Raw genomic sequence first — 115,343 nt, forward strand, 5'->3', positions numbered from 1 at the left:
AATCCCCCTAATTATTCCCATTATCGGCTTACAAACAGCTCTTTCTTATCATTAAGCAGCTCCATCAGCTGCTTAACCTGTTCTTCCGCATTCCCTTCAAGCCTCTTTCCGCCTTCCGGCTTGGGAGGAGTAAACATTTTTCCCACTATCGTAGGAGACCCTTTCAACCCGAGCTGTGTACGATCTACTTCCTCAAGATCATTTACAGACCAGATAACCGGCTCATACCTGGCAGCTTTTATCATGTTTGGCATAGGGGAGTATTCTATGCTATTAATCTCTTTTTCAACGGTCAGCAGGCAAGGGACTTGAGCTTGTATTAATTCATATCCGTTTGTAATTTTCCTTTTGATCAGTATCGTTTTTTCACCTTCATTAAGTTCGGATACCTCTATAACATTTGTAACAGGCGGAATATCCAGCCTTCTTGCTATTCCTGGTCCCACCTGGCCGGTATCTCCATCAATGGCATGTTTTCCGCATATGATTAAATCCACAGGCATATCTTTTGAAATACGCTCCAATGCTTTAGACAGAGCATAGCTTGTTGCCAGTGTATCTGCGCCGGCAAATGCACGGTCTGAGATTAAAAAGCCGCGGTCTGCTCCTATTTCGATGCTTTTCTTAATAACAGCAACAGCCTGTGGAGGTCCCATGGATAAAACCGAAATGGTGCCTTTTCCTATGGTCTTTGTTATTTTCACTGCTTCCTGTACTGCATGGGCATCATAAGGATTTAAAATGGCAGGTGCACTGCGCCGGTCAAGAGTGTTGGTTTTGGGATTGATTTTAATAATTTTTGTATCAGGCACTTGCTTGACACACACTACTATGTGCATTTTTTACTTTCCCCCTCTAAACTTAAAGCTTCTATAAGTATAGTTCGCTTTAAGAGATAGATAAAAAAGCTTTGTATTACGATATGATTCTCGATACATGCATAGTACTGCTATGAAGAATTAATAAGAATTGTGCAGTTCATTACTAAGAAAAGCGAGAACTGGCGCCAACTAAAAAAAGAATCCTCAACGGATCCTTTTTTTCTTCCCTATTATATGTTCAATCTATGTGCTTGGAATTTTAAAATTATACAACAGCTTTCTTCCATAAGAGAATCATTTCCCGGAAGGAAATCCTCATTCTTTTCTTTTGTTCCTTCTCTCTTTTAACGACGCATTGATATTCAAAAATTAATTGATCAAGTTCCTGGCTGCAGCGAACCGTTTCCTGGCTCGCCATTCCATTTTTCTTGGCCGTTTCTATCATTGTTTCCCTTTTTTGCTGAATTTCAGTCAGCAGCTGTATTCTTTTATAGCGCAACTTTCTTCCTCCTACTCCTATCCCTTTATCCGATATAAATGTGTCTACTTGAAGCATTATTACAAGAATTTCTATAAATGTAAATAGATTCGCAATATTAGACAATCTTTTTCCGAATTTATTTTTATCGACATCAATTTCAATTCGCCCTCATGGGGTTTCGACACATTCTGCTAAATTTATTATGTGGCATCAACGGGATTTGATAAAAAAATCGCAAGACCATAATATGTTAAAAAAATATCCAATTGTTATAGCAGGAAAATAAAAACCCAATGCCGGGGGCAATGGGTGGGTCATTAAATTATTGATGAACTTCCTTTTTTCATAAATTGGCACCCATCCTTCTGCGGTAACAAAAATCCGGATGGCTACTACTTTTCGATCCTCCTGAAGAGTAAAATAATGACGGATGTTTTCGGGTACGGATATTAAATCGCCAGGATTCAGGAATACTTCAAAGAACTCTCCATCTTTTCCTTGTATAATAAAGACTCCATGACCGCTGACAATAAATCTCACCTCATCATCTGTATGATGATGCTCCTGCTGGAAATTCTGAAGAAGCTGTTCTAAATTCGGCGTATTCTCTGAAAGGGAAATTACATCCTGTGCCTTATATCCTCTTCGATCAGAAATATCCTTAATTTCTTCAGCAAATGCAGCCAGAATTTCTTGTTTCTCATCATCGGAAAGTAAATATTTTTCCTGCAGATTTTCAGGCAATTTATCTATTGCCCATTGCTCATAGATAACCTCCTGCTTTTCCAGAAAAGCAGCAACCTCTTCCTGATTCCTAATTTCTTTTTTGAATTTTTCAGTACGATATATGCCAATCTAATCATTCCTCTCTATTATAATTTTTTCTCGCATGATTTAATAACAGCAGTTCATATATTAAACTACTTTAATTAGCTGATCGGGCTTATATGCCAGGAGCCTTAACTGATAACGGAACAGAAACTCTGAAGCCTCAAGGATCTTTTTAGCCTCAAAGGAGGTTCTGCCCCATACTGTAATTCCATGATTTCTTATCAAGACGGTACCTGAATCTTCATGTACATGGGAAGAAAAACACTTTGCCAGCGTTGGAATATGCGCATGATTCGGAATAATCGGAATCTCGAGAACAGCATCTTCCTCCCACTTATCAAATGCTTTAATCAGCTCTTGCCCTTTAAATGTAACCGCCGCCTGATCACCATAAATTTCTGAAATGACATTATTGTCAATCGTATGTACATGAAGACTGCATTCAGCTTTCGTTCTTCGATATATCTCAGAATGCAGAAGTGTTTCAGCAGAAGGCTTTAAATGTGTTTCCCCTGCCGGGTGTCCATATTCATCAACAAGGAGAAAGTCTTCATCAGTGCGTTTCCTTTTATCCTTTCCGCTTGCTGTTACGAGGAATTGAAGGGGATGTGAGCTGACCTTAATGGCCAGATTTCCGCTTGTTCCCATAAACCAGTCCCTTTCTGCAAGCTCTTCCTTAATATCTGCAAGCTCATTCCATTTTTCCCCAACTCTGCTCATACCCTCACCTCATTTAATCTTTTTAAAAGCTCAATGCAATCATAGAATGTTTCAAAGGCAGAATGATTTAGGTTCATCTCTTTGCTTTTCTCCAGGAGCAGATCTCTGGCAATGACAAAGTCTGCCTGTTTGGCAGCCTCCAGATCGGTTACTGAATCTCCGATCACCACTTTAAAGGTGTTCTCATCCACCAGTTTCCTCATAATAGAAGGCTTGCAGCAGCCGCAATTCTTATTGCATTTTTCATCGCAGCTATGGGGCCATAAGATATTAATTGTATCGCCGCTAAAATCAGAACTATTGCAGAACACCTCTTCAAAGGGTCCATACTTATCCAGTACAGGAGCCACAAAAAAATCTATTCCTCCGCTGACTATATAAAGCGGTATTTTTTCTTTTTCCAGATAATCGATAAATGGCTGAAATCCCTCTCTTACTCTTGCATTTTCTAAGATGAAATCGGTGATAGCATCTTTCAGACTGCTTGGCAGAAGGGAAAACATCTTTCCTACTCCTTCTTGAATGGTAATTTCCTGTCCCAGAACTTGATTTTTTATCCCCTCCCATTGAGAAGGAGCAAAGTGCTTCATGATATGAATGATGTTATCGTTTTCGGTAATAGTTCCATCAAAATCACAAAATACCGCCACTTTAGCCATTCTTTACAGCCACCTCTTTGTACCCCCACAGATCAATCGCTTTTTTTAATTCAGGGAAGTTTGATGGAGCATCTGTTAAAGAAGCCCCATTTAAAATTAAATCTATTGCCTGGCGGAATGCCAAACCGCCTCCTCTTGCCCCATCCGGATGCCCATGTACGCCACCTCCGGCATTAATTACACTGTCTATTCCGAAGTCTTCGAAAAGCAAAGGTACAAGACCCGGATGGATGCCGGCTGATGGAACCGGAAAGGTTCTTTTGCAGAAATCATTCCTAGTCAGGGTATCCCCAATTGATAAGGCCAGAGTTTTTTCAAGGGCAACCGATCCATAAGGTGAAGGGAATAGAGAAAAGTCTGCGCCTGCATACCTGAGGAGTTTGCCTAAAAGCAAAGGATAGGAAATCCCATAAACACTTGAAGCAGAAAGAGCTCCACTAACTGCAGGATGTGCCATGATAGGCAGCCCTATCTCATCATCTTCTCTTAATGACTGCAAAACATCGAGCCCATACGAGAATACGTTGAAGAGAAGAAGATCTGCACCAAGTCTGGATGCTTTCCTTGCCTTATCTTTTAAATCAAAAGACCTGCCTGTTAAATTCACAGCATATAGGGTACGGTGGCCTGTTTCCTCATAAACCTGCCTTAGCACTTCTTTGCCTTCGGTTATCCGGGCTTCAAAAGGTGTAAGGCGGTTTTCAAATAGAATTTCATCATCTTTTACAAGGTCGATGCCGCCAAGGGCCTGTTCCCTCAGCTGCGAAGTTAAAAAATCCATGTCTTTGCCCAGCACCCCTTTGAAGATGCTCATCAGAAGGGGTCTATCATATACATTCAGTTTTTCCCTCAGTCCGTCAATCCCGAATCGTGGCCCAGGAAAAAAGCTTTTAAGTTCATTGGAAAACTGTAAATCTAACAATTTAATCTTTCCATCCAATGATAGTTTTCCAAAGACTGTTGTTAATATTGCCGGTAAATCAGGACTGAAATTAACAGTTGGATAGGCAATCTTAATGACTGCGGCTGTTTCCTTTTTTCTTCATCTTTAGTATAGTCTTCAACAGAAACGACCCTGCCTTTATGCTTTTCCAGCTGCTGTTTTTCTAGTTCCGGCAAATGGGTCCATGACCCGACCGTTAAGCCTAAAGCGATCTCCTCGGCCTTTTTCTCCGGGTTATGTTTTTCATCATGAACCAGATACGTTGCAATAATTTCACTCATGTATATTCTTCCTTTCAAAAATCAAAGAATGAAAACAATAAAAAACCTCTTCAAATAAGAAGAGGTTAGGATAGCAATCTAACATCTTCTTATCTTTCAGCTATAAGCTGCAAGATTTAGCACCGTGCTCATGTATAAGTCGGTTGCCGGGCTTCATAGGGCTAGTCCCTCCGCCTGCTCTTGATAAGAAAACGAAACGAGTATTCAGTTAATTTAGAATTAAAATTTAATTAGAATTATGACAGTGCTTAATATTTTTGTCAATTGAATTATGAGAAAAATTTAAAATAAATTTAATTTTTTTATTCTGCCCACTGCTTCTTTAAGTCTCTCCTCAGATGTCAGTAAACCCGCTCTCACATACCCTTCTCCAAAATCACCAAATCCGATGCCTGGTGCAACCGCAATATGCGCTTTATCCAAGAGATAGTCAGCAAACTCTTCCGATGTAAATTGTTCAGGGACCTTGAGCCATGCAAAAAAAGAGCCTTTAGGAGCTTGAACATTCCAGCCGATTTCCCTGAGGCCAGAGATGAATGTATTACGTCTGGATTCGTATATGGAATTCAATTCTTTAACACAATCCTGTGGTCCTGACAGAGCAACTGCTGCAGCTTCCTGAACAGCACCAAACAAGCTGACGTATAGATGATCCTGCATAAGGTTCAGTGCTGCGATGACACTTGCATTTCCAGCTGCAAATCCAACTCTCCAGCCTGCCATATTAAATGTTTTTGAAAGTGTATAAATTTCAATTCCGACCTCTTTTGCCCCTTCTGCCTGAAGAAAGCTTTCAGGCTTTATGCCGTCAAAACCAATTCCTCCATATGCAAAATCATGGACGATGCAAATACCATGGCTTCTGCTCAAATCAACTGTTTCTTGAAAAAGTCCTTGTTTGCCACTGCTCCAGTGGGATTATTTGGATAATTAAGGAACATCAGTTTGGCTGCATTAAGCTGGTCTGCTGACAATTCACTGTATACTGGCAGGAAGTTATTTTCTTCTCTTAGAGACATTGTCACCATTTTTGCTTTGGCAAGTGCAACACCTGACCAATAATCAGGATATCCCGGGTCCGGAACCAATACGCTGTCCCCAGGGTTTAAAAGGCATTGAGGGATTTCAACCAATCCTGCTTTACCACCAAAAAGGATGGCTATTTCGGTTTCAGGATCCAATTCAACATTAAATTCCCTTTTATAAAAGTCAGCAGCTGCCTTTTTAAATACGGGAAGCCCTGGAAAGGGGAATATTTATGGTTTTGCGGATTATCGGCTGCACTTTGAAGACTCTTGACAATATGCTCTGGTGTAGGCATGTCAGGATTGCCCTGTCCAAGATTGATGACATCATGCCCTTGTTGGAGTTTTCTCCCCACTTTGGCTGTCAAAGATGCAAAAAACTGTTTAGGCAGACTTTTCAAAAGATCTGATTGCGGATAATTTACCAAATTGTTCACCTGCTTAAAAAAAGATTGAAAATATAGTCACAAATGATATAACGTAAATGGTAAGATGTAAAGTAAAATTTTGAAAATTTCCATCTATCGGACTAATTTTACCATAAGGATATGATGATTGCGGGGGAGTTTTATGAAATTAAAGATTGCCTGTTTGCAAATGGATATTGCATTTGGAAAACCTGAGGATAATTTTAAAGCAGCCGAAATCATGATTAAAAAGGCGCTTAGGGATAAACCGGATGTTATTGTGCTGCCGGAACTTTGGACGACTGGTTATGACTTGACCAGATTGGGTGAAATTGCAGACCAGGATGCAGAATCATCGCTAGTCTTTTTGAAAGAGGCCGCACAGAGCAATCGGGTTCATATGATTGGCGGATCTGTTGCAAAGAAAACACCCGATGGCATTTACAACACTCTGCTGATTGTAGATAACCAAGGTGACCTTATACATGAATACAGCAAGCTGCACTTGTTCAAGCTGATGAATGAACATCTCTATCTGAACGGAGGGACAGCCAAGGGAGTTTTTTCACTGGAAAATAGGAAGTTTGCAGGGATGATTTGTTATGATATCCGTTTTCCTGAGTGGGTGCGGACCCATACAGCGGAAGGTGCTGAAGCTTTATTTGTAGTAGCTGAATGGCCATTGGCCCGGCTGGCACATTGGCGGGCACTTTTGATTGCGCGTGCCATTGAAAACCAGTGCTACGTAATTGCATGCAACCGCTCCGGGTCTGATCCTGACAATGTCTTTGCTGGCCATTCGATGATTATAGATCCTTGGGGAGAAGTGCTTGCAGAAGGTTCTGAAACGGAAGAAATCCTATATGCTGAGATAGACCTGGAAAAAGTGAAAGAAGTCCGCAGCATGATTCCGATTTTTACCGACCGCAAACCGGATTATTACTATTGAAGGCATGCAGGGCCCTAACTGGGGCCCTGCCTTGCTTTACCCTTCTATTTTCGCCCACATTTCCGGAGGGTTTAATTCATAAATGCCATTTTCCCTGTACATATAATGATTTATAATAAATTCTCTGCGTATCGTAGCATAGTCTTCATGATACTGTTGAATATATTCGTTGAGCTCTTTTTCTTCATATTTTTTCCCCATTTTCAATCCTTTGATTAGATGCTCAAAAACCATGAGTCTCTTCTTCCTCTGTGCAGGAATATTCTTCAGCTTTCCATCTTTGGTAAAGAAATTTTCAATAACCTTCTGGCTTTCTATATTTTGTTCTTCCATTTTCTTAACCTCCTCTTTATCTGCCAATTTTGCAAGAACACCTGATTGGTGTTTCAGTACGGATTCATTTAAATAAAAATAAACAGTATTTTTATCTCTTCTCTGATAAACAAGGTTTATTTCCCTCAGTTTATTTAAATGATGAGTAATGGTTGGCGGAGTTAAACCAAGCTTCCCCGCTATCGCCTGTCCATGCAAAGGCCCTTTGGCAAGGAGAAAAACAATCCTGATTCTGGTTGGGTCTCCCATTGTCTTATAAAAAGCTACTAAACGATTTAATTGCATATTTTCAGCGCCCTCATTTCGATTGATATCTAATTAGATGATAATCGAATCCCGCTCGTTCAGTCAACCATATATATAATACCCCCATAAAAAAATCACCTAAGAGGTGATTGTTAAGATTGAGCTATTTTATATAATTAGACCCTTCGAGTGCTAGCAGTACTTCTTTAATTTCAGTCCTGTTTCCTGCATAACCCGTTAACGATTTATTTTTTCCAATCACGCGATGGCATGGAATAATGATCGGAAGGCGATTGGCCTTGTTTGCCTGACCAATGGCACGCACTGCTTTTTCTTTCCCTATTTTAAAAGCAATGTCCTGATAACTTCTTGTCTCTCCAAATGGGATTAGGCACAGCTCTTTCCAGACTGCCTTTTGAAATTCAGTGCCATGAGGTTCAATGGGGATGTCAAACTCTTTCCTATGCCCTTCAAAGTATTCCTCAAGCTGATTTGTACACCTTTTAATTAAAGAGTCGGAGGGATCCAATTTCAATGATAAAACGTCTTCCCCTTCGAGAAAATCTTCTTCCCCAATGTATAAAGCCGAAAGGATTCCATTCTCAATGACAATGTAAATGTCTCCTGCCGGTGTGTATGTTTTAGAATAAACTCTGCCTTTCATTTCATTCCCGCCTTTAAAGAATAGGGCAAATGGATGTGGAATACAGTTCCTTCCCCCAATTTGCTTTCCACCTCAATTGTTCCCTTGTGTTCTTCAATAATTTTATATGTAACCATTAAGCCAAGTCCAGTGCCTCTTTCCTTTGTAGTATAAAAAGGTTCACCAAGCTTTTTTATTTTATGTGCAGGAATTCCTGTCCCTTCGTCCCTAATGGATATGTGAACTTTATGGTCAAACCCTTTCTGAATGGATACAGTAATATATCCACCTTTAGGCATGACTTCAATGGCATTTTTTATAATATTGATAAAGACCTTTTTCATTTGATTGGATTCACAGAAAACATTGGGCAAATTCTTTTCATAATAAGTCCTGAATTGAACATTATGGAGCACAGCCTGAGCACTAAGGAGATCGACTGTTTCCTTCATGATTTGAGATATGTCTTTTTCCACAAATTTGACAGCTTGAGGCTTAGCAAGTATGAGAAATTCATTAATAATTGAATCAATCCTGCTAAGCTCAGTGGTAATCACATTGAAATACATAGTATGATCTTCCTTCACACTGTCCTCAAGCAGCTGTATAAAGCCTTTAAGTGCTGTCATGGGGTTTCTTATCTCGTGGGCAATCCCTGCTGCCAATTCTCCAATCACATGCAAAGTGTCTGATTTCCGAAGCTGTTCTTCCATTTCCAGCTTCTCAGTAATGTCTTTAAATGTTGTCATACTGATATTAGAAAAAATATTCAGCTTGTTGGAAAACTCAAAAAATTTCTTTCTGCCTGATTTCAGAGTAATGGAAAGGTTACCGTCTGATTGCCCCGCAGAGTGTATGTTTTTTATCTGCTCCTTTAATTCATCATCGGTTATATTGCAGTCATTTAAAATACTATGCAGCGAAACACCAATAAGCTCCTTTTTTGTCATCTGGAGCATTCTCTGACCTGATTGATTAATATCGACTATTTCAAACTGATTGTTCCAGAGCAGAATCCCTTCAAGGGCACCTTCAAATATCATGCGAAATTTTTGTTCGCTTTCCCTCAAGCTTTTTTCCATAGCGTGACGCTCACTGACATTTCTGAAGATTGTCATATGGTAGCCTTCAACGGAGTTCAATTTCACTGTAAACTCCAAAGATTTGAACTGGCCATTTGGCATAAGAAAAACTAGCTCATCCCGTATGCTTCCCTTAACGAACATCTCTTTAACAATGCTTTTGTATCTTTCCGATTTTTCATATACAAAATCTTTGATCTTTTTATTGAGAAGCTCATCATGAGTACATTCAAAAATTCGGCAAGCAGCTTCATTCGCATCAATGATCTCACCATTTCCACGCCAAAAAATGATTCCATCCAGGGCTTCAATAAATAGGTCAGCATACAGCTCTTCATTCTTTTTCACTTTTCGTTCGAGGAGCCGCTTACTCGTTACATCTCTTAATATACACATATAAAGACCGTCCTCATTAAGGATGCTGGTAGTAAAATCAAACTCTATTATCGTTCTGCCGTTATATATTGGCAGAATGCCCCTGACACTTTCCTTCTTCTTTAATAATTCCCTTTGCTTTTCAAGCTTGAAATGTCTATTTTTCGGCACGATATCAGACAGTCTCCTGCCGATCAGGTGTTGTTTATCAGTCTTTATACTTTCAGCAAATGATGGATTGACATCAACAATTCTCTCCTGGCTATCAAAAATTAAAATTCCATCATTTGAGCGTGAGAATATATTATATTTAAGTGAATTATTATTGGCCAAAATATTATTTTCCTTTTCCAAAGTCTCAATCCTGGCATAGAGTCTCCTGATTTCCTGATTCATAATGACCACTCTATTTCCTCCTATTGGGATATGCAATTAATTAAATATTTCTACAATATCTGACTAAAACCTTTAAATCTCCGAGAAAACTGTCTTATTAATTTTTCATCTCAAATGTCTGGAGAAAGGACAAGGCATACCCTGTGTAGAGAGTATGCCTGGATTTTACAATTTGAATTTTGCAATCATCTCATTTAATTGTTCTGCCAATTCCGACAAGGACTGTGCATTGTCTGAGATTTCCTCCATTGAATGGTTAGTCTGAGCCATTGATGCACTCGTTTGTTCGATGCCTGCCGCAGATTCCTCAGACACTGCGGCAATACTGCCAATGGACTGGTTCATATGGGCAGAATTAATGGATACCTGCTCGAGGCTGCGGGAAATGTCACTGACATTATTGGACATTGAGTTAACTGCCTCATAAATTTTCTGAAATGTTTGTCCTGTCAATTGAATTTGCCCGGTTCCCTTTTCAACTTGAACATAGCCTGTTTGAAGGGATGTGGCCACACTGTTTGACTCCGTTTGAATACCCCCGACAATCTTAGTGATATCTGAAACCGAGAATGATACCTGCTCAGCCAGTTTCCTCACCTCATCTGCCACTACTGCAAAGCCTCTTCCATGCTCACCGGCTCTGGCAGCTTCAATTGCTGCATTTAATGCCAGAAGGTTGGTCTGGTCTGCAATTTCCTTTATAACCTTAACTAATCTGGTGATTTGTTTTGTCTGATCATCAAGTCCATTTACCTTGTCAACAGAAGACTTCATTATTTGGTTAATTAATCTCATTTGTTCCTGGGATTCTTTCATTAGCTTGTTTCCATTCTCAGTAAGTGATAGCACCTCTGTGGAAGCACTTTTTATTTCATTACCGCTGTATGAAGCTTCTTTTACTTTTTCCAGGTACTCGTCCATCATTAAAGATAAACGCGTTGCAGAACCCGCCTGATCCTCGGCTCCTCCGGACAGTTCCTGCATGGTTGAAGCCACCTGCTGACTGGCTGCTTTTACTTCATTTGCAGCAATATTCAGTTCTCCGCTTCTTTCTGTCACATACCCAGAAACTGCATTAATTTCCTGAATCATGGTCTGCAGCTTTATTTTCATTGAGTTCATGGCTCTGCTAAGCTGTGCTACTTCATCATCACCTTCATATTCCACTGAATTTGCATTGAGGTTTCCTCCTGCAATTTCATTTGAGAATTGGACAATGGCAGTTAGTTTTTTAGAAATTATACTTCCAATAAAAAGGATGCTCGCGATTCCCAGGATAGCAGAAATGATGATTGAAATACCAAGTACTATTAAAGTAAGGATAAGACCATATTTGGCAGAAGACACAGCCTTTTGCTGATCCTCCTTCATCATTCTGCCAAGGGTATTTAACTTATCAACCGTTTCAGAAATAATATTATCTGCCTGCAATTTCCCCAGCCTATATTCTCTTGCATGCTGCAGTTTTACTTCTGGCTCGATGACATCATGAAATAAACTGGTGATTTTTTGATCATTTTCATCGATTTGCCTAAAAAGGGTTTTTGATTTTGAATCGCTCAGTTCCGGAGAAATTTCCTCTTTCAATTTATTAAAATCCTCTGTCAGCTCATCAAATGTTTTTAAATGTTTGGGGTTGGAGTCAATGATAAAGTTTCCAATCGTGCTCCCTTTATGATGAAAAGTGGCCGCTGATTCTGTAATCTTAATGGCTTTTTCCCCAGAATCCTTAACAGTCTCCAGTTTTGAATTGGCAATTGTCAGCAAGAAGAAGGTTAGAACGGTGGAAACCGTGAATAGTCCAATGGTCACAAAAAGCGCAACCCCATATTTCTGGCCAAGCTTCAGGTTCCTCCACCATTTCGTGCTCGCCATTTTATTAAAATACTTGCCTATTTTAAACTTTTTTGACCTGGACGATTCTTTTCTTTCCTTATTGCCAGGTATAAATTTTCTTACCCCTTTCAACATAACTTCCCCCTTTATGATTGAACCAGATGCGAACAATTGAACTAGTATGTACCTAATTCTTTTTTACTATTCTTTCAATTCATTATAATAGAACAAATAAGACATTTGAAGATTATTTTTCCAATTTTTCATTTTAATAAAGCCTTCCCTGCACCTATTCCCTTTAAAATCTTACCTTAAAAAACCTGATTTTCTCACGTCAGCATCAATCATGACATACTAATCGGACTACTCCCTTTTATCTGCGACAAAAATGATTTTCTTTAAATAAAATTTGAAACAGATTTAAATTAAATCCATTCAAGCCATATAATATATGAAGTAACAAGCAATATTTATTTGTATAACAGTAATTTCTAATTAGTATGACAGCATTTTCAGAGTTAGAAGTTTTTACTTTTTCTGTAAATTAAACCTTCTATTTACACGAGAAAAGAAGTTTGCTTCATGTTAAAGTGGGTAAAGAAAGAAAGAGTATTTATGGGGGTCTTTAATAGAGGAGGACTTATGAAACAACGTGACTATTACTTCGACAACACGAAGTTTATTTTAATCTTCTTTGTCGTTTTCGGACATTTACTCCGCTCTTTTATTGAAGATAATGAAACAATCTATACTTTATATAAGGTAATCTACACGTTCCATATGCCAGCATTTATACTGGTATCCGGTTTTTTTGCAAAAGGCTTTTATAAAAAAGGCTATATAAAGAAAATTGCAAAAAAGCTCATACTGCCATATATTATTTTTCAGGTTATTTATTCGATCTTCTATTATTTTTTATATAATAAAGGCACCTTTGAGTTGGATCCTTTTAACCCGCATTGGTCTTTATGGTTCCTGATCAGTATGTTTTGCTGGAATATCATGCTTTTATTCTTTGCAAAGTATAAAGCGGTTTATTCCCTGGCAGCTGCTTTTATCATTGGGCTTGCTGTCGGATATGCCGATTGGATTTCAAACTATTTAAGTTTATCGAGAACATTTGTGTTCTTTCCTTTATTCCTATTGGGTTATTATTTAAAGAAGGAGCATTTCTATGCGCTATTCCAGCCAAAGTTCAGAATTAGTGCATTAGCAATCTTTGCTGTAGTCTTTATAGGCTTTTACCTCTATCCTGAAGTGGACTATAAGTGGCTGCTTGGCTCAAAGCCATATACTGAAATGGGGGCAGCTTCAATTGGGGCAGTCTTAACGAGATTGGGCTTTTATGTCCTAAGTTTAATAATGGTATTTAGCTTCTTTGCTTTTGTGCCCAGCAAACAATATTTCTTTACTGATTTAGGAAAAAATACACTTTATGTCTATCTGCTTCACGGATTCTTTGTACGGGTATTCAGGGAAAGTGATGTACAGGGCTTTTTCAGCAAACCGGAAAACTTCCTGCTGCTTGCCGGAATATCGCTGCTGCTGACTTTGCTTCTCTCAAGCAAACTGATTACTTCATTTGCGCAGCCTATTATAGAACTGAGAACATCACAGCTAAAGAAGCTAAAAGATAGATCAAAGGCATATGCCAGATTTTATCGTAAAAAACTTACAAGTTAGAACAGAAACCGGTCATGTATTAATGGCCGGTTTTTACTTTAGTCATAACTATTGACCATTTTTGATTATGGGATTATAATAAATAACTGTGTTATATTATTTTGTCCCAGTAGCACAGCTAAGCATAAACATCCCTGAATTACATCCCTGTAGCTTTGTTTCGACGCATTTGCTCCCTTGTATTGGGCTTGCAGAGGAAAAAACAGGATATACCAGTCTTATCTGCACTACAAAAAATATACTTACGCCAATATGTCCCAGTAGCTCAGCTGGATAGAGCGACAGCCTCCTAAGCTGTAGGTCGTGAGTTCGAATCTCGCCTGGGACGCTACAATAGAAAAGCGCGAAACCCATGTATATCAATGGTTTCGCGCTTTTTATTTTATTCAATTTGTTTATTCATAAACATTAATAATCTAAGGTTGGGGTCGGTTTGGGGTCGGAACGATTTTTATTTATGATTTCATACCTCTAATCGGCCACTAAAGCCCCTGTTGTTGGTTAAGACATCAGTGTTGTTTAAAAAGAAAAAGCTGCCTGATTAGCAGCTAATGTTGAAGTTAAGAATCCGTTAGTTAATTACATTCATCTTCAATAACACATGAATATATTAAACATAAAAAAGTGTAATAGAGGAATCACATTAATCGGGACTTCTCAAATTTATGCTGATAAACACTTCAAATAAGTTATGATTATTCACTTTGTGACCGATAACCTAAATCCAAATAATAATTATTTTAATATTCGACGTGCAATTCGGTTAAACAATTCAACTGCATGCGGAAGAATTTCTTCTTCAATATCAAACTTTGGATTATGATGCGGTGCGGGTATAGTGGAACCTACAATCATATAAGTCCCTTTTCCCCCTAAATCTTGGACTCGTTTTATCATAAAGCTAGCATCTTCACTCCCGAGTCCTTTACCTTCACCATTTCCAAATGATGTAAATCCTTCTGCTTGCTTTGCCTCTTCTATAGTTAACTCAACCAGTTCATTGTCACAGGTAATTGGGATAGCGGCACCAATAACTTCAATTTGATGATCAAGCTCATGCATAGATGCACTGTGAGTAATGATATTTCTAACTCTCTCCTCCAAATCTTTATTCTCCTCTTCGGTAAGAGCCCTAGTCTCAATATTCATTTTTGCATATTGGGGAATGATATTAGTTGCTGTTCCACCCTCTAAGATTCCTACGTTAACTCGGGTGGGTCCTGTACTAAAGCGCGGGATAGCATGTATATTTAATAAGGCGGTACTAGCACCCAACAAAGCATTTCTACCCATTTCCGGATTACCGCCTGCGTGAGCAGCAACACCATAGTAGTGAGCTATCATTTTCGTGGAGGAAAGGAAGTGCGTTGAACCACCATGGAACTCACCAGTCGGAACATCTGCACCTAGATGATGACAAAACATATAATCCACATCATCTAATAACCCCTTCTGTACAATTGCATATGCTCCGCGAACTCCTTCCTCTGCTGCCTGAAATATCAGCTTTATTGTCCCAGCAAACTGACCATCCGCCAGTTTTTCAGCGAGCCCCAAGCCTATGGCAGTATGGCCATCATGCCCACAAGCATGCATATTCCCTTCATATTTTGAACGGAAACCATTTACTTTAGGATAATGGTTCTCATCCTGACTCTCTGCAATTGGCAAGGCATCCATATCAAAACGAAATGCAACGGTAGGACCCGGTTTTATACCTTTTAAAACTCCAATTACAGTAGTATAGCCACCTTTCATTTTCTGAAGTATATTCGGATTAGCACCATCCAGTAATGCCCTTTGATATGCCATCTCTAAAACCGCATTGGATGGAACTCCTCTCATAAAATCTCCGTCCATTGCATCTCTCCCATAGATTAAATGATATCCAAGCGAGTTTAACAGCTCCACTATCTTTGAAGCCGTTCGAAATTCAGTAAATCCAACCTCAGGGTGCATATGAAACTCTCGCCTTAAAGCTATAATATCCATTTTTGATCTCCTCTACTAAATTTTTTAGAACTCTAGCATTTCCCCTCTCCTATAAAACTGGAGTTGGTCTCTTAAACCAAACTTTTTATAATAATCCACCTTATTCTTTCTGGCATTACACCATTTTTTTCACACCGTGAATCTTCGCTTCCTTCAAAAATCATTCGTTGAATGAAATCGTGAAAAATCAAATCTTTTTTTCATTCTTCTAAGGGACACTCAAAAAATTAGTATATATGAAAATACTGTTGAATCTCATTTTTATCATTTGTTAAGTTTAATGCTAGCATAAGAAGAATCCTTGCTTTTGGAGGATTTAATGATTCAGATACGATATATGCGTGTTGATTATCCATATCAGTACGGCTAACAATTCCCGTATTGAGTCGAGATGATCGTATGACGATAACCCCTTTGTTTATCGCATCATGAATTCCAGCCTCTGCTTCTTTAGAGATTGTATAGCCCCCAGCAGTAGTTACAATGATTCCCTTTGTATCTGCTTGAACGGCTGCGTCGTATAAATATCGTTCATCTCCTTGATGAGTATATATAATTGAAACCTTAGGCAGCTTACTAATGGAGCTAACATCAAATATGGTTTCAGTCGTATGAAGATAGGTGATATCTTTATAATAAAAATAAACTTTCCCACCAACAATTGATCCGATATAACCTTGTTCGAGAGCTTTAAACGAATCGACTGCTGTAGCATTCATTTTAGTGATATAACGTGCAGAACCAATTCGGTCATTAAGGACAACTAATACACCTTTTCCATGAGCTTCTTGATTACAAGCAACTTTTACACCATTGTAGATATTCAACGGACCATCTGCACTTATCGCTGTTGCAGGTCTTACTGCTCCAACAATCACGACTGGTTTATGGCTTTTAATCACTAAATGTAAAAAATAGGCGGTTTCTTCCAGTGTATCTGTACCATGTGTGATCACAACACCATCTATTTCTTCATCTAATAATATGTCATTGATATATTTACTCAGTGTCAATAGTCGTTCTGTTGTCATATCAACACTATCAATATTAAACAATTGTTCAACTTTTAAATTTGCAATGTTGACTAAATCCGGTACTTCTTTTAATAAGTCATCAATAGACAAAGCTCCTGGTTGATAGCCTGTGGTCATTGTACTCGAAGTTCCAGCCCCTGCAATTGTTCCACCGGTTCCAATAATTTTTATCGTTGGCTTACTTTTCATGCTTCTCTCCTATATTCTCTATTACATCCAACTAGCTCCTCTTGGTTTATTTCGATTTTATACCTGCACCACAAAGAGGTATTATTATTTTTTCATCCGATTTTTTTCCATATTTTAAATAACCGGCATAGTTGGTCGCTGATGTCACTTCAACATAAAAACCTTTTTCACTAAGCTTCTCCCGTGCTCTTAGAATCTCATCTTCTTGAATCTCAATAAATGTACCATTTGTTTCCCCTACAGCTTCTAAAATTTGTTTTGAACGTGCTGGAGCTGCAATGGCGATCCCTTCCGCTAAAGTACCTTCGTTCATAATAGGTTTCGCTGTTACCTCACCATGTTTGTAGGCATTTACAAGAGGCGCACAATTCGCTGCTTGGATAGCAATGATTTTCGGCATTCTTTCTATTAATCCATTTCCCAATAACTCTTTAAAACCATAATATGCACCAAGTAAAAGTGTACCGTTACCAACTGGAATTATTAATGCATCAGGCGCACCTTTTAATTGTTCAAAAACTTCATAAGCATATGTTTTTGTTCCTTCATAAAAGTATGGATTATACACATGACTTGCGTAAAATACATTTTCATTTTTTACTGCTTTTTGGGCAGCAGCTGCAATGTCCTCTCGTGTACCACGAATTTCTTTAATCGTTGCACCATGAGCTTTTACTTGAGCAATTTTTTCGGGGATGTTTCGTCGCTTAAATAAATATCACAGGCAATATTACAACGTGCTGCATAAGCTGCAATCGCCGTACCTGCATTACCACTACTATCAGCAATGACCTTTGATACCCCTAATTCTTTAGCCTTCGTCATCAAAACAACGGCCCCTCGATCTTTAAAGGATAATGTAGGCATCATATAATCAACTTTTACATACGTATTTGGCTCCATAGGATCTAGAACGATTAATGGTGATTGACCTTCACCCATTGTCACGGATTCCCATGTCTTAGAATCTTTTGCGAATGGCATAGTTTCAAAATAACGCCATAATGAGTTTGGATAGTTATTCCAAGCTTTAATATCAACTTTCGGGGTATCTTTTACTATGTTTAAGACTCCTCCACATTCACATTTCCATATAGTTGGTGTAATATCATGCTTTTTCCCACAACTGTTACAAATAAATTGTTTCATCGTTAATCAACCCTTTAAATGATATTAACTAGATTTTTTCATACAAAACAGGAAAAAAATATGACTAAATATATGCAATGGCATCAATTTCAATTTTGAAGCCAAAATGTAATTGATTAGTTGGTACAACGGTACGTGCTGGTTTATGTTCACCGAAAAATTCCTTATAAACAGCATCTACTTTATCCCATAATTTCACGTCCGGAGTATATAATGTCATACGCAAAATCTTCTCTTTTTTACTTCCAGCTGCTTCTACAATCATTTCCACATTCTTAAGTGCTTGTAATGTTTCTTCTTCGATTGTGCCAAATTTCTTTTCACCGGTTTCTGGATTAATGGCAAATTGCCCTGATACATAGACAGTGTTCTGATGAACTGTTGCTAATGCATAGTGTCCATTAGATTTTAAATTTCCTACTTCAAAGATGCTTTTCATTTGATTCCCCTTAACTTGACTTATTTTTGATTTCATCAAAATAACTACTTTGGAAATGCCTAACTTAGATGCGACCTTCTCAACAGATCCTTCTTATAAACAGTTTTAATGTTGGAAACTACTAAAGCTCTTATTTTCCATTAAATATTATTCGTAAATATTTAAAAGTTTTCCTCTGCCAAGTGATATAGCTTTTTCATATACAGCGACTGCAGCAGCTGTATCTTGAATCGCACTACCTGTGGTATCAAAAATAATAATTTCCTCAGAATTTGTTCGTCCATCAATTTTACCAGTAACAATATCCCCAAATTCTCCATAAACATCCCCAGTAGACATTAGATTTGCATCCATAGCATGATGGAGCTCTCCTACATGTGCACATTGTTCTAGAATATCCACAACTAGTTTTCCACTTGCCAAAAGTTGCGGGTCAAGTTCTTGTTTATCTGGGCTGTCTGCACCAACTGCAGAAATGAAGGTCCCAGGGCGAACATACTCTTCGTGCAGAAAGAATTTTTTTGCAGAAGTACAAGTAATAATAATATCGCTTTTAGGTGCAACATCGGCTAAATTATCAGTAGCCTCAATGTTCACTTTAAGCTCCTCTGACATTTCTTTCGAAAATTTTTCTATCTTGTTCTGGTTAGTTCCCCATACGTATACTTGAGAGATAGAAGAAATGACATTCATAAGAGCCTTCAGCTGAACTCTCGCTTGGTTTCCACTGCCACAAATAGTGACTGTTGATGAGTCTGAACGGGCAAGATATTTTGCTGCCACTGCTGTTGTTGCAGCAGTACGCTTTGAGGTGATTTCCGTTGAGCCCATGATGGATAAGGGTCTCCCATTCGAACCATCAAACAGTATAATCAATCCGATAATGTTTGGTAAGCCGAATTTGGTGCAATTTCCGAAAAATCCGCCATTTGCTTTCAGCGCAAAATACGTCTTGTCAATTTTAAGTCCGCCACTCTTAATATGAAATTCTCCGTCTTCTACATCCGCGTGCATTAATCCTGGAACTAGAGCTCGACCTTCAGACCGTTTTCTAAAAGCACTCTCCATTGCCGTTAAGTAATCATTAGATGAAATCATGGAGGCAATTTCAGACCTACTAAGAAGTAGAAACTCAGTGTTTCCCATTGCACTTAAATCGATCATTGTAACTCATCCTTTCCATTATCAAATTTGTGAATAAACTGATTCAATCAGTCCAAACTCTATAAGAGATCTTATAATTGAAACTGAGAATACAAAATTATTTACTGCAGTTTTGCCCGGCAGTCGATAGGGATTTCTTCAACAACTTCGCCTTTGGAAAGCAAATAAGCTTTTTCATATAAATTACAAACCGGACAAATATGGTTTGGGATAATTTGTACTTTATCTCCAATATTTACTTGATTACGGAAATCTCTATTGTAAATGATCGCATGTTCGTCGAAAACACCGTGAATATAGACATCTTCAAACTCCTTTATACGCCCCAAACCATTTGTGGTTGTATGTCCCTCGCTTCGTGTTTGGGCTGTAATTCCTTTTGCCCCAACATCTGTAATCACCCGTTCATTAGTAGGTTTACTGATGATTGTTGTAAGGACCGATGCTGCACATCGCTCATATGTGCCAATAACGTTTGCCTGTGAGGAATCCATTAAAATATAGGTACCAGGCCTAATTTCAGTAACCCCGTCCGGTATCTCGAAATTGAGCATGAAAGGAGGAGTCGAGCCAATACTTATTACTTCAGGTTTAACTCCCATCTCTTCTGCTATTCTTGCAAAGTGCAAGGTTCGGTTTACACTTTCAAGATAAAGCTCTTTACATTCATCAATGTTTTCAGCTTTATAGGAATGCCCATCATGTGAAAAAATCCCTCTAAGTTCAACATGTTTACAAGCCTTTACGTTTTCTAATAATGTTCTGAAATCACTTTCTTCCATAATCCCTGAGCGTTGTTCTCCTACTTCAATTTCAATTAGAACCTGGGCTTTTTCTCTGCTCCTTTGAATACTTCTTCAATTTCAGTTACATGGTAACTATTATCTATACCAAACGAGATATCGATGGTCTCAGCTAATTTTCTAATTCGTTGAATTTTTGATTTTCCAACAATCTCATTGGCAATAAAGATGTTTTTCAAGCCGTTTTTAGCCATAATTTCAGCCTCACCGACTTTTGCTACTGTAATTCCAACTGCGCCTAATTCTTCTTGTAATCTAGCAAGCTTAGGCATTTTATGAGTTTTGGTATGTGGACGTAAATGTACTTTATGTTCATTAGCGTAATTTTGCATGAAGCGAAGATTATCCATCATTATTTCTCTATCAATTAAAAGTGCTGGTGTATCTAACTCAACATATTTCATTTTATCGGCTCCTTTTTATTTTTTTGATAAGCTTGTGGGAGTGAGTATTTTCATGGTTGCAATTGAGTAGGTAGGATTTAAAAAACTTTTTTATCAACTAACCGATGACCAAAGTAGTAATTAGTTTAAGTTAATTGTAAAAATTACAAAGGAGATTAACTATTCAATTCAAGAAAAGAAACTTTTATATATTTTAAATTGAAAACACATAAAAAATTATATAAAATAGAACTAAATCATTATTATTTATTAAAATTATATAAAAAGTTATACAAAAGTCAACACAATAAAGATTTTTATATAAAAAAATATATATTTCATGTTAGAAATGATTCAAATAAATAGATATCGTTTAAAAAGAAGGGACCATCTTATGAATATCAATAATAAAGAATTAAAAAAGTACATCCCAATCGCTAATTTAATCGCAAAGACCTTTGGACGGAATTGTGAGGTCGTCATTCATGACTTAACCGTTCCTCAAAACTCAGTGATTTACGCTGTTAATAATCATGTAACAGGAAGAAAAGTTGGACAGGCTTTCGATCACCTAGTGAAGCAAGTGCTTCTATCTAGTAAATTTGAGAACGATTATTTGGCAAATTATAAAATACGTACCGACGATGGAAAGGAAATAAAATCATCTACAGCTTTAATTAGAGATTCGAACGAAAAAGTTATTGGGGCACTTTGTGTTAATTATAGTTTGGAAAGCATGATTCATTTTAAGGAATTTCTAGATGATTTTATGGGTATTGGACAAGATGAGGAAGAAAAAGAAAAAGAAAATGTGGAACTTATGGAAAATGTAGTAGAAATTGCAGACGATTTAATAGATCGCATTATTGCCAATTACGGAACCGAAGAGTTAAAAAGAAAAGAAAAAATTAAATTAATCAAGTTTATGGATGAGAAAGGGATATTTCTAATCAAAGGATCTGTAGATAAAGTGGCAGAAAAGCTTGGTATTTCAAAAGTTACCGTATACAGTTATTTGGATGAAATAAAAAAAACAATTGACTGAGAAATGAAAAAACCAGTTTTATATAACTGGTTTACAGTGTAGACAAAAGGCATTTGGAAATGTCCTCATTTTCCAAACGCCTTTTAATTTTATAGATAATTTTTTTCCCTATTTAAGAATGATATTACTGAGAATGTGAAGGAAATCAATCCTGAAGGCTGCTTTGCCGTTTTAATACTTATATTCTATAATGAGTTTTGCAACTGTAAAGTTGCTATGACTAGATAAGCCCTTTCTTCGGATGGGGCTTTTTATATTGCCTGCTGGATTAAAGTCAGGTAATTCTTGCCGAAATAATTATTGGGTGATAACATGTATGGAAGTATAGGTATCAATTTAAGAATGTTAAGGTTCGAAAAGAACAAGACTCAAAAAGAAGTAGCAGAAGCTACTGGGATCTATATTAAAAACTCAGTTACTACGAATGTAACAAAATTAATCCCTCACTGGAGGACCTTGAAAAGTTGGCGAGATATTATGGAGTACCCGGGGAGAAAATTAAAGATGTAATATACTAAAGCCCCTCTCGAGTGAGTAGGGTTTTTAATATTGATTGCTAAAAAGCGACCTATCGTTTTCCCTGTTTTCTCTTTCTGTCAAGAACCCAACAATGAACCCAAACCATATAATTGAAGCCACAACCGCGACGCCAGCTGCACCTATATAGATTAAATACCAAACCAGAACGCTGAAGAAAACTGTAACTGCCAGGCAAGTAACTATATATAAAAGATATAAAATCTTTCATTCCTCCTTTATAAACAACTAATACGCTAAAAATAACACAAAGGGTTCTTGAATAATTTGATTGTTCCAAAGTGGAACTTTTTGTTTATGAAAAAAATAATGCCCCGGATTGTTCATCCTGGGCTGACCTTTAGATTATTTTGCACGAAATATTCCTGCCTACTAATCCATCAATTGCTAAACCATGATGGGCTTGATTTTCCATAACCACTCTCGATCGAAAAAGGGTTTATTTATTATTTGACACGTAAGCGCTGACCAACATAGATAGTATAGTCTGCATCAAGATTGTTCCAATCCCGGACCTGCTGGATTGTGCTCCCATAGGTTCTGCTTAAAGAATATACAGTATCTCCAGATACAACAGTGTGGTAGACCGCTGAACTCTTCTTGGGAAGATTAAAGCTCTTCACAATTCCATTAACATGTCCACGGGCTAAATTTTCAATAAATGTGCTTGATTTTAACTTTGTTGCATCATTGGCATTGTCAATAAATCCATTTTCAGTTAACAAAGCAGGCATCAATGTTTCACGAAGTACATGGAAGTTTGCCTGCTTTTTACCGCGATCATAATAATCTACCAACTTAATTACTTCAGCATGAATATTGTTTTGGTAGGTGGACGTAGGTGCTCCAACTCCTGGATAAACATAGTCTTCATATCCTGTTCCCCCGCCTGCATTAATATGAACTGACAAGAAGTAATCAGCTCCCCATGCATTGGCAGCATTTGTACGCTCAGATAAAGATACTGTTTGATCTCCAGTTCGGCTCATACGGATGGAAATATTATCATATTCAAGGGTTAGAATATCTTTTATACGTGTAGCGATTTGAAGTGTTAAATTCTTTTCCTGAAGACCATTTCCTACTGCACCTGGATCAGTGCCGCCGTGACCTGGATCAATAAAAAGTTTTACCATATTTAAATCACCTCTATTAATATTTTTATTCACAAATCTATTAACTGCTTGTACTGCTGTCCTTTACTCACATGACCCTCACCCCTTTAAGGAATAAGAAAAGCCACCCAAAAGGGCAGCTTATTTAGGCCATTGATAACGTTTTGCTTGTTGACTATCCTCTATTCCTTTTGTTGTAGGATCATTTAAAGCATTCCACACACTCACCACTATCAGCAGTAAAACATATGGATTAGAATAAGCTCCGACCAGCAAATTAAAAACAGAACCCCAAGTAGTGAGGTCCTGTGCAGTCAAACCATAGTATCCTAGTATTGGTGCAAAAAAAGCTAGAAATAACTGTGCTAGAAATACAGGATTTTTAAAGCGAATCTTCCAGTTGATCATGTTCATTGTCCCCCTCTTAAAACATTATAAAAAATTGCAATCGCTCCCCCAATGATTCCAGTACTGATTGCTGTGATAATGGCTGCTGTAATTGTTCTTTTTATCCATGTTGTATTTTCGTCAATTTTATTTAGCTTTTCATTTATTGAAATAATTTGTTGATCCTGTCGAGTTGTAATTTTTTCAAGATTGTTCACCCGATTCTCAATATCTCTAAGATCCCCTTTTATTTCTGCTATTTCTTTGTCGTACATATTTTCATTAACCGTCTCCTTCAAGATAACCACCCTCCTTTTAAGGATATCTTGTGCTTGTCCAGCTATATGGACTTAAGTGGCTAAAATTTATATTCTTTTCCACATTGAGCACTCTATAAGGTAGTAAATGAAAACCTTCTGCATCAAGTAACGGCAACTATCTCCATTTTGCATTAATAGTTCTTCTACAAAGTAATTTATTTCCCTAACCTTTAAACACTGTAAAGATAATTGCAATACCGCCGCCAATTATAGCAGTGAAAACGGACATAATAATGGCATTTGTAATTGTTCTTTTTAGCCATTTAGTATCTTCTTTAATTTCCTTTAAGTCACCTTGGATGTTCTGGATTATTTGGTCTTGTAAGAGTGTTTTATCCTGTAGCCGGCGAATATCACCTTTCATTTCTTCAATGTCTTTCTTTACAGATGTCTTCCATAAATCCATTGTTTCCGCCTCATTTGTCACTTACAATACCTCCTTTGAAGGTAATAAAAAGAACCCTTAAATCTTAGGTTCTTTTGTACCATTTGCTTCCTTTGATTCAATTAGATTATTTTCAAGTTCCTGGATTTTCTGCTGCAATTCTTTGTTTTGAGAAACCACATTAAATTGTGCCTTCAAGATAATATTTTCGTGTTTTAGTTTTCCAAGTTCATTTTGAAGATAAGGGTCTATAGAAATTTTTTGATTATCTCCGCTCATAATGTAATTTCTCCTCCTATTTGGGCTTTTAGATTTTCTAATTCTGTAAGCGCCACATCTAATTTTGGGGATAATTCCTGAATGGCTTTCCATTCCATAACGTCTATTGCATACCCACAAGCGCCTTTTGTGGTGTTACAATATCAACAGGCGCTTCCTGATAGGTAAGACCAAGCCTTTTTTATCTACTCCCGGAATATCACCTTCTAAGTAATACTGTTTCACAGGAGTTGCAAGGATTTCTTTTAGTGCAGATTTGGTATACAATTCAATTTCACTTTTTAGTTCTTCATCAGAAGTATAAGTGGTTGAACGTACTTTCAAATCATTCCTCAGAATATTAACATTCCCACAAGATCCGGCTACAAGGGTTAGTTCACCGCCTGGCCTTTCATTTCTTACAGTGAGACCTTCGCTGCTGGCGCTACCAAATCCGAAATATGCACTTCTTGTAGTACCGGTTTTAAAGAACTCAATATAACAATTCGTTCTCCCATAAAGCTGCAATAAATCACTGTCGGCTCCAATCCAAACTTTATCTTTGAAAACAAATTCCCCTCTGTTTATGTTTTTAAATGTCATTCCATCATAGAAAATGTGAACATTTCAAATAAATTAGCTACTGATATTCTAAACCTTCTTCCTCTTATAGAAGCTGATCTCGCCTGGGACGCTTTCAGAAAAAAACGCCAACAAAAGTTGGCGTTTCAGTTTGTAGACAAAAAGAGTTCGGAATAGTCTCATTCCGAACTCTTTTTTTGATTTTTGTAGGACTTCAAGTAGTTACAGAGAATTGCAGACCTCTCCGAGGTTATCATTTAGGCCATTTCTGGACCTTGCCAAGTCCAGTTGGCCATTTTCTTCAAATTCATGGCAGCGAAAGTAAGCATCGCCTGCATCGACATTTTTTAAGTCCCCTGAGGGTTGTCCAACGCATGCCATGCTTTTCTTTTGCATCTGCGAATACTCGTTCAATTGTTTCTTTGCGTTTTTCATAGATCGGTTTGACGTCTTGATGGTGGCGAAGATGATCTGCTTCTTCCACATGTTCCTCCCACACATGACGTTGAATCAGTTTTTGATGTGCTTGACTCTGTGTGCATTGAGACAAGAAAGGGCATCCAGCACAAATTCGAGGATCTGATTTATATTGACGATAGCCTTCCTTTGTAGTTGTAGTATATTTTAATATCTCACCAGTTGGGCAAATGTAACAGTCAAAATGCTCATCATAAACATACTCATGTTTTCTGAAGAAACCCTCTTTTGTGCGAGGTCGTGTGTAAGGTAAAGCAGGTGTGATGTCGTTTTTCAATAAGTAGCTCGTGATAGCAGGTGTTTTATAGGCTGCGTCTGCCGCAACAGCTTTTGGTTTACTAACTTTCTCAATGACTTGTTCTACCAATGGCTCTAAAATATGACTATCATGCGTGTTACCAGGGGTTACAATTGCGCCTAACACGAAGCCGTTGCGGTCTGCAGCCGCATGGAAAGAATAAGCGAACTGTTTTGTACGCTCATCTTTTACATAGTAGCCACTCTCTGGATCTGTTGTACTTTCCTTGATTTCTTTGTATTCTTCTTTATCAAACTTATCAGGTGGAAACGGCTTTTTCCATGATCCTCGCGGTCTTGGTTAATCTCCTCTTGAAGGCGTTCTTGATAAGCACGGGTTTCTTTTCGAACAACTTTCTTTTCAAATTTGCGTTTATTTGCACTCGCTTTTACATGAGTAGAATCTACAAAAACGTGTTCAGCACTAATTAAATTCTTTTCAGCTGCGGTTTTTAAGATTCGGTAAAATATTTGTTCAAAGAGATCGGTGTCTTTAAATCGGCGCTCATAATTTTTACCGAAAGTTGAGAAGTGAGGAACTTTATCGTGAAAGCCATATCCTAAAAACCATCGATAAGCCATATTCGTTTTCAATTCTTCAATTGTTTGACGCATGGAGCGAATACCGAAGGTATATTGAATAAATGTGAGTTTAATTAATATTACAGGGTCAATACTTGGGCGGCCTTTTTCTGAATACTTATCTTTTACCAAGTCATAGATGAATGAGAAATTAATCGCCGCTTCAATTTTGCGGACCAAATGGTCCGCCGGTACAAGTTCGTCTAAAGCAACCATTTCAATTTGATCCCGTTGAATTGGATTATGTTTTGAAAGCATTTAAATCACCTCAAGCATTGTATTACTTCTATTTTAAAATAAAAAAGACTGCAGACAAGCACGATTTTCATCGAGTTTGTCGACAGTCTGAAACGCCAACAAAAGTTGGCGTTTTTTCTCGTACTAACAAACCAGAATGCCAGGTGTCAAAGGCATTATAAATCTTCAATAACAATATACGTAGCCCTTACAGGCCCATGTACACCAACAACGAGGTTCATCTCAATATCAGCGGAGTTGCTTGGTCCAGTAATGAAGTTAATGCAGGAAGGTGCCAGCTGCCCTGAGTTTACCCTTTCCCTAATGATCCTTGCAGCCTGTGTCATACGCGGGACCAGGGTGCTCTTCGGAATAAGGATGATAGAAGCAGCAGGGAGAAAGCTGACTGTCCGTCCGTGATCTTTGCTGCTGAACAAGACTGCTGTGCCGGATTCAGCCAGAGTTATCTCACTGACCGTAATTCCGATGTTAGCATGTTCTGCGTAGTCAATATTTCTTCTTTCTTCAGAAAAATCCCACTCATATACTTCCACTTTCTCTTTTGGCCAAATTTCCTTAAATAGCGGTGTAAGTCCAAACTGTCTATAGCGGTCATCCTTCCAGGTCACAACTGGCCCCCCGCCATATTGGGCTACAATTTCCTTGAGCGTTTCAGTCAAATTGTCAGCATTGGTTACAACAAGATCAGTGTGGATTTTCGTACACTGTGTCTTTAATGCTTCAAGAAGCTCATCAGCATCTGCTTCTTTCAAGACTGCATCCTGCGGGTTAAAGCTCCATTTTGGTCTTTCCACTCCAGTAACTTTTTCTCTGCCTAATCTGCCTGCAATTTTACTTAAAAAAGCATCTCTATTCTGAATTGTTCCATTCACTGCTGTCCGCCTCCTTTTGGCCGATTTTTGAACCAATCGCGAAATCTTTCTTTATTAGGAGCTGGAAAATCCCTGATTTCTGTCCAGGCCTTTAATGGGCCTGGTCCCTTTGTAATTTTGTCGCCTGCGGTAAATGGATTCATGGCTGCCGGTGCCAGCTTTGACCCCAGTTTGTAAAGGGACGGTGAAGCTGCTCCCAGTCCAAAAGCCTTCATGGTCATCTTTTCCGATATGGGAGCTCTTCCTTCTTTTTCGACAATTACCTGCCGGTGTTTATGAAGAAGTTCATGAAGAGGGATTTTGACTGGACAGGCTTCCGTGCAGGCTCCGCAAAGTGTTGATGCATAAGGCAATTCCTTATAATCATCATAGCCGCCTAAAAGGGGTGACAGGACCGCTCCAATCGGGCCTGAATAGATGGATCCGTAGGAATGACCGCCAACATGCCTATATACGGGACAAACATTTACACAAGCAGCACAGCGGATACATTGGAGAATGGAGTGAAACTCTCCTCCTAAAATCGAAGAGCGGCCATTGTCCACTATAACCAGGTGGAATTCTTCAGGACCATCGACATCGAGTTCTTCTTTTGGACCTGTCAGAACAGTAATATAGCTCGTAAGCTTTTGTCCAACAGCGCTCCTTGTCAGCATGCTTACAAGCACTTCCATTTCCTCGTAAGTCGGGACCAGCCTTTCCATGCCCATTACCGTAATTTGCGTCTTAGGCAAGGCAGTGACAAGATCTGCATTGCCTTCATTAGTCACTAATGTGATTGAACCGGTTTCAGCAACAGCGAAATTGCAGCCCGTAATGCCAACATCGGCGGTTAAGTATTCGTGGCGCAGCATTTCTCTCGCATGCCACGCAAGTTCTTCCGGCTTTTCTGTGTTCTGATAGTTCAATTTTTCTGCAAAAACATCCCGAATCTGCTCTTTATTCTTATGAAGGGCAGGCGCCACTATATGTGAAGGGGGATCATGGTCGTCTACCTGAAGGATGTATTCCCCCAAATCAGTTTCAATGACCTGGCATCCGGCCTCTTCCAGTGAGGCATTTAAATGAATCTCTTCGGTTACCATCGATTTTGATTTAACTACTTTTCTTGCATTCTTCTTTTCAATTACTTCCCGTATATAGGCAGAGGCTTCTTCAGCAGTTTCAGCAAAATAAACGTGCCCTCCCCTTTTAGCTACATTTTCGCTGAGCTGGTATAAGTAAAAATCAAGATTTTCCAGTACATGCTGGCGAATTTCTTCTGAAAGCGACCGCCATTCTTCCCAATTTCCAAGTTCTGCTGCAGCGTCTAGCCTTCTTGTCTGAAGCCTTTCCTGTGCACCTGAAACTGCCCCTCTCATAAAGGAATTGCTTATTCCGGAATCTACACGATCCTTAAAGTCGTTTGTTCCTATTTTCATAGCCATTTCTATTCCCCCTTAAGCGCAAGCGCCTTACCCGCCAGTGTCACACGAGGCGCCAGGCTGCTTATGCTAGACAATGATCAACGTTCAAATCTGTCTATCCTGCTTTTTAAGAAAGCATGTCCATTAATTGCTTAGCGGCAATTTAACACTTCAGCAATATGCATAACCCTTATTGGCTTTCCCTGCCTACCGATCCTGCCTCCAATATTCATCAGGCACCCCGCGTCAGCTCCAATGAGAATTTCTGCTTCTGTCTCCTCTATATGTCCAACCTTCTCATCTACCATTTGTTCAGATATTTGAGCCATTTTCACAGAGAAAGTACCGCCAAAACCGCAGCATTGCTCCTTGCCGGGAAGCTCTTCGAATTCCAGACCCTTCACATTTTTTAATAATCTCATAGGTGCTTCTCTCACTCCAAGAAGCCTGGTCATATGGCAGGATGTATGAAAGGTGGCCTTTCCTTTTAATTTTGCACCTACATCGTCAACGTTTAGAACTTCAACAATAAATTGAGTAAGTTCGTATGTTTTTTCGGCAAGCTTTTTTGCTCTGGGTTCCCACACAGAGTCACCTTTAAAAACATGAGGATACTCCTGAAACATATAAGCGCAAGATCCAGAAGGGGAAACAACATATTCTGCATGTTCAAATGCTGTGATCATCCTTTTCATAGCTTCCTTTGATTCCTTCACATAGCCGCTGTTGTAGGCAGGCTGGCCGCAGCAGACCTGTGCATCCGGAAAATCTATTTCACATCCCAGGCGTTCTAGCAGTTCAACAGCTGCCTTGCCTGCATTTCCCTGAAACATATCTACCAGACATGTTGCAAAAAGACTTACCTTCATTCATTCCCTCTCCCAGCTAGATATTATATTTTTCTACTATCTTACTATAGTTATAATACAAATTGTTGAATTTTTATAAATATTATAATAATTAGTATAATTTATTTTCCTTATTATATGTCAATGTTTTACTTCCTTTTTTCATTAAAAAATATGATACAATTATATGATGTTTAAGTAGCTAAAAAGGGAGTTCAAAAATAAATGAAAGTTATCGCCAGTACGCTTAATGCCAAATACATTCATACAAATATAGCGATCCGCTATCTAAAGGCATATGCTCAGCCTGATTTCGATGTGGAATTAGCCGAATATACAATTAAAGATCCGGTAATGAATATCGTTACAGATCTGGTCCGCAAAAAACCTGATGTGATCGGATTCAGCTGCTATATATGGAATATCGAAGAGACCATTAAGGTCATTAAAATGATTAAAAAGATTGACCCCTCCATTCATATTGCAGTCGGAGGACCTGAAGTAACATATGATGTTGCGGATTGGATGAACAATGTAAAAGAATTTGATTACATTGTTATCGGTGAAGGTGAGGAAACGTTCAAACAGCTGCTTACAGAGCTGAATGGCACAATGAATATGGAAAATGTGCATGGTCTTGCTTTCAGGGAAAATGGCCAGGTTCGTATTAATCCTCAGCGGAATAAGCTGGATTTGCGCGAGCTGCCCTCGCCATTCCGCTTTGAAGAAGATATTCCCCACCTTTCTAAACGGGTCACTTATATAGAAACCAGCCGGGGATGCCCATTCAGCTGCCAGTTTTGCCTTTCCTCTATTGAAGTAGGCGTGCGATACTTTGACAGGGAAAAAATTAAGGACGACATCCGATATTTAATGAGGAATGGCGCAAAAACCCTTAAATTTGTGGACCGCACATTCAACATAAGCCGCAGTTATGCCTTGGAGATGTTCCAATTTTTAATTGATGAACATCTGCCTGGTACTGTCTTTCAATTTGAGATCACTGCCGACATCATGAGACCTGAAGTGATTGAATTTCTAAACAAGGAAGCTCCAGCAGGATTATTCCGATTTGAAATTGGTGTGCAATCTACAAACGACTATACAAATGAATTGGTCATGAGGAAGCAGAACTTTAACAAGCTTTGCCGAACAGTCACAATGGTAAAGGATGGAGGGAAAATTGACCAGCATCTTGACTTAATTGCCGGACTTCCTGAGGAAGATTATGATTCATTCAAAAGAACATTCAACGATGTATTTGCAATGCGGCCGGAAGAGCTCCAGCTCGGCTTCTTAAAAATGCTGAGAGGCACCGGGCTTCGCTTGAGAGCAGAAGAACATCAATATATTTATATGGACCATTCTCCATATGAAATACTTGGAAATAATGTTTTGTCCTTTGATGACATCATTCGCATTAAACAGGTTGAAGATGTATTAGAGAAATATTGGAATGATCATAGAATGGATGCGACTGTTGAATATTTAGTTACAAAAGTATTTCCGACTCCATTCGATTTCTTCCAGGAATTCGGCAGTTATTGGGAACAAAAAGGATGGTCCAGAATTGGCCATCAGCTTGAGGATCTTTTCAAACGGCTTTTTGAATTCCTGCAGTCAAAAAACATTGCTGATTTGGAGATAGCAGAAGGCCTTATGAAGCTTGACTATATTTCAAAACAAAAATACAAGCCAAGAAAACCCTGGTGGCAGCCAAGCTTTGAAAAATCCGAGAGATCAAAGCTTTACCAGTCTCTGCTTGAAAATCCAATCCAGCTGGGAGAAGACTTCTTAAGCCTTCAGCTGAATGAAAAAGAAATATACAAACATACCTTAAGTGAAAGATTATCTTTTGATATTGAAAAATATATTAAGGATGGAATAATTGAAAAGAGAGACTCAGTTTTGCTTGCCTATTTCGACTCAAGCTCAGAAAAAGTTTCCATCTTTACTGGCCCTATACATGATTGATAAAACCGGCAGAAATCTGCCGGTTTTTTTAGCATTTATCCCGATCTTTCTTATTATCTTTATCACGGTTCATAAATGGCAGCTCATAAAGTTTTCCGGCATTTATATCACCAAACTCCATACCGAATTCAACATTGGCCGAGCCATTTTGCCGTCCTTTTTTCGTTGTTTATTATGATCCACTAGGCTCTTCCCTCTTCCCCATGCTTGGAGTTGCGGTTAGCCATTTTCATGGGATTTTCTCCTGGCTGAATTCTGCTGAAAACTCTGATTCCTGAAGGTTCTTCTTAGGCGTCTTGCTGTATTTTTCAACTGCATTATACTCAGCTTTTCGTTTGGCCATCCCAATCTCCCCCTGAAAAAATATTTCATAGTGCTAAATCCATTTTAAGGTTTAACACAGCTTTATTTTTAGTAAAAAACATGGTTTCATTCCTATCTGAGTCTTCCTTATTTTACAATCATAAATTTTACTGCGGTGCAAAAAATAGAGTAAAAAGGAATGAGCGATATGACTAATAAAAAGAATAAAGATAACAAGAGCATTGGCATTGATGAGACACTTCCACATCAAATAGAAGCACCGAGCTTTAAAGACACAGGCATGAAACTTCAGTCGCCTTTCAAGAATTCTTTTGGCGTAACCATTGGGGACAGTTATTATTCTTCTGACAGTTCACCGCTGGAAAACTGGAGCGATGAAACAGATCCTGCAGTGATGGCAGGTGAGGATTGGATTCATCCGACAAATGATATCGGCTGGAATACATCGGAAAACAAAGAACTCCTTGAAAGCAAAAAGCCGCCTCAAGCCTCCCCATTCATGCATCCTACTAAAGATGTCAGCCGCGGTACGGATTAATAAGAAAAGTCTTGCGCAAGGCGATGGGGACAAGAAAAAAGCAGTCCGGAATAATCTTCCGGTCTGCTTTTTTAGCCAATAATAACGCGCTCTTTAGGATAATGAAAATTCGGCTGTTTTTCTTTGCCGCCTATAATAAATAAGAAGGAAGTTAATCCAATTCTTCCAATAAACATTAAGGCCATTATGATACATTTCCCGATCATTGATAATTCCGGTGTGATTCCTAACGACAGACCCGTGGTACCAAAAGCTGAACAGACCTCGAAAATAATTTCAATAAGCTCCATCTGCTTTTCTGTAATGCTTAGAATAACAACAGAGAAAAAACACATTCCAATAGCAAGCAAAGTGATAGCAAGGGATTTCAGAATATCATCTTCATGAATTTCTCTTTTAAATATTTTTATATCCCGATTTCCTTTGGCAAAGTGATATATAAAGAGGATATTCACAGCAAATGTAGTCGTCCTGATGCCCCCGCCGACAGAACTTGGTGATGCCCCAATGAACATTAAAATACTCATTATAATGAGAGTAGGCATTGTAAACTCATTAACATCCATGGTTGATAACCCGCCGCTCCGGGTGGTAGCGGATTGGAAAAATGCATAAAAGAAGCTTTCATGCCAGTTCATGCCTTTGAAATATTGATTAAACTCCATGATGAGCAAAATAACGGTACCAAACACAAGAAGGGCGGCATATGTAACGGTCGTCAATTTTGCAAATAAGGAAAAGCGAAAAGATGGTTCCTGGTCCCATTTATTCCTAAATAGATATTGCTTTAATTCGATAAGAACAGGAAAACCTATAGCTCCTAAAGTAATCAGAATAATATTGATCAGCTGCACGAAATAATCACCGGCATATGGTTTAAGAGAGGCTCCTGTTATATCCATGCCCCCGTTGGTTGTAGCACTGACAGATGCGAACAGCGCATGCAGGAATGCTTCATCCCATGCAGGATAATATTTAAGAAAATGAAAACCCAATATGAGCGCACCAAGCGTTTCAATCACCAATATAATTTTAATGATTTCTTTTACTAAATTGACTAGGCCGGACAAGGCATACTGATTATGATCGACCATGATGAGGCGACGCCCTCTTAATCCAATCTTACGGCCCAGCAGGAGCCAAAAGAATGTGCCTAGCGCCATGATCCCTATCCCGCCAAACTGAAGGATGAACATGATGACAAAATAACCAAAAACACTGTATGTTTCCGATATATCAACCACTGACAGACCGGTTACACTCACTGCACTGACAGCCGTGAAAACTGTATCAATAAATGCAACCTCCACTCCTGGTTTATGTACAGCCGGTATTCTTAATAAAAGTACCGATACAGATACTGCCAATAAATAATATCCGGATATTACTTGGGCAGGTGTCAGTTTATCCAGCCAATTTCTTACGTCTTTCCACATATCATACCTGTCCCCTTCAAAATTTTTCTAACCCTTATCATAATGAATATACCCGGTTTTTAAAAGGGATATTAGAAAATTCGCAGGAAGTTTTTTATTTATATATAATAAAGTCAAAAAATCAAAGGGAGATATAACATGTTGTTGCCTGACCTGGCTGAAAAAATTATAGCTGAAGTGCGTCAGTTTCTTCAGGAAGATATCATAGTTGCCAATACCTGCGGGGTAATCATTGCAAGTACAGATGCAGGCAGAATAGGCAGTTTTCATGAAGGCGCACTGATTTGCATAAAAAATAAAGAAAAGCTGATTATTACCAGGGAGGATCAGTCTCGCCTTCAAGGTGTAAAAGCCGGCATTAACCTGCCGATCTTTTTTAAAGGAGAAACAGTTGGCGTAATTGGCATAACCGGAAATCCCGATAAAATTTCCCCATTCGCAGAAATCATCCGCAAGCTTACAGAGTTATTTATCAGTGAAAGTTACTTTGCAGAGCAGCTCGATTGGCAGGCTCGTGCACTGGAAGGTTTTATGTTTGACTGGCTGCAGGCAAAAGAATGGGATCCCGCATTCAAAGAACGGGCTCATCTTCTGAAAATTAATCTGGCTGTGGACAGACAGGTTTCTATCGCAGAATTCAGGCAAAATAGCCAATTGCTTCATAGGGATCTTTGGAATAGGATATTATCCTGGAGGGAAGCTGGCCCTCATGATATTCTGATCCGCTGGGGCAATAACCGGATAGTGCTTTTAGCTGGAGCTTCTTCAGCACAAAAAGAGAACCTGATAAGAGAAAAGGTCACTCGCTTTCATCGTTTTCTTGAGAACCTTCTGGCCGCTGAAGTAAGTATGGGCACCGGTAAACCACTGCCTCCCTTCTGCCTGTCCGAATCGTTTATGCAGGCAGAACGTGCTTTAAAAATTGCAAAAGACCGTGGCACCATAATTTTTGACCAGGACTTGACCATTGAAATGATTTTTGATGACCTCTCACCAGAAACTAAAAAGGACTTTGTAGAAAGAACAATTGGGACATTCATGAATGAACAGGATCTTATGGTAACCCTTCAGGAACTTTTCAGGCAAAATCACTCTTTGAAAAATACTGCTGAAGCATTGCATATACATATTAACACCCTTCATTACAGACTCAAGAAAATATCGGATCTATCCGGCCTATACACATCAAATCTGAATGATTTAATGAAATTATTCATTGCGGTAAAACTTTTAGATGAAGGTACAAAAAACAATTAAAATATCCATGAATATTTGTATAGTTAACCATAGCAGGGCATTCCCTGCTTTTTTTATACTTAAAGAAATAGATATTGACAGCTTCCATTAAAGGAGAGGATCCATTTGGTTGACGTACAAATAAAAGAAGAATTAATAGCCGTTGTCGGCGCAGAAAATTATGATGACTCAAAAGCAGGGCGCCTCGTCTATTCATATGACGCTACTCCAAATTTCCAATCGATGCCCGACGCAGTGATCAGTCCGCGAAATACACAGGAAGTATCAAGTATCCTCAAGATTTGCAGCAGCTCAGGAATTCCAATCGTACCAAGGGGATCGGGCACCAATTTATGTGCAGGCACCTGTCCTACAGAAGGCGGAATTGTACTCCTGTTTAAGCATATGAATAAAGTGATTGAAATCGATGAAGAAAATCTTACGGTTACAGTACAGCCCGGTGTCATCACGCTTGACATGATTAACCAGGTTGAAGCAAGAGGGCTTTTTTATCCTCCAGATCCAAGTTCGATGAAAATAAGCACAATCGGAGGAAACATCAATGAAAATTCCGGCGGACTGCGTGGATTGAAATATGGAGTTACAAGGGACTATGTAATGGGGCTGGAAGCTGTACTTGCGGGCGGAGACATTATTAGAACGGGCGGCAAGCTTGCGAAGGACGTGGCAGGATATGATTTTACCAGACTGCTGGTTGGATCTGAAGGAACTTTGGGGATCGTTACGGAAGCAACATTAAAATTAATCCCGCTTCCTGAGTCAAAAAAGACAATGCTTGCTTTATATCAGGATCTTGAACAAGCTGCAAAATCAGTCTCAAAAATCATCGCTGACAAAATCATACCCGCCACCCTTGAGTTTTTAGATCAGCCTACATTAAAGGCAGTTGAGGATTTTGCCCAAATTGGATTGCCAACCGATGTCCAAGCAGTACTTCTTATTGAACAGGATGGTCCGATTGAGGTGGTGGAAAAAGATATGCAGAATATGGCTGAAATCTGCAAGAAACAAGGGGCTGTATCTGTACAGCTCGCAAATTCCGAAATGGAAGCAGAAGCCTTGCGGACTGCAAGGCGTGCCGCATTATCGGCCCTTGCACGCCTTAAGCCCACAACCATTCTTGAAGATGCTACAGTGCCAAGATCTGAAATTGCCAACATGGTAAAAGCAATAAATGAAATTTCCAAAAAATACGGACTTTCCATCTGTACATTTGGCCATGCCGGTGATGGAAATCTGCATCCGACCTGCCCTGCAGATGCCCGGGATAAAGATGAAATGAAACGGGTTGAAAACGCTTTTGAAGAGATTTTTATCAAGGCGATTGAACTTGGAGGGACTATAACAGGCGAACATGGAGTGGGGGTCATGAAAGCTCCCTATCTTGAACTGAAACTTGGCCAGGCTGGCATTGATGCAATGAAAGCTGTTAAGACTGCTTTAGACCCCAATAACATTCTTAATCCCGGCAAAATTTTTGCCAAGGATGACAGAAAACGAGTGGTGGTTGCCCAATGACAACATTAAAAGAACAAATAATCATTCAGGAAGAATTTAAGAACCGAATGAATGAAGATGAACTCCTGAATTGCATGCGCTGTGGCTTTTGCCTCCCTTCCTGCCCCACCTATGTCGAGTCAGGCTTTAAAGAAACACACTCTCCAAGGGGAAGGATCGCGTTAATGAAAGCTGTTGCTGACGGATTAATTGAACCGGATGAAGACGTAGAGAGATCTCTTGATCTTTGCCTGGGCTGCCGGGCATGCGAGCCTGTATGTCCTTCAGGAGTAAAATATGGGCACTTGCTGGAAGAAGCAAGAGATATTATAAATCAGAATAAGAAACATTCGCTTCCGGTCAAAGCGGTTCGCAGTTTGGTCTTTAATGGGCTGTTCCCCCACCAGAACAGAATGAGGGCAGCTGCCGGGCTATTGGGCTTTTATCAGCGTTCAGGTCTCCAATCGGCCGCCAGAAAAACAGGAATGCTGAATTGGCTTCCAAAAAACCTCACGGCCATGGAAAAGGTACTGCCTCAAGTGCCAAAATTAAAAGAAATGAAAAATAGGCCATCATATCTCTCAGCAGATAAACCTATAAAAAAAGCCGCTTTTTTTACTGGGTGCTTAATGGATACGATGTTCCTGGAAACCAATAATGCGACAATAAAACTTCTGCAGCTTGCAGGATGTGAAATCCATATTCCTCAAAATCAAGCCTGCTGCGGTGCTCTTCATGGCCATAGCGGTGAAAAACAGGCGGCTAAAAACTTGGCAAAGCGGAACATAGAGGCTTTTGAGAAGCTGGACGCAGACTATATCATTACAAATGCAGGAGGATGTGGAGCATTCCTTATTGACTACGGCCATCTTCTTAAAGATGACCGGGAATGGCATGAAAGAGCTGTAAAGTTTTCGCAAAAGCTCAAAGATATCAGCGAAATTCTATACGAACTAGAATTCCACAAAAAAGTTAATCTTGAGCTGCCAGGGCAGATCCTAACTTATCAGGATTCCTGTCATTTGCGCAATGTCATGAAAACCTCAGCAGCCCCGCGCACTCTTCTGAATTCAATTAAAGGCATCGAATTCAGGGAAATGAAGGATGCAGACAGATGCTGCGGTTCTGCCGGTATTTATAATATTGTTGAATCTGACATGTCAATGCAAATACTTGATCATAAAATGAGTCAGGCCAAGTCGGCAGATGCAGCAGTAATTGTGACCTCTAATCCGGGCTGTCTTCTGCAGATGAAGCTGGGGATAGAACGTGAAGGTTTATCCGGAAACGTAAAGGCCGTTCATATCGCAGATATTCTTCTGGAAGCTGCTGTTCATAAAGAAACATAAAGAAACTGCTTATGCCGAAATATTACCACTTATGAAACTCCCTTTTTAATTCATACTAAAAATACAGAGGGAAGATAAACTCTGTAAGACCAATAAAAAGGAGTTGAATACAATGGCAAGAAGCAGCAATAAGCTTTTAGTTCCTGGGATTGAACAATACATGGACCAGGTAAAATATGAAATTGCCCAGGAATTTGGTGTTCAATTAGGCTCTGATACTGTATCCCGGGCTAACGGATCTGTGGGCGGAGAAATTACTAAGCGACTAGTACAGCAAGCACAGGCACAAATGTCCGGCCAAAATAATCAATAACAACTTCATATAAATGGAAAAAGTCCGGAGCCATCTCCGGACTTTATTCTTACTTATTCCCTCTGTCATTATGCTTCCCTTGATTGTTTCCGCTGGCATTATTTCGATTGTTCCTGTCTTTCTGATTCTTATCAGGACCATTACCGCCTCTGTTTTTCCCATTATCTTTTTCTTTGGGATTTCTCTCGGGGTTTTTTCTGTTTTCATTAGCTTTATTATTTTTTTCGCTTGGACGATTTTGATGTTTTTGGGCTTTTACGTTATTTTCTTGATTTATCTTTTCTTTATTATCATGCCTTTTTCCAGGATTATTTCCATTGTTTTTACCGCTGTTATTCTGCTGGTTCCCAGATTTCTTTATTTGCCCTGGAACAGCAGGTTTTTCTTTATGATCTTCTATTTTCTCCTGCTTTTTTAATTGGATTTGCGTATTTTCTGCCGGCTTTTGCGGAGCAGGAATTTCTTTATCTGTCTGTTTAACAGGATTTGCAGGTTCAGGCATTTCTATCTTGTCAGCGTCAGCTTTTAATTTATTTTCTTTATATAATCCAGGTGAGAGCCCTTTTTCAATAGCAGCTTCTCTTTCCTCTTCACTTGCTTCCAGTAAAGTTACTTCAAGCTGCTCTTTTTGTGCAGCTTGTTTTATATCTGCCAGCTCCTCCTGAATACGCTTATCCGCTTCTTTACTCTGTTCTGTATAAACGGCAGCAATGACTACTTCTTTATTTTCTTTAAAATAGCCCTGTTTCTTTATCTGAAGAAGAATTTTGTCAGCTACATCATGAATGCTGTTTTTTTCCCATTTCTTGATGTTTTGTATAATTAGTTTTCCTTCCTCATTATAAGGAACGAGCTTTACTACCTGATATTTTTGATTGACCCCTAGTTCAATACTCGGATTAACGTCGATTGACATATATGCATACACTTCGTCATTTTGCAGGAACGGCAGAAATGAAACGATAGCGAGCATTAGTGCAAAAGCTGCTGCCATTAATCCTTTTCCTTTAAATAGATTAAAAATAGTTAAAGGCGACGACTTTTTTCCGTTTTTCAGTTCTATTGGGAAGAATTCAATTTCCTGGCCAAGTGTATATGCCCCATCTTGTTTTCGGGCCCGCAGAAATTCACCTTCCGGGGTTAATAGTGTTAAAAAACGTTCGTTTATTTCCATGATAATTCCTGTTTTCACGTTTCCAACACCCCTTTTATATAATCCTTTAGAAAGATATAATCGCCAGTTAATATCAGTGATATGGCAATTATATATTTCCTATTTCTCTCTATTGTTTTTCTGCTTAAGGATACATAGCTCTCAAGCTGCTTTATCGGCAGCTTTTTTTATCATAAAGTATGTTTTTGAGTTCATCATTTTCAACCAGAATCTTGGCTACTGTCATCGCATTTTTTCGTGCATCAGCATGTTTTGGAGACTGTTCGATCAAATCGCTGAAGGTAAGATCGAATTCCTGCAGAACCTGTGTAAACTGGAGAATTTCTTCTTTTCTCAGTTCTTCATCCGTTTTTTTCTGAAGTCTTCAATGGACAATTCGTCTTCAATCGCAGAACCCGTATCATCATCTTCCAGATTAGAGCCTCCATTAAAACTAAGATTCTGAAATTTGGATTGCTTACGGATATAATCAATAACCCGTCTTTTAATCAGCACTTCCGAAAAACTGATCAATGAACTCCCTTTATCAGGACTATACTTTTGAATGGCTTCATTAAAAGCGATGAGACCAATGCTGAATTCATCATCTGATTCATGTATGTATCTCTTGCAGACTGATGATACTGTTTTAGCAATAAACGGCTTATATGACTCTATTAGCTCATTATTTAATGCTGTATCTCCCTGCTGTATTAACTCTACCGTTTCTTCGAGCGTTCTTTTACGCTTCTTTGCCAAAAACAATAAACTTAGCAATTGCCCCACCTCTTTTCAAAACACATTATATCATACGGTGTCCAGATTATTTTTTTTAGGGTGGTTTGTTTATTGGCAAAGGAAATGAAAGCCTCGAGGAGCTTTCTTTTCCAGCATAAATCAGTTGCCTTTATTCTCTTTTCCTTGACCTTTTACTTCTTCAGCTTTCAATTTTCCTTTGCCGGCATGGCTCTTTGCCTCTGCCTGCTTTTCTTGAACTTTCTTTGCCTGCTGTTCTTTTGCTGCTTTCCAATCTGCCTCACGTTCTGCTTTTTCAGCTTGTTTAGCTGCTTCGCGTGCTTCCTTTTCTGCTTTTTTAGCTTCTTCTCGTGCCGCCTTTGCTTCTGCTCTCTTTTTAGCCTCTAAAGCCTTTGCCTCTTTTTTCTTCTCAGCTTTAGCTGAATCTTTTACCTCTTTAGACACCTTCACGGCATTTTCAGGTAACACAGTTTTCTCTTCAGAAGCTGATTCATCCATCTCTTTCTCCGGATCTTCTGCTGCTTCAGCTTCTTCAGATTTAATCGGAGCATGCGCCATTTCTGAAGATTGCCCAGCCTGGTCAATTCCAGTATATTCTTTTTCTTCTATCAATTGTTCAGACCATTTTTCAGTGAACTTAGCAATGTTCTTTTGCATCGCTAAAACAGAGGGATGGTTTTCATCGAATCTTTCTGAAAACTTAGCAAGATTTGCCTGAAGGGCAATGATATTCTGTGCAAAGATTTCTTTTATTTCATCTTCAGTTTCCTTGTTGGCCGTGTCATTATCAGAAGAAGCTTCACGGTCTGCATCGTCTTCATCTGGAGTTTCCACTTCAGCTGATTCGTCTAGATTACCGTTGTCCTCCTCATCTGATATTGATTTTCCCAGGTCTTCATTCGCTTCTTCATCAACGATAGTTTCAGCGTTTTCCATCTGTTCCAGTGCTTTTTCTATTGCTTCTAAAGCTTCTTCTCCCTTTCCTTCAGCAAAAAGTGCTTCTGCTTCCGCCATACGCTCTGAAGCATAATCGGCAAGCAATTTTGCATCTTTAATGTCATCAAAAGTTAGAGCAAGCTTCACTTTTTCCAATGCAAGCTTTGCAAAGTAGAAGTAGCTTCCAGGCAATAGAGATGGGGCTTCTTCATTAAGCTCTTCTTTAGCATTTTCAATGGATTCTGCTGCATCTTTTTTGATTCAGCAGTTGCTTCAGCTGAAGGATCATTTTTTATTTCAACTGTTTCAAATTCTTCATCTTCCTTGTTCTCACTTGCAAAGGCTGTTGCGGCTGAAAATGTGAATGTTCCCGCAATTACCAGTGCAAGTGTGCTTTTTGCCATTTTATTCATTTCTTTACTGGATAAAAATTTCAATAATTTCACCTCAAAATTTAATTAAAGCGGCCGCTTGTTCATTACAACTGTACGGATTCATGAAAGAGATTTTTGGGGGTTATTAAAAAATTTATTTTTAAAAAAGATAAAAAGCTTTAACATCACTAAATTGATTAGTGTGCCAAAGCTTTTTTCATTAATTAAATGATGTGCCATCTTAACTTTCCACCGGGTGCTTTCTACATTTCAAAATGATCCACCTGATCAATAGACCGGTGAATACACCCGGAATTACAAAGAGCATAGGAAGAAAGACCGGCCCGAAAAAATCCCAAATAATTTCAGCTTGGTTGAGTACATAAGTCCTACTGTCACAAAGTAGGCACTGAACACAAAGGGAAGGAAAGATAATTCTTCATTTTCCGGCATAGCAGTACGATATGCATCCCACATTGCAAACATGTAAAGACAAGGGTAAAACATGAGCCACTGATAATTTAGGACATGAACCGCTTTGTCAATTTCTCCCATGAAACTGAGCATGATGGCTGAATTAAAATGGCTGTATACATTAATGATGAATTCAAGCGCGACAAATAAAGTTCCCTTCCACAGCTTCCCCATTAATAATTGGCTAAAACCAGGCAATGCAATACTCCAAAAAACTGCTTCTAGTTTACTGAATTTTTTCATTTCATTACCACCAGCTACAAGTCGATACTTTTATTGTGCTCTGTTTATAGGTCAATTATCAATGAATTTTCCAGATATTTTCCTGAAAATCCAATAGGAAGTTATTTCCATTTTGAAACGCCATGACAAAAGGCCCCTTCTTATCGAAGGAGCCTGCACGGATTAAGTATTTTCATCCTTGTTGTGTTCTTTTTTTCTTTGTTATCTTCTTTTACAATTTTTAACAACTCTTCCAGCATGGCTGCCATATCATCTCTGCTGTAGGAACTGGCTTCAGAGGTTTGAAGCTGATTTTTGTCTTCTGCACTTTTATTGTGATTCCAGTCTTTATCCACTCTTTCTTCAAGCAGATAGGCTGGCACTAAATGGCCATCCGGTGTTGCATACATTTTATTTAACCGCCTTGTATCCTTGTCAAAGAAACTATATACAACAGGTATCACAAATAGTGTCAGGAATGTACTGCTGATCAGCCCGCCTATCAGAGCAATTCCCATAGGCTGGTTAATTTCAGTACCTTCCCCTAAACCAAGGGCAAGAGGAACTAACCCAAGTATGGTTGTTAAAGCTGTCATAAGTATCGGTCTTGCACGGTCCTTAACGGAAATAATTAGGGCATCATAGGTCTTAAGGCCATTTTCTTTCTTTTGGTTAATATAATCGACAATGACTATTGCATTATTAACTACAATTCCTGCCAGCACAATAATCCCGATTATTGCTGTTAAGCTAATAGGTGTTTGGGTTGCTGTAAGAGCAATTGCCACCCCGATCACCATGAGAGGCACAGTAAACATGATAACTAAAGGATACTTCAGCGACTCAAATTGGGCTGCCATGACAAGATATATAAAGATGATTGCCAGAACAAAGGCCAGAATCAGGTCATCAATGGATGATTCCAGCAACTCCCTGTCACCGCTAAAAACGATTTCCGTTTCATCCGGCAAATCCAGATCAGCAATTTCTTTATCCACTGCTTTTGACATGGCACCCATGTTTGTTGAAGACTTGTACTTTAATGTAAATTGAACAGCATCCTGCTGGTTGATGCGCTGAATATTGACCGGTCCTTCTCCGCGTTCTATATTAGTTACGTCACTCAGAGCAGCATAATTTCCATCAGGCTTTTTTATAAGCAATTTTTTTAAATTATCAATATCCTGTGTGACTTCCCGATCGTACTCAACAAAAACGCCATATATATTCGATTCTTCATCTATCATTTGTGTTGCCCGATTGCCACGTGTTACATCATTTACTGCCATGGCTACCTGGGCAGGAGCCAGGCCTTGCTCAAGTGCCTTTTCACGGTCCACAGTAATTTGAATTTCTTCAACTGTATCCATAAGGTCAGTGGATAATTCTGTTACATCATCTAAGTCCTTCAATCTATTATAGATTTTATCTGCATTTTCCGTTAAGCGATTTGGATCTGTATCCTTTACACTGAAAGTCAGAGTATTCGGAGCTGTACCGGATGAGGATTGCATGTTAAATGAGAGTTCGGCAGTTTCATTAACCTTTGATGCAGCATTTTCCAGATCCTTTTTGATATCATCGGCAAATTCAAAGGTTGATCTTTCACGCTGATCAAGCCCTTTCATTTTGATGTACAATTCAGCGATATTGGCATTCTTCGAGCCCCGGAAGGATCCTTCCTGTGTAGTTCCGATGAGGCTGACATATGTATCTACCTCTTCTTCATCCTTTAATTCTTCCTCTAAATCAGATATAACTTTTTCAGTTTCTGAAAGTGCAGTGCCATTTTCAAGCTCCATACGCACCGTAAAGAAGCCTTCATCTGTATTTGGAAGAAATTGTGTGCCTAAGGTGGTCATTCCAAAGCTTCCCGCTGCCAATAACAGCATGGTGATCGCTATTACCACTGCGCGATTCCGCAAAGACCACTTAATTGATTTTTCAAGTGAACGCATTAAGCCTGATTCCTGCCTTTTTGTCTCAATATTTGCTTTTGGAGACTTCAGCAGCCGGCTCGCCAGCATTGGCACAACTGTCAGTGCAACAGCTAGAGATGCAAATAAGCTAAAGGAAATGGTCAGGGCAAACTCCTTAAACAATTCACCGATGATTCCAGTAATAAATACTACTGGAAGGAATACAGCGACAGTCGTTAGTGTTGAAGCAGTAATCGCACCGCCTACTTCTTTTGCTCCATCGCTGGCGGCCGTTTTAGGATCTTTCCCCATTGATAAATGGCGGTAAATATTTTCAATAACTACAATGGAATTATCCACCAGCATCCCAATTCCAAGCGCTAATCCGCCCAGCGTCATAATATTTAAGGTGAAATTTGAAAAATACATTAAAACAAACGTAAAAATAACAGAGTAAGGAATTGAGATGCCAATAATAAGCGGGCTTTTAACATTCTTCAAAAAGAAAAATAGCACAATCATCGCAAAAGCACCGCCAAGAATCAGTGAATTGGAGATATTCCCTATTGCAAGCTTTATGTAATCCCCCTGATCAAAAAGAATTTCTGATTCAATATTTTCAAACTGTTCTTTCTCAAGAAGATCATCCAATTTCTGTATGAATTGATTTGAAACTTCTGCCGTATTAGCGTCTGACTGCTGCAGGACACTCAGCAAGACAGATGGAGAATGGTTTGTGCGCGTGATAGTGCGATCATCCTGGCTGGCCAGCTGAACCTCTGAAATATCTTCAAGGCTTACTTTATCGCCTGTTGCAGGGTCAACTGTTACAGTAAGTTTTTTCAGCGTTTCAAGGGAATCTATGGAACTAATGATCCTGGTTGTCAGTTCTTTTCCCTCAGTCAAAACCGGATCACCCGGCATTGAAATATTATTGGATTCAATTACATCGACAACATCTGCCTGGCTTAGTTTGAAATCTCTTAGTTTTTCCTGATCAAGTTCCACCCTTACTTCCTTAATGGCTGTTCCGGAGAGATTTACGCTTGCTACTCCTTTAACCTTGGTCAGCTCCAGGTTCAGTTGTTCTGCAAGCCTTCTCAATGCTTCAGGCTCTTCATCTGCACTAAGGGATAATTGTATGATAGGAAACTGGGCAGGATCAAACTTCATAAATCGCGGTTTATCGGCTTCATCAGGAAGCTGTGTCTGGTCCAGTCTTTGAATAACCTCATTTTGTATTTCATCAATATCTGTCGTCCAGGAAAATTGCATCAGAATGAAATTTGCGCTCTCTTGCGAGGTAGAAGTTAAGGTTTTAATCCCCGGCAATGTTGCCAAATTTTCCTCGAGCGGCTTTGTTACTTTTTCCACAACTTCATCGGGACTTGCTCCTGGATACGAAGTTACTACTACTCCTACAGGAGGATTCAGATCGGGTATGAGCTTTAATGGAATATTCATAAGGGAGACAGCCCCTAAAATAAGCACTAAGAACATCGTAACCAATGTAAAGATTGGCCTTTTGATTGAAAAATCACTTATTCGCACACATTCTGCTCCTTTCAAAGTCAGTAAATATATGACGGCTGCAAGATAGATATAAACACATTTTAACTATATTAAAGCAGCTATCACTATGCAAGAAATCAGTGTGCTGCTGAATGGTGATAGAGAACAATATCTATGACTTTAAAGGGGCTCAATCACCCCAAAAAAGACATTGCCTAAACCTTTGCCCACAGAAAAAAGCAGCATTACACAGCTGCTTTTTTCTCAATTTTTTCGATTTTTAAACCAGTGAATCCATAGATAAGAGTAATAACTGGACTTAGTATGCAGAAGAACGCAAACGGCATGTAAGCTGCTGTTTCCACCCCTAGTACACCTGCCAGAAAAACTCCGCAAACACTCCACGGGACTAACGGGTTTACCACGGTGCCGGCATCCTCAAGAATCCTTGAAAGATTTTTCGGGTGCAGACCGGCTTTTTCAAAAGGCTCTCTGAACGCATTCCCAGTTAAGAGAATCGACAGATATTGTTCTCCAAGCAGGAAGTTAATGCCGATTGCTGTTCCTGCTGCTGCTGCCACTAGAGAGGACACACGATTCAAAACACCTTTGATTCCTTCAAGCAAAGCTGGAAGAATGCCAAGCTTAAAGAATAAGCCTCCCATGGAAAGTGCAAGCAATACCAATGAAATAGAAAACATCATACTTTCCATGCCGCCTCTTGATAATAGTGCGTCTACTTCCTCTGAACCACTTTTTGAGACATATCCTGAAAACAGCAATGACATCACTTTTTCGAAACCGAAGCTGTTTTGAACAAAGATGGCCAGGATTAAAGCCGATAAAATTCCGGCTGACAGCGTGATGATAGCCGATACTCTTTTAATGGCCAGTATTGTCAAAATGACAAATGGAATTAGGGAGTACCAATGTACCAGCCCCTCATCCAGCAGAGTTTTTTTCAGCTGGGCAATTTTTGAAAAATCAGATGCTGCCTCGCCTGGTGACAGCACAGCAAAAATTGCCAAAGAAATAATAAACGAAGGGATCGTTGTCCATGCCATGGTCTTTATATGCTCAAATAAATCCACCTTAACTGTCGATGATGCCAGATTAGTTGTATCAGACAACGGAGACATTTTATCTCCAAAAAAAGCACCGGAAATAACTGCACCTGCCGTAATCGCATCCGAAAGACCCAAAGCAGAGCTGACTCCCATAAAGGCCACTCCCAATGTAGCAGCCGTTGTAAGCGAGCTTCCAATGCTCATGCCAATCACTGATGCTACCACAAACACAATGGCATAAAAGAACTTTCCATTAACAGCTTCCAAAGCCATGTAAATAAATGTTGGAATGGTTCCGCTTGCCATCCAGCTGCTTATCAGCATGCCGATTAAAAAGAAAATGAAAATCGCCCCTAATCCGGACTGGGCACCTTCTATCAGCCCCTTTTCCAGCTGTGTAATGGATACTTTTTTTATTAAACCGTAAGCAATTAACCCCATTATCGCGAAAACAACGGGAATATGAGGCACTGCCCCTGCGAAAATAATAGAATAACTGATCCCTCCAAGGATTAATAGAGTGACAATAAGTGCCTCAAGCGGCTTCAAATTCAATGCTGCATGTTCCTGATGCATAATGTATTCCTCCTAAAAAAATACAAGAAATTCGAGAGCAAACAAAAAGAGCCCTCTCGCCTATAGGGACGAAGGAGCTCCGCGGTACCACCCTAATTGATAAGCCATTTATGCTTACCCGCTTAAAGAGAATGTCCTGTGAAATGCAGTTGTATTTCGACCAATTGCTGCCTGAATTTTCATCACCCATTCAGTTTCTATCTGCTGCCGGCAACTGCTCTACTTTCTTCTGCGGACAAAGTCTATATTTTTATCGAGATTGAACTTCCTGCTTTTTAACTTAAACGCTTTTTAGTACTAAAGCGGATGTGTTAATACTATATTATCTATTGATGAATATGTCAATAGGAGTGACAGAGGAATTTACAGGAATTGAATCAGGAGAAGAGAGGCTGATCATTTACAGGGACCAAAAGCAGAAACGGCCCCTAAAAGAGGCCGCATGATTATTCTGAGTCCATCGGATTATATAGTTTTACATCCGGGTTTTTTCCTGGAACCACCGGAGTGCAAAGTCATTTTCAAAAAGAAAAACGTTTTTGTCATAACGGTCTTTAACCAGGAGACTTCTTCCGCTGGAAAGATTTTCGTTGACCTCATCGCCTTCTACCCAGCGGGCGATTTTGGAGCCTTGCCTTTCCATATAAACTTCTGTGTTATATTCATTTTTCATGCGATGTTCAAAAACTTCAAATTGCAGCTGTCCAACTGCACCGAGAAGGTATTCTTCCATTTTTACTGTTTTAAACAGCTGGATGGCTCCTTCCTGCACCAGCTGCTGGATGCCCTTATGAAAATGTTTTTGCTTCATGACATTTTTGGCAGTTACTTTTACAAATAGCTCAGGTGTAAATTGAGGTAGACGTTCGTATTGGAAATTATTTTTACCTGCCGTTAACGTATCGCCAATCTGGTAAGTTCCCGGGTCATAAATTCCAATGATATCCCCGCTTACGGCAGTATCGACTGTACTTCTGTCATCAGCCATGAATTGTGTGGACTGCGCAAGCTTGATGGACTTTCCGATTCTTGGTATATTTACAGCCATGCCTCTTTCAAATTGGCCTGAACAAATTCTTAAAAATGCTATCCGGTCGCGATGAGCAGGATTCATATTTGCCTGAATTTTAAATATGAAGCCAGAAAATTCTTCTGACAGCGGATCAATTTCACCTGCTGAAGAATTCCTCGGCTGCGGCGGCGGTGCAAATTGGAGATAAGACTCAAGGAATGTCTGTACACCAAAGTTGGTCAGCGCGCTTCCAAAAAACACAGGGGTCAATTCTCCCTTTGCAATTCTCTCTCTTGAAAACTCATTGCCCGCTTCATTTAACAGCATAATTTCTTCAAGAGTCTGATCATATAGACCAGAATCCTTAATGGAGTGGTTTCCCTCTATTTCGCCTTCCTCATTCAGTGAAATAAAGCGGTCCTCTTCCTCTACTCTGAATTGCTCAATTCGATTATTAAACCGATCATAAATTCCGAGGAATTCTTTCCCCATCCCGATTGGCCAGTTCATAGGATATGATTCAATTCCCATGACCTCTTCTAATTCCGCAAGGAGCTCAAGCGGTGCCTTTCCCTGGCGGTCAAGCTTATTCATAAATGTAAAGATCGGAATTCCTCTCATGCGGCAGACCTTGAATAATTTAAGTGTCTGCTCTTCGATGCCTTTCGCTGAGTCAATGATCATAACAGCACTATCAACGGCTGTCAGCGTACGATACGTGTCTTCACTGAAATCCTGGTGACCAGGAGTATCTAGAATATTAACGCGCGCACCATCATATTCAAACTGCATCACACTGGAGGTAACAGAAATACCGCGCTGCTTTTCAATTTCCATCCAGTCGCTTGTTGCATACTTGCCTGTCTTCTTTCCTTTAACTGTACCCGCGTCACGAATGGCACCCCCGAATAATAGGAGTTTTTCTGTCAGCGTCGTTTTACCGGCATCCGGGTGGGAAATGATTGCAAAGGTGCGGCGGGATAAAACTTCTTCTTTAAAATTTTTGGACATATTGGTTCCTCACTTACTTATATGAAAATTTGTTTATCGCAGTCTAACGGTCAGTTTGACTCCCATGTCGTACACATAGCAAATTGAGAATGGGTAAGCGGGAGTCTAAACTGCCCGTATAGGCCCGAATGAAGCACAAAGACTAAGAATGCCACGTCCTCCCAAAAGCTGCCGCTTTCGGTCGTGCGATGTATCGCTCTGTAGCTTTCCTTATCCTGTGGCAACGTCTTTGTGACCCACATCGTGCGGGCCTCAACTTACAATCAGCGGGGGATGAACCCCCACAGATTGAAGTTTCACTTTATCAAGCAATCAATGTGACACTTAATTATTGCAATACCTTCAATTTTATCGCTCCGAAGTAAAGTTTGCAACGCATTTTAAGATTGCATATTTCTTTTTATAAATCTTTTTCAGGCTTATAATAGTGAAACAAAATATAAAAAAGGAGGTTGCAAATGGACACAATTACTCATACTTTATTCGGCTTGGGCCTTTACGGTGCAGTTAATAAACGAGATATGGATAAGAACACCAAGAGAGCGTACTTGCTTACCGCCGTGGGGGCAAGCCAAATTCCGGATATTGATGTCATCTCCCGCTTATGGGATACAGAAGGACTTTATCAGATGTGGCACAGAGGCATTACCCATTCAGTTTTTCTTACTCCGGTTTGGGCTCTGCTGTTTTTTCTGCTATCCTTCCTGCTCTTCAAAGTTAAGGATAAGAAGCTTTTCCTGCTGGGTTGGCTTGCAGTTTTCATACATAATACAAGTGATTTATTCAATGCATGGGGAACGGGATACTTGGAGCCATTTTCAAATATGAGGATTACCTTTGGCACGATTCCTATTGTTGATTTAGTGATTTGGTTCATCATGGGAACTGCTTTTATTTACTCTAGAAGAAACAAACTGAAATCACCTTACTACTTTAGAGTGGCATGGGCCTTTTTGTTGGTGCATGTTATCATCCAAAGCACTCAGGGATTTATTATTTATAAGCAGTATGATGATCAATATGATCAAGTTGCCCTCTCGGCAGATTTTATTCCATGGACCTTTTCAGTTATAACCAAAAAAGACGATGAGGTAATCATCTTTAATGATAACCTTTTTAAGAAAGAGGAAACTCAATATGTGCTTCAATCCAGAGAAACTGCTGATTTAGATAAATTGTTTTCTCAGCGTCCTGAAGCTAGAACCCTTTATGAATGGTCCCCATTTGTCGTTCTTGTTGATGATGATGAAAGGCTTGGCCTCTATGATCCCCGATTTTACAGAAACGGTCAGTCTTTTCTGTTTGAATATATCGAGAAAAATACAGAAAGATGAGCATCTTGCTCATCTTTTTTATTTTCACCATGTATGCTGCATGCATAGATTTTTTCATTAATTTATTCCTTTTGCACATAATACAACTATTGAGCTTTACAAGCAGTTTCATTAGGGAATAGGAGTACTGCCAGAATCCTCCCTTGAGCTTCCTTTAAGGGAAAATTACATAGTTAAGAGGTGTTAATATGAATTTTATTTGGGGAATATTCGGTATCATTGTCGTTTTAGGATTAGCTTTCCTGCTCTCAAGCAACAGAAGGGCCATTAGTTTAAGAACTGTTGCGGGTGGGCTTGCCATTCAGCTGATTTTCGCCTTTCTCGTTCTAAAGTGGGAAGGTGGCAGAAAAGGTTTAGAATGGCTAACAATGAAGGTAAACGATATTATCAATTACGCTAATCAGGGAATTAATTTTTTATTTGGCGGCCTTTTTACAGATGAATCGGGTATCACCTTCGTTTTCGCACTTCAGGTCCTGCCTGTGGTAATCTTTTTTTCATCATTGATTTCTGTCCTCTATTATTTAAGGATTATGCAGTTTTTCATAAAAATCCTTGGCGGGGGCTGTCAAAGCTACTCGGAACCAGAAAAGCAGAGTCCATGTCGGCAGCAGCAAATATATTCGTAGGGCAAACAGAGGCTCCGCTTGTTGTCCGTCCTTATATTGCCAATATGACAAAATCTGAGTTATTTGCGGTAATGACCGGCGGCCTTGCTTCTGTGGCAGGATCTGTTTTAATCGGATATTCCCTTTTGGGTGTGCCTCTTGAATATCTCTTGGCTGCAAGCTTTATGGCTGCACCGGCGGGTTTAATACTGGCCAAAGTCATGCTTCCTGAAACAGAGGATAAAGAAGAGCCTAAAGAATTCGATATGGAAGTGGATAGCGACTCAGCCAATGTCATTGATGCAGCCGCAAAAGGTGCAAGTGTCGGGCTGGAACTGGCTTTGAATATCGGAGCGATGCTTCTTGCCTTTATTGCTCTGGTTGCATTGATTAACGGTCTCCTTGGATGGGTTGGAGGATTATTCGGCTTCGAGGGATTAACGCTCGAAATCATTCTGGGTTATGTTTTCTCGCCTCTTGCATTTGCAATAGGCGTTCCATGGTCAGAAGCTGTGCAGGCCGGAAATTATATTGGCCAGAAGTTAATTTTGAATGAATTCGTTGCTTATTCTGCTTTTGCACCGGATATTCCAAATTTATCTGATAAAACGGTCGCAATCGTCAGCTTTGCCCTTTGCGGATTTGCCAATATTTCTTCATTGGGCATTCTGCTTGGAGGGCTTGGCGGACTGGCACCTAACCGCAGGCAGGACATTGCGCGTCTTGGCCTGAAGGCAGTTGCAGCAGGTGCCCTGGCTTCTATGTTAAGTGCTGCCATAGCTGGAATGCTTTTTAAAAATCATGTGAAAAATCCTCCCGCTGTTTACGGGAGGATTTTTTGATCTTATTTCTTTAAATAATAGATAACGGATTCATACGGCCTTAATTTAATGGTCTGTGCTGCCGGAGGTGACTGATTGTAATTGGACAGTAAGATCTCATCTTTATATTCGTCTGCCTGAAGGTGTTCAGGAATGATAAATGATGTTTCTTCCCCATAGAAATTATTCACGACCAGCAGCTTTTCATTATTGCCATTTCGAACATAAGCAAATACCTTAGGATGCTCCTCAGAAATCAGTTCATAGTCTCCGTACGTGATAATATCATATTGCTTGCGAAGCTGGATCAGCTTCTTATAATGATAAAAAATAGAATCTCCGTCCTTCAATGCTTTTTCGGCATTTATTTCCATATAATTTGTTGCAACATTTATCCATGGCGTTCCATCGGAGAAACCGGCATTTTCAGAACTATCCCACTGCACCGGGGTCCGGGAATTGTCGCGAGACTTGCTTTTGAGAATATTTATGATTTCTTCTTCACTCATTCCCTTTTCCCTAAGGATATTATAAACGTTCAGTGATTCTACATCTCTGTAGTCTCCAATGTTTTCAAATCCTGGGTTTGTCATGCCAAACTCTTCACCCTGATAAATATAAGGGGTTCCCTGCATCATATGAATGACTGTCGCCAGCATTTTAGCAGATTCACGATGATATTTCCTGTCATCACCATATCTTGACACAATTCGGGGCTGATCATGATTGCACCAGAATAAAGCATTCCAGCCTCCGCCCTTGTGCATCTCAGTCTGCCACCTTGATAAAATCTGCTTTAACGCTCTAAAGTTAAATTCAGCGATTGCCCATTTCTCTCCATTTGGGTAATCCACTTTCAAATGATGAAAGTTGAAAGTCATGCTCAGCTCTTCCCTCTCAGGATTGGAATACTTTATACAATGTTCAATGGAAGTGGAGGACATTTCGCCAACAGTCATACTATCGTATTTTGAAAATACATTTTCATTCATTTCATGCATAAATTCGTGTACACGAGGTCCGTCTGTATAGAATTTTCTGCCGTCTCCCGGAGGCACAGATCCGTCATCATCGGGAAACTCCTGGTCTTTAGAAATCAGATTGATTACATCAAGTCTGAAGCCATCTACACCTTTTTCAAACCAGAATTTCATCATGTCATACACTTTTCGGCGAAGCTCTTCATTTTCCCAATTTAGATCCGCCTGCGTGACATCAAAAAGATGGAGATAGTATTGGCCGGTTGCTTCATCATATTTCCATGCATTTCCACCGAATTTTGATTCCCAGTTTGTCGGTTCGCTTCCATCGTCCTTAGGGTCTTTCCAAATATAAAAATCACGGTATGGATTGTCTTTTGATTTTTTTGCTTCCTGGAACCATTGATGTTCTGTGGAAGTATGGTTTACTACAATATCCATAATGATTTTAATGTCCCGGCTATGTGCCTCTTCAAGAAGCTTTTCAAAGTCAGCTAGAGTTCCGTATTCTTCGTGAATGCTGAAATAGTCACTAATATCATATCCGTTGTCGCGCTGCGGAGATTTATAAATTGGTGTCAGCCAGACGACGTCCACACCTAATTCTTTTAAATAATCAAGCTTGGCAATAATTCCAGGAATGTCTCCAACCCCATTTCCTGTCGTATCGTTAAAGCTTTTTGGATAAATTTGATATACTACTGATTTTTTCCACCATGGTTGTTTCATTAGAATCACACCTGTTTTAGTTTTTTAGAAATTGGGTTTTTAGCTGTTAAAAAGAAGGACCTGAGCTTCATAGGGACGCAGCTTAATTGTTCTGTTAATTTGTATATCTTTATAATTCCCAATCAGTGCCTCAAATTTCTTTTCCTGAATGTATGCAGGGGTTCTACTTCAGGGTTTCCTCCATAGAAGTTGCACAAGACAAGAAGGGTCGGATTGCCCAATGTTCTTGTATAAGCGTACACTTCAGGATGTTGATCAAGTATTAGGTTATACCTGCCGTAAACAATAATTTCATTTTTCTTTCTAAGTTCAATAAGCTTTTTATAGTAATGAAAAACAGAATCAGGGTCTTTCATGGCCTTTTCCACATTAATGTCTTTATAGTTAGGGTTTACTTTTATCCAGGGGTTCCATCCGAAAAACCTCCGTGCTCGGAAGAATCCCATTGCATCGGCGTCCGGGCGTTGTCACGCCCTTTTGCGTATATGCTTTCAAGGGCCTTATCCTCTGTCCAGCCATCGTTAAGTGCTTCTTTATAAAAATTAAGTGTTTCTATATCCCTGTACTCTTCAATGCTTGAGAAACAAACATTCGTCATTCCAATTTCTTCGCCCTGATAAACATAAGGAGTTCCCTTCATCATATGAAGCAATGTTGCGAGCATCTTAGCCGACTTTTCCCTATACTCTCCGTCATTGCCGAATCTTGAAACAGAGCGGGGCTGGTCGTGATTATTAAAGTAAAGGCTGTTCCAGCCAGCTTTATCCAGCTCATTTTGCCATTTTGTCAGGTTTAGTTTTAAGTCACACAGATCAAGGGGTTTAAGATCCCATTTGCCGTTTGGCCCGTTGTCCAGGCTAACATGTTCAAATTGGAAGACCATATTTAACTCATTTCGTGATTCCCCTGTATATTGCCTGGCCCACTCAGGAGTCACACCGGGCATTTCGCCAACAGTCATAACATTAAACTTCGCTAACGCCTTTTCATTCATCTCCCGCAGGTATTCATGAATTCTGGGGCCGTTTCGATAATACTTGCTTCCAGAAGCATATTTCTTTCCAGGCTTTGGTTCATCATCAGGAAGTCCCTCTACTTTGGAAATAAAGTTGACCACATCCATTCTGAATCCATCAATGCCTTTTTCCAGCCACCAAGTCATCATGTCGTATATTTCATTTCTAAGTTTCGGATTATCCCAATTTAAATCTGGCTGTTTCTTTGAAAACAGATGCAAATAATATTCTCCTGTTTTATCATCAAGTTTCCAGGCGGATCCCCCGAAATTGCTTCCCCAGTTATTCGGCTCTTTTCCATTCCTTCCTTCGCGCCATATATAATAATCCCTGAATGGATTGTCTTTGGATTTCCTGGACTCTGCAAACCAGATATGTTCGTCTGAACTATGGTTCACCACCAGATCCATAATGAGTTTAATCTCTCTCTTATGCATCTCTCCGAGAAGTTCTTCCCAATCTTCCATTGTTCCAAACTCACTCATAATATCCTGATAATCGCTTATATCATAGCCATTATCATCATTTGGCGATTTATATACTGGAGAAAGCCAGACCACATCAATCCCTAGCTCTTTCAAATAATCCAGCCTGGAGATGATACCCTGCAAATCTCCTATTCCATCTCCATTGCTATCCATGAAGCTCCGCGGGTATATCTGGTAAACTACACTTTCTTTCCACCATTGCTTCTTCATATGGCGACCTCCGATTTTTAACATTTGTGTGCATGCCCCAAGAAATGGCGATACCATGGAATCATAGAACCCCATGGCATCAATCTTTCTATTCTGCTTTTTTAAATTTAGAGAAGGCTAAGGTCAATACAAACGGTACGACAAGTGCAATACCCATTCCGATAAAGAAAGAACCCCAATTTTCCGCAAAGATAGAGAAGAATGCCGGCAAGCCTCCTACACCTATCGACGGTGCCTTAACTCCATTAATAGTGATGAAGATTCCTGCAATTGCTGACCCAATAATCGCTGCAAAGAACGGGTACTTAAAGCGAAGATTTACGCCAAACATTGCCGGTTCTGTTACGCCCAGCCACGCTGATACTGAAGAAGTTAGCGCAAGCCCTTTCAGTTTTTCGTTCCCTTTGCTTAACAGCATCATGGCAAAAGCGGCGGAACCCTGAGCTATATTAGACAATGCAACCATCGGCCATAAAAACGTGCCGCCAATGCTGCCGATTAACTGCAGATCAACTGCCAGGAACGTATGATGCATACCAGTGATAACGAGAGGGGCATATAATCCACCGTAAATCAAGCCTCCAAGGGCTGGAACAGCATCAAAGATTCCGACAACCCCATTTGTAATCCAGCTGCCGATCATGAATGTGATCGGTCCAATAGCAATAAAAGAAAGAAACCCAGTGATCAGTAAAGCGATCGGCGCGACAGTTAGAAGCTGAAAAGCATCAGGGATTCTTTTTCTCAGAAATACTTCTATCTTAGCCAATACGTATGAAGCAAATAATACAGGCAATACCTGCCCCTGATAACCTACCTTTTCTATTTCTAACCCGAATAAGTTCCACTTCGGAACTTCTTCAGCAGAACCATAGCCCCATGCATTTAAAAGATCCGGATGCACTAGCATTAAACCTAGCACAATACCAAGAAGAGGACTTCCGCCAAACCGGTTTACAGCACTCCATCCAATCAAACCGGGAAGGAATACGAAAGCAGTATTGGCAATCAGGTTAATGATGCCAGCCAGATCAGCCCAGTTAGTATAAACTTCAACAAAAGACTTATCATCAAAGAAAATATCCGGTGCTGTCATAATATTGTTTATCCCCATCAGCAAACCGGCTGTTACGATAGCTGGAAGGATTGGAATAAAAATATCTGCGAGTGTTTTAATGCCGCGCTGCAATGGATTTAAGTTCTCAGCAGCAGCACTTTTTGTTTCTTCTTTTGATGATTCGCCTATTCCAGTTGCTTCTGTCATTTCTTTATACACTTTATCAACAAGGCCTTGTCCAATGACAACCTGGAATTGTCCATTTGTGGAAAAGGAACCTTTCACTACATCTATATTTTCGAGTTTTTCTTTATTGACCTTCCCCTCATCTTTTAAGGCAAAACGCAGACGTGTAACACAATGAGTAGCCGCTGCGATATTATCCTTGCCCCCGATAGCTTCTACAATTTGCTCTGCTGACTCTTTATTCGTAGCCATTCTTCGCTCTCCTCCTGTTACCGTTTTCATATTATAGAAAAAAACAGTTATAAGGTTTTTATTTATTGTTCTCGCCATTTACAACTCTATCCAATTTAGCAAACCAACTTGTATATACATGAACTGTTTACGCTTTCATTTTATCTTGTATATACATGTTAGTCAACCATTTTTTCATTTCTCTCTTTTCTATACCCATTCACTCGCTTCGAAAGCCAGAAAATAAAAAACCGGCTTCGAGACTATTGTCTGCAAAGCCGGTTCTAAACCACTTGAATAGGTTATTTCCTTTTATCATTGTCATCATCTTTTGTGAGTTCACGGGTAGATTTCTTAAATTCTTTTAATGTCTCCCCGAACGCTCTTCCTATTTCAGGAAGTTTCTTGGGTCCAAAAATAATCAGAGCCAAAACCAGGATTAGAATTAAACCTGGAATACCGATGTTTGATAACATGCTGAACACTCCTTATATATCATATCGCTTGAGGCAGTAGTAATCATGTTCATTGTCCATTATAGTTGATTGATAAAAAAATCATAGCATGAGTGCTATGATTTCATGTTTTTTGACTATTTGAAGGCTCTATCAAGTTCATCCAGCACTTCACCAATTTTGCGGTCATGAATCACTTTATCAGCATAAATATCGAAATCCGTAGGTTCCATATTAATAATCACAAGTTTTGCTCCTTTTTGTTTGGCTATCAGCGGAAACTGATTTGCAGGTGTTACAGTCAAGGATGATCCCAGAACAATAAAAAGTTCTGCTTTTTCTGTTTCATCTGCTGCGAAATCTAAGGCCTCCTCAGGGAGCATTTCCCCAAACAGAACCACTGAAGGACGGAGCACACCCCCGCAACGGCATTGGAATTGACCATGCAAATACCCCTCGCTCGGGAACTCTTTTTTACATTTCCGGCAATGGAGTGTCTGCAGATTCCCATGGAGCTCTGATATTTTTTCACTTCCCGCGAGTCCATGAAATCCATCCACGTTCTGGGTAATAATGCTCTTAATAATACCTCTCTTTTCCCAATCTGCAAGAATATAGTGCCCTTGATGGGGATTACACTCCTTAAGCCCGATTACCCTGTGCCGATAAAATTCTATAAATTCGTTCACATTTTCATTCAATGCTTTTGTACTGGCTATTTTCCCAGGATCTTTCCCATTCCATAATCCATTATTGGCAGACCTGAAATCAGGCAGTCCGCTTTCTGTCGACATTCCTGCTCCAGTCAATATTACTGTATAATTTGATTCTTTCAGCCATTTCTCAAGCATAGATATCAGCTCCCAATAAGGTTTTGTCACAGGTTAAATTTGATTTCCATTTATTTCTCCCAATGAAATGTTTATGTCATGTCAGGTATGCGGTAAATACTAGATTATAACTGTTTATGCGAATTATCAATATAGGAGTGATAGCTATGCCTGAAATAGAAACCAAAGTTTATAAGGACGGCTATAAAAAATTTTCATCCAGGGCTAAACGTTATGCGGACGATCCTGAAAAAACAAAAGGACTTTTAAGAAAGGCTACACTTAAAGCAGATAAAAACCAATCTTCATTAAGTGATATATGGGAAAAGTTTCAGCTTCTGATCGATTTAGTAAAGTCATGGTCTAAAGGCGATTACCGGCATATTTCAAAAAAATCGATTATCTTTATTATTGCTTCCATACTATACTTTGTTTCCCCAATAGACCTTGTTCCTGACTTTTTAATAGGAATGGGAATCTTAGATGATGTAGCAGTCCTTGGTTTTGCCGTTAGCCAAATTACAGGTGAACTTGAAAAATTCAGAATTTGGAAAGAGAGCAGGACGATTGGAATGAAATAATTATTTTCTGTGCATTTTAATATTATTTGCTATAATAATGATGGAAAGTATTTATGCTGTCAAAATTAAATAGCAAGAAATGTAGGGGAACCGGTATGCCGGTTGAGACTTCATCATTAAGATGCTGACCCTTTGAACCTGATCTGGCTCATACCAGCGTAGGGAACATATTCTTAAACATACTAAATGTTTTTTATATGCGCCCTGGTTTATACCGGGGCGTTTTTATTTTTCAGGGCAGACTATCATTAACTTTCCTTATTACATAACGTTTTTTAGGAGGAGTACTTATGAAAAAGTGGATTGCAGCTATCTGTTCGCTGCTGCTTCTTTCAGGCTGTGCCGGCAATGGACCGGATAATCAGACTGGAAGCGAAGATTCAGACAGCAAACAAGATTTGAAAAAAGTTACTGTTGTACTGGATTGGACACCTAATACCAATCATACCGGCTTATATGCCGCAAAGGACAAAGGATATTTTAAAGAAGAAGGGCTCGATGTAGAAATTATAATGCCAGGTGAAGCAGGTGCAGATCAATTGACTGCATCAGGCAAGGCTGATTTTGGTGTCAGCTATCAGGAAAGCATCACGGAAGCACGTGTACAGGGCGTTCCCCTTGTATCGATAGCAGCTGTTATTCAGCATAATACTTCCGGTTTTGCATCCCCTGCCGAAAAAAACATTAAATCGCCGAAAGACTTTGAAGGAAAAACTTATGGCGGCTGGGGGCACCTGTAGAAAAATCGGTAATAGACTCCCTAATGAAGAAGGAAAACGCTAATATTGATAAGGTCTCAATTGTTAATATGGGGGATGCTGACTTTTTTACAGCTGTTAAAAGAGATATAGACTTCGCATGGATTTATTATGGATGGACAGGTGTAGAAGCAGAACTTCGGGGGAAAAGATTAATATGGTCTACCTTACCGACTACTCAGAAAAACTGGATTACTACACGCCCGTTCTCGCAACCAGCGAAAAAATGATTGCAGATGATCCGGATACTGTCAAAGCATTTGTAAAAGCAGCAGCAAGGGGATATGAATTTGCAATCGATCAACCTGGCGAAGCAGCAGATATTTTGTTAAAGAATGCTCCGGATCTGGACAGCGAATTGGTCAAAAAAAGCCAGGAATGGCTATCCCCCGCTATCAGGATGATGCTTCAAGATGGGGTGAACAAAAGCTTGAAGTCTGGGAAAACTATGCAGACTGGATGCATGAAAATGGTCTTTTAGATAAAGAATTAGATGCAGGCAAAGCATTTACTAATGACTTCCTGCCGGAATAAGGAGAGTTCAAATATGGCAAACGCACTTGTAAGCATTCAGATCATACCGAAAACAAAAGATGGGGAAAATGTTATACCTTACGTTGATGAAGCAATTAGTGTCATTCAGCAATCCGGTGTTAAGTACGAAGTGCATCCCCTCGAAACAACGATGGAAGGCGATTTAGACCATTTATTGAAAATCATAGCTGATATGAACAGAAAAATGATTGAAAGAGGAAGCAGCAATGTAATCTCACAGGTAAAGGTTCTATATCAGCCGGACGGTATTGAAATGAGTGATTTAACGGAGAAATATCGTCCATGATAAATTTGTTCAGAAAAGGATGGAGGCCGGCTGCGGTTCTCCTTCTTTTATTCATTGCTTGGGAAATGGCAGTAAATCTGGCAGAAGTCCCTGCATGGCTCCTGCCTCCGCCAACAGAAATCGTTCTGGAAGCGATTTCGGGCTGGGAGGGCTTCAGCCACCACCTTCAATCGACAGTCATGCTTTCCCTATTGGGATTTGCCATTGGCACCGTCATAGGTTTAATCACAGCCGTTATACTGCACTTATTGCCTTTTATAAGGGAGTCGGTTTACCCTCTCCTCATACTTTCACAAAATGTGCCTATAATTGTTCTGGCTCCTTTGCTGGTTGTTTGGTTTGGTTTCGGGATACTTCCAAAGCTGATTGTCATCACGCTGGTTTGCTTCTTCCCCATTACTGTTGCTGCATTGGACGGCTTTCGCCAGACACCCGGAGAACTTAGGCATTATATGCTGATGGCAGGGGCCAGCAAAGGACAGCTGTTTTGGAAGCTGGAGCTTCCCTATTCCCTTCCCTCTCTATTTTCAGGGCTAAAAATCTCCGCAACCTATAGTGTGATGGGTGCTGTAATATCCGAATGGCTCGGAGCTAAAGAAGGAATAGGTGTTTATATGACTCTGGCATCTTCTTCATTTCGGACAGACCGTGTTTTTGTTGCCATTTTTGCGATTATGCTGTTAAGCTTGCTGTTTTTTGGAGGAATTTTACTGGCTGAACGTTTGCTGATTAAATGGAAGTCACGGGAGAGTGCCAGGAAATGATACAATTATCCGTTAATCATTTAACCAAAAGTTTTGATACTAATCAGGTTTTAGACAATTTGAGTTTTCATGTAAATGAAGGGGAATTTGTTTCGATTTTAGGTCCTTCAGGGAGCGGAAAGAGCACCATTTTCAACCTGATTGGCGGGATGCTTCTGCCGGACGAAGGCTCCATAACGCTTGAGAATGTGAAAATCAACGGCAAACGCGGTTCAATAAGCTATATGCCTCAGACACCTTCCCTGATGCCCTGGAGAACCATTCTTCAAAACGTTCTGCTTGGACAGGAGCTAATGGGTAAAACCGATTCGGAAGCGGCCAGAAAGATGCTTCAAAAAGCTGGTCTCGGCGGCTATGAAAATGCATACCCCCATGAATTGTCAGGGGGAATGAAGCAAAGGGCTGCCTTTATCCGGGCATTATTAAGCCCGCAGCCTATCATTTTGCTGGATGAACCTTTTTCAGCTTTAGATGAGCTTACCCGCCACGATATGCAAAAGTGGCTTCTCGATATTTGGAATGAGCATAAGCCGACAATTCTGTTTGTAACCCACAATATCGAAGAAGCCATTTACCTCTCTGATCGAATTTTAGTACTGAGCAGCAAGCCTGCTAAAGTAATTAAAGAATATAAGGTACCCTTTAACAGGCCAAGAATGGAGGAACTTTATCTCAATGAAAATTTCCTTGCCTGCAAAAGAAGCATCCATCATGCGCTGAAAAATCATTAGGAGGCAACAGCATGGATAAGTATATTGATGCCCATATTCATCTTGATAAGTACAGCAATATTGAATTAGAGAAAATGTTTCATGAGTTGCCGTTTCAGCTTTCACTTGTTACAGTTTCAAGCGATTTAGCATCCTGCAAAAGAAATCTTGCTCTTGCAGAAATTTATTCCTTTGTTAAACCTGCCTTCGGTTTTCACCCTGAACAGGTTCTGCCCAGTGATCATGAAATTTCAGAGCTTTTCAGCTGGATAAAGATTCACATAGAACAAATGGCTGCTGTTGGCGAGGTTGGCCTTCCATACTATTTAAGGTCTGAAGGGAGAAAGCAGCTTGGGGGATATATTGAACTTCTCGAAGAATTCATTAAGCTCGCTAAAAAGTGGGATAAGCCCATTGCCCTCCATGCAATTTATGATGATGCACCGATTGTGTGCAATTTATTGGAAAAGCATTCGATTAAAAAAGCTCATTTTCACTGGTTTAAAGGTGACAGCGCAGCGGCAAGCAGGCTGATTGCCAATGGCTATTACATCTCCTTTACTCCAGATATCGTGTACGAAAAAGAAATACAGGACCTTGTACGGGATTACCCGCTGGATAAATTGATGGCAGAAACGGATGGTCCATGGGAATTCGAAGGCCCTTTTAAAAACAAGCCTACCCATCCAGCCATGATGGCCCATTCCATCAGTGCCCTTGCTGAACTAAAAGAATTAGCTTTCAGCAGCGCTCTTAAGAAGCTGTATGATAATACAAAAAGCTTCTATAATATTGATTAATCAGCCTTATAGTCTTTTGCCATAAGGCTGTTTTTTTATTCAGATTAGATAAAAAATACTAGATAAATATAATCATTTCGCACCATTCCTAATTTTGGAAATATAGGTTAATCTTATATTGGACAATACGTTTAGGAGGTATGTAATGAAAAGGTATATTTTCTTGTTATTGACTATTTTACTAGTCTTCTCAGGCAATGTTTCTGCAGAAACCAAAAGCCGTTCTGCTGATTTGACTGAGAAAGATTTCATGAAAGCCGTATTAAAGGCTGATGAGTTTAAGGAATTTAAATCCTCCATTTTAAAAGATGCAGCCGCCAAGCCAAGAGCTCTTGTTGATGAAAAAGGAAAACAATATGGCTGGACAGTTCAATATGAAATAGAATACAAAGAAAAAAATGTTTTCTTAGATAGTAAAGCCCTCGTAAATTTCTCGTCACTTCTATCATTTTCTTATGAGTCCGACGGAAAAGGATTAAAAGTCCGGCTCGTCGATTACAGCAGGTTAATTGAGGATCAGGCTTTTTATGTAAAAGACCTGAAGTCAAATGAAGAAACCAAAATAGATATATCGAAAGACAGCATCTTTACTGATTATTTGACAGAGGTAGAAAGGAAGAAAACGCATTTGATTGAAGAAGCAGCAGTAAGCAATGCTGTCTCTTCCGATAAAATCACTGCAGCAGCCGAGTTATGCTACTACTGTACAAAATATGAATGGCGCGGCGGATACCCTTGCTCATCCGCAAATACTGAGCCTGAAGTTTCAGTGTCTTCCCAACTAAAAGAAAGCGGACTAAATCCAGATTCGGTAATCATTGACTGTTATGTACCCCGCCATAAAGTATGTGTTAGCGGGGAATGGAGAACATATTGCCCTATTCAATAAGAAAAGCGGAGCGCTTATGCTTATCATCGACATTCATAAGCCGATGACGCCTGAGCTGGACAGTTATAAAACCGGCTAAGCAGATGCTTAGCCGGTTTTATTATCCCTTAGTACCTGATGCGATATTTGATCCTTCTATAAAGTGCTTCTGGAAGAAGAAGAATAGCAGTACAACTGGCAGGAGGACCATGACTGACATGGCCATCAGGTAATGCCATTGTGTCTGAACTGTTCCCTTGAAGGTCTGAAGCCCGATTTGCAGTGTGTACAGACTTTCATCATTTATATACAATAATGGTCCGAGAAGATCATTCCATGCCCCATTAAACGAAAAAATGGCCACTGTAATAAGAGCCGGCTTCGTCAGAGGCAGCATAATATGCCACCAGATCTGCAGATGATTCGCACCGTCAAGCACTGCCGCCTCTATTAGTTCATTAGGAATGGACATCATAAACTGGCGCAATAGGAAGATGAAAAAGGCACTCCCCAAAAAAGCTGGAACAATCAGCGGCAGGTACGTATTTACCCAGCCAAGCTTCGAAAATAAAATGTATTGAGGCACCATCGTGACAAACCCTGGGATCAGCATGGTTGATAACACAACTATAAACAAAGCATTTCTTCCTTTAAAACGGATTTTCGCAAACGCATATGCAACGAGTGAATTGACAAGAACACTTCCAGCCATTCCACAGAGGGCAATAAATAACGTATTCATTGCCCAGCGGGTAAACGGCGCTGTTTTCCATGCTTCAACATAATTGGAAAAATGGAATTCCTTTGGCACAAAGGTAGGCGGATATTGCGCAATCTCAGCAGGAGATTTCAATGATGTCGAAATCATCCACCACAGGGGAGATAATACCAGTACACTTCCCGCTAATAAAACGATAAAAATAATCGTCTGCTTTAAATTATCTTTGAATTTTTTTGTCTCATAAAACTTCGGTGCTGCGGCAGTTCTCATTTATTATCTCCCCCTCATAATGGACCCATTTTTTGCCGAGTTTCATATTAATGATTGTCAGTACCATTACGACAATAAACAGCAGCCAGGCCATTGCAGATGCATAGCCCATGTCAAACACTTCAAACGCGTTATTCCACATATGCAGATTGTAGAATAGGAGTGAATTTCCTGGTCCTCCGCTTCCGTTTTCTGTCATGACATATGCTTCTTGAAAGATCTGGAAGGCACCAATGGTACTAGTCAGCACATCGAAGAAAATGATTGGTGAAATCATTGGCAGGGTGATATAAAAGAATTTCTGCATAACACCTGCCCCATCAAGATCCGCTGCTTCATACAGTGAAGCTGAAACTCCCTGCAGACTTGCAAGGTAAAGCAGCATTCCGCCTCCGACACTCCACATTTTCATCAAAAGCAAAGCTGGTTTCGTCCATTCAGGATCAAACAGCCAGGCTGGCCCTTCAATCCCAATCCATGCAAGGAACGTATTTACCAATCCTGTCGAAGGACTTAGCAGCTGCATCCACAAAAAGTAAACCGCAACACCCGAGAGGATAGCAGGCAGATAATAAAGTGTGCGGAAGAATTTCATGCCCCTTACTTTCTGATTTAAAAGAACCGACAGAAAAATCGCCCCTGCAGTAGTCAGCGGGACAGAAAATAAAACGTAATAAAGGGTATTCCATAAAGACGTTTTAAAAAGATCATCGATTGTAAACATGCGTTTAAAATTATCAAGGCCGATAAAATTCATCCTTGAAGTAATATTATAATCTGTAAAACTGGCAAATAAGGAAAATAAAAGCGGACCAAGTGTCAGTCCAAGGAAACCAATTATCCACGGGCTGATGAATAGATATCCAAAGATATTTTCTCTTGTTTGGCGGGACATCCGTCTGCGTGATGTCTTTTCTTTTTTCCGCAAGACCCGCTCCCCGGCGAGCAATCGTTGTATCATATGATTTCAACCCATACACCTTCTTTTATTTATTTTTAAAGAGAGAAGGAGGCCCCTTCTCTCTTTTGTTCTATTTTCTCTTTAGTTTTTCAACATCTTTCTCTGCTTTTGCCAGCGCTTTTTCTGGCTTCGTTTTTCCTAGCAGCACACTGTCTATATGCGGATTGATGCGGTTTTGGTAATCAGGATACTTTACTGGAACCGGAAACAATTGCGTTTGATCCAGGTTTTTCACCGAAGCTTCATATACGTACTTATCATCGCCCTTTAGTTCATTAACAACTGCTTCTGCAGCTTCTTTGTTTGCGACATTATCATAGTTTTTCATAGCCCAGTATTTTTGTGCCTCCGGGCCAGCTAAATACTTGATAAATTTCATAGCTTCCTCAGGATGTTTGGCTCCTTTCGGTATTTCAGCTACGAAACCGCCGCCATCGCTCCAATTCCCCGAACCTTTTTCAAATGCAGGAATTGGAGCTACACCAAAGTTCATATCCTCTCCGTAGTCACGAATCTGTGTGTAAAACGTGCCGATATCAACCCACATTGCCACTTTGCCTGCTATGAATGGATTTGACTGCTCACTGCCAAATTCAGCTTCAAAAGATTGAACTGTCTTCTCACCAAGACGCTCTTTCCATCCCAGCAGCCATTGAAGCGCTTCCTGCTTTTTAGGTGTATTGATATAAAGTTCTCCATCTTGAATGAATCCTTTTCCGCCGTCAGCGCTTGTCATCCAGCTGGCCGCACCAATGCTGCCCCATAGCGGATAAAAGCCAACTCTCTCATATCGGTCTCCATCCTTTATATCAAGCTTTGCGGCGTACTCCTCCAGTTCCGCCCATGTTGCTGGCGGCTTTTCCGGATCAAGTCCAGCTTCTTTAAAAGCATCTTTATTGTAAAATAGCAATCTTGTATCTGTATTGAATGGAACTGCATAAGGTTTGTCCCCGTACATTACCGTTTCCCATAAATGAGGATAAAATTGATTTTTGAAGGATTCATCGATATACTTGCTCAGATCTTCTGATTGGGCGTTTTCAGCTCGCTGGGCGACTGAATTAATATCGTTTATAATAACATCAGCCGGGTTTCCCGCTGCGACGGATGCCAGGTTCTTTGTCCAAATATCTCCCCAGGGCAAATATGTATGCTTTACAAAAACCTCATCCTGTGAATTGTTAAAATCCTCTATGATTTTTTCTATGATCGGACGCCTCGTTTCCGAACCCCAGAAGCTCCAAAAATCAACAATTACTTTTCCATCCTTCGTTTTTTCTGCCTGAACACTTTCCTCACCAGAACAGCCTGCCAAGGTGCCAATAAGCAGGATGGCGGAAATGATAAAGATTAATCCCTTTTTCATGATGCTCCCCCTAAATCATATTTAATCTTCAGCTTTAAGCTTGTGCCTAACCCCTGCGCAAAGGAAAAATACTGGCCAGCAAATAAATTAATTAACAACTAAGATAGTACTACCCTGATATTTGGGGATAAAACATTATTTTGAAAAAATTCTCGTAATATGTAAATTTTCAGGGCTTTACGCCTAATAAAAAAAGACCCCTAAAAAGGAGTCTGAATTAAGGAGTTTTTTGAATACTGTGTGCAATGGCTTCCAAATACTCAATGAATATGGCACCATCTTCAGAGGGAACTGCATACATTATCTCACTGTCCATTGACTTGAAATATACTTCACCACGCTCGTTCCAGACTTTCACCTTTACAGATTCTTTGCCTTTCATAATAAATTGGATATCATATAATGGTTTGGAGTCGATGACGGCCTCTGCAGGCATTGCCGAATTTATGGCAGTTCTTGCCGTGCTTTCCCACTTTTCATCTTTTACAGTCGCGGTTTCAGCAGAATACGTTCCATCAGCAGAGAAGGAATTCTCAGTTTCTGATAGAGCAATAGCTGTTTGACTGATAAAACTATCTCCAAGTATATCTGCACTGCTGCTGCCCCTGTCGTTGATTCCTCAGAAAAAATAATGAAAGCGAACATAATACAAGCAGCCATTACTGCGGCAGCAGATAAAAATTTAGGAAAAATATTTTTCTTTCTTTTTGGCCTATCCTCTATACCACTCCATATTTTTTGCAGGCTATCCTGTTTTTGCTTTTGCGATCGCGGAATACGGTCTAATTCACGAAAAGAATTATCGAATCCGAATGAGCTCTTCATGGATTTCCCCCTTTTCTGCAATTCTTTTTTTAGTGCTGCGAGTGCCCTGGAAGTGGTGATTTTAACTTTGTTTTCGTTCCAATTCAAGATTTCGGCCGTTTCTTTGATTGAAAACTCCTTTATTTTTCTCAAAATCAGCACTTCTTGATAGCTTAATTTCAAATGTCGGATTGCTTCATATAAGAGTGTAACTTTTTCACCCTTAATCATAATCTCGGTTGGAGTCTCTTCATCTGATTGGAGCTGGAATTTTTCAATTGAGAAAAATTTGAATCTGTTTTTTACGCAGATAATCAATGGCTACATTTCTTGATATTCGGACCAGCCATGTAAAGATCTGGGATTCCCCATTAAATTGGCTCATGTATTTATAAGCTTTAATAAAGGTGTCCTGTGTCAGATCTTCGGCGACTTCCTTATCATTCACGAGAAGAAATATGTATCCATAAATTCGATCGCTGTATTCGCTGTATATATCTTCAAAAGCTTCTGCCGATATTCTCTCCATTTTGGCGCCCCCTCGCGTATTATTAGACGAATGAAAAATAGAAAAGAAACACTATTCCAATATTTATGTAAAATAATCAAATCAAATTTCGTGCAGGTCAAAATACAAATTCTGTTCATTTATCCTATTTTTCCTAAATGTTCTGATTCCTTTGTATTAATTAAGACGAATTCCGAAGAAAGAGTCCTTTTCACTGTAACCATTCTTCCAGCCAGAATTCATAAGTAATACAAAGAAAGTTACACTTCAAAATACCCATTTTCATATAATTTACTTGCTATTTTCCTATTGGATTGACGAAAGGCATCTTTTAAAGTTCCCCCTCTTTTTATTCATTTTATCATTCTGGAAAAATACTGCCTCCCTCCTTTTTCTTATTTTTTCCAAAAATTATTATTATTCCAATATTTCTGGGTAAAAATGATTCCTTTCATCTAGATATAACCAGGTTAAGTTGATTCTTTAAGACTGTAACCTTATGAATGCTCTAAAACCTTCTAGCTATTTTATTCATTCCCCAGCAATAAACTTCATTTTTCGACAATCTCCAGCTGATTATTCAGCTAAAGTTCTTGTTAGCGGAAGGGTTTTCCATTTTTGGAAGAAACCCTTAGGAGGTGATCGAGTTCATTCTGCCGGAAGACACTATTTAAGGAATTAAACAAAACAAGGAGGGAATTTTTTGAAAAGAAAAAGAAAATCATTGAATCGCATTCTTTATGTGATGCTGACAGCTTTTTTGATTTTGCCCCTGATGTTCCCAGGCATGGGATCAGCTGAAAGTAAAAGCTCTCCGCATACCTCAGTTAAGCAAGCTGCACCTCAGACAGCAAAAAGCAAAATAAACAGCTCATTGCTGAAACAATTTGATAAAAAAGATAAAGTAACATTCCTGATAAAATTTAAAGAACAAGCTGATACTTCAGCAGCAGCCAAGAAAGCTCAAAAAGCGGCTGCATCCCAAAAACTGACAGCCTCTAAATCCAAGTACATGAAACGCTCTGCAGTCCTATCCTCACTAAGATCTACAGCTATTGAAACTCAAGGCCAAGTCACAAATTTCCTTCAAAAGCAGGAAAAAGACGGCAAGGCAAAAGATGTTCAATCCTTCTACATCGTCAACGCCATTGCAGTAACAGCTACAAAGGACGTTATGGAAAAAATTGCCATGTTTCCTGAAGTAGAAAAAATCCTTCCAAACGAAACCAGACAGCTTCATAAGCCAGTAAAGGAAGCCGAAAAAGCTCTCAAAACACAAGCAGAAACAAGTTCAATCGAGTGGAATATTGACCGTGTCGGTGCTCCTGCAGTATGGGAAATGGGAATCGACGGATCGGGTACTGTCGTTGCATCCATTGATACAGGTGTTCAGTGGAACCACCCGGCGTTAAAAGAAAAATACCGGGGCTATAACCCAGCACAACCTGATTCACCAACGCATGAATTCAGCTGGTTTGATGCCACTGCAGGCCAGACAGCACCATATGATGATCAGGGACATGGTACCCACGTAACTGGAACAATGGTGGGTTCCGAGCCAAATGGAGCCAATCAGATCGGGGTTGCACCTGGTGCGAAATGGATTGCAGTAAAAGCCTTCACTGCAAGCGGCGGAACTGACATAGATCTGCTTGAAGCAGGTGAATGGATTCTAGCTCCAAAGGATGCTGAAGGAAACCCGCATCCTGAAAAAGCTCCGGATGTTGTCAACAATTCATGGGGCGGCGGACCTGGGCTGGATGAGTGGTATCGTCCAATGGTTCAGGCATGGAGGGCAGCTGAAATTTTCCCAGAGTTCTCTGCCGGAAACACAACTTTGTTTAATCCAGGCGGACCTGGTTCCGTTGCAACACCTGCTAACTACCCGGAATCATTCGCAACTGGTGCGACAGACATTAATAATGGTTTAGGCAGCTTCTCATTGCTGGGACCATCACCATACGATGAAATTAAACCTGATGTATCCGCACCCGGGGTCAACATTCGTTCCTCAGTTCCCGGAAGCGGATATGAAGGCGGCTGGAATGGAACTTCCATGGCTGGCCCGCATGTTTCTGCGGTTGCCGCGCTGCTCCGCCAGGTTGATTCAAGTCTGACTGTTGAAGAGATGGAGGAAATTTTACTGACTACCTCTACTCCATTGACAAATGGTACTTATCCTGAGACACCAAATAATGGTTTTGGATATGGGCTCGTCAATGCCTTCGATGCGGTTTCTTCCGTACTGACCGGTCTTGGAAAAATTAAAGGCCAGGTTGCAAAAGAAGGAGATGACTCAGAAGCTCCCGCAGCCAATCACGAAGCACCTCAGGAAACATATGCAGGAATGGATCTGGCACTTGAATTGACGGCATCAGATAATGTAAGCGTCACAAGAGTTGATCTTGAATACTTAAAAGCTGACGGCAGCTGGGCAGCCATTGAGGCCGAAAGAACAGCTGGAAACTATAAAGATGGTACTTACCAGGCAGTGATTCCTGGAGAAGACATCGCCGAGCCTTCAGTTACTTATAAATGGAAGGTCAATGATTTTGGCGGAAATCTAACTGAAACTGACTCCTATGAAGTTGCAGTAAGACCTGGAATCAGCATCGGCTATTCTCAGGACTTTGAAGCACAGCCGGTCGGCTGGACTTCATATGGAGCGGAAAACAGCTGGGAGTGGGGTACCCCATCTTCAGGTCCTGGCAATGCAGCATCCGGAGAAAAAGTATATGCAACTAAACTTGACGGCAACTATGCAAATAGAGCAAACATGAATCTTCAGATGCCTCCTATTGACCTGCCGGAAGGCAATGCCTACCTTCAGTTCAAGCAATGGCACGAGCTTGAAAACCGTTATGATTACGGCCATGTATTCGTTTCCACTGACATGGAAAACTGGGAACAGGTTCTTCGAGTAAATGGTAATACAACAGAGTGGGTTAATGCAGAAGTGGATCTAAGTGCGTATTCAGGACAAAGAATTTATGTAGCATTCAATGTGACTACAGATGGATCAGTACAGAAGCAAGGCTGGTATATCGATGATGTTCAATTATCTGATACTCCAGTTGAACCTGCAGGTAAAGCTCAGCTTGGCATCAGCAAAGATAAACCTTCTGCAGAATTAAAGAAAGAAAAGGTAAATCCGGATAGCATTGTTCCTAAAAAGGATACTCCTGCAAAAGATGATGATAAACAGCAGCAGCCTGCGCCTGTGCTGCTTCCGCTTACTGCCGAAGTAAGTGTGCTGGAATCAGGCAGGTCCGTATTTACCAATCCTCAAAATGGAACGTTTGAAATGACACATGCTTCAGGAGATTTCACTGTAAAAGCGGAAGCTTACGGTTATCGTTCTCAAACGCAAAGCGTAAATATCCCGCAGGATGGAGAAGCGACTGCAAACTTCGTCCTTGAGGAAATACCAAAAGGCACAGTCACAGGTGTTGTGACAAATGAAGCAACTGGGGAGCCTGTTGCGAACACTTCACTACTTTTAATAGAAGATGCAGCAGTACAGCCAGTAACAACTAATGAAAATGGTGAATATACAATCACAGCCTACGAAGGCACATACACTTTAAAAGCTATGGCACCTTCCTACTACAGCAAGGAGCAGAGCATCACAATCGAAGGCGGCTCTTCTTTAGAGCAAAATATTGAACTAAAGCCATTTATCGGATACCTGGGTGAAATCGGATATGATGATGGTACAGCTGAAAATGCACGTGCATTCTACGATGCAGGCAACGGCTGGGCAGTTAAGATGTCCCTTGCATCCGGCCATGACAGTGCGATGGTTACTGGCGGCTTATTCCGCTTCTGGGATACCAGCTGGCCGACTCCGGGCGGAACAGACTTCAAAGTGGAAGTATATGATGCAAGCGGACCAGATGGGGCACCTGGCAAAAAGCTGGCAGGTCCATTTGAAGCAACAGCCTTAAGAAACGGTGAATGGACACATGTAGATCTTAGTGACGAAGGAATCGTTACAAATGGCGACTTCTATCTGGTATATATCCAATCAGCACCAAACCCTAATGCTCCTGGTCTTGGTACAGATGAGGATGGAGAAAATGCAGGACGCAGCTGGCAGCTTGTAGGCGGTGCATGGTCTCCTGCTCCAGAGGATGAAGGAAACTATATGATCCGTGCCACAGTGAACTATGAAGTAACTGCACCAGTCATCACTTCTCCGGCTGACGGAGCCTTCACAAACCAAGGGAAGGTTACAGTTGAAGGTACTTCGGCTCCTACAACTACTGTAAAAGTATTTAATAATGGAGAGGAAGTCGCATCAGCAGAAACAACTGAAGAAGGTACATTCTCAAGTGAAGTTTCACTTTCTGAAGGGGAAAATACTCTTACAGCGAAGGCAGCTACAGAGTCTGGGTCTACTGATGCCTCTGAATCTGTAAAAGTAATATATGACAAAACAAAGCCGGAATTGACAATATCAAGTCCTGCAGATAAATCCAAAACAAATAAAGAAACAGTCACTGTTAAAGGAACCGTTTCAGATGATAACCTTGATTGGGTTAAAGTAAACGGCCAGGCAGCAAAGATTACAGATGGTGAATACTCTCTTCGCATCCTGCTGGATGAAGGTGAAAACACCATTACGGTAACAGCACAGGATAAAGCGAAGAACACCGAAGAAAAAACGATCACGGTCGAAGCTAAGTATACCGCTCCAGCCATAGAAAATCTTCTTCCTGCAGAAGACAAGGAACTTAAAAAAGGCGAATCGGTAAAAATCGAATTTGATAGTGAACCAGGGTTAAAAGCGACGTTTGCCATCAGAATGCCTTTAACAAATGCAGGGGGACAGCTGAATAACGCTACTGAGCTTCCAATGATGGAAACTTCCCCAGGCCATTATGTCGGCTACTATACTGCCACTTCAAATGTAAAGGCACCTGGTGCCGAAATTGAAGTGAAAGTAACGGATGACTACGGCAATGAAACTCGCAAGACAGCAGAGGGCAAACTGTGGATTAATGCGAAAAAGAATAATAACAGCACTAAAAAGAATTAATAATCAGATGAAAAGGCGGGCCATTTTTATTAAGGCCCGCCTTTTTGCACTTATTGATTTAATAATTTTCTTTTTTAGTTATTAAGCCATTAAACTCTTTATCCAATTCCGCATATTTGCTGTCACCCGGAACAAGCAGACTGAGTTCTCCCAGTATCACACTGATGCGGTTATCAATAACCATAATTTGCTCTTTCATGGAGTCATGATCTTTTTCCTGTTTAGAATTCCTGGATTTAATCTGATATTCCTTCAGGTCCATTTCAAATCTGGTAATTTTATTATCTTTAAATACAAGTAACCTTGAGCTTAACTTCTCCAAAAAGTATAGATCATGAGAAATAATGATGAGCGTCCCTGAAAATTCTTTGAGTGTTTTTTCAAATTGTTCCCTGCTTGGCAAATCCAAATGATTCGTCGGCTCATCTAGTATTAGCACATCATATTCTTTTAAAAGCATATCTGTAAGCTTGACCCTAATTCGCTCTCCCATACTAAGCTGTTCAATCGGCTGATTTAACTTCGCTTCCTTCATCCCCAAATTCGCTAACAGGGTCCTTGCCTTGTAAATCATTTCACGATCGGTGAGATCAAGTGCCTCAACGGCATTTTTGGTTAAGGGCAAATCATTGATATCCTGATTTAAATAAGCAATCTTTAAAGTGCTGCTGACCCAAAGTTCTCCATCAGAAGGCGGTACTTCATCTAAAAGCATTCGGATAAATGTGGTCTTGCCTGCCCCGTTTGCTCCAAGAATCCCTATTTTTTCACCGTGCTTGATATAAAATTGGCTATCCTCGAAAAGAGTCCGATCGCCAAAGCTTTTTGAAAGGTTTTTAGCTTCAATGATTCTCTTCCCTCTTTTGCCTGACGCATCAAATTGAAAATGTACTTTCCCCTCTTCTTCCGGCTTCTCAACTTTATTTTTATCCAGCTCCTGCTGAAGTCTTTTCATTTTTGACTTAATCTGCTGATCCATCTTTTTGGCTTTCACTCTGTGATATTCTTTAAATCCCATCTGCCTATTCTCAGAAGGACTTCCGCCTTTAGTTGATTCCCTGTGAGCTTTTTCAGACCACTTTTTTAAATTGGACATCTGATTTTCGATTCTTTCGATCTCTTTCTGCTGTACATTAAATTGATGTAGCTGATCATCAAAGTTTTTCTGCTTTTGCTCCCGGTATGCTGTGTAATTACCCTGATAAATGGTGAGAATGCCTTCCTGTAATTCGAAAATTTTCCCGACTGCCTGATCAAGGAAATGACGGTCATGGGAAATGATCAGAACCGGGCCGCTGAAATTGCAGATTTCGCTAATTAGCCATTCGATGCCCTGTAAGTCCAAATGATTAGTAGGTTCATCCAAAATCAGCATATCCGGGTTAGATGACCAGACTTTAGCTAAAGAAAGCTTCAGTCTTTCACCGCCGCTCAAAGAATCAAGTCTATCCGGCTCCCATTCATGGAGTTTTGAAAGGCCTAGTTTGCTTGCCTGCTGAAGAATCTCTTCATCTGGAGATTGGTTGAAATCGCGAATTTCACTGACAGAATAGTCTGCCGACTGATGCAGGTAGCCAATTCTGCATGGCTCCTTCATCCGCTCGATAGTGCCTTTATCCGCTTGAATACTGCCGAACAAAATATCGGCCAGTGTAGTTTTACCTGTGCCATTTAAGCCAACAAGGCCGATGCGGTCCTGCTGATAAATATCGAAGTCCAAATTAGAAAACACCGTTTTATCACCGAATGACTTTTGAAGACCCCTGGCCATGAGAATCGGCAGGTTATTATTGTTCTGATTGCTGATTATACGTTTATTTGCACACATAAAAAAACCTCCCCATACCCGGAGAGGATTGTGCACCCATCATTGGAAATGGTGCAAATACATAAAAAACATGCGCCTAAATAAAATTTGATCCGCTTACAGACAAATATAGTAACCATCAGTTCCGATAAGGGATGACTAAAAAAGGGCACACTAATCCTATGTTCTCCGGGTTAAACTTTTTAAATATAAAAAGATACCAGAAAAAATAAGATTATAACTTCATGCCCCTAAATCATCCTTTCAAACTCTTTGATTGTAGTATATAAGCTTCTGGCTTTTATTGTCAATAGGCAAATGATCAGCAGCTTTAATGCAAGTATCTGCCTGCTTGTCATTAATCAATCCTGATATGCTTGTTGGTTAGCTCCTTAAGCATATTTAATATCGTTGCTCTTTCCTCCAGGTTAAAACCGCTTACCCACTCTGAAACAAGCTTGTACTCGCTTTTATGCATTTCCCGCTGAAGTCCACCCTCCAATATCGAGTATATTTCCCTCATCGTATTTTCCCGATCCTGAGTTTTAAGTTCATCCATTTTGCAAACCTCCCATTTTCGTTTATGCTGCTTCTTTTCCCTATTTGGCTTAATAGGAAACACGAGTTTGCAATTAGTGAATTTGCTGACTGATTTCAGGTTTTTGTATGCGGAGACGGATTTTTATGCGCGGGTATTTGTTTGTATTGCGCGGGATTTTTCCTTTTGCGCGCACTTTTTTTTTGCGCGGAGACAGACTCTTTGCGAGTGGATATTTTCATTTTCAAGCGGAATTTGCCGTGGCTTCTCACACTCACATCCAAAGGTATGTATGCATATAAAAGAAAAGCAGGTCCCCCTGCTTTTCTTTTAATCTATTACCACTTAAAGCAAGAAGCACCTACGATGATCAACAGGATGAACAGAACAACGATTAGCGCAAAACCGCCGCCGTATCCAGCTCCGCCATATCCAGCTCCACCATATCCACAGCCGCCATATCCGTAGCCATACATTATAGAATCCCCTCCCTTACTAATAAACTCTGTCTCCATGTTTAATTATTAGAATCCGCCATAACCCCAAGAAGCACCGATAATAATCAGTAAAATAAACAAAACAACTAAAAGGGCGAAACCGCCGCCGTATCCACATCCGTCTGACATAGTCAATTACCTCCTTTGTTTGATTCAATATATCCTATTCAATTCACCCAATTTGTGCGATAGACGAATACACAGTTTTCATCGCAAAAAGAAGCCTTCCGTGTGAAGGCTTCTGCTTTTTGCTGATATAACAGTATTTCCAGACTATCTTCCTTGAAAAAATAGGCAATTTTATTATTTTTTATGAGCTAGAGTGGCTTGGATTCCTTTAGCGGATTGGACGGGTTCTTTTTCTTTAATTTCCTCAGTCAGCTGTTCCAGGCTTTGCCGGACGTTTCCTTTGCCAGAAAAATTTTGGAGAAGCTCCTTCACGTCTATGCCAGACGAAGCTTTCAGGCTTTCCTGCATCGTGGACATCAGGTTGGTGGCATAGCCAGTTACTTTATTGGCCCCGCCATTATTGCTGTCACTTCCTGTATCTACCACTGTAATCTTATCAATATTTGATAGCGGGCTTGCAAGCTGCTTCGCATATTCCGGAAGCATGTTAATGACCATATCCATCATGGCCGCCTGGCCATACTGTTCAAACGCTTCAGCGATTTTCCTCTTTGCCTCCGCTTCCGCCAGTCCTTTGAGGCGGATGATTTCGGCTTCTGATTCACCTTGAGCGCGCTGTGAATCAGCCTTCGCCATTCCATCTGCCCTAACTCTTTCAGCTTCGGCACGGGCCTGTGATTCAATCCGATATTGGTTTGCATCCGCTTCGGCAATCTGCTTTTTCTTTTCAGCCTCTGCTGCCTGCTCAACAGCGTACCTGTCTGCATCAGCTTTCTTTTTCACTTCGGAATCATATTGGCGTTCTCTTCTTAAGATTTCTTTTTCTTCAAGCTCAATTTGCTTTTGGCGTTCAATGATCCTGATCTGCATTTCATGCTCCGTAACTTCTTGCTTTGCCCTGGCCGTTTCAAGGTCATATGCCTGGTCAGCCCGGGCTTTGGCAATATCCTGCTCCCTTCTGTAATCAGCCATTTTCATTTGATTTTCCTTCTCAGCTTCTGCTATCTCTGTCGCTCTTTCAAGTTCTGCCTTTTGGGCATCCTTGGCTGCTTCCGCCCGTTTTATCCGGGTTTCCTTTTCAGCTTCAGCTGTGGCAATATCCGCATCCCGCTTAACCTGAGCAATTCTTGGCCTTCCCAGTGAGTCCAGGTAGCCATTTTTGTCGCGGACATCTTTGATTGTGAAAGAAACGATGATCAGGCCCATTTTAGCCAAATCCTGTGATGCAACCCTTTGAACCTCCTGGGAAAATTTATCCCTATTTTTGTATATTTCTTCGACTGTCATAGAACCCAGAATTGACCGTAAATGCCCCTCTAGAACTTCTTTCGCTTCATTTTCACGATCTTCCTTTGATTTACCAAGGAATTGTTCTGCAGCAGTAGCAATTTCTCCAATACTCCCGCCGATTTTTATGATTGCAGTACCATCTGCCATGACAGGGACTCCCTGTTCGGTATATACTTCCGGAGTGGTAACCTCCAGTTTGCTTGAAAGGAGACTCAATGGCTCTGCCTGCTGAAAGACCGGCAATACAAATGTTCCTCCGCCTCTAATTATTTTTATCTTATTTCCGGATTCGTCCACATGGACATTTTTGCTGCCCAAATAACTTCCTGTTACGATTAACGCTTCATCTGGCCCTGCAGTCCGATATTTTGTAATGAACACACCAAGAAGCGCAATTAGCAAAAATGCTGCAATTCCAATTACAACCCAAATCATTAGCATTATATGTCCCCCTGTCTATAATTCTTTATAATCGATAACTTTAATAACTCCATTTTCCACTTCAACGATCAGCACATTGCTGCCTTCTGCTATAAACGTATTTTCATAGCTTAGGGCAGGCTTGGAAATTCTCCCGCTTATATTTTCAATCAAAACCTCACCGAAACCGTTCTCCGGTATAGGTATTAATACCGTACCTAATCTTCCCCTTAAGGATTCATCTGTGTAAACGAGAGATTCTTCAGCAGATGATAATGGAATAAGAACAAAGATATTCAGCAGTACATCCAGCAGTCCTGCAATTCCAGCTCCTATCAAGAGAATGACCACGCTATTAAGAGAGGTTGCCGTTTCAAAGATATAGCCTGCAGCGGAAAGAAAAGTGATAAATGCAAGAATCAGTACAGGATTTAGAAAACTTCCCTCCCCAATTCCGTCAGCAATATCTCCAAAAAACACATACAAAATAATTAAGATGCCCGAAAAAATAAGTGTGAAGAGATATATTGTCTGAATAGGAAAACCAAATAGTTCCATTACATCACCCTATCCATATTTTATTGTCCATCTATTCTATCCCATGCCTCCTTTCCCTTTTCCCTTAACGGATTAATTTATATACGGACAAAAACCTGTAATTGTTTCATTTTTCGCAGTTTTTTCCATATTCATACTTCTATCTGTTCAGCTTGTCTAACTTTGAGCCCATTTTTGTCATTTTCATCTCTATTTCTGCATACCTTATTTTGGGACTAAAATTCGCCACTGGGGATTAAATGCCGAAAATTGGTGGAATAGACGAATATATCTAGTTAGCGGAGGGATAGGGAACATGACAAGATCTGAATTGCATATGGGGAAGCCAAAGAGCAAATTTATGCTGATGTCAATTGTCCTATTGGGCTTTTTTGCTGCTGTCTTTACAGCATTATATTTTTATTCTCAAAGCCTCATTAATATAGAAGCCCCTAAAAAAGAACTAGGTGAGAAAATTATTATCCAGCTTCCTTCCGGAAAGAGTGTATTTACATATGAGAACCTGGTTGTTAAAGAAGAAGGAAAGCTTTTTTATAAGGGCGAAAGAAATACTCTGGATCTGACTGGCGGTACTATTGTTTATGAAGAATGGGAATAAACAGAGATAAGATACTCTGCTCCTTATCCCGGGGCAGAGTCATTTTATTTTGAAGAAATCCACTGGCAGTTGACAAAATGTTTTTAAATCCTTTAAGATGAGCAAAAAATGGCGAGGAGAAATGACTTTGAAGGTAATGAAAAATGTTTTTTACAGCTTTGGCTACAGTTATTTCATTTTTCGGCATAAAAAAAATGACAAGCACCACTCACAAAATGAAAAAAATCGGACATCGGGGAGCAGCCGGCTACTGTCCTGAAAATACATTCCCTTCATATGACCGTGCGATCGAAATGGGTGCAGATTATCTGGAAATTGATGTCCAATTAAGCAAGGATGGAAAGATTGTTGTGATTCACGATTCACTTGTCGACCGCACAACTGACCATAAAGGCAAGGTGTCCGATTTTACCTTTGACGAGCTCAGAAAGATGGATGCCGGAAGCTGGTTTTCCCAAAAATTCCGCGGTGCCTGCATCCCTTCTTTCGAAGAGGTTTTAGACAAATATGCAGATCGCGTCGGGCTTTTAATTGAATTAAAAAAACCTTCCCTGTACCCTGGCATTGAAAAAATGATTGCAGAGGAACTAAAGAAAAGAAATTTTCACACAAAAGGGGACGACCATATTATTGTTCAGTCATTCGAAACCGAATCAATGAAAAGATTCCATGAATTGGTGCCGGAAATCCCTGTCGCCATCTTAATTAACTATCCGCCTGACACTGTTGAGATTAAAAATATTGCTGAATATGCCAGTTACCTGAACCCAAAATGGACTGTGGTTAATAAACGCGTGATCGATCTGATTCACTCAAATCACATGAAAGCAATCGCCTGGACTGTGCGTTCCAGGAAAGAGGCAGAAAAGTTGAAGCATTATCCACTGGATGGGATTGTTGCCGATTATCTAGATCTTATTGAATAACAAAAGATGCAGACCAATAATGGTCTGCATCCTTTATTTTGAAAGATAAGGAAGTATAAAATTCCGAAGGCCGACAACTGTCTGTACAAACAGCCTCCCCCTCGGGGTGAGGCCCCAGGACATGCGAGGACGTGGCGTTCTTAGTCTGCGTTCCTTCGCGGGCAAGGCGCTTCCGCTTTTCTTATAGCACCGCCTGTTTTCTCCCAGATTCCAGGAGCAGCTTCAGGGTTTCCAAATCACTTTCAGCCGGAAGAGCAAATGGCTTTTGATAAGCTTCCGGCCCCTTTCCGGTAATAAAAATCCAGTCACTCTCCCCGGCTTCCCGCCATGCCTTCTGAATAGCCAAAGTACGGTCGGGAATCACTTCCCCTTACCGCATCCAAATTCTTTATTCAGCCGATGCAATTGGCTTATCATCTCATCCTCAGATTCATCGTTTAAATCATCAGCCGTTAAGTAAAATTTATGGCAGTATTTTGCAGATGCCTTAATCATGTCCATGCGCTTAGATTGATCTCTTCCTCCGCGGAATCCATAAATTTGAAAGATTCTTTCCGCTCCCTGTTGCCTCGCTGCTTCCAGGCAATATTCAAACGCATCCACAGTATGGGCATAATCCACAACGAACTTAGCTCCTGAAGGGTGGATTATAGTTTCAAAACGGCCCGGGATGCCCGGGAATCCAGCCAGGGCCTTAATAATATCTGCAGTGTCTATCCCCAGATCAACGCCTGTCAAAAAAGCCATTGCTGCATTATAGACATTATGGTGTCCCGGAAGAGGAAATTCAATTTCAAAAGACTGACCTTTCATCTCCAAAATAAATACTGTTCTCCCATTAATAGCAACGTCTTTTATTGAACAGCACTGATCATCACCAAGCAAAATCAAAGGAATCTTTTCTTTTTGCAGGTCCTCTGCCATTTTTTCTCCCCATGAATTATAGAGATTTATAACTCCTTTACCGCCGTCTTTTAGTAAGGTGAAGATTTTCTTTTATCAAGAAAATACTGATCCATATTTTCATGATAATCAAGATGGTCATGAGCCAGATTAGTAAATAGTCCGTAATCTAATTCCAGACCTTCTGTTCTCGATTGTTCCAGCGCATGTGAAGAAATCTCCATAACGACAAACTCATCAAGGCTTTTACTCAGCATTTTTTGGATCTGTAAAGCATCTGGTGTAGTATTGCTGGTCTTATATTCCCTGTTATTAATAATATTGGATACAGTTCCCAAGAGGGAACATGTCCTGCCTGCAGTCTCCAAGATATGCTTTAAAATATAGGCAGTGGTCGTTTTCCCATTTGTTCCTGTTATGCCAATTATTTTATGTTTCCTTGATGGACGATCATAAAAACAGCTTGCCAGCTTCCCCAAACTGGGTCTGCTATCCGTTACTTTTATATAGGGCACATTCAATTCAAGGGCTTCTTCACCCACCACGGCAGCCGCCCCATTTTCAACAGCTTGTCCAATAAAATGATGTCCATCTGTCTGAAAGCCTTTAATCGCAACAAAAAGGCTTCCTTTCCTCACTTTGCGTGAATCCATTTCAATCCCTCTAATTTCAGGATCGTTTGTAAAAACATCCATCTCCCCACTATCCTTTAGGCACTTAATAACCTGGGATAATTTCATATTTCTGTCTCCTTTAATGTTTAAACATCAAGTAATTTGGTGTATAAGTCTATATTCATTATCTTTTGTTTTCCCATATTTACAGGAAATATGCCTCTAAAGGACACAAATAACGGGGGGATCGGAAAATCGTCTTAATATACTAGAATTGAGGATAAATTTGGGTGAATGCTTCTGGAAAATAAGCGATTCACCCTATTGAAATACCAGCTTACTTGCGTTTTAGACTATAGACAATGGCCGCTTTGCAAACTGGGATAAATACTTCACATTCAACCGGCTGTGCTGTGAAATAAGATAAGCATCCCTTGTAGCACCTGGTTTCCTTAACGTATTAAGGGCTCTTATCATCCCTGCTTCACTTTCCATGCCAACCCCATGCCCAAAGAACATCCCTCCGCCCAAATATACGGAATTCTCACCTGTCCAAACTGGATGACCATAATCAGGATTATAAAAATAAACCACATCACCAGGTATGAAATTCCTGCCTCTTTTTGTAACAATCGATAGATCATGGTCATAATTCCAGTCCCAAACAAGAAGCCCCTGAAATAGTGTATTGAAGCGGCTGACAGAGATGGAGTCCAAGACAGCTTTATAAAAAATCAGCACAATGGCTGTCGTACATTCAAAAGCATATTCCCAGCTGTTCGTAAACACATCCATAATCGCATCTGACGGTAAAACGGATGGATCGAGCAGGTATCCATATTTTGTCCCTCTCCATATGCGCGGATTGAAACGCGATGTGTTAAAGGGTGCAAATTCAACTCGGCTGGCATAAAGCTGCCTGGCTGCTTTGATGATGTTCTCCCTTAGAAGGATATCAAACAGCAGTTCATGCATTGAATCATATTGATGAGTCTCCGGACTGCTCTCCAGGGCAAGATAAATTTCACGCTGAACACCAAAAAAGCTGGAAACCCCCGGTTTATTTTGATTATTCGAAAGGATAATCATTGTCTTCCCCCTTCAAATGAACTTATAGTAGCTTATGGTTTCTTTTGCAGGAGGGTTCCTTCAATATTTTTCTTCTCTTTTTCTACTCTTCGGAAAATGGAAGCGTTATTTATTATCGGAAAATATCTTTTTTTCTGAAATAGACTTGCTTTTCCTTTCATTTTACTTGTACAATATTCCACATATTCATAAGTTTCAGACTTTAACAATAATTCATTTTCAACAGGAGGCTTGTTTCATGGTGACTTTTTTAGGATCGATTGTTTTGCTAGTGGCAGGATACGCCACTTATTCGAAAGTAGTAGAGAAAATCTTTGGTATAAATGATAACATTCCTACACCGGCTTACACAGAAAATGACGGAATGGACTATGTTCCAATGAGCTGGTGGAAAGGCAGCCTGATCCAATTATTGAATATTGCAGGACTGGGTCCGATTTTCGGTGCTATCATGGGGGCTTTATATGGACCAGTTGCTTTTATCTGGATAGTGGCCGGTTCCATTTTTGCCGGCGCCGTTCACGATTATTTTTCAGGGATGCTCTCTTTGAGGCATAAAGGCGAGCAATTTCCCTCTATTGTTGGCAGATATTTAGGAAAACCGGCCAAAACAGCCATTAATATATTTTCTATTCTCTTAATGGTACTGGTTGCCGCTGCATTTACTGCTGGACCGGCACAGCTTATTTCCAGCATAACACCATTAAGTTTTATGGCTTCATTGTTCATTATTTTTGCTTACTTCATCCTGGCAGCTGTGTTGCCTGTAAACCGGATTATCGGAAAAATTTATCCTTTTCTCGGAGCTATTTTAATTTTTATGGCTGTATCCATTGCAGTCGCATTGCTATTCAGCGAAAAACCCATACCGAATGTAACGCTTTCTAACTTTCATCCCGGAGAGCTTCCTATCTGGCCTTTACTGATGGTCACCATTTCCTGCGGTGCCATTTCTGGATTTCATTCAACACAAAGTCCGATTGTCTCACGCACGCTGAAAAAGGAAAGCGACGGTAGAAAGGTTTTCTATGGAGCAATGATTGGAGAAGGAATAATCGCTTTAATATGGGCTGCAGCGGGCATGACCTTTTTCGGGGGAACAGGAGGTCTTCAGGAAGCTTTAGCAGCAGGAGGCCCAGCTGGAGTCGTTAATGAAATTTCGAGCAGCCTCCTAGGTACATTCGGAGGGATACTTGCTATCTTAGGCGTTATTATCCTTCCGATTACAACCGGTGATACAGCTCTCCGCTCTTCAAGAATGATGCTGGCTGAATCGCTGTCCTCTTTTATGAAGACGGATGGCAGATGGAAGGTTGTCATCACCACCTTACCAGTGGCTCTTCCAACTTTATACCTTGCAACAATCGATTACTCTTTCTTATGGAGATATGTTGGATGGACAAATCAGGTTACAGCTGCAGTCATGCTTTGGACCGCCACGATGTATCTCTTGAAAAATAAGAAATTCCACTGGATTTGCGGTGTGCCTGCCTTGTTTATGACAGGTGTAGTATCGACGTATATCTTCTATGCACCTGAAGGCTTTCAGATGGATTATCAATTGTCGATGATCATCGGTTCAGTCATTACGCTTGCTATTGCAGTATGGTATGTTTACCAGATAATAAAACATAGACAGCTTGGCAAAAATAGTACCAGCTTAACAGCAGCCTAACTGTAAATGCACCTCATTCACAAGAATGAAGGTGCATTTTTTTATTTGCTGAAATCCTTCAGACCAATACCCTTTTTTCAAATTTAGTTGCTGTCTGTCTTTCTATTCTGTTAGTCCTGCACTCTGGATATCTGGCCCGTTGCGTTTTACTCTTCATGAAGCGGGTAATGAATACTAACAGTTAAAGGAGGTTTTACAATGTCAGATAATACAACTCAGAAAAAAATAATTCTATAGAACAAGAAAAAAGAAAGAAAACAACAAAGATATCGAGCCCCAAAGAGAGCCGGAAAAACCTCAGGAAGAGAAGCCGAATTAAGGAGGATGTCTAAAATGGCTGACAAAAACATTCAGGATGGAAAGATGGATAACCCCGAGCAATATAAAACCGAAAAAGAAAGTTTATTTGACAAGTATGAAAGTGAGAAGAATGTAGATCCTATTCCAGTGGAAGACTTAAAACAAGAAAAAGAAGAAGAAAAAAACGGCTCAAACATAAAGAGCAGTTCTTCTACAGAGGAAAAGTACAAAGCTGACTTTGAAACAATCAAAAAGAAAAAGCTGTTTGGCGATAAATATGACGATGGAACAAGGACATAAGAAAGGCTGGATACTATGAGTCAGAATAACCTAAAGGAAAAAATCATAAATATACTGGAAAACAGCAAAATAGGCATCCTTTCTACCTTGAAGAACAACAAACCCTATTCCCGCTACATGACATTTTTTAACGATAATCTTACCTTGTTTACACCCACCAGCATTCAGACAGATAAAGCAGATGAAATTAAAGCCAACCCAAACGTTCATATCTTAGCAGGATATGAAGGTGAAGGGTTTGGTGATTCCTATGTAGAAATTGAAGGAACAGCTTCTATTAATGATTCGGATGATTTAAAAGAAAAACTATGGAATGAAAATATGGAACCCTGGTTCGATGGTCCGAACGATTCCAATTTAATTGTTCTTGAAATTAAACCGGTTAAAATAACGCTGATGAACACAAAGGAAAATTCACCAAAAACACTTGATTTATAAACCAAGACGCCTGGCATCTAATGACGTGCCAGGCGTCTTGTATTGTATCTTCCATAATTTTAGCCAGGAGCGTATTTTCTTGAATGCTTTATTTTATTATCTTATTAAAATCTCTATAGTGACTCAAATAGTAATCTGCTCCTGGAGTATTATTCTGAAAGAGGCAAGTTTTAATGCCAAGCTCCTTTGCCGGCAAAATGTCTATTTCCCTATCTCCAATTGCTATATCCACTTTATGCTTCTCGTGCAGAAATTCATATGAAGCGGTGTGAGGCTTGCGGGGATAGCCGTCGTCACCTGCTACCATATCGGTAAAGTATCCATCCAAATTATGGAACTCCAATATAGATAGAACATCATCTCTTTCCTTGTGAGTCATAATAACATTCTTATCAGCCTGCTTTAATACATGCTCAACCTCAGGAAAAGGCGTTAAATCTTTGGGCCGCAACTGTCTCGCCATGTTCCTGATTGCTTTAATTTGTTCATCATTTAAGCCGAAATGTTCAAATGCATCACTGAATGAAACCTTTAACTGCCAAAAAATCTCTTCTCCCGAGATCTTTTCATCTCCCATTACTTCCCTGACAATCGCTGTATAGGCTGGGTATGTATCAAACAAAGTGCCGTCAAAATCCCAAAGTAAATTCAACAGGCAAAGCTCCCTTCTAAATCCTTTTTCTCCCCTTTATTTTAGTAATTATACATGCAGCTAATCTATTAAACTGCTTTTCCATTGTAATTAAATTACTTTGACAAACCTATAGCACAATGCTAATTTAATAGCTATAAGACTAAAAAAATCTTGCCCTGATAAAAAATAGGGAGAATTTTCAAAGGATGAATTTGAATGAACAAAGAGATTATTAAGCTAATCAGAAAAAGCTATAACATGACACAGCGTGATTTCGCAAGAGTTGTCAGCTGCAGCTTCTCTCTAATAGCTCTGGTTGAGGTAGGCAAGAGAAGAGTAACAGCTGATCTTGAAAATAAAATTAAAATTGCTTTTGACCTCGATGACCAGCAGATGCAATCACTCACTTCCCTTGTTTCAGAAATCAGCAAAGGTGTTCCCCCTTCATGTAAAGACAGATGCGGCTGTTTAAAGACCTTCCCTTCAGATGATACCGATCACAAATTAGCACCCGGCAATTAAAATAGGCATTTGCCGTGTCTCTCCGCCCACTTATGCATACCTTATAAGGAGTTATAGGATTTTTGCATAAAAGGAGAGTGCCCAATGTATCCATATGGCTATTATCAAGGTTATCTTCCTCAGCCAGCAGCCCACTTCACCCCTGAATATGATTATCAGCAGTACGAACAATATGATGACAGACAGCCCCAGCAGCTCGAAAGAAGGGTTACAGCTTTGGAAAGGCAAAATCAGGAGCAATCCCGAGAGATTACCCGGCTGAACAGGCAGCTGGTAAATTTGACTGACCAGGTTAAAATGCTGAACCAGACCGTTGACCGCCATACACGAAGGCTTAATCGGCTGAACCAAAGGCTAAGGGCAGTTGAGAATAGACTTAACATCCCTTTTACTCCTTTTGACGGGGAATTCTAAGGGAGAACTTTGTGCTTACTGCCGTGAGCCCTAGGAATAACAACTTTGCCCCAATCTCATAGTGATTGGGGCTTTAATTTACCTATTGGTTTATACGCAAACTTTGTAATTACTGTCCGGCCAGTGTTAGGGCATCTTCTGTTTAGCTAAACCTGGCTATTCGCTCGTAAACCTCTTTTAAGTTGGAGCATCCTAATTTATGAACCTCCTCGATCAAACGGCACCATAAGAGAGCAGTAAGCTTTGCATCTCCCAGGGCATGATGGCGGTCTTTAACAGGGATGCTATAAAATTCACAAAGGTCTTCTAATCTCCAGAATGATTTATTATGATCAGCTATCCTGTAAAGGAAGGAAGTATCTAATATCCTATACTTGAATGGCGTACGGAATAGCTTCCAGCAGCTGTGCTGCATAAAGCTTTTCTCGTGGTTCGCATGATGGGCCACAAGCGGCATATCCTTTACAAATTCAAGGAAACTAATCAATACTTCCGAGAGAGGAGGGGCTTTTTCTAAATCAGCCTCAGATAAACCCGTCAGCTCCTTAATTTCGTTTGAAAGTGGCTTTTCAAATCGGGCGAGTGAATAAAAACTGTCTTCACTGACTTTCCCTTTAATAATTTTAACCGCACCAATCGATATAATCTGATCCCCTTTATCCGGATAAAACCCAGTTGTTTCAATATCAAAGACAGCCACATTCAAATTTCCGAATGGAATAGCCATTGAATCGGTATTCTCCAATTCCCTCTGCATTTGCCTTATAAATGCCATTTGCTGTGGATTTTGACCATTCATCCCACCAAACATATTAGTTTGAAGTTTTCCTTGAATACCTCTGACAAATTGGACAAAAGGATAGAATCCCATTAACCTGCACCCTTTTCAATGGCCCTGATTACAAATTGATGAAGCTTTTTGCCATCCTTTAAAATATTTTTCAATTCATTTCTTTCAGATTTTGATAAGGATTTCAGCTGAATGTAATGGGTATCATCATAGGTATCTGTTTGCCTGTAAGATTGAAGTCTCCATTTTAACAAAGCGGCAAAATTACTTTCATATTTACCCATTTCCTCATCATAGCCATTCATTTTTTTGAGCTTACCCATTCGGGCAATAGTGGATGTCTCCAATATCCCTTCTTTGACAGCAAGAATTCTAACCGCATTTACATAAGGTATAAATGCTGCATATTTTAGATCCAGCTCTCCTTGATGGCTCCCCTTTTCCTCTGTCAGAAGCTGGCCAAATGGACCAACTGATTTTTTTATATGCATACTGGTCTCCATCATCCTGGTCAGCAAATGAGGGCTTTTTGAATGTTCGTGTGGATACTGGACTTCAATTCACCTATATATTCCTCCTGGCCCGCAAGAACTCTGCTGTCATAGAAAATGTGGAGATTTCTTATCGTCTGCAGACTCTCCTCCTGCATCCATGCTTGAATCTGTCTTTTCCATTTAGAAAGCGACTTGCACCACAGCGGATTTGAACTCATCACATTCCCTTCGCAATAGGGATATCCAGCTGCATGCAGACCTTTTGAAATTTCCTCCCCAGCTGCAAAAAATACGCTTCTGCTTCTGCCTCACCCGGTTCAAACACCAAGCCATGGTCCTGGTCACTCAGAAAGCCCTGTTCCATTCTCCCGCCGCTTCCCATCGTAAACCAGGCAAACTTCCATGAAGGTGATCTTTCTATTTTCAATCGCTCCAAAGCTATGCTAATAACAGCATTCATGATAAGGTCGTGAAATTCATTCAGGGCACTGGTATCATAGCGATATATTATCTGTTCCTCTTTCCACTTTTTCAGGGATTGATAAGAATTAAATGATGATTCCATCCAGGCACTTCCTTTAAAGAAAGCTCGAGTCCTGCTTATGAGCTTAAACTTTTGTTTTCCTCAGCCATGAAGACTTCCGGATATCCGTAGCTTCCATGTTCACTTAAATCTAATCCCATAATTTCTTCTTCTTCTGTTACCCGAAGTCCTCCCAATACTTTCTTGGCAGCTGCCAAAATAATGAAGGATACAGCAAATGCATAAAGACCGGATACAGCTACACCCATGAACTGGACTCCCAGCTGTTCAAAACCGCCTCCATAAAACAATCCTGGCTTTCCGACTGCTGCCAATTCAGGTGTCGCAAAGAATCCAGTGGATAATGTTCCCCAAACCCCAGCTGCACCGTGAACAGATAGGGCAAAGATGGGATCATCGATTTTCCTCTTTTCAAAGAATCGCACACTGTAGAATACCAGTATTCCTGCTACAAACCCTATGACAACAGCCGCCCAAGTATCCACAAATGCACAGGAAGCTGTAATAGCGACCAAGCCCGCAAGAGCACCATTAAGCATTGTCGGCACATCGGATTTCCCCATAACCACCCAGGAAATAATCAGTGCTGATACTGCGCCTGCTCCCGCAGCAAGATTTGTATTAAGAGCTACAAATCCAAAGAACCCATCGTCAACAGTCAATGTACTCCCAGCGTTAAAACCGAACCAGCCAACCCACAGGATCAGCACACCCAAGGCTGTATATACTTGGTTATGACCATAGATATTGTTAGCCGAACCGTCCTTGTTAAACTTTCCAATTCGGGGCTTAAGTAAAATAGTAGCGGCCAAGGCTGCCATAGCACCTGTTAAGTGAACAACTGTTGAACCGGCAAAGTCCTGCTTGCCGTGTTCTGCAAGCCAGCCCCTCCCCAAATCCAATGGGCAACAACAGGATATACAATTGCGGAAAATAATACGGTGAAAATGAGGTAAACGGATAGTTTTGCACGTTCAGCAAATCCGCCGAGTGCAATCGTGATGGCAATACCGGCAAATGCCAGCTGGAATACGAAGAATACCGAAGATGATAAGCCCATTCCCTCAAGTTCAGCACCTGAGTAAAAGAAATTGGTAAGCCCGACCAGGATATTTGCGTTACCGCCAAATATGAAGCCAAAGCCCACTGCCCAAAACACTAATGATGATAGACCAAAGGTAAAGATCGTTTTTCCTGCAATATGCCCCGCATTTTTCATCCTGGTAGAACCTGCTTCCAGCATAATAAAACCGCCAAGCATAAAAATGACTAAAATTGCTCCCAGCATAACCCACAGACTGTTCATTAAAAATGTGGCATCCAATTGTCATTCCTCCCTGTTATTTTTTTGATGTAAGAATTAATATAAATTTAATGTTATATTATCTAACATCATTTAATTTAATCCTTATTTTACTCTAAATTTTATAGAAGTCAATCTGTTTTTAGAAAATTTATAATTTTTGTGTTATATAATCTGACATGAATTTTATTATCAGATTATAACGATTGGCAATTTTATAGTTGCATCTGTTTTTCATTAATCGGATAAGTTAAAAACGAGCATTAATTTGCTCAAATAATCGTGGGGAGTGATGTATCATGGCAAGAAACAAACTATTGGTACCCGGTGCAGGAAATGTATTGGATCAAATGAAACAGGAAATCGCCAATGAGTTTGGAGTTCAGCTTGGTGCTGATACGACCGCACGAGCAAACGGTTCTGTCGGCGGGGAGATGACAAAGCGCCTTGTCGCAATGGCAGAACAGCAGCTTAAAAACCAGCAAAATCAGTAGAGGATGTTTTTTTGCTGGACTTAACCGGCCCTGCCCATGGGCCGGTTAATAAAAAAATGGTTTCACTCAAAAGCTTAATTACCGAACGGAGGCATACTTATGACCAACAAAAATGATAACCGCGAAAGAAAAAACAAATATCCTAAAAACCAAAAACAGGATACGGAATTCTCAAGAGAGGCAGATATCAGAAGCGAAATGACAAAAAAAGATCTGCAAAAATAAAAAGTCTCACACAAAAAAGGCACGTCACTTGACTGCCTTTTTTTGGGTGGTTGTTATTCATTCTTAATTTAACCAAAATACTTCTGATTACGGGTTATTTTCCCTGGAGTAATCACCCTACTTAATCGTGATACAAAAACTCCTGCCTCAAAAACAATTGCAAATAACACTGTCCCAAAAGCAAGATGGATAACGGCCCAGGATATTTCAATGTAACTTATAATGGTAAGAATTCCGATAATGATTTGGATTAAAACAAGCAAGGAGGCAGCCATGAGCCGATTCTGCAACCCAGCCTCCCATTTATTTTTAAATGAAAGATACGTAAGAATAAATATGTAAAATGCCACAACTCCAGCCAGAATCCTATGTCCGGTCTGGACCATTGCAGGAATAGATACAGGCATAAAACCATTTGCACATTCAAGCCATCCGCATGACAATCCGAATGATTCATGCTTAATATAAGCACCAAGGAATAAAGTAAGAAGCGTCACAATCAGCAATCCGTTAAATTTATTTTGCAAACTATTATCTTTTCCGAATACAGCAAGTGATCGCTGTTCATCAGCATTTCGCCAGATCCAGATCAGTGCGGCCAGGAAAAGCATAGCTACGATTAGGTGAACAGAGACAACTACAGCAGGCAAATCCATCCAAACCACAGCAGCCCCCAGTAAAATTTGAATTATTAAAAGCACCATCAGTACCTTAGAAACTTTATCAAGTTCTCGCACCGGATTTGATTTTTGAATACTAAAATACAACATTGCCGTCATTATTCCAAGTGCTGCACCGATAACCCTGTGAGCAAATTCAATTAAGGTATCTCCTTCTAATATCGGGATTACCAGACCATTGCATAAAGGCCATTCCGGCCCGCATCCCATGCCTGACTCCGAAGATGCCACATACCCGCCGAATACAATCAGAAAATAGGTAAGGACAATTGTTAAAAATGCCAGCCGATTTACCTTCAAAGCACACACCCCTTTTATTGCAGCATTTACAATTTTGCAATCAGTTTATCAAAAGCAGGACAAACTTTCGGTGATATGAATCACAAATTTAAGCGGGCCCTAATGCAATTTTCAACATAAGAAAAAAAAACGCCAGAGTTCCCCCTGGCGCAGCTATGCATGTCATTTATTTTGAATAAGTACGGCTATAAAGGGTGACATCCTCTAGTTTAGAACGATTAGGTTCATAGCCTATCCCAGGCCTTTCAGGCACGAATATAAATCCATCTTCCATAGTGACTTCAGGATCGATGATATCTTCCTTCCAGTAGTGGGATGATGGCGCTGTATCTCCAGGAAGCGTAAAATTGGACAGCGAAGTAATGGCAATATTGTGCGCACGGCCTATTCCAGCTTCAAGCATTCCGCCACACCACATCGGAATGTTATGATCTTCGCAAAGGTCGTGAATTCTTCTGGACTCTGTCAGTCCTCCAACACGGCCGATTTTAAGATTTATGATTCTGCAGCTTCCAAGCTCAATCGCTTTTCTTGCATCCTCAAAGGTATGTATACTTTCATCAAGGCAAATTGGCGTTTTCAGATGACTTTGAAGCTTGGCATGGTCGATAATATCATCATGATCTAGAGGCTGTTCAATCATCATAAGATTAAACTCCTCCATCCTTTGAAGATGATCAATATCATTAAGTGTATAGGCGCAATTGGCATCAGCCATAAGCTGTATTTCAGGAAATTGGGCACGAATGGATTTTAAAATATGCACATCCCAGCCGGGCTTGATTTTCACCTTAATCCGCCGGTAACCTTCATTTACATAACCTTCAATTTGCTTGAGCATCTTTACTTCCGACTCCTGTATGCCCACACTTACGCCCACTTCTATTTTTTCCTTTACTCCGCCTAAAGCTTTTGCGAGAGAAATCCCCTTCTCCCGGGCATAAAGGTCCCAGACAGCACCCTCTAGCGCTGCTTTGGCATTAAAGTTTCCCCTGATAGGCCTGAATGCCTCTGAAACATCATCAGGGTGCCGGATTTCTGATGCAAAAAGGATCGGTATTAAATGATCACTCATTATATGCCAATTTGTTTTAACTGTTTCTTCATTGTATATCGGCTCCATAATGGAAACCGATTCAGCCCAGCCTGACTCGCCGCTTTTTGATTTTACTTCTACCAGAATAAAGTCCTTATCCACTTCCGTTCCGACACTTGTTGTAAATGGATTCAGCAGCTCCATTTTGACGTGCCTTAAAACGATGCTTTTAATGTCCATCTTCCCATTCTCCTAGCAGTATCCCTTTTCTTTTTCCAAGAGATATAAGTATTGGTTTTCCGCGGTTATGTCCCTTATCAGATCCGTTACAATCCAGCCTTTGCTGAGATAATGAACGAATACTTCTTTCGTGCTCTCCCTCCATTTCAAAGCCAATTCAAAATCCCGCTTTTTTATATCTTGAAAATTCCCCGGAACCGGGATAAGAATTTTTTCATTTTCATGAAACAACTGTGTATTATCAGGAAAATAAAAGCCATCCGCCATACCTGTTTCCAATGCCATCGGCAGAACCTCTTCAGACCATTGACGTTCAGGACATTCCCCTTTAATTCGCCACTCCACTACAAATCGGTCTGATGGTATGCCTGCATTCATATGGTCTGACATTTCACCATAAGCATTTTCAATATATTGAGTGCATACCGCACCGAGTTTATGCAGATTGAGATTGGCATTAACCGTTTCAAGCGGGTCATATGTCCACGAAATAAGATCATAGCCTTTCTCAAGCGCTGTCTTTTTTGAGCATGTTTCAGCTTTTCTCCAATCCCGAACGCCCGGTACTCCTCGTGAACCCCAAGGCTGTGAGAGCAAAGATATACCTTTGTGCCGTCAAAGCCAGGAAAGCTGTATTGAAATCCAATCAGTTCCTCTTCAAGGAAAGCACCTAACACAAACCCGCCATTTTTAACCGTTGCCACCGTATGATTAACCGGCACCGCTTCTTCCGCACTCCATATGCGGGTTTCAAGTTCGTATACAGCTTCAAGATCCTTAACTGTGTGAAGGTTTTTAATTGCCAGTGATGTTAATTCTTCTTGCTTCATAAACCTTCCCCCTTCCTACATATCCAAAGTTCCCAGTCCTCTATGCTGCTTTTTTTATGAATGCTATAAAGTTTCTAAAAAATAATATGTGCCACAGTTGCTACAATTGGCAGTGTTATAATAGTACGCAGAAGGAAAATTAGAATTAAATCCTTAATGCTGACAGGCAGATTTGAACCTAATAGCAGGCCGCCCATTTCAGACATATATACCAGCTGTGTTACAGAGACACAGGCAATAATAAATCTTGTCATTTCACTTTCAATGCCGCTGCCGATGACAGCTGGAAGGAACATATCTGCAAATCCAACCACCATTGTCTGGGCTGCTTCAGCTGCCTCCGGAATTTGCATCAGGGCCAGGATCGGTTCAAACGGCTTGCCAAGAATAGTAAATGCAGGGGTAAATTCAGCTATTACCAAGGCAACCGTTCCAATCGCCATAACAATTGGCAGTACTCCCATCCACATGTCCAAAACATTTTCAACACCTTCTTTTACAACAGCGGCTGCACTATTATTTGTACGCGCTTTCTTAATAGCATTATTTAATCCCCATTTAACAGGTGTAGTGTGTGTAGGGATATTCGTTTCCGCCTTGAGCTCTGTCCCTTCATAAGCTGTATCCGCTTTCCTTGATAAAGGCGGTATTCGAGGCATTACTATAGCTGCCACCAGACCAGCCAGAATAATCGTTAAATAATAATGAATGAAGTATTGCTCTAAGTTTAAATATTGAATAATTACAATTGTAAAAGTAATGGAAACAACAGAGAAGGTTGTTGCCACCACTGCTGCCTCACGCTTTGTGTAATACCCTTCTTCGTATTGTTTTGTCGTTAACAGGACTCCAATTGTCCCGTCACCTACCCATGATGCCAGACAATCAAGCGAAGAACGCCCCGGCAGCTTAAAAACTGGCCTCATAACTTTGATCAATAATGCACCAAAAAATTCGAGGAGACCGAAATTTAATAGAAGCGGCAGCAATAATCCTGCCAGAAGAAATGTAGTAAATAGTATAGGAATTAAATCATAGATTAAGAGCGCACCCGTATTCTCTGAATATATCGGTTCCAAACCGAACTCAAATAATGTAATAATAGCAAAAACTGTTCCAAATAAACGGGCCGCCACCCAAAACTTGCTCACATTCAGTAATTTGTTCAGATATGGACTGTCCAAGATAAAGCCCGGTTTAAAAATTACTGCTATCAGTGAGCCAATTACTGAAAGAGCCATGATCAAAACTGTAATTGAAGGTATGGAATCTCCCAGTAAACCATTAATTTGATTTGCTAAATAAGCAACGGGGATGGTAATTCCATCAGCTCCTTGAATCGGTACCATAAATAGTAAAACCCCGATTAAAGAAGGAATTAAAAACTTTAAATAGTCCCCGGTTGTGTAGGATGGCCTTTCCTCCTGCTGAATCATCTTCTTTGATAAACTGCTCATTCATTTTGCCCCCTTTATTTCTTGTATTAACTCCCCTGCTGTTCAAACTTACTCAAAAAACCGCTCTTGTTCAGCATATAAGATTTCCAGTTCCTGCTGTCTTTTTGCAATTCTTTCATGATCCCGTTCATCGATACCTGCAATCAGTACCTCCAGTAAACTAATTACGGAAGCTGCCGAATGATGTCCTGAATCCATAAGCTCATCCATAGTAAGCGTAACTGCTGCCAACTGCCCGATAGGCGACAGCTGGCGGTCTGTTATGGCAATAATCCCGGAATCTTGCCTTTCAGCAAAAGAAGCAAGCTTTAACGCTTCTTTCCGATAGCGAGGAAAAGAAAAATGACAACGGCCGATTGATCTGTTAAATCACACACATCCTCAGAAAGAAAACCGTTAGGGCTTGAGATATAAACATTTCCCCTTATTTGTTTAAGTGTGTAATAAAACCAGTATGCTGCGGCAAAAGAGCTGCCAAAACCACCAACATAAACCCTGTCTGCACGGATTAATGCATCAATCGCTTTCCAGATTTCCCTTTCATCAACCTGATCAAGCAATTGCCGAAGTATCTTCCTCTCCTGATCAATGACTCTCCTAAACAGATTCTCTTTCGCAGCATTTTCTATGGAAGAGTCATCTTCAAAATAATCCATCTGTTTCCCGGCAAGCCACTCTTTTCTAATTCGATCCTGCATTTGGGAATAACCGCTGAACCCAAGTGCATACGCAAGACGGATGACCGTTGTCTCACTGACTCCTGCATTTTTCCCAACTTGAAATGCTGTTAATAGAACAGCTTCATCAGCATGCTCCATAATAAATTCAGCAGCTTTCCTCTGTCCTGGCGAGAGTGAGGAATAGCTTTCTTTAATCAACTGGCTCATTGTCTTCTTATCCATGCCGGCTCCTCATGAATAGTGAAGGAAAAACTTCTTATGCAAAGTATAAAGCATGAAATGCTTCTCTAACAAGAAGAATTTCCACTATTCAAAATTATTTTTATCAATATCTATTTAGAAATCTATTCTTTTACATGAAGGGAATCCTTCTTTAAGAGAATTTTAAAGGATGAAATACTTCTTTAGCAAGAGAAAAATGTATTTTTAGTAAAAGTAATTTATTTTTATGCATTTAATCCATAAAGAAACTCTAAGGCATTTCTTTATAGATGTATGACTTGGGAAAATATAAGAGAAATTCCTTAGATATTCATAAAAGATTAAAAAAACATTTTTACGCAAGCGGTTGCATCATATTTCTACCCGTGTTATTTTAAGATAATAATAAAGCTAAATAGTATTTTCACGGAATAAATTCATTCATATATCGAAATTTTTTTCGTCAAATTATGAAAATACTTTTTTAGACCATTTAATGAAAGCCCATACAATAAGGGAGAGAAGAACGATGAAAAAACTATTTTCTTTTGATTTCTGGCAAAAGTTTGGGAAAGCATTACTTGTTGTAGTGGCCGTAATGCCAGCTGCAGGTATTATGATTTCACTTGGAAAGCTTGTTGGCATGACGGGGACTGACATCGCATTTGTGCAAGCGATTGCACGAGTGCTGGAGGATATCGGATGGGCCATCATTACAAATCTTCATATCTTATTCGCAGTTGCAATTGGCGGTTCCTGGGCTAAGGAACGTGCAGGCGGAGCGTTTGCAGCTCTCATTGCTTTCATTCTGATTAATAGAATCACAGGCGCTATATTCGGAGTAAAGTCCGACATGTTAGGTAATCCTGAGGCTGCGGTAAAATCCCTGTTTGGACAAGACCTTATTGTCCCGGACTATTTCACTTCTGTTTTAGGCGCACCAGCATTGAATATGGGAGTATTCGTCGGAATTATCTCAGGTTTTCTTGGAGCCAATTTATTTAACAAGTATTATAACTATGATAAATTGCCAAATTCACTTTCCTTTTTCAATGGAAAGCGCTTTGTTCCCTTCACTGTAATTGTCGGCTCTGTTGCAGCTGCGTTGGTCTTATCGATTGTGTGGCCATTTATTCAAGGATTATTAAATGATTTCGGACAATGGATTGCTACATCACGAAATACGGCGCCTGTTATTGCTCCATTTGTTTTTGGTGCACTGGAACGATTGCTTCTTCCATTTGGATTGCATCATATGCTGACTGTCCCAATTAATTACACGGAGCTTGGCGGAACTTACAAAATCCTGACAGGCTCTAATGCAGGTTCAACGGTGGCTGGACAAGATCCGCTATGGCTTGCATGGATTGCTGACTTAAATAACTTTTTGACTGCAGGAGATACAGAAAGCTACAAGCAGCTGCTGAATGATGTTACTCCTGCCCGTTTCAAGGTAGGCCAAATGATTCTATCCGCTGCTGCCCTGCTGGGAATTGCGCTTGCAATGTACCGCAATGTAGATCATGAAAAAAGAAGAAATACAAATCGATGTTCTTATCTGCTGGTTTGGCAGTATTCCTGACTGGAGTAACTGAACCAATCGAATTTATGTTCATGTTTGCTGCTCCTCTTCTTTATATCGTGTATGCAGTTATGACAGGTCTGGCCTTTGCAATTGTTGATATTATAAATATCCGTGTCCATTCTTTCGGCATCATTGAATTGATTACAAGAACACCAATGATTTTAAAAGCTGGCTTATGGCTGGATCTTGTAAACTTTGTAATTGCCTGTCTAATATTCTTCGGGTTAAACTTTGGTGTTGCCAATTTTATGATCCGAAAATTCAACTTCCCTACACCAGGACGTAATGGAAACTATATTGAAGAAGAAAATACCGCTGCATCATCGGATACTTCAGTCAAGAAGAATTCACTAGCCCCAGTGTTAATTGAATTATTAGGCGGAAAAGAAAATATTGAAGATGTTGATGCCTGCATGACCCGCTTGCGTGTCACAGTAAAGGACACTTCATCAGTTGCTGGTGAACAGGACTGGAAGAGGAATGGAGCTTTAGGTCTTATCGTTAAAGACAAAGGCGTTCAGGCAATTTATGGGCCCAAAGCAGATGTCCTTAAATCTGATATACAGGACTTGCTGGGAGCTTAACAATGAAATTATTAACTCTAAACTGCCACTCATGGCAGGAGGATCAGCAGCTGGAAAAAATAAAAATTCTTGCTGAGGCAATTAAAGAGAACCTCTATGATGTCATCGCTCTGCAGGAAGTCAGCCAGCATATCAAAGCCCCTTTGATAGACGGCCATATCAGAGAAGATAATTATGCACTGTTGTTAATTGAAGAATTGAGAAAAATAGGTGTGAAAGATTACGTTTTTAAATGGGATTTTTCACATATTGGCTACGATATATATGAAGAAGGTCTTGCAATCATAACAAGGCATGAAATAAAAGAAGATCAATCATTTTTCATTACAAAAAACCGAGACCAGAAACACTGGAAGACACGGAAAATAGTTGGTATTAAATTACTTCATCAAGATAAGCCTATCTCCTTCTATTCTTGTCATCTCGGCTGGTGGCACGATCAAGAAGAGTCCTATAGATTCCAGGTTGAATCTCTACTTTCAAAAGTCCCAAAGGATGAATCCGCCATTTTAATGGGAGATTTCAACAGCTCCGCTTATGTCCGCAATGAAGGTTATGACTTTCTGACAGGCAATGGGCTCTACGACACTTATGAATTAGCTTCCAGGAAGGATTCTGGTGTTACTGTTAGAGGAAAGATTGCCGGCTGGGAGAACAATAAACATGATATGCGGATTGATTTAATTCTTTCGGCTCAGCCTATACAGCCGAAATATTCTCGGGTTATTTTTAACGGCATACACAAACCCATCATTTCAGATCATTATGGCGTTGAAATTGAAATATAGGCAAAAGTCCCTGACAACTCTGTCAGGGACTCTTTTTACACTTTTAGCTTGTAGATGGGCTCAGGATGGAAGGCCTGAAAGAGCTCACCTGTTGGTTCGAAACCAACTTTCTCATAAACACGAATACCTGGCTCATTCTCCTTGATGACTGATATGTAGATTTCATTACAAGCATACAGATCTTTCATTTCCTTTATCACAAGTTTTATAGCCGGTATACCGTACCCTTTTAAGACAAAATAGCCTCCCTGCTTAAATAAAACAGGGAGACTTTCGCAGTATTATTTCTTCCGTTTCTTTGTCAATCTGCCTAATAGGAAAGCTCCTGCGGCCACACCAATCACAGTATTGGTTTTCTTAGTAAATACCTGCTTGGCAACAAGGTTTAAATTCTGCGGCCTTTCAGCCAGACGCCTCATGAAGTAGCCGTACCAGTCATTCCCAAAAGGTACATAGGTACAGAAATTATAGCCTTCACCAGCAAGCTTCAGCTGCATATCCTTGCGGAAGCCATAAAGCATTTGAAATTCAAATTTCTCTTTAGGGATATTGTTAGCCCTTACAAAATCTTTTATATGATTAATTACTTTATGGTCATGTGTTGCAATAGATGTAAATTTGCCATTCAGCAAATGCCATTCTATTAATTTTATAAAGTTAGCATCGATGTCACTTTTGTCCTGATAAGCAATTTCCTCAGGCTCCTTATAAGCCCCTTTTACAATTCGCAAGCGGAAATCCTTATATTTCATTAAATCTTCTTCAGCACTCAGGAAATAGGCTTGAATAACTGTACCTATGTTATTATATTCTTTAGATAATTCATCCAGTATATCAAAGGAAGGCTGCAAACGCTTAGAGTCTTCCATATCCATATTCACAAAAATACCATAATGGCTTGCTCTCTCTACTATCTCCCTAACATTTTCAAGACAGAAAGAGAAGTCGATATCCAGGCCTAATTGGGAAGGCTTTAAAGATATATGTGCATCCACCTGATTTTCATGAATGGCTTCTATCACTTCAATTATTTGTTTCTTCGCTTCTGCCGCCTCTTCTTTTTTATATACAAATTCCCCGAGGTTATCGACAGTACAAGAGATGCCATGAGCGTTCAGCTCTTTTATGCTTTGAATTGCTTCATCTAAATTTGTTCCCGCAACTACACTCTGCGCTCCCAATTTCAACCCATATTTCTTTGCAGCACTATTCAGAAATTCGTTTTGGGAAAGGCCGATAAACAGATCTTTCAACATAGAAATATCCCCTAACTCTTGTAATTTCACAATGAAATTATAGCATAGATTTTTAATAAAAATTATTTTGTGAATTTTTATATTTTAACGATTCCCTATCACTGTTTCGTTAAAACATTGCAGGGGTTCCCACTTTAAAAGCAACCCCCTGTAAACAAAAAAAGTGCCTGGCTATCGGCAGCCAGACACTTTAAGTATATTTCCGACTGGGTTCGAACCAGCGACCTCTACCCTGTCAAAGTGGCAAACAGTCACGGAAGCAATAGTGACTGTCGGTACTGCTGTCCTTCCTTCTACATGACAATCACTCCTTTCACTGCATAAGAAAAGCCACCCTCTAAAGGGCAGCTTATTTTGGCCATTGATAATGTTTAGCTTGTTAGCTATCCTCGATTCCCCTTGTTGTAGGATCATATAAGGCATTCCACACACTCACCATTATTAGCAGTAAAACATACGGATTAGAAAATACTCCGACAACAAATTAAAAACTGCCCCCCAAGTATTGAGGTCCTGTGCAGTTCAGCACCCCTCCAAAGTTATAATTTGATGTAGGTAGGTCAGGAGGAGTCCTGGCTTTTTTGTATTTACAAATCATTTTTTATTTTTTCAGGTATCCTGGAATAATTGACTTATTTCCACAGTTACTGCAATATACTCCGTCAACCCCTTTGATAAAGTAAGTTTCCATGATGTATTGCGGGATTGGCCGAGGCACACCACATTCAGAACAAAACAATAAATAGCTTGTTTTTTCTCGGTCATATCTCTTCCCCCTATAAATAGCATTAACTCCTATTAATATAGTTCGGGAAGTGCTTACCTTTTCCTGTTGGAAAGAACGCAAATCTAGATCTTTATCATATGTTTCAATTTATTATTTCCTACTAGCTCTCGATTAAGTATAATTATCTAAATTAACTATAAAGGATGGAACGTTATGTTCAAAAAACTCTTTGGAAAAAACTTTACAGCTGCTGAATTCTGGATTTGGTTTGAAAAGAATTCACAAGACTATTATCAGTTGAAAGAAGAAAAGTTAAATTCATTGTTCTACAAACTAGATAAACAGTTATCTAAGATAAATGAGGATATAGCTTTTGAATTTAGTGCTGATTTAATCGATGGAAAGAGAGAGTTTATTATAAGCGCTGATGGTATCCTGTCTGCCTTTACAGATGTCATTGACCTAGTTGAAAAAGCACCGAAACTTGACGGCTTTAAAATAATTGCTTTTCGCCCCAAAAGTGATGTTGATGATATTTCGACTATCGAGTACGAGGATATTAGTTTAGGGCCTGATGATGTATTTTTCACTTACCGAAAAAATGGTGACACGTTAGACATTGTTCTATATCTCAAAGGTTACGATTCTGATTTTGAAGAGTGGGAAAACGCAGCCTTTATATTATTAGACACTATAATTGGAGAGTATGATGTTGCTACTAAAATAGGAAGTATTGATATGCTACCTTATAAAGGAAGTCCTAAATTAAAACCTATTTTAGAATTACCCTCATTAATAGATAGGGAAGTATCGGGGATAAGCTTTTAAAGCTTTCCTTTTTTTGCACCCAATTTAACTTTTCTTATTTTCTGTTTGTTATTAACTTCAGATGATATTACAATTCCTAAAAAATGTTATAATTCGAGATAACTACTCCCTAATTGAGGTGATTTCTAATTGTCAAATACAACTCAACTCTATTTAAATATTTTTAGTGCATCTTGTTTTACCATATTAACATTTATGCATTTTATAGATGTTTGGACAGCCAGTTCAACTACAGAAGTGCTATTCTTCATTGCTATGGTCACCACCCTCTTAGGAACCGGTTTTGAACTACACCGATATCTAAATAAAAAATAAGTGATGGAAACTTACCTGATGGCAAATTGGGTCAAATGTAAACAACTGTAATTAATTGAAACTTTTCAAAATATCTCCGTAAACTAACTAACGAAATAAGGAAGAATGGATATGCATTGGAGAAAATACTTTATTCACTTTTATTCCAGCCCTTTTAATATTTATAGTTTCGTTATTTCTTTGTCACCTATGGTGATCGAAGAGCTAAAAAAATTTCTTATACACTGGAAAAAAGAAATGCGTATGAGAGATTTGTGGATTGAACATGAGCATGAATTTGTCTTTTGCAATGAGAACGGAAAACACTATTATCCCACTACCCCTACTACCTGGTAGAAACGATTTACTGACCGGGCTGGTGTCCGATTTATCAGGTTACATGATCTGCGACACACATCAGCAACCCTATTAATAAATCAGGGTGTTCACGCAAAAATCATTTCAAAGAGACTTGGTCATTCAAATATCCGTATAACCATGGATAAATATGGACATTTTTTACAAACTGCAGAACAGGGAGCAGCTAACAAATTAGACTCACTTTTTAAACGGCATAAAAATAGCATTTAAAAATTCCGTCAACAATTGGGGTTTACTCTATATTTTTAAGAATATAGAAAAAGCCTAGAACCATTGAGGCTCTAGGCTTTTAACTGATGATTCCGACTGGGTTCGAACCAGCGACCTCTACCCTGTCAAGGTAGCGCTCTCCCAGCTGAGCTACGGAATCGTTATGATATTCCCTGTATTGGGGACAATATAAAATATACTTCTTTCTAACATAAAAGTCAATACCTATATTTCATCCATAAACTATAAGGTTATCAGCTTGGAAACTAGATTACATTCCCATTACAAATTCTGCATTTATGCCTTAAAGGTATCTTTTTAAGAGTATATGCTTTATAATGCCCTCTATATGATTCTTTTGTTAGCTGAATCAAATCATACAGGGTTACGGAAGGAGAAATATTAATGAAAAAACTAATGTATCCCTTTTTACTAGTATTAATATCTGCCGTTTTAGCTGCTTGTGGAGCTGATGATGAAAGCAAGAGTGCAGATAAAAAAGAGGAAGCGAAAACAGCTGAAACCGACCAGCAGGACCAACAGAAGCAAATGGAAGAAATGCAAAAGAAAATGGACAAACAAAAGCTTGATGAAGAAAAGACTGTTGCAATCGTTAATGACCAGGAAATCCTTGGCCGCGAGTATAACAGCGTGCTTACTTCATCACAAATGATGTATCAGCAAATGGGACAAGACCCTACTACCAAAGATGCTGCAGATAAAATCAAGGAGCAGACACTCGACAGTCTAGTCGGCCAGACACTTCTTCTCCAAGAGGCAGACAAAAAAGGCTACAAAGCTTCTGATGAAGAAGTCAAAAAGCAGCTGGAAGAAACAAAAGGACAATTCAAGGACGACAAGGAATTCGAAACAGCAATGAAACAGGCTGGCCTTAACCCTGACTCATTAGAGAAGGAAATTGCCAACAATATTAAATATACGAAATATATTAATGGCGAGATTAAACCAGGGGAAGTTACAGATGCTGAAATTCAGAAATTCTATGATGAATATGCCAGCCAGGGTGGTGCTGAAGGACAGGAGCCGCCTAAATTGGAGGAAGTAAAGCCTCAGATCAAGCAGCAGCTCGAACAGCAAAAACAGCAGGATATGCTGGTTAAGCATGTAGAAGAATTGAAGAAAAGTGCAAAAATTGATATTAAGGTATAAGTATCTTTAAAACAGTTCCCATTTGGGAGCTGTTTTTATGTGTTAGAGTATTAATAAAAGTGCTATTCCCCATACTGGCTTATGAATACTCAATAAGTTTCTTCCTTTTCTTTCCCTTGAGAATTTATTTAATTACGGTAATATTTATTGGGGAGGATACAACATGATTAAACACACAACATTCATTCAAATAATTGCAGGTTATTTTATTCTCACTCTCGGTGTCTCATTAATTATCTTATCCAATCTCGGTGCAGGTGCCTGGGACACTGTTTATGTTGGCCTTTTTAATAAGTTCGGTCTGACAATCGGAACATGGTCATTTCTGGTAACAGCATCCCTTATATTCTTCAATGCTCTGCTGACCTGGGAAAAGCCCCAGTTTAAATCATTTATTGGAACCATTTTAGCGAGTGTGGGGATCGATTTTTGGATGGAGCTTGTTTTCAGCGGCATCACAGTTACAAGCTTTTCCCTTCAGATCCTTGCCTTCATCACAGGTGTCTCATTTCTGGGCTTCGGGGTATCTATATATATCCGTCCGCAATTATTCAGCGGCCCAATTGATGGATTAATGATCGCAACTGCCAAAAGGCTAAATATCAGCATTAAGACCGCACGTATAATTAATGAATTATTGGCATTGGCCATTGGCCTTATTTTAGGCGGTCCAGTTGGATTAGGCACATTGTTCGTTGCCGTCTTTTTAGGCTATGCCATACAATACGGCACTGTTTTGCTTAATCACTTGAAAAATAAGGGTTTAAAGATTATTTAAAAGACTTCACTTGTGAAGTCTTTTTTATACGAACAAATTTTCGCACCCTACTTGATAAGGAACACGCGTTCGTGTATAATGTAAATAAAAGTAAGGGGGATTTCTCTATGAAAGGAATTCTTTATCGAGCTATGGAAGAGAGAAAGCCTGTGGAAATCATTTATCTCTCCAAACGCAATTCATTTACACAAAGAAAAATATTAATAAAAGAACTTCGAGGCAGCACGATTTTAGCCTATTGTTTATATAGAAAACAAATGCGCATTTTCAACTTGAACCATATCATGTCCATTTTGCCCGAAAAGAAAGCTCGCCAGATCAGCTAAAAGGAGCCTTCTTTCAAAATATTTCATTTTATTCATCAAAGCCTGTATTTCACATGGAAGTACGGCTTTTTATTATGCTCCTTTCTTTCCCCGATTATCTGGTCCTCATTCGGGTATATACTCTCTAACCGGGATTTGGCCCTTAAATAATTTAAGCTAAAGAAAGGAAGGATTTTATGAAAAGCTACTCATTGATTGCTGCTTTGTTTTCAGCAATCCTTATACTGGCAGGCTGTAATCAGAATGAAGAGCAAATTGTAGAGGATGAAGACAAGAATAATCCTTCTACGGAAGAACAGCGGGCGAAAACAGAGGAAGCTCCGGGAGATAACAAAAAGATCACTGAAGAAGTTGGTTTAGGAGACACACGGGATCTTTTCACAAAGGCTTATGGGGAAAATAAAAATAATAATGAAATTGCCCGCTTCAATGGAGACAGTATGCTGGTAGAGTTTCAAACGCATCGGGCAGTAAATGTTGAGCTGCAATTTGAAGATATGGAAAAAGATATGAGTAATGAAGAGGTTCTTGCTTTTATCGAAAAACGCATTCCGAAAGATGCTGAAGAGGTTAACAGATTTAAAGAAGATAACAATGAGCGTGAAATCATTGAATATAAAAGCGAACTATTAAAAGAAACCCTCAGTGATGAAGTATATGAAGGAGATGAACCCGGTACATTCTCTGTGTTATTAACCAGCAGCGAAGATGATTTTGTTAATGCCACCCTTTCAATCGGCCATAGCGATCAGGGATCCTGACAGGCTATAAGCTGCAGAAGCAAAAAGGAAGGATCTCATATGTGAGCATCCTTCCTTCTTTAATTATTATGCTGTTTGCGGCTTTGCCTGATCGTCTTTTTTAATGAAGACCTGCAATGCAATCAACAGGATAAAAATAACTAATCCTACAATATCAGTAACCCCTTCAGGGTAGATAAGCAATAGTCCCCCTGCAATTCCCAGCAGTCTTTCAAAAATATTCAATTTACGCAGCCAGTAGCCAATTACCCCAGCGCCGATTGCCATCATACCTGCCAAAGCGGTGAATACTACCCAGATTAAATAATACCAGGTTGTATCAATCATCAATAATTCCGGTGAAAGGACAAACATGTATGGAATAATAAAAGCCCCTATGGCAAGCTTTGAAGCTGTTACTCCCGTCTTTATCGGATCTCCGCCGGATACACCAGCCGCCGCAAATGCTGCAAGAGCAACTGGAGGTGTGACATCTGCCACAATACCGAAGTAGAACACAAATAAGTGAGCAGATAAATCAGGTACGCCCAGAAGGATGATTGCTGGGGCAGCTATAGTTGATGTAATAACATAGTTTGCAGTTGTTGGTGATCCCATTCCAAGGATAATCGCTGCAACCATTGTCAGCATCAAAGTCGGGATCAACAGTCCGCCCGAAAGATCAAGGAGGCCATTCGCCATCTTTAATCCAAGACCTGTCTTTACAACTACCCCAACAATAATACCTGCCGCAGCAGTTGCTGCAGCAACGCCCAAAGCCGTGCGTGCACCATCAACTAAAGCATCGATAGCATCTCTGAATCCAATGCGCGTTTCCTTGCTAATCATACTTACTGCAACCGTAATTACAATTGACCAAAGAGCTGCACGTATTACACTCATTCCGCTCATTAGCAGGATGATAACTGCCAAAATCGGCAGCAGCAGATAAATCTTCTTCAATACTTCCTTACGGTTAGGCATCTCTTCATCTTTCAGCCCTCTAAGTCCTACACGTTTTGCTTCGAAGTGAGTCATTATCCAGACCCCGGCAAAATATAGAAGGGCTGGAATAGCAGCTGCCTTGGCAATATCCCAGTATGTAATGCCGCCGCCAATAAACTCAACCATCAGGAATGCAGCAGCACCCATGATTGGAGGCATAATCTGGCCGCCGGTTGATGCAGTCGCTTCAACTGCGCCGGCGAATTCTTTCTTGTAGCCCAGCTTTTTCATCATTGGGATGGTAAAAGAGCCTGAAGTTACTACGTTAGCTACAGAACTACCGCTGATTGTTCCCTGTAGAGCACTTGAGAAAATGGCAACCTTCGCCGGTCCGCCAGTTCTCTTTCCGGCGATGGATACAGCCAAATCATTAAAATACTGCCCTACACCCGTTTTTACAAGGAATGAACCAAATAACAAGAATAGGAATATAAACGTAGCAGATACGCCTAATGGAGTACCTAGGATTCCCTCGGTCGTAAAGAACATGGTCTGCACCAATCTTTCTAAATCAAGACCGCGGTGCGCCAAAAATGCCGGCATATATGGCCCGAACATAGCATAGGCAAGAAAAATGACGGCAATAATGGTTATTGGAAGTCCAACCGCTCGCCTGGTCGCTTCCAGTACCAGAAGAACTGCAATTAGTCCTACATAAAAATCAATCTCGGTCAGACGGCCAGCCCTCATGACAATTTCATCAATAAAAAGCGGCCAATAAGCTCCTACCGCAATACCCAGTATAGCTAAAATGATATCGTACCAGGCAACTTTATGCTTTCGTCCCCTGTCTTTCTTCCTTGCAGGGAATAATAGAAATATTAGGGCTAATGCAAAACCTAAATGAATCGAACGCTGCAGCTGGGCTGTAAGCATCCCGAAAACCCCTGTATATAAATGGAACAGTGAAAATGCTAAAAGCCCAAAAAAGACGATCCAGCCTAATACTCCTCCTAATTTCCTTGTACCAGCCTCTGGATCGTATTTTTCCAGCAATTTCTGCTGCTCCTCAAGTGATAATGTTTCCCCTTTATTTTCCAAGGATATTCACTCCTTTCAACACCTCGAATAAGTTTATTTTTTTGCCTTTATCCGTACCCATGTGCCAGGTTCGATATAGTCTGTAAGGACATATTCTTCGCCTTGCAAGATCATTCTGTGATTCGCTCTGACCTTACCCAGCCTTAAGTCAAATGAAGGAAAAAACCTTTTCATATTCTTAATATAATATTTGCCGTCCTTTTGTTCAAATGTTTCTCCATCTGAAGCATTCTCAGGCATGCCGATGGCAAAATCCTCATACATGAGTTCAAACAATTTAATCCTTCCATCCTCGGTTATAGAATAGCTTTCTACAACATCTGTAAGGTGGATGGAATGTGTATACTTTATCTTAAAGGTTCTGTCCTCTTTAATCAGGAAATAAGCAATCACCTTTCCTTTGTTTTGATACTCAAAAACAACTGCCTGCTTAATGGGTATGAAGAACATGATTGCGATGGTTAAGATTACGAGGAGTGCCAGGACCGCTTTTTTATTCCCTGGCTTATTAAAGTTCATGGAACCTCCACCTAAAAAATATTGTCATCTTTTACAATTGGTTGCCATTTCAATTAAAAATTAATTGACCGGCGCAATCACCTTAAAAGGTTTTACAGCCGGCCAAATTTCATCATTGGATTATGTTATTGAAAGATTATTCAGCTTTAAAGCCTTTTTCGTCAAAGTACTTTTTAGCACCAGGGTGCAGTTCAATGCCAGTACCTTTGACAGCATTTTCAGCCTTAATCATTTTTCCTTTGGCATGTGTAACTTTGTCAAGGTTCTCAAAGATTGCTTTTGTAACATCGTAAACTACATCGTCTGAAAGGTCATTAGAAACAACAAGCATTGCCTGTACTGCTACTGTTGGCACAGCTTCTGCAAGCTTATATGTTCCAGATGGCACTTCATCCTGTACATAGTAAGGATATTTTTCGATTAATGCATCGATTTTATCCTGTTCAATCGGAACGATCACAACATCTTCAGTTGCAGAAAGTCCTTCAACAGCACCTGTTGGAGTTCCTGCTGTAACGAATGCTGCATCAATATTGCCATCCTGTATTCCGGCAGTTGACTCATCAAAAGAAAGATCCTGCTTTTGAATGTCATCCAATTTGATTCCGTGCACTTCAAGAATCTGTTCTGCATTCGCAGCAGTTCCTGAACCAGGAGCTCCTATTGAAACTTTTTTGCCTTTTAAGTCTTCAACAGATTTAATGCCAGATTTTGCAGTAGTAACGATCTGGATCGTTTCCGGATAAAGCGTGCCGATCGCACTCACATTATCCACTGCTGCACCTTCAAACATTAATTTTCCTTCTTGTGCATATGAAGCAATATCTGTTTGAGAGAAAGCAATCTCAGCATTGCCATCTTTCAGTGTGTTCATGTTCTCTGCAGATGCACCTGAAACTTCAGCATTTGTATCAATGCCTGTAGCATCAGAAATAATCTCAGCGAATGATCCGCCCAGCGGATAGTATGTACCGCCTGTTCCACCAGTCACGATGCTCATGAATTTAGGCTTGTCTGCGCCGCCGCCTTCTCCATCGCCGCCGCCTTCATCTTTTCCGCCTCCGCAGGCTGCAAGAACCATAGAAAGCGCTAACAGCAGAGCTGTGGCTAGGAATATACTTCTCTTTTTCATCCTATTTCCCCCTTATAAAGATTAGATTTTATCAATTATATACTAACATAAACCTTATCTGAATTGTCAAATGATCCCTCCTTGCTTTTAAAATTGCTGTTAATTGTCTTTTTGCAACTGATTCACCCCATTTGTTAATTTTATCCAAAATAAAGCGGCATGACCCATGAATGAGAATGCAAGGAAAAAGCAATTCCTATATATATATGATAAAATCTCATTGTAAACTCTTACATAACATAACAGAACTAAACGGAGGAACAAAAAATGATGGATTACCCTAGAGGATCAATACAAGATATTGCAATCGAGAGCAAGGAACTGGGTGAAGAGGTCGAGCTGCTCATTTATTTGCCCGCATCCTTCTCACCTTTATATAAATACACTGTTGTCATAGCCCAGGATGGCAAAGATTACTTCCAGCTTGGCAGAGTCGGGCGCATCGCGGATGAATTACTAAAAGATAAAGAAATTGAAAATATCATCATTGTTGGTGTCCCTTATAAAAACGTCAAAGACAGATGGAAGAAATATCATCCGGACGGCGAACAGCATAATGCTTATATTCGTTTCCTTGCACACGAGCTGGTTCCATATCTTGACCGAGAATTCCCTACTTATCAAATGGGGATGGGACGTGCCCTTATGGGAGACTCACTTGCGGCAACTGTTTCATTAATGGCGGCCCTGCAATACCCTAATACTTTTGGGAGGTTAATTCTTCAATCACCTTATGTTGACACCTCCGTTACAGAGGCAGTGCAGGAATTTACGCAGGCCCACCTTCTTAATATTTATCACGTTATCGGGAAAGGCGAAACATCTGTAAAGACAACAGGGGGTGAAGAGAAAGATTTTCTTACTCCAAATCGGGAGCTTTCCAGTTTATTTAAGCAGAAACAATTCCCTTACTTCTATGATGAATTTGATGGAAATCATACATGGACCTACTGGCAGCCTGATTTAAAAAGGGCGCTAAAGTCTATGTTTTAACTTTGATGTGTAAAAAGACCTATTCATTCGCTATAAAAAGATTATCTTGACATACTGTTTTTTATTATGAAAAAAGGTATAATTATATAATGAATTTAGAAAATTTGCTATAATAGACCAACCAAGTGTTTTTCATTTCATTTTAGCCTGCCAGTTATAAAAAATACTGAACATGGAGGTTGTTGTATGAACACTAATTACGGCATAGTTATTTTCCCGTCAAAAAAATTGCAGGATTTGGCCAATTCTTATAGAAAGCGGTATGATCCGCATTATGCTTTAATTCCTCCGCATGTAACATTAAGATCACGCTTTGAAGCATCTGAAGAAGAAATAAAACAGCTGACGGAAACACTTCATGGAATAGCGAAGAAACACGAGCCATTTCATATAAATGCTACAAAAATCAGCTCTTTCCAGCCTGTCAACAATGTCATTTATTTTAAAATTGAGCCTTCAGCCCAGCTCGAAGAGTTACATATTGAACTGAATGATCATATTAGCGGCGATACACCTGAATATAATTTTGTTCCCCATATTACCATCGGACAAAAACTCTCCAATGATGAACATTCCGATGTATATGGGAGCTTAAGAATGCAGCCTGTTAATCACGAAGAGGTTGTGGATCGTTTTCATCTTCTATATCAGCTGGAAAACGGCTCATGGACCGTTTATGAAACATTCAGGCTAGGAAAGGAATAGTGAAAAGTGGAAGTAAGAATAGTCTCATCTGAACAAGAATTGCACGATGCCTTCTCAGTAAGGAAACAAGTTTTTATCAACGAGCAAAATGTTCCTGAAGAAGAGGAAATCGATCAGTTCGAAGACGAAGCAGTCCATTTTGTACTATATAATAATGGCATGCCTGCAGGTGCCGGAAGATTTCGCACTGTTGACGGCAATGGCAAAGTGGAAAGAATATGCGTTCTGAAGGAGAACCGTCAGAGCGGCTCAGGAAAAGCAATAATGGATAAAATCGAAGAGCATGCTAAGAAACAAGGCTTGCCTGCCTTAAAATTAAATGCCCAGACGCAGGCTATCCCTTTTTATGAAAAGCTCGGCTATCAGGTAATCTCGGAAGAATTCATGGATGCCGGGATTCCCCACCGTACAATGAAAAAAACGATATAGCGGAAAAGCTTCTGCCAGGATGGCAGGAGCTTTTTTGTATGCAATAATTTGGGGCATTCTGCAAACACTATTCCAGATACAGCATTTTAAGGAGTGGTTTGAATGGAATATTTGCATATCGTAAGTGTACTTGTGATAGGATATTTTTTCTTATTTATTATGGCAAAACTCCTGGGCAAAACACAGATCACACAGATTACTCCTTTTGATTTCATCTCGGCCATCGTGTTAGGCGAGCTGGTGGGAAATGCCCTATATGATCAGGAGACTGGAATCCCCGAAATATTCTTTGCTGTTGCAGTATGGGGGATTCTCATTTACACAACAGAAATCCTTACCCAAAAATTTAAACGGGCACGCAAGCTTCTTGAAGGTGAACCCTCTATTGTTATAAAAAAAGGAAAAATCGTCTATGAAGAACTGAAGAAAAATCATCTCGACCTTAATCAGCTCCAGCACCTCCTCCGTTCAAAGGATGTCTTTTCAATCAGGGAATGCGAATATGCCATTCTTGAAACAGATGGAACGGTCAGTGCATTAAAAAAAACACTTTACTCGACCCCAACCATTGGAGATTTAAAACTCCCAATAATTAATATCGAGCTGCCAGTAACTTTAATTTTAGACGGGGAAGTGATTTGGGATAATCTCAAAAGCATCAATTGGGACGAAACAAAGCTTATTAATGAAATTAAAAACAATGGCGCCAATAATGTCAAAGATGTCTTATACGCAGAGTGGAAAAAAGGAGAGGCTTTGCACGTGCAAACGTACTGAGCCTCTCCTTCTTTTCTTATATGCATTCACTAATATAGCGGCCTTTACCCGTCAGCTCTCCGTATGTTTCTTCTGCCTTTTTTCTGGTGCTCCGTGTTTGGTTGTCCGCCCGCTGCTGAGGATTTGATTTGGTTAGCCTTCTTTGAATATTAAGAGGAAGCTCATGACGGAAATCTTTTGAATTGGATTGTGCCGATATTTTGGAAACTGGCACGAAATGAAATGGATCATATTTTGTGCCAATCTCTCTTTCTGCATACTGACTATACTGATATGAAGGTACAGGTAAAATGTAGCCCATGAATGCTCCCCTCTCTATTCTCTATGTATGTAATTATTAAAGGTATACGAAACAATCTTTACTTTTATGTACCCGTTTACATAAAATTATAAACAGAAAAGCACTTTAGAATCCTTTACCGGTTTGTTATGATAAAATTTGTCTTGTTATAAGGATGATAAATAATTTAAACTCGGCAATTTATAAAAATGGGGTATTTTTTATGAAGACAGCAATTTTACATAATAAAGCAGTGAATCTGGAACAATTGAATCGAGAAAGTTTTCAGCATATTTATGAAGAAGGCAAAAAAGGAAAGCTGCATTGCCCTGATTGCGGAGCTTCTGTCCGTTTGTATTTAGGAATTATGGATGAGCCTCATTTTTATCATATTCAGCAAAGCAGCAGGATGTGCAAGGATATAATAATGAAACAAGAATCAGCTAAGATTGAAACTGAAGAATATATAGAAAGAAACGGCTTTAAAGTTCCTGTTTCAAGGCCCATTGCTTCTGCTGCTGTAAAAGAAATCGAATCAGCCTTTAAAAAGCTCAGCCGGCAAAAAATATCCCCCTTATATCCAGGAAAGCACTCACAATCCTAGTTTCCCTGATGAATACCTAAAGTCCCTATCACAAGCAGGAGTCTTTTTGGATGAACAGCAGGCAGCGGCTGTCTCACATATTGATGGGCCTCTGCTCGTTCTTGCAGGAGCAGGGAGCGGCAAGACCCGAGTTTTAACAACCAGGACTGCTTTTATGCTCCGCGAGAAAGATATCGATCCTAAATCAATAATGCTCGTTACTTTTACAGCTAAGGCTGCGGCTGAAATGAAGGAGCGCCTTACCCAATATCCCGGAATGGATTCACGAAAAGTCAGGCAAATCGTTTCCGGCACTTTTCACAGCTTGTTTTACCGGATTCTCTCCTTCCACAATCCGGAAAAATGGTCTTCCGGCAAACTCCTTAATAAAGAATGGCAGCGGGAACAGATCATTAAGGAATCCAGCAAAGACTTAAAGCTCGATGAAAAGGAATTTGCCTTTGACCTTGCCCTCCAGCAAATTAGCTATTGGAAAAACTCTCTTACCGTACCTGGGAGGGTTCATCCAAAGAATGATTGGGAGGAACAGACCGCGATTCTATATGAAAGGTATGAACAAACAAAATTAAGAAGAGAATTATTTGATTTTGATGATATGCTGACGGGCTGCCATGCTCTTTTTCATGAAAAGCCTGAAATTCTTGAACAATATCAAAATCGCTTTCATTATTTTCTGATCGATGAGTTCCAGGATATTAATAATGTTCAATATGAGCTTATGAAAATGCTGTCCGATAAAACAAAGAATGTCTGTGCAGTGGGTGACGATGATCAATCTATTTATGCTTTCAGAGGAAGCGATCCCCAATATCTTTTAGATTTCGAGAAAGATTTCCCTGGTGCTAAAGTTATAACATTGAATCAGAATTACCGCTCTGCTCACGAAATCGTATCAGCAGCGAACCAAATCATTTCTTTAAATAAACATAGACGTGTCAAAAGCATGAATGCCCAATTTTCTGGCGGGCAGCACCCTTTCCTCTTTTTTCCTTTTGATGAGGAAGAAGAAGCAACGATGATTATGACTGATATTCAGGAAAAAATTGAAGAAGGATATGAGCCGCGGGATTTTGCAGTATTATTCCGCACCCATACTGGCAGCAGGGCCATTTTTGAAAGGCTGGCCAATTCCAGCCTTCCGTTTAAATTGGATCAGGATGCCGAATCATTTTATGATCGGTTTATTGTTCGGAGCATGCTTGCTTTTCTAAAGTTATCATTAAATGAGGATGACCAGAATGCCTTGAAAGATATGCTCCCTTCTCTATTTGTTAAACAATCAGTCCTTCAGGATATTAAGGCAGAAAGCATCTTGCAGGATTGCTCAATGCTGGAGTGCCTAAAGTTTATAAAAACAGGATTTGCTTTTCAGGAAAGCAAGTTAAAAAAAGTGA

The 115,343-nt window shown here is 39.9% G+C and carries 102 protein-coding genes, 2 tRNA genes, 19 pseudogenes and 2 riboswitches (1 of these 125 cut by a window edge); of the genes and pseudogenes, 44 read left to right on the forward strand and 79 right to left on the reverse strand.

All coding sequences use genetic code 11. The features are described 5' to 3' along the window. Nucleotides 1–20 precede the first annotated feature (20 nt). The 7 genes and pseudogenes from M5V91_RS13280 to M5V91_RS13310 all read right to left on the reverse strand — a co-directional run bounded on the left by M5V91_RS13280 (nucleotide 21) and on the right by M5V91_RS13310 (nucleotide 6,057). Entirely contained in the window at nucleotides 21–839 is an 819-nt protein-coding gene (locus tag M5V91_RS13280; protein WP_009331051.1) for an electron transfer flavoprotein subunit beta/FixA family protein, read from the reverse strand. A 247-nt stretch (nucleotides 840–1,086) separates the two neighbouring features. Next, a complete protein-coding gene (locus tag M5V91_RS13285) occupies nucleotides 1,087–1,320 on the reverse strand; it encodes an aspartyl-phosphate phosphatase Spo0E family protein (RefSeq protein ID WP_009331053.1) in 234 nt (77 codons plus the stop codon). Between the two features lie 321 nt (nucleotides 1,321–1,641). Further along, a pseudogene (locus M5V91_RS13290) lies at nucleotides 1,642–2,157 on the reverse strand (1,2-dihydroxy-3-keto-5-methylthiopentene dioxygenase); the annotation flags it as partial. Nucleotides 2,158–2,217: 60 nt separating this feature from the next. Next, nucleotides 2,218–2,853, reverse strand: a complete 636-nt coding sequence (locus tag M5V91_RS13295; protein ID WP_284522202.1) for a methylthioribulose 1-phosphate dehydratase — start codon at nucleotides 2,851–2,853, stop codon at nucleotides 2,218–2,220. Next, nucleotides 2,850–3,512 (reverse strand): 2-hydroxy-3-keto-5-methylthiopentenyl-1-phosphate phosphatase, encoded by a 663-nt coding sequence (locus M5V91_RS13300; RefSeq protein WP_009331059.1) that lies wholly within the window; start codon nucleotides 3,510–3,512, stop codon nucleotides 2,850–2,852. Before M5V91_RS13300 ends, M5V91_RS13295 begins: the two co-directional genes overlap by 4 nt. After that, nucleotides 3,505–4,736: pseudogene (mtnW, locus tag M5V91_RS13305) on the reverse strand (2,3-diketo-5-methylthiopentyl-1-phosphate enolase). Before mtnW ends, M5V91_RS13300 begins: the two are co-directional and overlap by 8 nt. Before the next feature lie 86 nt (nucleotides 4,737–4,822). Then, nucleotides 4,823–4,926, reverse strand: a riboswitch (SAM riboswitch). A 92-nt stretch (nucleotides 4,927–5,018) separates the two neighbouring features. Continuing rightward, nucleotides 5,019–6,057: pseudogene (locus tag M5V91_RS13310) on the reverse strand (pyridoxal phosphate-dependent aminotransferase). Between the two features lie 274 nt (nucleotides 6,058–6,331). Between M5V91_RS13310 and M5V91_RS13315 the strand changes: the two are divergent. Next, complete coding sequence (locus M5V91_RS13315) at nucleotides 6,332–7,117, forward strand: carbon-nitrogen family hydrolase (RefSeq protein ID WP_251157595.1); 786 nt, start codon at nucleotides 6,332–6,334, stop codon at nucleotides 7,115–7,117. 36 nt (nucleotides 7,118–7,153) lie between these two features. Here M5V91_RS13315 and M5V91_RS13320 read toward each other — a convergent pair whose 3' ends face one another. The 4 genes from M5V91_RS13320 to M5V91_RS13335 all read right to left on the reverse strand — a co-directional run bounded on the left by M5V91_RS13320 (nucleotide 7,154) and on the right by M5V91_RS13335 (nucleotide 12,163). Continuing rightward, nucleotides 7,154–7,735 (reverse strand): DUF2087 domain-containing protein, encoded by a 582-nt coding sequence (locus M5V91_RS13320; protein ID WP_009331068.1) that lies wholly within the window; start codon nucleotides 7,733–7,735, stop codon nucleotides 7,154–7,156. A 124-nt stretch (nucleotides 7,736–7,859) separates the two neighbouring features. Then, nucleotides 7,860–8,360, reverse strand: a complete 501-nt coding sequence (locus tag M5V91_RS13325) for a methylated-DNA--[protein]-cysteine S-methyltransferase (RefSeq protein WP_217030177.1) — start codon at nucleotides 8,358–8,360, stop codon at nucleotides 7,860–7,862. Beyond that, on the reverse strand, nucleotides 8,357–10,192 hold the full coding sequence (locus M5V91_RS13330) for a PAS domain-containing sensor histidine kinase (RefSeq protein ID WP_251157589.1): 1,836 nt from the start codon (nucleotides 10,190–10,192) through the stop codon (nucleotides 8,357–8,359). Before M5V91_RS13330 ends, M5V91_RS13325 begins: the two co-directional genes overlap by 4 nt. Nucleotides 10,193–10,357: 165 nt before the next feature. Next, a complete protein-coding gene (locus M5V91_RS13335) occupies nucleotides 10,358–12,163 on the reverse strand; it encodes a methyl-accepting chemotaxis protein (RefSeq protein WP_251157583.1) in 1,806 nt (601 codons plus the stop codon). A 507-nt stretch (nucleotides 12,164–12,670) separates the two neighbouring features. Between M5V91_RS13335 and M5V91_RS13340 the strand changes: the two genes are divergently transcribed. After that, entirely contained in the window at nucleotides 12,671–13,711 is a 1,041-nt protein-coding gene (locus M5V91_RS13340) for an acyltransferase family protein (RefSeq protein WP_251175745.1), read from the forward strand. 254 nt (nucleotides 13,712–13,965) lie between these two features. Next, nucleotides 13,966–14,039, forward strand: a tRNA-Arg gene (locus M5V91_RS13345). A 407-nt stretch (nucleotides 14,040–14,446) separates the two neighbouring features. On the opposite strand, the gene M5V91_RS13350 is transcribed toward M5V91_RS13345, so the two are convergent. The 6 genes and pseudogenes from M5V91_RS13350 to M5V91_RS13375 all read right to left on the reverse strand — a co-directional run bounded on the left by M5V91_RS13350 (nucleotide 14,447) and on the right by M5V91_RS13375 (nucleotide 20,885). Next, a complete protein-coding gene (locus M5V91_RS13350; RefSeq protein ID WP_019381627.1) occupies nucleotides 14,447–15,703 on the reverse strand; it encodes an amidohydrolase in 1,257 nt (418 codons plus the stop codon). Nucleotides 15,704–15,930: 227 nt separating this feature from the next. Further along, nucleotides 15,931–16,926, reverse strand: coding sequence for a type II asparaginase (locus M5V91_RS13355; protein ID WP_019381626.1), 996 nt, complete (start codon nucleotides 16,924–16,926; stop codon nucleotides 15,931–15,933). Between the two features lie 46 nt (nucleotides 16,927–16,972). Then, nucleotides 16,973–18,075, reverse strand: a pseudogene (locus M5V91_RS13360) (threonine synthase). Between the two features lie 64 nt (nucleotides 18,076–18,139). Then, nucleotides 18,140–18,514: a RidA family protein gene (locus M5V91_RS13365; protein WP_019381624.1), complete on the reverse strand. Its 375-nt coding sequence runs from the start codon at nucleotides 18,512–18,514 to the stop codon at nucleotides 18,140–18,142. A gap of 147 nt (nucleotides 18,515–18,661) precedes the next feature. Further along, nucleotides 18,662–19,678: an ornithine cyclodeaminase family protein gene (locus M5V91_RS13370; RefSeq protein WP_251175744.1), complete on the reverse strand. Its 1,017-nt coding sequence runs from the start codon at nucleotides 19,676–19,678 to the stop codon at nucleotides 18,662–18,664. Between the two features lie 101 nt (nucleotides 19,679–19,779). Next, nucleotides 19,780–20,885: pseudogene (locus M5V91_RS13375) on the reverse strand (D-TA family PLP-dependent enzyme). A gap of 373 nt (nucleotides 20,886–21,258) precedes the next feature. Here M5V91_RS13375 and M5V91_RS13380 point away from each other — a divergent pair. Both M5V91_RS13380 and M5V91_RS30495 read left to right on the forward strand, forming a co-directional pair. Next, on the forward strand, nucleotides 21,259–21,909 hold the full coding sequence (locus tag M5V91_RS13380) for a helix-turn-helix transcriptional regulator (protein ID WP_071160454.1): 651 nt from the start codon (nucleotides 21,259–21,261) through the stop codon (nucleotides 21,907–21,909). A gap of 422 nt (nucleotides 21,910–22,331) precedes the next feature. After that, nucleotides 22,332–22,427: pseudogene (locus M5V91_RS30495) on the forward strand (helix-turn-helix domain-containing protein); the annotation flags it as partial. Nucleotides 22,428–22,892: 465 nt separating this feature from the next. Here M5V91_RS30495 and M5V91_RS13385 read toward each other — a convergent pair. The 10 genes and pseudogenes from M5V91_RS13385 to M5V91_RS13430 form a co-directional block, all read right to left on the reverse strand. Then, on the reverse strand, nucleotides 22,893–23,582 hold the full coding sequence (locus M5V91_RS13385) for an N-acetylmuramoyl-L-alanine amidase (RefSeq protein WP_019381619.1): 690 nt from the start codon (nucleotides 23,580–23,582) through the stop codon (nucleotides 22,893–22,895). 120 nt (nucleotides 23,583–23,702) lie between these two features. After that, nucleotides 23,703–23,969, reverse strand: a complete 267-nt coding sequence (locus tag M5V91_RS13390) for a phage holin (RefSeq protein ID WP_026041693.1) — start codon at nucleotides 23,967–23,969, stop codon at nucleotides 23,703–23,705. Between the two features lie 2 nt (nucleotides 23,970–23,971). After that, nucleotides 23,972–24,247, reverse strand: a complete 276-nt coding sequence (locus tag M5V91_RS13395) for a hemolysin XhlA family protein (protein WP_019381617.1) — start codon at nucleotides 24,245–24,247, stop codon at nucleotides 23,972–23,974. A 184-nt stretch (nucleotides 24,248–24,431) separates the two neighbouring features. Further along, nucleotides 24,432–24,695, reverse strand: coding sequence for a hemolysin XhlA family protein (locus M5V91_RS13400; protein WP_251175743.1), 264 nt, complete (start codon nucleotides 24,693–24,695; stop codon nucleotides 24,432–24,434). Between the two features lie 36 nt (nucleotides 24,696–24,731). Next, on the reverse strand, nucleotides 24,732–24,932 hold the full coding sequence (locus M5V91_RS13405) for a hypothetical protein (protein ID WP_019381615.1): 201 nt from the start codon (nucleotides 24,930–24,932) through the stop codon (nucleotides 24,732–24,734). Between the two features lie 135 nt (nucleotides 24,933–25,067). After that, the gene (locus M5V91_RS13410) at nucleotides 25,068–25,514 is read right to left on the reverse strand and encodes a hypothetical protein (RefSeq protein WP_019381613.1); all 447 of its coding nucleotides are present in this window, start codon (nucleotides 25,512–25,514) and stop codon (nucleotides 25,068–25,070) included. Nucleotides 25,515–25,750: 236 nt separating this feature from the next. Further along, nucleotides 25,751–27,107, reverse strand: a pseudogene (locus M5V91_RS13415) (IS1182 family transposase). A 155-nt stretch (nucleotides 27,108–27,262) separates the two neighbouring features. Continuing rightward, nucleotides 27,263–27,979 (reverse strand): LutC/YkgG family protein, encoded by a 717-nt coding sequence (locus tag M5V91_RS13420; protein ID WP_251174384.1) that lies wholly within the window; start codon nucleotides 27,977–27,979, stop codon nucleotides 27,263–27,265. Beyond that, nucleotides 27,976–29,406, reverse strand: a complete 1,431-nt coding sequence (locus M5V91_RS13425; protein ID WP_009331076.1) for a LutB/LldF family L-lactate oxidation iron-sulfur protein — start codon at nucleotides 29,404–29,406, stop codon at nucleotides 27,976–27,978. The genes M5V91_RS13420 and M5V91_RS13425 overlap by 4 nt, the downstream gene beginning before the upstream one ends. 131 nt (nucleotides 29,407–29,537) lie before the next feature. After that, nucleotides 29,538–30,254 carry a (Fe-S)-binding protein gene (locus tag M5V91_RS13430; RefSeq protein ID WP_009331077.1) on the reverse strand — a complete coding sequence of 239 codons (717 nt, stop codon included), beginning with the start codon at nucleotides 30,252–30,254 and terminating at the stop codon, nucleotides 29,538–29,540. Between the two features lie 204 nt (nucleotides 30,255–30,458). On the opposite strand from M5V91_RS13430, the gene M5V91_RS13435 reads away from it, so the two are divergent. Continuing rightward, on the forward strand, nucleotides 30,459–32,207 hold the full coding sequence (locus tag M5V91_RS13435) for a B12-binding domain-containing radical SAM protein (RefSeq protein ID WP_009331078.1): 1,749 nt from the start codon (nucleotides 30,459–30,461) through the stop codon (nucleotides 32,205–32,207). A gap of 28 nt (nucleotides 32,208–32,235) precedes the next feature. On the opposite strand, the gene M5V91_RS31115 is transcribed toward M5V91_RS13435, so the two are convergent. Both M5V91_RS31115 and ykzP read right to left on the reverse strand, forming a co-directional pair. Next, on the reverse strand, nucleotides 32,236–32,328 hold the full coding sequence (locus M5V91_RS31115; RefSeq protein ID WP_500797321.1) for a hypothetical protein: 93 nt from the start codon (nucleotides 32,326–32,328) through the stop codon (nucleotides 32,236–32,238). Between the two features lie 61 nt (nucleotides 32,329–32,389). Further along, a pseudogene (gene ykzP / locus M5V91_RS31120) lies at nucleotides 32,390–32,550 on the reverse strand (protein YkzP). A gap of 168 nt (nucleotides 32,551–32,718) precedes the next feature. Between ykzP and M5V91_RS13440 the strand changes: the two are divergent. After that, complete coding sequence (locus tag M5V91_RS13440) at nucleotides 32,719–33,069, forward strand: DUF3905 domain-containing protein (RefSeq protein WP_019381611.1); 351 nt, start codon at nucleotides 32,719–32,721, stop codon at nucleotides 33,067–33,069. Between the two features lie 71 nt (nucleotides 33,070–33,140). On the opposite strand, the gene M5V91_RS13445 is transcribed toward M5V91_RS13440, so the two are convergent. After that, nucleotides 33,141–34,505 carry a TrkH family potassium uptake protein gene (locus tag M5V91_RS13445; protein WP_009331082.1) on the reverse strand — a complete coding sequence of 455 codons (1,365 nt, stop codon included), beginning with the start codon at nucleotides 34,503–34,505 and terminating at the stop codon, nucleotides 33,141–33,143. Between the two features lie 138 nt (nucleotides 34,506–34,643). Here M5V91_RS13445 and M5V91_RS13450 point away from each other — a divergent pair, with 138 nt between their 5' ends. The 4 genes from M5V91_RS13450 to M5V91_RS13465 all read left to right on the forward strand — a co-directional run bounded on the left by M5V91_RS13450 (nucleotide 34,644) and on the right by M5V91_RS13465 (nucleotide 38,921). Next, entirely contained in the window at nucleotides 34,644–35,762 is a 1,119-nt protein-coding gene (locus tag M5V91_RS13450) for a CdaR family transcriptional regulator (RefSeq protein ID WP_251174386.1), read from the forward strand. Nucleotides 35,763–35,867: 105 nt separating this feature from the next. Beyond that, on the forward strand, nucleotides 35,868–37,280 hold the full coding sequence (gene glcD / locus M5V91_RS13455) for a glycolate oxidase subunit GlcD (protein WP_009331084.1): 1,413 nt from the start codon (nucleotides 35,868–35,870) through the stop codon (nucleotides 37,278–37,280). Further along, entirely contained in the window at nucleotides 37,277–38,608 is a 1,332-nt protein-coding gene (locus M5V91_RS13460; protein WP_009331085.1) for a (Fe-S)-binding protein, read from the forward strand. The genes glcD and M5V91_RS13460 overlap by 4 nt, the downstream gene beginning before the upstream one ends. 112 nt (nucleotides 38,609–38,720) lie before the next feature. Next, the gene (locus M5V91_RS13465) at nucleotides 38,721–38,921 is read left to right on the forward strand and encodes an alpha/beta-type small acid-soluble spore protein (protein ID WP_009331086.1); all 201 of its coding nucleotides are present in this window, start codon (nucleotides 38,721–38,723) and stop codon (nucleotides 38,919–38,921) included. A 49-nt stretch (nucleotides 38,922–38,970) separates the two neighbouring features. Here M5V91_RS13465 and M5V91_RS13470 read toward each other — a convergent pair whose 3' ends face one another. The 8 genes and pseudogenes from M5V91_RS13470 to M5V91_RS13505 all read right to left on the reverse strand — a co-directional run bounded on the left by M5V91_RS13470 (nucleotide 38,971) and on the right by M5V91_RS13505 (nucleotide 49,933). After that, nucleotides 38,971–40,113 carry an anti-sigma factor domain-containing protein gene (locus tag M5V91_RS13470; RefSeq protein WP_284522203.1) on the reverse strand — a complete coding sequence of 381 codons (1,143 nt, stop codon included), beginning with the start codon at nucleotides 40,111–40,113 and terminating at the stop codon, nucleotides 38,971–38,973. After that, nucleotides 40,110–40,860 (reverse strand): annotated as a pseudogene (gene sigI / locus M5V91_RS13475) (RNA polymerase sigma factor SigI). The gene M5V91_RS13470 and the pseudogene sigI overlap by 4 nt, the downstream one beginning before the upstream one ends. Nucleotides 40,861–40,971: 111 nt before the next feature. Continuing rightward, nucleotides 40,972–41,958 carry a DUF5667 domain-containing protein gene (locus M5V91_RS13480; protein WP_284522204.1) on the reverse strand — a complete coding sequence of 329 codons (987 nt, stop codon included), beginning with the start codon at nucleotides 41,956–41,958 and terminating at the stop codon, nucleotides 40,972–40,974. Beyond that, the gene (locus M5V91_RS13485; RefSeq protein WP_284522205.1) at nucleotides 41,910–42,203 is read right to left on the reverse strand and encodes a hypothetical protein; all 294 of its coding nucleotides are present in this window, start codon (nucleotides 42,201–42,203) and stop codon (nucleotides 41,910–41,912) included. The genes M5V91_RS13480 and M5V91_RS13485 overlap by 49 nt, the downstream gene beginning before the upstream one ends. 178 nt (nucleotides 42,204–42,381) lie before the next feature. Beyond that, nucleotides 42,382–42,857: pseudogene (locus M5V91_RS13490) on the reverse strand (hypothetical protein). Nucleotides 42,858–42,997: 140 nt separating this feature from the next. Further along, nucleotides 42,998–46,306, reverse strand: a complete 3,309-nt coding sequence (locus tag M5V91_RS13495) for an efflux RND transporter permease subunit (RefSeq protein WP_284522206.1) — start codon at nucleotides 46,304–46,306, stop codon at nucleotides 42,998–43,000. A gap of 206 nt (nucleotides 46,307–46,512) precedes the next feature. Further along, nucleotides 46,513–47,910, reverse strand: coding sequence for a Na+/H+ antiporter NhaC (gene nhaC, locus M5V91_RS13500; RefSeq protein ID WP_071160474.1), 1,398 nt, complete (start codon nucleotides 47,908–47,910; stop codon nucleotides 46,513–46,515). 446 nt (nucleotides 47,911–48,356) lie between these two features. Then, nucleotides 48,357–49,933 (reverse strand): annotated as a pseudogene (locus tag M5V91_RS13505) (peptide chain release factor 3). A gap of 458 nt (nucleotides 49,934–50,391) precedes the next feature. Between M5V91_RS13505 and M5V91_RS13510 the strand changes: the two are divergent. After that, nucleotides 50,392–51,267, forward strand: a complete 876-nt coding sequence (locus M5V91_RS13510) for a metal-dependent hydrolase (protein WP_019381602.1) — start codon at nucleotides 50,392–50,394, stop codon at nucleotides 51,265–51,267. Between the two features lie 188 nt (nucleotides 51,268–51,455). Next, a pseudogene (locus M5V91_RS13515) lies at nucleotides 51,456–52,717 on the forward strand (NupC/NupG family nucleoside CNT transporter). Between the two features lie 2 nt (nucleotides 52,718–52,719). On the opposite strand, the gene treC reads toward M5V91_RS13515, so the two are convergent. The 5 genes and pseudogenes from treC to M5V91_RS13540 all read right to left on the reverse strand — a co-directional run bounded on the left by treC (nucleotide 52,720) and on the right by M5V91_RS13540 (nucleotide 58,899). Beyond that, nucleotides 52,720–54,405 (reverse strand): alpha,alpha-phosphotrehalase, encoded by a 1,686-nt coding sequence (gene treC / locus M5V91_RS13520; RefSeq protein WP_251174390.1) that lies wholly within the window; start codon nucleotides 54,403–54,405, stop codon nucleotides 52,720–52,722. Between the two features lie 39 nt (nucleotides 54,406–54,444). Continuing rightward, nucleotides 54,445–56,119, reverse strand: a pseudogene (locus M5V91_RS13525) (glycoside hydrolase family 13 protein). An 88-nt stretch (nucleotides 56,120–56,207) separates the two neighbouring features. Continuing rightward, a complete protein-coding gene (gene treP, locus M5V91_RS13530; RefSeq protein ID WP_071160482.1) occupies nucleotides 56,208–57,614 on the reverse strand; it encodes a PTS system trehalose-specific EIIBC component in 1,407 nt (468 codons plus the stop codon). A 281-nt stretch (nucleotides 57,615–57,895) separates the two neighbouring features. Then, a complete protein-coding gene (locus tag M5V91_RS13535) occupies nucleotides 57,896–58,069 on the reverse strand; it encodes a twin-arginine translocase TatA/TatE family subunit (protein ID WP_009331100.1) in 174 nt (57 codons plus the stop codon). Between the two features lie 116 nt (nucleotides 58,070–58,185). Next, nucleotides 58,186–58,899 (reverse strand): NAD-dependent deacylase, encoded by a 714-nt coding sequence (locus M5V91_RS13540; protein WP_251174391.1) that lies wholly within the window; start codon nucleotides 58,897–58,899, stop codon nucleotides 58,186–58,188. A 146-nt stretch (nucleotides 58,900–59,045) separates the two neighbouring features. On the opposite strand from M5V91_RS13540, the gene M5V91_RS13545 reads away from it, so the two are divergent. The 7 genes and pseudogenes from M5V91_RS13545 to M5V91_RS13575 all read left to right on the forward strand — a co-directional run bounded on the left by M5V91_RS13545 (nucleotide 59,046) and on the right by M5V91_RS13575 (nucleotide 64,221). Further along, nucleotides 59,046–59,459, forward strand: coding sequence for a YkvA family protein (locus tag M5V91_RS13545; RefSeq protein WP_019381598.1), 414 nt, complete (start codon nucleotides 59,046–59,048; stop codon nucleotides 59,457–59,459). Nucleotides 59,460–59,532: 73 nt separating this feature from the next. Continuing rightward, nucleotides 59,533–59,641: riboswitch (TPP riboswitch) on the forward strand. Between the two features lie 108 nt (nucleotides 59,642–59,749). After that, a pseudogene (locus tag M5V91_RS13550) lies at nucleotides 59,750–60,751 on the forward strand (ABC transporter substrate-binding protein). A 13-nt stretch (nucleotides 60,752–60,764) separates the two neighbouring features. Beyond that, nucleotides 60,765–61,058, forward strand: a complete 294-nt coding sequence (locus tag M5V91_RS13555; protein ID WP_009331104.1) for a thiamine-binding protein — start codon at nucleotides 60,765–60,767, stop codon at nucleotides 61,056–61,058. Next, nucleotides 61,055–61,822: an ABC transporter permease gene (locus tag M5V91_RS13560; protein WP_009331105.1), complete on the forward strand. Its 768-nt coding sequence runs from the start codon at nucleotides 61,055–61,057 to the stop codon at nucleotides 61,820–61,822. The genes M5V91_RS13555 and M5V91_RS13560 overlap by 4 nt, the downstream gene beginning before the upstream one ends. Continuing rightward, a complete protein-coding gene (locus M5V91_RS13565) occupies nucleotides 61,819–62,553 on the forward strand; it encodes an ABC transporter ATP-binding protein (protein ID WP_071159555.1) in 735 nt (244 codons plus the stop codon). The genes M5V91_RS13560 and M5V91_RS13565 overlap by 4 nt, the downstream gene beginning before the upstream one ends. Before the next feature lie 11 nt (nucleotides 62,554–62,564). After that, nucleotides 62,565–63,332, forward strand: coding sequence for a TatD family hydrolase (locus tag M5V91_RS13570; protein ID WP_009331107.1), 768 nt, complete (start codon nucleotides 62,565–62,567; stop codon nucleotides 63,330–63,332). 145 nt (nucleotides 63,333–63,477) lie between these two features. Beyond that, the gene (locus M5V91_RS13575; RefSeq protein ID WP_009331108.1) at nucleotides 63,478–64,221 is read left to right on the forward strand and encodes a hypothetical protein; all 744 of its coding nucleotides are present in this window, start codon (nucleotides 63,478–63,480) and stop codon (nucleotides 64,219–64,221) included. Between the two features lie 100 nt (nucleotides 64,222–64,321). Here the strand turns inward: M5V91_RS13575 and M5V91_RS13580 are convergent, their stop codons facing one another. From M5V91_RS13580 to M5V91_RS13605, 6 genes are all read right to left on the reverse strand, one after another. Further along, on the reverse strand, nucleotides 64,322–65,191 hold the full coding sequence (locus M5V91_RS13580) for a carbohydrate ABC transporter permease (protein ID WP_071159559.1): 870 nt from the start codon (nucleotides 65,189–65,191) through the stop codon (nucleotides 64,322–64,324). Next, nucleotides 65,160–66,152: a carbohydrate ABC transporter permease gene (locus tag M5V91_RS13585; RefSeq protein WP_284522207.1), complete on the reverse strand. Its 993-nt coding sequence runs from the start codon at nucleotides 66,150–66,152 to the stop codon at nucleotides 65,160–65,162. Before M5V91_RS13585 ends, M5V91_RS13580 begins: the two co-directional genes overlap by 32 nt. A gap of 70 nt (nucleotides 66,153–66,222) precedes the next feature. Then, complete coding sequence (locus M5V91_RS13590; RefSeq protein WP_071159561.1) at nucleotides 66,223–67,518, reverse strand: ABC transporter substrate-binding protein; 1,296 nt, start codon at nucleotides 67,516–67,518, stop codon at nucleotides 66,223–66,225. 217 nt (nucleotides 67,519–67,735) lie between these two features. Further along, on the reverse strand, nucleotides 67,736–67,954 hold the full coding sequence (locus tag M5V91_RS13595; protein WP_284522208.1) for a hypothetical protein: 219 nt from the start codon (nucleotides 67,952–67,954) through the stop codon (nucleotides 67,736–67,738). A 47-nt stretch (nucleotides 67,955–68,001) separates the two neighbouring features. Then, nucleotides 68,002–68,640, reverse strand: a complete 639-nt coding sequence (locus tag M5V91_RS13600; RefSeq protein WP_284522209.1) for an RNA polymerase sigma factor — start codon at nucleotides 68,638–68,640, stop codon at nucleotides 68,002–68,004. Next, nucleotides 68,597–68,851: an RNA polymerase sigma factor gene (locus tag M5V91_RS13605; RefSeq protein WP_284522210.1), complete on the reverse strand. Its 255-nt coding sequence runs from the start codon at nucleotides 68,849–68,851 to the stop codon at nucleotides 68,597–68,599. Before M5V91_RS13605 ends, M5V91_RS13600 begins: the two co-directional genes overlap by 44 nt. Nucleotides 68,852–69,575: 724 nt before the next feature. Here M5V91_RS13605 and M5V91_RS13610 point away from each other — a divergent pair. Then, nucleotides 69,576–73,871, forward strand: coding sequence for a S8 family peptidase (locus M5V91_RS13610; protein ID WP_251174453.1), 4,296 nt, complete (start codon nucleotides 69,576–69,578; stop codon nucleotides 73,869–73,871). A 58-nt stretch (nucleotides 73,872–73,929) separates the two neighbouring features. On the opposite strand, the gene abc-f is transcribed toward M5V91_RS13610, so the two are convergent. The 6 genes from abc-f to M5V91_RS13640 form a co-directional block, all read right to left on the reverse strand. Further along, entirely contained in the window at nucleotides 73,930–75,699 is a 1,770-nt protein-coding gene (gene abc-f / locus M5V91_RS13615; RefSeq protein WP_284522211.1) for a ribosomal protection-like ABC-F family protein, read from the reverse strand. 337 nt (nucleotides 75,700–76,036) lie between these two features. After that, nucleotides 76,037–76,237, reverse strand: coding sequence for a hypothetical protein (locus tag M5V91_RS13620; protein WP_019381586.1), 201 nt, complete (start codon nucleotides 76,235–76,237; stop codon nucleotides 76,037–76,039). Nucleotides 76,238–76,554: 317 nt separating this feature from the next. After that, nucleotides 76,555–76,692 (reverse strand): YjcZ family sporulation protein, encoded by a 138-nt coding sequence (locus tag M5V91_RS13625; RefSeq protein ID WP_019381584.1) that lies wholly within the window; start codon nucleotides 76,690–76,692, stop codon nucleotides 76,555–76,557. Between the two features lie 48 nt (nucleotides 76,693–76,740). Continuing rightward, nucleotides 76,741–76,842, reverse strand: coding sequence for a YjcZ family sporulation protein (locus tag M5V91_RS13630; RefSeq protein ID WP_019381583.1), 102 nt, complete (start codon nucleotides 76,840–76,842; stop codon nucleotides 76,741–76,743). Nucleotides 76,843–77,016: 174 nt separating this feature from the next. Then, the gene (gene floT, locus M5V91_RS13635; protein WP_009331117.1) at nucleotides 77,017–78,573 is read right to left on the reverse strand and encodes a flotillin lipid rafts scaffold protein FloT; all 1,557 of its coding nucleotides are present in this window, start codon (nucleotides 78,571–78,573) and stop codon (nucleotides 77,017–77,019) included. Nucleotides 78,574–78,588: 15 nt separating this feature from the next. Continuing rightward, nucleotides 78,589–79,110 (reverse strand): NfeD family membrane protein, encoded by a 522-nt coding sequence (locus tag M5V91_RS13640; RefSeq protein WP_019381582.1) that lies wholly within the window; start codon nucleotides 79,108–79,110, stop codon nucleotides 78,589–78,591. Between the two features lie 295 nt (nucleotides 79,111–79,405). On the opposite strand from M5V91_RS13640, the gene M5V91_RS13645 reads away from it, so the two are divergent. Together M5V91_RS13645 and M5V91_RS13650 are read left to right on the forward strand one after the other, a co-directional pair. Further along, a complete protein-coding gene (locus M5V91_RS13645) occupies nucleotides 79,406–79,708 on the forward strand; it encodes a hypothetical protein (protein ID WP_019381581.1) in 303 nt (100 codons plus the stop codon). Nucleotides 79,709–79,851: 143 nt separating this feature from the next. Then, entirely contained in the window at nucleotides 79,852–80,634 is a 783-nt protein-coding gene (locus tag M5V91_RS13650) for a glycerophosphodiester phosphodiesterase (protein WP_284522212.1), read from the forward strand. Nucleotides 80,635–80,815: 181 nt separating this feature from the next. Here M5V91_RS13650 and M5V91_RS13655 read toward each other — a convergent pair whose 3' ends face one another. From M5V91_RS13655 to tgl, 4 genes and pseudogenes are all read right to left on the reverse strand, one after another. Further along, complete coding sequence (locus tag M5V91_RS13655) at nucleotides 80,816–80,998, reverse strand: hypothetical protein (RefSeq protein WP_284522213.1); 183 nt, start codon at nucleotides 80,996–80,998, stop codon at nucleotides 80,816–80,818. Next, the gene (locus M5V91_RS13660) at nucleotides 80,995–81,447 is read right to left on the reverse strand and encodes a glutamate ligase domain-containing protein (protein ID WP_369425989.1); all 453 of its coding nucleotides are present in this window, start codon (nucleotides 81,445–81,447) and stop codon (nucleotides 80,995–80,997) included. Before M5V91_RS13660 ends, M5V91_RS13655 begins: the two co-directional genes overlap by 4 nt. Further along, nucleotides 81,430–82,277, reverse strand: a pseudogene (locus M5V91_RS13665) (Mur ligase family protein); the annotation flags it as partial. The pseudogene M5V91_RS13665 and the gene M5V91_RS13660, both read right to left, overlap by 18 nt. Nucleotides 82,278–82,499: 222 nt before the next feature. After that, a complete protein-coding gene (tgl, locus tag M5V91_RS13670) occupies nucleotides 82,500–83,240 on the reverse strand; it encodes a spore coat transglutaminase TGL (RefSeq protein ID WP_009331122.1) in 741 nt (246 codons plus the stop codon). A gap of 238 nt (nucleotides 83,241–83,478) precedes the next feature. Here tgl and M5V91_RS13675 point away from each other — a divergent pair, with 238 nt between their 5' ends. The 3 genes from M5V91_RS13675 (at nucleotide 83,479) to M5V91_RS13685 (ending at nucleotide 85,953) form a co-directional block, all read left to right on the forward strand. Further along, the gene (locus M5V91_RS13675) at nucleotides 83,479–84,915 is read left to right on the forward strand and encodes a carbon starvation CstA family protein (RefSeq protein ID WP_009331123.1); all 1,437 of its coding nucleotides are present in this window, start codon (nucleotides 83,479–83,481) and stop codon (nucleotides 84,913–84,915) included. A 333-nt stretch (nucleotides 84,916–85,248) separates the two neighbouring features. Continuing rightward, on the forward strand, nucleotides 85,249–85,515 hold the full coding sequence (locus M5V91_RS13680) for a YczO family protein (protein ID WP_009331124.1): 267 nt from the start codon (nucleotides 85,249–85,251) through the stop codon (nucleotides 85,513–85,515). A gap of 15 nt (nucleotides 85,516–85,530) precedes the next feature. Next, nucleotides 85,531–85,953 carry a pyridoxamine 5'-phosphate oxidase family protein gene (locus M5V91_RS13685; protein ID WP_251174395.1) on the forward strand — a complete coding sequence of 141 codons (423 nt, stop codon included), beginning with the start codon at nucleotides 85,531–85,533 and terminating at the stop codon, nucleotides 85,951–85,953. Nucleotides 85,954–86,041: 88 nt separating this feature from the next. On the opposite strand, the gene M5V91_RS13690 is transcribed toward M5V91_RS13685, so the two are convergent. Further along, the gene (locus M5V91_RS13690) at nucleotides 86,042–86,605 is read right to left on the reverse strand and encodes an HAD hydrolase-like protein (RefSeq protein WP_217026821.1); all 564 of its coding nucleotides are present in this window, start codon (nucleotides 86,603–86,605) and stop codon (nucleotides 86,042–86,044) included. Between the two features lie 198 nt (nucleotides 86,606–86,803). On the opposite strand from M5V91_RS13690, the gene M5V91_RS13695 reads away from it, so the two are divergent. Together M5V91_RS13695 and M5V91_RS13700 are read left to right on the forward strand one after the other, a co-directional pair. Next, on the forward strand, nucleotides 86,804–87,109 hold the full coding sequence (locus tag M5V91_RS13695; RefSeq protein WP_284522214.1) for a helix-turn-helix transcriptional regulator: 306 nt from the start codon (nucleotides 86,804–86,806) through the stop codon (nucleotides 87,107–87,109). 84 nt (nucleotides 87,110–87,193) lie between these two features. Continuing rightward, complete coding sequence (locus M5V91_RS13700) at nucleotides 87,194–87,523, forward strand: hypothetical protein (protein ID WP_009331128.1); 330 nt, start codon at nucleotides 87,194–87,196, stop codon at nucleotides 87,521–87,523. A 142-nt stretch (nucleotides 87,524–87,665) separates the two neighbouring features. On the opposite strand, the gene M5V91_RS13705 is transcribed toward M5V91_RS13700, so the two are convergent. The 4 genes and pseudogenes from M5V91_RS13705 to M5V91_RS13725 form a co-directional block, all read right to left on the reverse strand. After that, nucleotides 87,666–88,394, reverse strand: a complete 729-nt coding sequence (locus tag M5V91_RS13705) for an exonuclease domain-containing protein (protein ID WP_071156877.1) — start codon at nucleotides 88,392–88,394, stop codon at nucleotides 87,666–87,668. Beyond that, entirely contained in the window at nucleotides 88,394–88,804 is a 411-nt protein-coding gene (locus M5V91_RS13710; protein WP_284522215.1) for a putative nucleotidyltransferase substrate binding domain-containing protein, read from the reverse strand. Before M5V91_RS13710 ends, M5V91_RS13705 begins: the two co-directional genes overlap by 1 nt. 20 nt (nucleotides 88,805–88,824) lie before the next feature. After that, a pseudogene (locus M5V91_RS30500) lies at nucleotides 88,825–89,372 on the reverse strand (DUF294 nucleotidyltransferase-like domain-containing protein). Nucleotides 89,373–89,407: 35 nt separating this feature from the next. Then, nucleotides 89,408–90,675: pseudogene (locus M5V91_RS13725) on the reverse strand (ammonium transporter). Nucleotides 90,676–90,953: 278 nt separating this feature from the next. Between M5V91_RS13725 and M5V91_RS13730 the strand changes: the two are divergent. Both M5V91_RS13730 and M5V91_RS13735 read left to right on the forward strand, forming a co-directional pair. After that, nucleotides 90,954–91,148, forward strand: coding sequence for an alpha/beta-type small acid-soluble spore protein (locus M5V91_RS13730; RefSeq protein WP_009331132.1), 195 nt, complete (start codon nucleotides 90,954–90,956; stop codon nucleotides 91,146–91,148). A 99-nt stretch (nucleotides 91,149–91,247) separates the two neighbouring features. Then, entirely contained in the window at nucleotides 91,248–91,373 is a 126-nt protein-coding gene (locus M5V91_RS13735) for a hypothetical protein (RefSeq protein ID WP_019381574.1), read from the forward strand. Nucleotides 91,374–91,441: 68 nt separating this feature from the next. On the opposite strand, the gene M5V91_RS13740 is transcribed toward M5V91_RS13735, so the two are convergent. From M5V91_RS13740 to M5V91_RS13775, 7 genes and pseudogenes are all read right to left on the reverse strand, one after another. After that, nucleotides 91,442–92,353: a COX15/CtaA family protein gene (locus tag M5V91_RS13740; RefSeq protein ID WP_009331133.1), complete on the reverse strand. Its 912-nt coding sequence runs from the start codon at nucleotides 92,351–92,353 to the stop codon at nucleotides 91,442–91,444. A gap of 166 nt (nucleotides 92,354–92,519) precedes the next feature. Then, nucleotides 92,520–93,629, reverse strand: coding sequence for an o-succinylbenzoate synthase (menC, locus tag M5V91_RS13745; RefSeq protein ID WP_019381572.1), 1,110 nt, complete (start codon nucleotides 93,627–93,629; stop codon nucleotides 92,520–92,522). A gap of 12 nt (nucleotides 93,630–93,641) precedes the next feature. Next, complete coding sequence (locus M5V91_RS13750) at nucleotides 93,642–94,019, reverse strand: hypothetical protein (RefSeq protein ID WP_284522218.1); 378 nt, start codon at nucleotides 94,017–94,019, stop codon at nucleotides 93,642–93,644. Next, nucleotides 94,004–94,459 carry a hypothetical protein gene (locus tag M5V91_RS13755; RefSeq protein ID WP_284522219.1) on the reverse strand — a complete coding sequence of 152 codons (456 nt, stop codon included), beginning with the start codon at nucleotides 94,457–94,459 and terminating at the stop codon, nucleotides 94,004–94,006. Before M5V91_RS13755 ends, M5V91_RS13750 begins: the two co-directional genes overlap by 16 nt. A 74-nt stretch (nucleotides 94,460–94,533) precedes the next feature. Further along, entirely contained in the window at nucleotides 94,534–95,916 is a 1,383-nt protein-coding gene (locus M5V91_RS13760; protein ID WP_009331136.1) for a YjiH family protein, read from the reverse strand. A gap of 48 nt (nucleotides 95,917–95,964) precedes the next feature. Then, nucleotides 95,965–96,126 carry a hypothetical protein gene (locus M5V91_RS13765; RefSeq protein ID WP_284522220.1) on the reverse strand — a complete coding sequence of 54 codons (162 nt, stop codon included), beginning with the start codon at nucleotides 96,124–96,126 and terminating at the stop codon, nucleotides 95,965–95,967. Beyond that, nucleotides 96,127–96,818 (reverse strand): annotated as a pseudogene (locus M5V91_RS13775) (MurR/RpiR family transcriptional regulator); the annotation flags it as partial. A gap of 508 nt (nucleotides 96,819–97,326) precedes the next feature. On the opposite strand from M5V91_RS13775, the pseudogene M5V91_RS13780 reads away from it, so the two are divergent. After that, nucleotides 97,327–98,966: pseudogene (locus M5V91_RS13780) on the forward strand (PTS transporter subunit IIBC). Nucleotides 98,967–98,968: 2 nt separating this feature from the next. Then, complete coding sequence (locus tag M5V91_RS13785; protein ID WP_009331139.1) at nucleotides 98,969–99,754, forward strand: endonuclease/exonuclease/phosphatase family protein; 786 nt, start codon at nucleotides 98,969–98,971, stop codon at nucleotides 99,752–99,754. Nucleotides 99,755–99,789: 35 nt separating this feature from the next. Here M5V91_RS13785 and M5V91_RS13790 read toward each other — a convergent pair whose 3' ends face one another. The 3 genes from M5V91_RS13790 to M5V91_RS13800 all read right to left on the reverse strand — a co-directional run bounded on the left by M5V91_RS13790 (nucleotide 99,790) and on the right by M5V91_RS13800 (nucleotide 101,775). Then, nucleotides 99,790–99,942: an N-acetyltransferase gene (locus tag M5V91_RS13790; protein WP_284522222.1), complete on the reverse strand. Its 153-nt coding sequence runs from the start codon at nucleotides 99,940–99,942 to the stop codon at nucleotides 99,790–99,792. Nucleotides 99,943–100,035: 93 nt separating this feature from the next. Then, the gene (locus M5V91_RS13795; protein ID WP_009331142.1) at nucleotides 100,036–101,010 is read right to left on the reverse strand and encodes a proline dehydrogenase family protein; all 975 of its coding nucleotides are present in this window, start codon (nucleotides 101,008–101,010) and stop codon (nucleotides 100,036–100,038) included. Between the two features lie 609 nt (nucleotides 101,011–101,619). After that, nucleotides 101,620–101,775: a hypothetical protein gene (locus M5V91_RS13800; RefSeq protein ID WP_284522223.1), complete on the reverse strand. Its 156-nt coding sequence runs from the start codon at nucleotides 101,773–101,775 to the stop codon at nucleotides 101,620–101,622. A gap of 175 nt (nucleotides 101,776–101,950) precedes the next feature. Here M5V91_RS13800 and M5V91_RS13805 point away from each other — a divergent pair, with 175 nt between their 5' ends. Further along, on the forward strand, nucleotides 101,951–102,565 hold the full coding sequence (locus M5V91_RS13805; RefSeq protein ID WP_009331144.1) for a hypothetical protein: 615 nt from the start codon (nucleotides 101,951–101,953) through the stop codon (nucleotides 102,563–102,565). Between the two features lie 699 nt (nucleotides 102,566–103,264). After that, nucleotides 103,265–103,450, forward strand: coding sequence for a tyrosine-type recombinase/integrase (locus M5V91_RS13810; protein ID WP_254179218.1), 186 nt, complete (start codon nucleotides 103,265–103,267; stop codon nucleotides 103,448–103,450). Nucleotides 103,451–103,537: 87 nt separating this feature from the next. Here M5V91_RS13810 and M5V91_RS13815 read toward each other — a convergent pair. Next, a tRNA-Val gene (locus M5V91_RS13815) sits at nucleotides 103,538–103,610 on the reverse strand. Nucleotides 103,611–103,855: 245 nt separating this feature from the next. Between M5V91_RS13815 and M5V91_RS13820 the strand changes: the two genes are divergently transcribed. The 4 genes from M5V91_RS13820 (at nucleotide 103,856) to M5V91_RS13835 (ending at nucleotide 106,485) form a co-directional block, all read left to right on the forward strand. Continuing rightward, the gene (locus M5V91_RS13820; RefSeq protein WP_009331163.1) at nucleotides 103,856–104,620 is read left to right on the forward strand and encodes a SurA N-terminal domain-containing protein; all 765 of its coding nucleotides are present in this window, start codon (nucleotides 103,856–103,858) and stop codon (nucleotides 104,618–104,620) included. A gap of 163 nt (nucleotides 104,621–104,783) precedes the next feature. Then, nucleotides 104,784–105,398 (forward strand): YczE/YyaS/YitT family protein, encoded by a 615-nt coding sequence (locus tag M5V91_RS13825; RefSeq protein WP_071156869.1) that lies wholly within the window; start codon nucleotides 104,784–104,786, stop codon nucleotides 105,396–105,398. A 107-nt stretch (nucleotides 105,399–105,505) separates the two neighbouring features. After that, on the forward strand, nucleotides 105,506–105,724 hold the full coding sequence (locus M5V91_RS13830) for a hypothetical protein (protein ID WP_035327332.1): 219 nt from the start codon (nucleotides 105,506–105,508) through the stop codon (nucleotides 105,722–105,724). Nucleotides 105,725–105,900: 176 nt separating this feature from the next. After that, nucleotides 105,901–106,485, forward strand: a complete 585-nt coding sequence (locus M5V91_RS13835; protein WP_071156867.1) for a hypothetical protein — start codon at nucleotides 105,901–105,903, stop codon at nucleotides 106,483–106,485. A 66-nt stretch (nucleotides 106,486–106,551) separates the two neighbouring features. Here the strand turns inward: M5V91_RS13835 and M5V91_RS13840 are convergent, their stop codons facing one another. The 3 genes from M5V91_RS13840 to M5V91_RS13850 all read right to left on the reverse strand — a co-directional run bounded on the left by M5V91_RS13840 (nucleotide 106,552) and on the right by M5V91_RS13850 (nucleotide 110,161). Continuing rightward, entirely contained in the window at nucleotides 106,552–108,510 is a 1,959-nt protein-coding gene (locus M5V91_RS13840; RefSeq protein ID WP_019381507.1) for a TRAP transporter permease, read from the reverse strand. Between the two features lie 33 nt (nucleotides 108,511–108,543). Beyond that, a complete protein-coding gene (locus M5V91_RS13845; protein ID WP_284522224.1) occupies nucleotides 108,544–109,029 on the reverse strand; it encodes a DUF1850 domain-containing protein in 486 nt (161 codons plus the stop codon). A 136-nt stretch (nucleotides 109,030–109,165) separates the two neighbouring features. Continuing rightward, nucleotides 109,166–110,161, reverse strand: coding sequence for a TAXI family TRAP transporter solute-binding subunit (locus tag M5V91_RS13850; protein WP_009331169.1), 996 nt, complete (start codon nucleotides 110,159–110,161; stop codon nucleotides 109,166–109,168). 267 nt (nucleotides 110,162–110,428) lie between these two features. On the opposite strand from M5V91_RS13850, the gene M5V91_RS13855 reads away from it, so the two are divergent. From M5V91_RS13855 to M5V91_RS13870, 4 genes are all read left to right on the forward strand, one after another. Next, nucleotides 110,429–111,154: an alpha/beta hydrolase gene (locus M5V91_RS13855; protein ID WP_009331170.1), complete on the forward strand. Its 726-nt coding sequence runs from the start codon at nucleotides 110,429–110,431 to the stop codon at nucleotides 111,152–111,154. Between the two features lie 186 nt (nucleotides 111,155–111,340). Continuing rightward, nucleotides 111,341–111,859 (forward strand): YjcG family protein, encoded by a 519-nt coding sequence (locus M5V91_RS13860; protein WP_009331171.1) that lies wholly within the window; start codon nucleotides 111,341–111,343, stop codon nucleotides 111,857–111,859. A 6-nt stretch (nucleotides 111,860–111,865) separates the two neighbouring features. Further along, a complete protein-coding gene (locus M5V91_RS13865; protein ID WP_019381504.1) occupies nucleotides 111,866–112,288 on the forward strand; it encodes a GNAT family N-acetyltransferase in 423 nt (140 codons plus the stop codon). Between the two features lie 102 nt (nucleotides 112,289–112,390). Then, complete coding sequence (locus M5V91_RS13870; RefSeq protein WP_071156863.1) at nucleotides 112,391–113,065, forward strand: DUF421 domain-containing protein; 675 nt, start codon at nucleotides 112,391–112,393, stop codon at nucleotides 113,063–113,065. Nucleotides 113,066–113,081: 16 nt separating this feature from the next. On the opposite strand, the gene M5V91_RS13875 is transcribed toward M5V91_RS13870, so the two are convergent. Next, entirely contained in the window at nucleotides 113,082–113,366 is a 285-nt protein-coding gene (locus M5V91_RS13875) for a hypothetical protein (RefSeq protein WP_019381502.1), read from the reverse strand. Nucleotides 113,367–113,568: 202 nt separating this feature from the next. Here M5V91_RS13875 and M5V91_RS13880 point away from each other — a divergent pair, with 202 nt between their 5' ends. Continuing rightward, entirely contained in the window at nucleotides 113,569–113,949 is a 381-nt protein-coding gene (locus M5V91_RS13880) for a competence protein CoiA family protein (RefSeq protein ID WP_284522225.1), read from the forward strand. A gap of 46 nt (nucleotides 113,950–113,995) precedes the next feature. Continuing rightward, nucleotides 113,996–115,343, forward strand: the 5' portion of a protein-coding gene (locus M5V91_RS13885) for an ATP-dependent helicase (RefSeq protein ID WP_284522226.1). 542 nt of this gene lie beyond the right edge of the window; only the first 1,348 of its 1,890 coding nucleotides appear in the window; its start codon is at nucleotides 113,996–113,998; its stop codon lies off the right edge, out of view.

Source organism: Cytobacillus pseudoceanisediminis (assembly GCF_023516215.1).
Taxonomy (GTDB): Bacteria; Bacillota; Bacilli; order Bacillales; family Cytobacillaceae; genus Cytobacillus; species Cytobacillus pseudoceanisediminis.

What these genes read in the sequence shown, in the direction of transcription:
- M5V91_RS13335 (WP_251157583.1), bottom strand. Translation starts at nt 12,163, where the DNA reads ATGTTGAAAGGGGTAAGAAAATTTATACCTGGCAATAAGGAAAGAAAA.
- M5V91_RS13790 (WP_284522222.1), bottom strand. Translation starts at nt 99,942, where the DNA reads ATGAAAGATCTGTATGCTTGTAATGAAATCTACATATCAGTCATCAAG.
- M5V91_RS13545 (WP_019381598.1), top strand. Translation starts at nt 59,046, where the DNA reads ATGCCTGAAATAGAAACCAAAGTTTATAAGGACGGCTATAAAAAATTT.
- M5V91_RS13695 (WP_284522214.1), top strand. Translation starts at nt 86,804, where the DNA reads ATGAACAAAGAGATTATTAAGCTAATCAGAAAAAGCTATAACATGACA.
- M5V91_RS13580 (WP_071159559.1), bottom strand. Translation starts at nt 65,191, where the DNA reads ATGAGAACTGCCGCAGCACCGAAGTTTTATGAGACAAAAAAATTCAAA.
- M5V91_RS13755 (WP_284522219.1), bottom strand. Translation starts at nt 94,459, where the DNA reads ATGAAGCAAGAAGAATTAACATCACTGGCAATTAAAAACCTTCACACA.
- M5V91_RS13350 (WP_019381627.1), bottom strand. Translation starts at nt 15,703, where the DNA reads ATGGATATTATAGCTTTAAGGCGAGAGTTTCATATGCACCCTGAGGTT.
- M5V91_RS13295 (WP_284522202.1), bottom strand. Translation starts at nt 2,853, where the DNA reads ATGAGCAGAGTTGGGGAAAAATGGAATGAGCTTGCAGATATTAAGGAA.
- M5V91_RS13625 (WP_019381584.1), bottom strand. Translation starts at nt 76,692, where the DNA reads ATGTATGGCTACGGATATGGCGGCTGTGGATATGGTGGAGCTGGATAT.
- M5V91_RS13450 (WP_251174386.1), top strand. Translation starts at nt 34,644, where the DNA reads ATGTTGTTGCCTGACCTGGCTGAAAAAATTATAGCTGAAGTGCGTCAG.
- M5V91_RS13645 (WP_019381581.1), top strand. Translation starts at nt 79,406, where the DNA reads ATGACAAGATCTGAATTGCATATGGGGAAGCCAAAGAGCAAATTTATG.
- M5V91_RS13800 (WP_284522223.1), bottom strand. Translation starts at nt 101,775, where the DNA reads ATGACCGAGAAAAAACAAGCTATTTATTGTTTTGTTCTGAATGTGGTG.
- M5V91_RS31115 (WP_500797321.1), bottom strand. Translation starts at nt 32,328, where the DNA reads ATGGAGTTTGGTGATATAAATGCCGGAAAACTTTATGAGCTGCCATTT.
- M5V91_RS13675 (WP_009331123.1), top strand. Translation starts at nt 83,479, where the DNA reads ATGGTGACTTTTTTAGGATCGATTGTTTTGCTAGTGGCAGGATACGCC.
- M5V91_RS13705 (WP_071156877.1), bottom strand. Translation starts at nt 88,394, where the DNA reads ATGGGATTCTATCCTTTTGTCCAATTTGTCAGAGGTATTCAAGGAAAA.
- M5V91_RS13430 (WP_009331077.1), bottom strand. Translation starts at nt 30,254, where the DNA reads ATGAAGGTAAGTCTTTTTGCAACATGTCTGGTAGATATGTTTCAGGGA.
- M5V91_RS13575 (WP_009331108.1), top strand. Translation starts at nt 63,478, where the DNA reads ATGAAAAGGTATATTTTCTTGTTATTGACTATTTTACTAGTCTTCTCA.
- M5V91_RS13390 (WP_026041693.1), bottom strand. Translation starts at nt 23,969, where the DNA reads ATGATCAACTGGAAGATTCGCTTTAAAAATCCTGTATTTCTAGCACAG.
- M5V91_RS13855 (WP_009331170.1), top strand. Translation starts at nt 110,429, where the DNA reads ATGATGGATTACCCTAGAGGATCAATACAAGATATTGCAATCGAGAGC.
- M5V91_RS13570 (WP_009331107.1), top strand. Translation starts at nt 62,565, where the DNA reads ATGGATAAGTATATTGATGCCCATATTCATCTTGATAAGTACAGCAAT.
- M5V91_RS13820 (WP_009331163.1), top strand. Translation starts at nt 103,856, where the DNA reads ATGAAAAAACTAATGTATCCCTTTTTACTAGTATTAATATCTGCCGTT.
- M5V91_RS13850 (WP_009331169.1), bottom strand. Translation starts at nt 110,161, where the DNA reads ATGAAAAAGAGAAGTATATTCCTAGCCACAGCTCTGCTGTTAGCGCTT.
- abc-f (WP_284522211.1), bottom strand. Translation starts at nt 75,699, where the DNA reads ATGTGTGCAAATAAACGTATAATCAGCAATCAGAACAATAATAACCTG.
- M5V91_RS13605 (WP_284522210.1), bottom strand. Translation starts at nt 68,851, where the DNA reads ATGGAGAGAATATCGGCAGAAGCTTTTGAAGATATATACAGCGAATAC.
- M5V91_RS13805 (WP_009331144.1), top strand. Translation starts at nt 101,951, where the DNA reads ATGTTCAAAAAACTCTTTGGAAAAAACTTTACAGCTGCTGAATTCTGG.
- M5V91_RS13825 (WP_071156869.1), top strand. Translation starts at nt 104,784, where the DNA reads ATGATTAAACACACAACATTCATTCAAATAATTGCAGGTTATTTTATT.
- M5V91_RS13365 (WP_019381624.1), bottom strand. Translation starts at nt 18,514, where the DNA reads ATGAAAAGCATCTTTGAAGTAGGAAATTTAAAATCTAATGGACACTAT.
- menC (WP_019381572.1), bottom strand. Translation starts at nt 93,629, where the DNA reads ATGGACATTAAAAGCATCGTTTTAAGGCACGTCAAAATGGAGCTGCTG.
- M5V91_RS13555 (WP_009331104.1), top strand. Translation starts at nt 60,765, where the DNA reads ATGGCAAACGCACTTGTAAGCATTCAGATCATACCGAAAACAAAAGAT.
- M5V91_RS13460 (WP_009331085.1), top strand. Translation starts at nt 37,277, where the DNA reads ATGACAACATTAAAAGAACAAATAATCATTCAGGAAGAATTTAAGAAC.
- M5V91_RS13435 (WP_009331078.1), top strand. Translation starts at nt 30,459, where the DNA reads ATGAAAGTTATCGCCAGTACGCTTAATGCCAAATACATTCATACAAAT.
- M5V91_RS13330 (WP_251157589.1), bottom strand. Translation starts at nt 10,192, where the DNA reads ATGAATCAGGAAATCAGGAGACTCTATGCCAGGATTGAGACTTTGGAA.
- treP (WP_071160482.1), bottom strand. Translation starts at nt 57,614, where the DNA reads ATGGCTACGAATAAAGAGTCAGCAGAGCAAATTGTAGAAGCTATCGGG.
- M5V91_RS13280 (WP_009331051.1), bottom strand. Translation starts at nt 839, where the DNA reads ATGCACATAGTAGTGTGTGTCAAGCAAGTGCCTGATACAAAAATTATT.
- treC (WP_251174390.1), bottom strand. Translation starts at nt 54,405, where the DNA reads ATGAAACAACCATGGTGGAAAAAATCAGTAGTATATCAAATTTATCCA.
- M5V91_RS13510 (WP_019381602.1), top strand. Translation starts at nt 50,392, where the DNA reads ATGGACACAATTACTCATACTTTATTCGGCTTGGGCCTTTACGGTGCA.
- M5V91_RS13315 (WP_251157595.1), top strand. Translation starts at nt 6,332, where the DNA reads ATGAAATTAAAGATTGCCTGTTTGCAAATGGATATTGCATTTGGAAAA.
- M5V91_RS13380 (WP_071160454.1), top strand. Translation starts at nt 21,259, where the DNA reads ATGAATATCAATAATAAAGAATTAAAAAAGTACATCCCAATCGCTAAT.
- M5V91_RS13630 (WP_019381583.1), bottom strand. Translation starts at nt 76,842, where the DNA reads ATGTCAGACGGATGTGGATACGGCGGCGGTTTCGCCCTTTTAGTTGTT.
- M5V91_RS13845 (WP_284522224.1), bottom strand. Translation starts at nt 109,029, where the DNA reads ATGAACTTTAATAAGCCAGGGAATAAAAAAGCGGTCCTGGCACTCCTC.
- M5V91_RS13680 (WP_009331124.1), top strand. Translation starts at nt 85,249, where the DNA reads ATGGCTGACAAAAACATTCAGGATGGAAAGATGGATAACCCCGAGCAA.
- M5V91_RS13325 (WP_217030177.1), bottom strand. Translation starts at nt 8,360, where the DNA reads ATGAAAGGCAGAGTTTATTCTAAAACATACACACCGGCAGGAGACATT.
- M5V91_RS13300 (WP_009331059.1), bottom strand. Translation starts at nt 3,512, where the DNA reads ATGGCTAAAGTGGCGGTATTTTGTGATTTTGATGGAACTATTACCGAA.
- M5V91_RS13370 (WP_251175744.1), bottom strand. Translation starts at nt 19,678, where the DNA reads ATGATCGATTTAAGTGCAATGGGAAACACTGAGTTTCTACTTCTTAGT.
- M5V91_RS13650 (WP_284522212.1), top strand. Translation starts at nt 79,852, where the DNA reads ATGTTTTTTACAGCTTTGGCTACAGTTATTTCATTTTTCGGCATAAAA.
- M5V91_RS13465 (WP_009331086.1), top strand. Translation starts at nt 38,721, where the DNA reads ATGGCAAGAAGCAGCAATAAGCTTTTAGTTCCTGGGATTGAACAATAC.
- M5V91_RS13710 (WP_284522215.1), bottom strand. Translation starts at nt 88,804, where the DNA reads ATGCATATAAAAAAATCAGTTGGTCCATTTGGCCAGCTTCTGACAGAG.
- M5V91_RS13445 (WP_009331082.1), bottom strand. Translation starts at nt 34,505, where the DNA reads ATGTGGAAAGACGTAAGAAATTGGCTGGATAAACTGACACCTGCCCAA.
- M5V91_RS13560 (WP_009331105.1), top strand. Translation starts at nt 61,055, where the DNA reads ATGATAAATTTGTTCAGAAAAGGATGGAGGCCGGCTGCGGTTCTCCTT.
- floT (WP_009331117.1), bottom strand. Translation starts at nt 78,573, where the DNA reads ATGCTAATGATTTGGGTTGTAATTGGAATTGCAGCATTTTTGCTAATT.
- tgl (WP_009331122.1), bottom strand. Translation starts at nt 83,240, where the DNA reads ATGATTATCCTTTCGAATAATCAAAATAAACCGGGGGTTTCCAGCTTT.
- M5V91_RS13385 (WP_019381619.1), bottom strand. Translation starts at nt 23,582, where the DNA reads ATGGTAAAACTTTTTATTGATCCAGGTCACGGCGGCACTGATCCAGGT.
- M5V91_RS13540 (WP_251174391.1), bottom strand. Translation starts at nt 58,899, where the DNA reads ATGCTTGAGAAATGGCTGAAAGAATCAAATTATACAGTAATATTGACT.
- M5V91_RS13340 (WP_251175745.1), top strand. Translation starts at nt 12,671, where the DNA reads ATGAAACAACGTGACTATTACTTCGACAACACGAAGTTTATTTTAATC.
- M5V91_RS13870 (WP_071156863.1), top strand. Translation starts at nt 112,391, where the DNA reads ATGGAATATTTGCATATCGTAAGTGTACTTGTGATAGGATATTTTTTC.
- M5V91_RS13750 (WP_284522218.1), bottom strand. Translation starts at nt 94,019, where the DNA reads ATGTCAGACCATATGAATGCAGGCATACCATCAGACCGATTTGTAGTG.
- M5V91_RS13700 (WP_009331128.1), top strand. Translation starts at nt 87,194, where the DNA reads ATGTATCCATATGGCTATTATCAAGGTTATCTTCCTCAGCCAGCAGCC.
- M5V91_RS13860 (WP_009331171.1), top strand. Translation starts at nt 111,341, where the DNA reads ATGAACACTAATTACGGCATAGTTATTTTCCCGTCAAAAAAATTGCAG.
- M5V91_RS13660 (WP_369425989.1), bottom strand. Translation starts at nt 81,447, where the DNA reads ATGAAAGGTCAGTCTTTTGAAATTGAATTTCCTCTTCCGGGACACCAT.
- M5V91_RS13785 (WP_009331139.1), top strand. Translation starts at nt 98,969, where the DNA reads ATGAAATTATTAACTCTAAACTGCCACTCATGGCAGGAGGATCAGCAG.
- M5V91_RS13730 (WP_009331132.1), top strand. Translation starts at nt 90,954, where the DNA reads ATGGCAAGAAACAAACTATTGGTACCCGGTGCAGGAAATGTATTGGAT.
- M5V91_RS13410 (WP_019381613.1), bottom strand. Translation starts at nt 25,514, where the DNA reads ATGACATTTAAAAACATAAACAGAGGGGAATTTGTTTTCAAAGATAAA.
- M5V91_RS13440 (WP_019381611.1), top strand. Translation starts at nt 32,719, where the DNA reads ATGACTAATAAAAAGAATAAAGATAACAAGAGCATTGGCATTGATGAG.
- M5V91_RS13595 (WP_284522208.1), bottom strand. Translation starts at nt 67,954, where the DNA reads ATGCCTGCAGAGGCCGTCATCGACTCCAAACCATTATATGATATCCAA.
- M5V91_RS13880 (WP_284522225.1), top strand. Translation starts at nt 113,569, where the DNA reads ATGAAGACAGCAATTTTACATAATAAAGCAGTGAATCTGGAACAATTG.
- M5V91_RS13620 (WP_019381586.1), bottom strand. Translation starts at nt 76,237, where the DNA reads ATGGATGAACTTAAAACTCAGGATCGGGAAAATACGATGAGGGAAATA.
- M5V91_RS13830 (WP_035327332.1), top strand. Translation starts at nt 105,506, where the DNA reads ATGAAAGGAATTCTTTATCGAGCTATGGAAGAGAGAAAGCCTGTGGAA.
- M5V91_RS13685 (WP_251174395.1), top strand. Translation starts at nt 85,531, where the DNA reads ATGAGTCAGAATAACCTAAAGGAAAAAATCATAAATATACTGGAAAAC.
- M5V91_RS13765 (WP_284522220.1), bottom strand. Translation starts at nt 96,126, where the DNA reads ATGGATGAGCTTATGGATTCAGGACATCATTCGGCAGCTTCCGTAATT.
- M5V91_RS13835 (WP_071156867.1), top strand. Translation starts at nt 105,901, where the DNA reads ATGAAAAGCTACTCATTGATTGCTGCTTTGTTTTCAGCAATCCTTATA.
- M5V91_RS13320 (WP_009331068.1), bottom strand. Translation starts at nt 7,735, where the DNA reads ATGCAATTAAATCGTTTAGTAGCTTTTTATAAGACAATGGGAGACCCA.
- M5V91_RS13735 (WP_019381574.1), top strand. Translation starts at nt 91,248, where the DNA reads ATGACCAACAAAAATGATAACCGCGAAAGAAAAAACAAATATCCTAAA.
- M5V91_RS13405 (WP_019381615.1), bottom strand. Translation starts at nt 24,932, where the DNA reads ATGAGCGGAGATAATCAAAAAATTTCTATAGACCCTTATCTTCAAAAT.
- M5V91_RS13425 (WP_009331076.1), bottom strand. Translation starts at nt 29,406, where the DNA reads ATGGCTATGAAAATAGGAACAAACGACTTTAAGGATCGTGTAGATTCC.
- M5V91_RS13565 (WP_071159555.1), top strand. Translation starts at nt 61,819, where the DNA reads ATGATACAATTATCCGTTAATCATTTAACCAAAAGTTTTGATACTAAT.
- nhaC (WP_071160474.1), bottom strand. Translation starts at nt 47,910, where the DNA reads ATGCATCAGGAACATGCAGCATTGAATTTGAAGCCGCTTGAGGCACTT.
- M5V91_RS13535 (WP_009331100.1), bottom strand. Translation starts at nt 58,069, where the DNA reads ATGTTATCAAACATCGGTATTCCAGGTTTAATTCTAATCCTGGTTTTG.
- M5V91_RS13355 (WP_019381626.1), bottom strand. Translation starts at nt 16,926, where the DNA reads ATGAAAAGTAAGCCAACGATAAAAATTATTGGAACCGGTGGAACAATT.
- M5V91_RS13795 (WP_009331142.1), bottom strand. Translation starts at nt 101,010, where the DNA reads ATGTTGAAAGATCTGTTTATCGGCCTTTCCCAAAACGAATTTCTGAAT.
- M5V91_RS13875 (WP_019381502.1), bottom strand. Translation starts at nt 113,366, where the DNA reads ATGGGCTACATTTTACCTGTACCTTCATATCAGTATAGTCAGTATGCA.
- M5V91_RS13585 (WP_284522207.1), bottom strand. Translation starts at nt 66,152, where the DNA reads ATGATACAACGATTGCTCGCCGGGGAGCGGGTCTTGCGGAAAAAAGAA.
- M5V91_RS13610 (WP_251174453.1), top strand. Translation starts at nt 69,576, where the DNA reads ATGCTGACAGCTTTTTTGATTTTGCCCCTGATGTTCCCAGGCATGGGA.
- M5V91_RS13590 (WP_071159561.1), bottom strand. Translation starts at nt 67,518, where the DNA reads ATGAAAAAGGGATTAATCTTTATCATTTCCGCCATCCTGCTTATTGGC.
- M5V91_RS13640 (WP_019381582.1), bottom strand. Translation starts at nt 79,110, where the DNA reads ATGGAACTATTTGGTTTTCCTATTCAGACAATATATCTCTTCACACTT.
- M5V91_RS13760 (WP_009331136.1), bottom strand. Translation starts at nt 95,916, where the DNA reads ATGAGCAGTTTATCAAAGAAGATGATTCAGCAGGAGGAAAGGCCATCC.